The following is a 113635-nucleotide window of genomic DNA, read 5'->3' on the forward strand; positions in this document are numbered from 1 at the left end:
TCAGCGCCGCCAGGTAATCCTCGGCATGCAGATGCAGTTGGCGCAGGTTGCGCGAGAGCCGCTGGATCAGTTCGCGCTCGCCGCAGGTACGCAGGTGGGAGGCGTCCAGCTCCGCGCGTGGGCCGTACTGGCGGACCAGCAGTTCGCGGCAGTCACGGGTATACAGGCGGCGCCCGCCGCACGGATCGAGCAGGTGATCGGCGCCCGGTACGCGCAGCAGGAAGTGGCCGGGAAAGTTCACGCCCACCAGGGGAATCTCCAGTCGCCGCGCCAGCTCCAGGGCGATCAGTGCCAGCGACAGCGGCTGCCCCCGGCGCCGTTGCAGGACCCGGTGCAGCAGGGCGGCCTGCGGGCGTAGCGGGCTGTCCTCGTCTTCGTGAAAGTCCAGGGCGTTGAGCTGGCGCAACAGCGGCTGCGCCAGCTCGCGGATCGGCAGGTTGGGCAGGCCGGCGGCGAGCAGTTGCTGCAAGCCGGCGAACTCGCGCAGCACCTGCGCCGGGCGCAGCGCATCGTCGTGCTCGGCGGCGATCCACAGGGCCGCTTCGAAGGTATCCGGCGGGTCTCGTTCGAGGCAGGTGAGGCAGGCTTGGCGTGGGTTCATCGATTTCTCCACTGGCTCTTCGTTTGTAGTCTCCTGTTCAAATTTCGTCCAGTGCAGCGCCGCCGCTTCGTCGGGCGAGGCCGGAGGCTCCGCCTATACTCCTGATAACGACAAGCAAGGGAGCCCCAGCCATGTTTGCCATGATGGAAGCCGCCCGGCTCGAGGCATTGCATCTCGCCCAAGACCCCGCCACGGGCCTCAAGGCCATCATCGCCATCCACAACACCCGCTTCGGCCCGGCGCTCGGCGGTTGCCGCTATCTCGCCTATCCCGATCACGTCAGCGCCCTGCGCGACGCCATCCGCCTGGCCCAGGGCATGAGCTACAAGGCCGCCCTGGCCGGCATCGAGCATGGCGGCGGCAAGGCGGTGATCATCCGGCCGTCGCATGTGGATAACCGGGGTGCGCTGTTCGAGGCCTTCGGGCGCTTCATCGAAACCCTCAACGGGCGCTACATCACCGCGGTGGACAGCGGCACCTCCAGCGCCGACATGGACTGCATCGCCCAGCACACCCGCCACGTGACCAGTACCACCGCCGAGGGCGATCCGTCGCCGCACACGGCCATGGGCGTGTTCGCCGGCATCCGCGCCACGGCGCAGGCGCGCCTCGGCAGCGATGACCTGGAAGGGCTGCGGGTCGCCGTGCAGGGGCTCGGTCACGTCGGTTATGCGTTGGCCGAGCAGTTGGCGGTCGCCGGCGCCGACCTGCTGGTCAGCGACCTCGACCCCGGCCGCGTGCAGCTCGCGGTGGAGCAGCTCGGCGCGCGCCCGGTGGCCAGCGAGGCGCTGCTCACCACCCCTTGCGACATCCTCGCCCCGTGCGGGCTGGGTGGCATCCTCAACGCGGAGACCGTCGGCCAGTTGCGTTGCGCGGCGGTGGCCGGGGCGGCGAACAACCAGTTGGCCAGTGCCGAGATCGCCGACGAACTGGAAGCGCGCGGCATCCTCTACGCACCGGACTACGTGATCAATTCCGGCGGGCTGATCTACGTCGCGCTACGTCACCGCGGCGACGCGCTGCCGGCGATCACCGCGCACCTGTCGCGGATCGGCCTGCGCCTGACCGAAATCTACGCCCACGCCCAGGCCGACAAGCGGTCGCCGGCGCGGGTGGCCGATGCCCTGGCCGAGCGCCTGCTCTATGGCGAGGGCTGATTTTCCTTCCGGCTGGAAGGGCGGAAGCGGGCGGCATGACCGGTCACCCGTTCCCTTCGGACCCGCTGCCACAAGCGGCGGACTGAACCACGCGCCCACAAGGCGCCGAGGAGTGAAGCAATGCCTAACAAGATCGACCTTCCCTACACGAGGTACCTGGCCCCCGACGGACGCCTGAGCGGCGATCTCCCGGCCTGGGCCGACGACTTCAACCTGCTCACCCGACTCTACCGGCAGATGGTGCTGACCCGCCTGTTCGACCAGAAGGCGGTGGCGCTGCAACGCACCGGACGGATCGGCACCTACGCGCCGACCCTCGGGCAGGAAGCCATCGGCGTCGCCATCGGCTGCCTGATGCACCCCGAAGACGTGCTGATTCCCTATTACCGCGACACCGCCGTGCAACTGATGCGCGGCGTGAAGATGGAGGAAATCCTCCTCTACTGGGGCGGCGACGAGCGTGGCAGCGCTTACGTCGATCCGGCGGTGCGCGAGGACTTCCCATTGTGCGTACCGATCGCCACCCAGGCCCTGCATGCCTGCGGCGTGGCCAGCGCGTTCAAGATCCGCGGCGAGCACCGGGTCGCCGTGACCACCTGCGGCGACGGCGCCACCAGCAAGGGCGACTTCCTCGAAGCGCTGAACGTCGCCGGGGCCTGGCAATTGCCGGTGGTCTTCGTGGTCAACAACAACCAGTGGGCGATCTCGGTGCCGCGGCGCATCCAGTGCGGCGCGCCGACCCTGGCGCAGAAGGCGATCGGCGCCGGTTTCCATGGCGAGCAGGTCGACGGTAACGACATCCTCGCGGTGTACGACCGCATGCGCATCGCCCTGGAGCGCGCCCGCCACGGCAAGGGGCCGGTGCTGCTGGAGTGCATCAGCTATCGCCTGGGCGACCACACCACCGCCGACGATGCCACCCGCTACCGCCCGGCCGAGGAGGTCAAGCAGGCCTGGCAGGAAGAGCCGATCAAGCGCTTGCAGACCTTCCTCGCCAGCCAGGGGGTATGGGACGAGGGGCGCGAGCAGGCCCTGGTCGCCGAGTGTCAGGCCGAGGTGCAGGCCTCGGTGGACGTCTTCGAGGCTGCTGGTATCCAGCCGGTGGAATCGGTGTTCGAGCATGTCTACGCGCAATGGCCGGCGGTGCTGGCGGATCAGCGCGAAATGCTGCTGGAGCGCGCCGCACGGCGGGGAGGTGAGCGCCATGAGTGACAAGATCAGCCTGCTCGAAGCGGTCAACCTGGCCCTGCACCGGGCCATGGCCGAAGACGAGAACGTGGTGGTGCTCGGCGAGGACGTGGGCGTCAACGGTGGGGTGTTCCGTGCCACCCTCGGCCTGCGCGAGACCTTCGGCTTCAAGCGGGTCATCGACACGCCGCTGGCGGAAACCATGATCGGTGGTCTCGCGGTGGGCATGGCCGCCCAGGGCCTCAAGCCCGTGATGGAAATCCAGTTCATGGGCTTCATCTACGCGGCCATGGAACAGCTCGTCTCCCATGCCAGCCGCCTGCGCAACCGCACCCGTGGCCGCCTGACCTGCCCGCTGGTGCTGCGCACGCCGATGGGGGCCGGTATCCGCGCGCCGGAGCATCACAGCGAAAGCACCGAGGCGATGTTCGCCCAGATTCCCGGCGTGCGCGTGGTCATCCCATCCTCGCCGGCGCGGGCCTACGGGTTGCTGCTGGCGGCCATCGACGATCCCGATCCGGTGATCTTCCTCGAACCCACCCGGCTCTACCGGATGAACCCCCAGGTCGTCGTCGACGATGGCAAGCGCTTGCCGCTGGACACCTGCTTCACCCTGCGCGAGGGCAACGACCTGACCCTGATCAGTTGGGGCGCAAGCATCCACGAGACGTTGCAGGCGGCCACGCAACTGGCCGAGCGCGGCGTGTCGGCGGAGGTGATCGACGTCGCATGCGTCAAGCCGCTCGACCTCGATACCCTGGAGGCGTCGGTACGCAAGACCGGTCGCTGCGTGATCGTGCACGAGGCGCCGAAGAGCTGCGCGGTGGGCGCGGAGATCGCCGCCAGCCTCTACGAGCGCGTGCTGCTCGATCTGCAGGCACCGATCCAGCGGGTCACCGCGCCGGATATCCCGCCGCCGCTGTACCGCCTGGAGCAGCTCTACATGCCCGGGCCGGACGACATCCTGGCCGCGTGCGACACGGTGCTGAACTACGCGTGATCGAGCAGGGGCCGCTCGCTCCGGGAACGACCGGGGGACGCAGCCGAACAGGTTCTTTCCTGTGCCGGGCACCGTCAGCGGGCCGGGACAGGCGTGAGGAGACGAACATGAAATATTTCAAACTGCCCGACCTGGGCGAAGGGTTGCAGGAAGCCGAGATCGTCGAATGGCACGTCAAGGTCGGCGACACGGTGAAGGCCGATCAACTGCTGGTGTCGGTGGAGACGGCCAAGGCGCTGGTGGATATTCCCGCTCCGCACGATGGCGTGGTGGCGAAGACTTTCGGCAACGAAGGCGACATCCTCCATGTGGGTGAGCCGCTGATGGCCTACGAGGGCGAAGGCGATGCCGGCACCGTGGTGGGGCGGCTGGAGGGCGGCGAGGGGGCCCGGGAGGACAGCTTCTTCGTCGGCGCGGCGCCTTCCACCCGCGAGCACATGGCGCCGCGGGCTACCCCAGCGGTGCGTCAGTTGGCCCGCCAGATGGGCGTGGAGCTGAGTGGGCTGAGCGGTTCCGGGCCGGACGGCCTGATCACCCGAACCGACGTGGAGGCGGCGGCGAAGCAGTCCAGCGATCGCTTCGGCGGAGAGAAGCTGCGCGGCGTGCGGCGCAGCATGGCGATCAACATGGCGAGGTCGCATGCCGAAGTGGTGCCGGTGAGCATCTATGCCGATGCTGACCTGTATCGCTGGAAGGAAGCGCGCGACCCGCTGATCCGTCTGGGCAAGGCGATTGCCGCGGCGATCCAGGCGGAGCCGGTGCTGAACAGTTGGTTCGATGGCCGCAGCCTGTCGATCCGGACCCACGAGAAGGTGGACCTGGGCATCGCCGTGGATACGCCGGACGGCCTGTTCGTGCCGGTGTTGCGCGATGTCGGCTCGCGCTCGGCGGAAGACCTCCGGCAAGGCATGGCGCGCTTGCGGACGGATGTCCAGGCGCGTTCCATTCCGCCGCAGGAAATGATGGGGGCGACCATCACCCTGTCCAACTTCGGCACCCTGTTCGGCCGCTACGCCAACCCCGTGGTGGTGCCTCCGCAGGTGGCGATCCTCGGTGCGGGCGGTATCCGTGACGAGCCGGTGGCGATGAACGGCGAAGTGGTGGTCCACCCGATCCTGCCGCTGTCGCTGACCTTCGATCACCGGGCGGTGACCGGGGGCGAGGCGGCACGTTTCCTCAAGGCATTGGTGCGGGCATTGGAGGAGCCGTAAGGCGCGGCCTAGCGACCGGGCTCCGGGCACGGCGCGCGCCGCGTCGTGCCCGGGTCAGGCATGGACCGCGTCGCGGACCTGGGTCATCGAGGCCAGCAGGGCCGGGGACGCCTCGCCATTCTCGATCGCCAGGCCGAAGCGGACGCTCATGATGAAGCGCTCGAGCTTCTCCGGATCGCGCAGTTGCTCGGCGCTGATGAAGCGCTTCACCGCCACGCCATTGGCGTTGGACAGGGTGAGCACGATACTGCCGTCGGGCCGCTCGACGCTGAAGTTGACGAAGTAATCGGCCTGGAAAACATCGCTGATGCGCTTGAAGGGGTTGTCCATCGGTTAATTCCTGATCAGAAGAGTCTGCGAGGGTTGACCGATGGTAGGTGGTCAAAGTTCAAGCGGTGCGGCGACTTGCCGCTGTTCGGTTGTGCGCTGGCGCAAGGTTTCGACAAACGGTGGCCGGGCGCCCCGCGAAGGGGCAGGAAAATGGCTCTGGAATGCGTCTTTGCGCCATTCTGGCGCGGCTCGTGTGGCAGGCGTGAAGCGGCCCTTCAGAACGTTGCCGGATTGCTCGCGACCGACGTCAGGCGCCGGGCCTGTTTGAGGAATACGGTCAGTTCGCGGGCTGGCAGCGGTTTGCTGTAGAGGTAGCCCTGACCTTCGTTGCAGCCTTCGGCGATGATGTAGGCCTCCTGCTCGACGGTCTCCACGCCCTCGGCGATCACCTGCATGCCCAGGCTCCTGGCCAGTTGGATGATGGCGCGGACGATGGTGGCGTCGTCTTCGTCTTCCAGCACGTCCTGGACGAAGCCCTTGTCGATCTTGATCTTGTCCAGTGGCAGGCTCTTCAGGTAGCTCAGTGAGGAGTAGCCGGTGCCGAAGTCGTCGATGGCGATCAGCGCACCGGAGCGGCGCAGGCTGAGCAGGTGCTGGGCGGCGGTGGAGATGTCTTCCATCAGGCCGGTTTCGGTGACTTCCAGTTCCAGGCTGCGCGGCGGCAGGCGGTAGACCTGCATCAGGTTGCTGACCACGCGTGGAAGCTCGGTGTGGTGCAGTTGCACCGTCGACAGATTGACCGCCATGCGTAGTTCGGTGAAGCCCAAGTCGTGCCAATCGCGAAGTTGTTTGCACGCCTGATCGAGCACCCACTCGCCGATGGCGATGATGCTGCCGTTCTGCTCGGCCAGGGGGATGAACAGGTCCGGCGGAACCAGCCCATGCTGCGGATGCTGCCAGCGCAGCAGCGCTTCGGCACCGCTGACGTGGTGGTCGCGGTAGTCTACCTGCGGTTGGTAGACCACATGCAGTTCGCCGCGGCCGAGGGCGTCGCGCAGGTCTTTTTCCAGTTCGCGGCGGCGGCGCATCTCGCTGTCGACGCTGGCGATGTAGAACTGGTAGCGATTGCGCGAGCGGCTCTTGGCCAGGGTCATGGTCTGTTCGGCTTTCTGCAGCAGCTTCTCGGCGCTGTCGCCGTCTTCGGGGAAGAGGGTGATGCCGATGGTGGCGCGCAGGCGGACTTCCTGGAGATCCAGGCCGAACGGCACTTCCAGGTCGTCGAGGATGCTCTGCGCCAGTTCGGCGGCTTCGTAGGGCTGTTCGATGTTCGCCTGGACCAGGGCGAATTGGTCGCCGCCGAGGCGGGCAAGGGCGCCGAGACGGCCGCTGTGGCTGCGCAGGCGGTCGGCCAAGGCCAGCAGCAACTGGTCGCCGAGCTGGTAGCTGAACTGTTCGTTGATGCCCTTGAAGTCGTCCAGGCCGACGCACAGCACGGCGACCCGGCGTTGCAGTCGGCCGGCATCCTCGATGATCTGGCCGAGCTGCTGTTGCAGTTGCTGGCGGTTCGGCAGGCCAGTGAGGAAGTCGTACTGCGACATGCGCAGCAGGCTGTCTTCCGCTTCGCGCCGCAGGTAGCTGTTGCGCTCGATGGAGGCGAGTAACTGGTTGGCGGTGTTGATCCACAGGCCCAGCTCGTTCTTTTCGTGGCCCTTGAGCATGGGCAGCTTGTGTTCGCTGGGGCGGTCGGGGTTGATGTTGGTCAGGTGCTCGATGATCTTCGAGAGCGGCTTGGTCAGCATCAGGTGATAGACCAGGTACAGCACCAGGCCCATGGCCAGGGCGCGCAGTACGCCGGAGACGAAGATGATCACCGAACTGGCGACGAAGTCCTCGCCGTAGGGGGCGGTGTCCAGGGTGATGGTCAGGTCGCCGTAGTATTCGCTGTACGGGCCGCGGCCGACCAGTTGGGTGGTGAAGCTCTTTTCCTTGCCGAGGATGCGGTCGGTGAGGACGCGGGTCGGCAGGTCCAGCAGATCGCGCGAGCGTTCCGCCAGCATGGGCTCGCTGGGATGGCCGATAGCGGCGAAGCGCACCGATTCATGCTGGAACAGGCCCTCGATGACCTGCATGCCCATTTCCCGGTCGAGGCTGTAGACCGCCTGGGTCGACGGGTCGCGGAACATGCCGAGGATACGTTGCGCGTCGTTGGCTACAGCCTGGCGTGTCTTGTAGACATCGAAGACGATCTGCGCACAGCTCAGCACGACCCCGACAGCCAGCGCGGACAGCAGCACCACGCGGAGCAACTTCAAGGACAGGCTGTTTTTCTGGTCCAGCTTCAATGGCGATTCCTTAATGCTGGCGAAGTCAGTCGGGTGTGAGTATTGGCAAACGTAGGGTAGACGTCAAAGGGCCATCATTTTGCTTGCCGGTGAATTCGACCCGGAATGACCGATGGTAACGCATTGCCCTACAGTCAGTAGGCCTATCCATCTATGTCGGTTGGACGGCGACGGTCTTGAGCGCCGTTCGGCGGTTTTGTTGCAAGCAAGGCCAGGGCATGGCATGCCTGCCATCGTTTGGCGCTGTGGCCGCCGTATCCGGAGAAGCCCTTTCCGATGAACGGGATTGCCTGGCTATTGCATTCCCTCGATCAGCATCTGTTCGACAAAACTGTGCTCTACCGCTCGGGAAAGGTGAAGGGTGTTCGGCAGTTTCGCGATATCCCTCGAGGCTACGATGCGCGCCCTTTATCTGGACCTTCCTGAGGCTATGGGGATGCGAGCATTTCTGTTGTTGTTTCTCACCCTGGGATTCGCCATACCGGCCAGCGCCGCTACCGACGAAGCCATCAACACGGGGTGGGTCGTCATTGCCAGCGCCCTGGTGTTCTTCATGCAGGCCGGTTTCGCCCTGCTGGAGAGCGGCATGGCGCGGGCCAAGAACGCCGTCAACGTGATGATGAAGAACTATATCGACAGCTGCGCCGGCGGCGTCGTCTTCTGGCTGGTGGGTTTCGGCCTGATGTTCGGCATCAATCGCAGCGGCTGGTTGGGCATGAGCCATTTCGCTACCAGCGAAGGGGAGCCTTGGGACTTCACCTTCCTCCTGTTCCAGCTGATGTTCGCTGCCACGGCGGCCACCATCGCCAGTGGCGCCATGGCTGAGCGGACGCGGTACGGCGCCTATCTGGTCGGTGCGATCCTGATTTGCGGCTTCATCTACCCGATGTTCGGCAGCTGGGCCTGGGGCGGTGTCTATGGCGGCCAGGGTTGGCTGGCGCGTCTCGGCTTCGTCGATTTCGCCGGTTCCACCGTGGTTCATGGCATTGGTGCCTGGTGCGCCCTGGCCGGCATCCTGGTGCTCGGTCCACGCCTGGGGCGCTTCGGGCCGGATGGCGAAGCGCGGGTCATCCCCGGTCATAACCTGGGCCTGGTTGCGCTGGGCGGTTTCGTGCTCTGGCTCGGCTGGTTCGGTTTCAACGCCGGCAGCGCCCTGGAAATGAACGTCAGCCTCGGGCTGATCGCCCTCAATACCCATCTGGCAGCCGCAGCCGGCGCTCTGGGTGCGGTGCTGGCGCTACGCAGTTCCTCCAGCCCGGTTTTGCTGACCACTACGGTGAACGGTTCGCTCGGCGGCCTGGTGTCGGTGACGGCCGGCTGCGCCACCCTGGAGCCGTGCTTTGCCCTGCTGACCGGTTTGATCGCCGGCTTCCTGGTGGTGTTCGGCATGCGCCTGATGGAGCGCCTGCGGCTCGACGACGTGGTCGGCGCGGTGCCGGTTCACGGCTTCTCCGGTGCCTGGGGCACGCTGGCCGCCGGGCTGTTCTATGCGGGCGACCTGTTCGATCCGGCACGGGTCGGCGTGCAGTTGCTGGGTATCGCCTCGGCCTTCCTCTGGGCATTCCCGCTGGCGTTGATCATGTATCTGGTGATCGCCAAGACCATCGGCCTGCGTTCGTCGCCGCTGCACGAACAGCGCGGCCTGGATTATTCCGAGCATGCCGAGGTGGGGTATCCCGAGTTCAACCAGTCGGTGACGTTCGATAACAGCGAGCTGACGCGGAGGGGGTGAGATGAGTCTTTCGACCCGCCGGCGTGCCATCTATACCGGTCTCGCCGGCCATTTCTCCGAGGAGGAACTGCTGCCGCTGCTCTGGTTGTGGGAAACCAAGTATTCGGAAAAACCCTCTTTCGCCCTCAATGGGTTTCTCGCCGAAATCGCCGCGCTGAGCGAGCGTAAGCTGGAGCGCGCTCGGCTATACCGCGAACTGGTCGGGGCCCTGAGCGGCCCCGTCAGTCAATTGCTGCCGGACCCCGAAGCCCGCCTGCAGGCCTGGCGCCGCAAGCATGGCGTAGTCGCGCCGAAGAGTGCAGCGGCGACGCCTGACGATCAGGCGCGGGAAACCTTCGAGGCGCTCGCCGATGCCCTGTTCGGCTTGGTCGACCCGGAGCGGCTGCCGCAACTGTGCCGACAGGCGGCCAACAACCTGAATAGCCTGCGTACCGATGCCGGCGTACGACTGCGCCTGCGCAGTTGGTTGGACCAGTACGGCCGCCTGGGAGCGGCGGGGTTGGAGCTGGACCACCTGAAGATGCTGCTCAACCTGATCTACATCGGACTCTGCGAGCTGCTCGGCCCGGTACTGGCCGATCAGACATTGACCCGCGCGGTGCAGCAGGTGGAGCGGTTGGGGCTGCCGATGTCGCCGCAGAAGTTGTTGTAAGGGATTGCGAAAGGAAGGCTCAGTCGTTGTGAGGGGCTTCTGAGCCAAACCGACTAGCGAGTTCGCAGACACCTCTTGTTTCGCCACCGGCGAGTTACTCCTGGCAGTGGTCCCAGAAGGTGACCAAGAGGGTTTGCGCTGACATCCGAACCCAAAAAGAAAACCCGGCGCAGGCCGGGTTTTCTTTTGGATCAGCGAGAGGCTCAGGCGGCGAAGTTCTTCGCTACGAAGTCCCAGTTGACCAGGTTCCAGAACGCTTCGACGTACTTCGGACGCAGGTTGCGGTAGTCGATGTAGTAGGCGTGTTCCCAGACGTCGCAGGTCAGCAGCGGGGTGTCGCCGCTGGTCATCGGGTTGCCCGCGCCGATGGTGCTGGCCAGGGCCAGGGAGCCGTCGGCCTTCTTCACCAGCCAGCCCCAGCCGGAGCCGAAGGTGCCGATGGAGACCTTGCTGAACTCTTCCTTGAACTTGTCGAAAGAGCCGAAGGCCGCGTTGATGGCGTCGGCCAGGGCGCCGGTGGGCTGGCCACCGCCGTTCGGGCTCATGCAGTTCCAGTAGAAGGTGTGGTTCCACACCTGGGCGGCGTTGTTGAAGATGCCGCCGGAAGAGGTCTTGACGATGTCTTCCAGGCTCTTGCCTTCGAATTCGGTGCCCGGAATCAGGTTGTTCAGGTTCACCACGTAGGTGTTGTGGTGCTTGTCGTGGTGGTATTCCAGGGTTTCGGCGGAAATGTGCGGCTCAAGGGCGTTCTTTTCGTACGGCAGCGGCGGCAATTCGAAAGCCATGGTTATCTCCTTCATTCATCAGACAAGGCAAGGGTGCGGCAAGCGCCAGGCCGTCACGGGTCGGCCCGATAATGCGGCAGGAGTTCGACTCCTTTGTTCCGCGAAGGCCGGATCATAGCACCGGGTGGGGGGCATATCCACGCAGCATCTGTAGGGGAAAGGCGTGCGCCAGGGCCTTTGAGGAACCCCGTTCCCTCGGTGGACAACGGGGCTGTTGCGAATGTTCCGGTCAGTCGCCGAGCAGCAATTGCATGGCCACGGCGAACATCATGAGCGCCACGCCGAGATCGAGCAGGCGCCAGGTCGCCGGACGCGCCAGCCAGGGTGAGAGCCAGGCGGCACCGAGGGCGAGGCCGAAGAACCAGGCCAGCGAGGCGCTGGCGGCACCCAGTGCGTAAGCGCCCGGCTCGGCCTGCTGGGCACCTAGGGAGCCGATCAGCAGCACGGTGTCCAGGTAGACGTGCGGGTTGAGCAGCGTCACCGCCAGGGCAGTGAGCAGCACGGCGCGACGCGAGCGGGGCCCGGCATCCGCCGCCTGCTCCAGCCCTTGCGGGCGAGCGGCGCGAAGCAACGCCTTGGTCCCGTACCAGAGCAGGAACGCCGCGCCGCCCCAGCGTGCCACGGCCAGCAGTGTCGGGCTCTGCAGCAGCACTGCGGCCAGGCCGAACACCCCGGCGGAGACCAGTACCGCATCGCACAGCACGCAGAGCGCGGCCACCGGCAGGTGGTGTTCACGGCGCAGGCTCTGGGCCAGGACGAAGGCGTTCTGCGCGCCGATGGCGACGATGAGGCCGGCGGCCACCAGCAAGCCGTTGAGATAGCTCTGCCACATGTCAGTGCTCCTCCGGGTGGGCCAGTTGGCGCAGGGCGGCGAGAGCGCGTTCGGCGTCGTCGCGGGCGACGAACAGGTGATCGTGGTAATAGCCAGCGATCACGTTGCAGCTGATCCCGGCCTCGGCCAGCGCTTTGGAAAAGGCGGCGGTGAGGCCGACGGCCGCCAGCGAGGAGTGCACGTCCAGGGTGATCCAGGCGGCGACATAGCCGAAGGCGAGCCCGAGCCGCTGCGCGTCCTGACGTTCGAGGATCACGGTCAGCCCTTCCTGTTCGCGGAAGCTGCCGAGCGGTACGAGGCCCGTCGGAAGGCTGTGGTCGGGTAGCGAGCAGAACACGTAGTCGCCGGGATTGAGCCGGGCGCTGAGATTTCGGAGCAGCAGGGACAGGGAGGTTTCGCCAGTCATGGTCGTTGTCTCGGGCAGTGAAAACGTACTGGCGAGTCTGGAGAGGATCGCTGTATAAGAAAAACGAATCCTGGTTATCAGTCATTAGGAAAATAGATGTTCGATTACAAGCTGCTCGCCGCGCTCGCTGCTGTGGTGGAGCAGGCCGGCTTCGAGCGGGCCGCTCTGGTGCTGGGCCTGTCGCAGTCGGCGGTGTCGCAGCGGATCAAACTGCTCGAGGCGCGGGTCGGCCAGCCGGTGCTGGTGCGGGCGACGCCGCCCCAGCCCACCGAGCTGGGCCGGCGCCTGCTCAACCATGTCCAGCAGGTGCGTCTGCTGGAGCGCGACCTGCAAGGCCAGGTTCCGGCGCTCGACGAGGGCGGGCAGCCGGAGCGCCTGCGCATCGCGATCAACGCCGACAGCCTGGCGACCTGGTGGGCGCCGGCAGTGGCCGATTTCTGCGCCGAGCACCGGGTGTTGCTAGACCAGGTAGTGGAAGACCAGGAGGTCGGGCTCAAGCGCATGCGCGCCGGCGAGGTGGCGGCCTGCGTCTGTGCTGCCGAACGTCCTGTGGCCGGGGCGCGCAGTCTTTTGCTGGGCGCCATGCGCTATCGGGCGTTGGCCAGTCCGGCGTTCATCGCGCGGCATTTCCCCACCGGGGTGACTCCCGCAGCATTGGCTCGCAGCCCGGCCATCGTGTTCGGGCCGGACGATTTCCTCCAGCATCGGTATCTGGAGTCGCTGGGCGTGGCGGGGGGATTCGTCTATCACCTCTGTCCGTCTTCCGAAGGCTTTGTCCGCCTGACATCGGGCGGACTCGGCTGGGGGCTGGTGCCGGAGTTGCAGGTGGCCGGCGAACTGGCCCGTGGCGAGCTGGTCGAGCTACTGCCGGAGCGGCCGGTGGATGTGCCGCTCTACTGGCACCACTGGCGCAACGGCGGCGAATTGCTCGGCGAACTCACCCGTCGACTCGTTCGGGCGGCTGAGCGGTTGCTGGTGCGTTGAGGGCCACCCGCTTGGCTCGCTGCGCCACGGCAGCGAGCCGGTGCGAGTGCTAGAGTCGGCATTCATAAGAAGGACGGAGCGACGATGAAGATTCTGGTGACCGGAGCGAGTGGTTTCATCGGTGGGCGTTTCGCCCGCTTCGCCCTGGAGCAGGGGCTGAGCGTGCGGGTCAACGGTCGGCGACCGGAGGCGGTGGAGCACCTGGTGCGGCGCGGTGCCGAGTTCGTCCAGGGCGATCTGGCCGACCCCGAACTGGCCCAGCGCCTTTGCCAGGATGTCGAAGCAGTGGTGCATTGCGCCGGTGCGGTGGGTGTCTGGGGGCGGTACGCGCATTTCTACCAGGCCAACGTGCAGGTCACCGAGAACGTCGTCGAGGCTTGCCTCAAGCAGCATGTGCGGCGGTTGCTGCACCTGTCGTCTCCGTCCATCTACTTCGACGGGCAATCTCACGTGGGACTGCGTGAGGAGCAGGTGCCCAAGCGCTTTTCCGACCATTACGGCGCGACCAAGTACTTGGCTGAACAGAAGGTTTTCGGGGCCGAGGAGTTCGGCCTGGAGGTGATCGCCTTCCGTCCGCGCTTCGTCACCGGCGCCGGAGACACCAGCATCTTCCCGCGACTAATCCAGATGCAGCGCAGGGGGCGGCTGTCGATCATCGGCAACGGCCTGAACAAGGTCGACGTCACCAGCGTGCAGAATCTCAACGATGCGCTGTTCAGCGGCCTGCTGGCGGGCGGCGAGGCGCTGGGCAAGGTGTACAACATCAGCAACGGCGCACCGGTGCCCTTGTGGGATATGGTCAACTACGTGTTTCGCCAACTCGGCTTGCCGCCGGTCACCCGGCACATGCCCTATCCGCTGGCCTATGCCGTCGCTGCGCTCAACGAAGCGGTATGCAAGGTACTGCCCGGACAGCCGGAGCCCACGCTGTTCCGCCTCGGGGTGGCGGTGATGGCCAAGGATTTCTCCCTCGATATCACCCGGGCCCGGCAGTACCTAGACTACGACCCGCAGGTCAGCGTCTGGACCGCGCTGGACGAATTCTGTGCCTGGTGGCAGGCGCAGGGACTGTGACGACTCAGGCTTCGCCCTTGATCTCCTTCAAGTGCTTGTACACGGTCGCACGCCCCATGTTCAGTACGTTGGCCACATAGTTCGCGGCGCTCCGGCCCTTGAAAGCACCTTCCGCATGCAGGGCTTCCACCAGTTCGCGCTTGTGCTCGCGGGTGAGCCTGTTCAGGCCCAGTTGGCGCTGGCGCAGCCAATTGTGCAGGAAGGTGTTGATGCGCTCCTGCCAGTCATCACGGAACAGGGCGTCCGGCTGCGGGATCAGTTGGGTCGGCGAGAGGAACAGGTCGAGCGCCGCCTTCGCGCTTTCGAACAGGGAAATGTTCAGGTTGATGCACAACATGGCGATTGGCGTGCCCGCGGCGTCGCGCAGGACAGTGCTGACCGAGCGGATTTTCTGGCCGTCCCAGTTGAGCTTCTCGTAAGGGCCGATGTTGCGTTCGCCGTTGTCGTCGCTGAGCAGGTCCAGTAGCGCGGCGTCGTCGCCGATGCGCCGCTTGGATAGGTTGTTGGCGATGTAGTCCACCGATTGGGTGCGCAGGTCGTGCAGCACCACTTCGGCATGGGGGAAGAACAGGGTGGCGATGGCATCGGCGATGGCCCGGTAGTTCTCCAGGGCGGGATCTTGGCGGGGCGGCGTCATGCGGTTGCGTGCTCCTGGGCTGGCGCCCGCCGGTGTCTGGCGGGCGCAGGGAGTGTGCCGCAAAGCGTCCGGGGCGTCACCACAGGCGCGTCGGCGAGAGGCCGTCGGCGCTCAGGCCGAAGCCGGCCAGCGTGGCCGGCAGCGGCTCGCCACGGACCAGCGCGGCGCAGGCCTGGCCCATCGCCGGCGAAGTCTGGATGCCGTAACCGCCCTGGGCCGCGACCCAGAAGAAGCCCGGCGCCTGCGGGTCGTAGCCGCCCACCAGGTCGCCATCGGCAACGAACGAGCGCAGCCCGGCCCAGGTATGGGCGGGGCGACGGATGCTCAGGCTGGTGGCCTCTTCGATCTGGTAGATGCCCATGGCGATGTCCAGCTCTTCCGGCTGCACGTCGTGGGGTTCGACCGGGTCGGCATTGGCCGGCGAGCCGAGCAACATGCCGGCGTCCGGCTTCATGTAGAAGGATTCATCGAGGCTGACCAGCATCGGCCAGCGGTGGGCTTCCACGCCTTCCGGCGCGGCGAAAATGAAGGCGGCGCGGCGTTTCGGCTGGAGGCCGATCGGCCGGACCCCGGCGAGGTTGGCGATGCGGTCGCACCAGCCGCCGGCGGCATTGATCAGGACCGGAGCGCGATAGGTCCGCTCGGCACTGCGCACTTCCCAGGCGTCGCCGCTGCGCTGGATAGCGAGTGCTTCGGTCGCGCAGTCGATCCGGCCACCGTGCCGGCGGATTCCACGCAGGTAGCCCTGGTGCAAGGCATCGGTGTCGATGTCGGCGGCGGAGGGGTCGTACAGCGCACCGTGGACCTTCTCCCGGCGCAATACGGGAATCAGGGCGCAAGCCTGGTCGGCATCGAGCAGGCGCACCTGGGTCACGCTGGCCAAGGCACTGTGGTATTGGCGTTCGAGTTCCTCGCGGTCGCCGCTGAAGTTCACGGTCAGCTCGCCGCGCGGGGACAGCAGCGGATGTTCGGCGAAGCCCTCCGGCGGGTTGTCGAAGAAGGTCCGGCTGGCCGCCGTCAGTGCCCGTACTTGCGGCGTGCCGTAGGCGACGGTGTAGAGCGCGGCGGAGCGTCCGGTCGAGTGGTAGCCGGGTTGGGGCTCGCGTTCGATGAGCTGTACGCGGCCATGGGGCGCCAGGAAGTAGCCGGTGGATGCGCCGGCGATACCGGCGCCGATGATGAGGAAGTCCGCTTCGATCATGGTGGGCTCACAGGAGACGGTGGAGGGCGTTGGCCAGGGCGATGTCTTCCAGGCCGAGGCCGATGGAGCGGAAGAATACCGGGCGGCGGTAATCGGGACGCTGCGCCTTGTCGCTCAGCAGCTCCGGCAGGTCGCCGCGGATGTCCGCGCTGTTCCAGCCATGCCGTTCGCCGGCCAGCAGCATTTCGCCGGCGGCGCCGGGTGTCGTGGACCGGTAGTCGCAATAGACGTCCATACCCGCCAGGCTTTGCGGCGGCACTTCGTGCGCCCTGGGCGCGTTGGTGCTAATTGAGGTGACCAGGGCCGGCTTGGCCAGGGCGAGCGGGTCGAGCACCGGGGTGGCGGACGAGGTACAGAGCAGGATGACATCGGCACCTTCCACCGCGTCCGCCAGATCGACGACGATCTCCAGGCGCGGATCGAGGGCGCGGAGTTCCTGGCGGGCCTCCGCAGAGGCCTGCGCGAGCCGGGGCGAATGCAGGCGGATGTCCTGCCAATCGCGCAGGCCCTTGACGTAGCGCAAATGCGCACGAGCCACCGGGCCGCTGCCGATCACCGCCAGGCGGCGTGCGTCGGCGGGAGCCAGGGCCTCCACTGCCACCGCCGTGGTCGCCGCGGTGCGCGCGGTGGTCAGGCTGCCGGCGTCGCAGAGCAGCAGCGGCTGGCCGGTTTCCATGGACATCAGCAAGGTCCAGGCGCTGACCAATGCACCCTGTTCGCGCTTGATGTAGGGCGACGTCTTGACCCCGTAGACGCCCTCGCGCGACAGGACGCCGAGGTAATTGATGAAGTCGCCGCTCGCATCTGGGAATTCGACCAGCTGCTGGGCCGGTTGCACGGCGTGGCCGGCGGCGAGGTCGCGGAACATGTCGGCCATGGCCTGGTGGACGTCGATCCGGGCGAGCAGGCGTTCCGCTTCGGCCTGTTCGATCACGTAGGGGGTAGGGCGCATCGGGCGACTCCAATATGAACTGTTTGTCCATATTGGATTTTATAGTCCATATCGGCAAGAGGCCGTGCTCATCCCCTTAAGCCGATGACGCCTTTCTATCCGTGCGGGCCGCTCCTGAAACGAAAAAGGCGAAGCACCGGGCTTCGCCTTTTGTCGTTCCACTTGCGCTTCAGTGCTTGCGCGGCACCGGCTTGAGCAGCTCGGCGGGCGGCATTTCGCAATGAATCTTGCGCCCCAGCAGCTCTTCGATGGGCGGCAGGGCGAAGGCATCGTCCTCGCCGGCGAAGCTGATGGAGGTGCCGCTGGTGCCGGCACGGCCGGTCCGGCCGATGCGGTGGACGTAGTCGTCCGGGTCTTCCGGCAGGGTGAAGTTGATCACGTGGCTGATGCCTTCGACGTGGATGCCGCGGCCGGCCACGTCGGTGGCGACCAGCACGCGAATCTTGCCTTCGCGGAAGCCTTCCAGGGTCTTGATCCGCTTCTGCTGCGGGACGTCGCCGGACATCTGGGCGGCGCTGACGCCGTCCTTGGTCAGGCGCTCCTCGATGCGGCGCACTTCGTCGCGGCGGTTGGCGAAAACCATCACCCGGGTCCAGTCGTTCTGCACGATCAGGTTGTACAGCAGCTTGTACTTGTCGTTGCTGGCCACGGCGTAGACGTGCTGTTCGACGGTATCGCTGGCGACGTTCTCCGGCTCGATCTCGACGATCGCCGGGTCCACCGTCCACTGCTTGGCCAGGTTCATCACGTCTTCGGTGAAGGTGGCGGAGAACAGCAAGGTCTGGCGCTCGCCCTTGTACGGGGTCTGGCGGATGATCTGGCGCACCTGCGGAATGAAGCCCATGTCGAGCATGCGGTCGGCTTCGTCGAGGACCAGCACCTCGACCATGTCCAGGTGCACTTCGCCGCGCTGGTTGAAGTCCAGCAGGCGGCCCGGCGTGGCGACCAGGATGTCACAGTAGCGCGACTCGAGCTGCTTGAGCTGCTTGTCGAAGTCCATGCCGCCGACGAAGCTCATGACGTTGAGGCCGCTGTACTTGGTCAGGTCCAGGGCGTCCTTGGCGATCTGCACCACCAGTTCCCGGGTCGGCGCGATGATCAGCGCGCGTGGCTCGCCCATGTAGCGCTCTTTCGGCGGCGGGGTGGTGAGTAGTTGAGTGATGGTGGAGATGAGGAAGGCGGCGGTCTTGCCCGTGCCGGTCTGGGCCCGGCCGATGGCGTCGCGCCCCTTCAGGGTGTGGCCGAGGACCTGGGCCTGGATCGGTGTGCAGTAGGGAAAGCCGAGGTCATGGATGGCATGCATCAGCCGTGGGTCGAGATCGAAGTCGTGGAAGCGGGTCTTGCCTTCGGCCGGCTCGACCACGAAGTCCTCCAGCTTCCAGTTATCCACCGGCTTGGCCGGGCGCTCACGGCGTGGTTTATCCGATTTCGGCTTGTCCGCCTTGCGTTCCGCGTTCTCGCCTTTACGGGCTTCGTCGCCAGTGCGCTTTTCGGAAGCCGGGCGTGGCGGTTTCGACTTGGGAGTGCTGCGCTTTTCGTCGTCGACAGTGCGGGGGGAGGCGGGGGAAGGTGCCGGGCCGGATACGGGCGCTTCGCCCTTGCCAAAAATTTTTTTGAGTGCTTTGAGCACGGTAATCTCATCAGTTGGTTAAGGAGTGAACGGCCGCCAGTGTAAAGCAATAAACCGGCGCGGCGAAATATTGCTCAATCGCCGGCCTGAGGGTCAAATGTGACCGGTTGGTCAGTCCTCCGGCAAGTTATCCCGCAGCAGGCGACGCACATTGTCGCCCATGATCGCGGCGATCTCGTCGCGGCTGAAACCGGCTTCCAGCAGGCCGTCGGTGAGTTGGGCCAGGCCACTGGCGTCGAACGGTGTACGTACGGTGCCATTGAAGTCCGACCCGAGGGCCACGTGGGCCACGCCTACCTGGTCGGCGGTGTAGCGGATCGCCTTGACGATGGCCGCCACCGAAGTGGCGCAGACCGCCGCGTCCCAGTAGCCGATGCCGATCACCCCGCCGGTGGCGGCGATCCCTTTCAGATACGCATCGCTGAGGTTGCGCGGGCCCGGACAGGTGCCGGCGACGCCGCCGTGGGAGACCAGCACCGGCCGGCGGGCGATGGCCAGGACATCGTCGATCAGAGCTGGAGACGCGTGGGCCAGGTCCACCAGCATGTGTTTCTGCTCCAGGCGGGCGATCACGTCGCGGCCGAAGGGCGTCAGTCCGCCTTTGTTCAGGCCATGGGCCGAGCCGCCGACCTCGTTATCGAAGAAGTGGGTCAGCCCGGCGATGCGGAAGCCGGCATCGTAAAGGCGGTCGAGGTTTTCCAGCCTGCCTTCCAGTGGTTGCAGCCCTTCGGTGGCTAGCAGGGCGGCGACGCGCTGTGGGTCTCTGCTCCAACGCTCCAGGAAGGTGTCCAGTTCGCGGCGATTCGTCACCACTACCAGGCGCCCGTCGCTGGCCGCGGCAGCCTCATGCAATTTGCGGCTCTGGTAAAGGGCGCGCTGCAACAGGCTGTTCCAGGTTTCCCGTGGCCAGCGCTGGGCCATCGCCAGCAGGGTGATGTTGTCGGCATCGCTGTCGTTGCGCTGGTAGTTCAGCCAGCGTGGGGTCTTGGTGACGGTGGAGAACACCTGCAGCGCGACGTGCCCCTCCAGCAAGCGCGGCAGGTCGGAGTGGCCGTAGTTCCGGCGTTGCAGCAGGTCGCGTTCCCAGAGCAGGGCATCGTTGTGCAGGTCGGCGATGAACAGGCGCTGGTGGACTTGCCGGGCTGCAGCGCTGGCCGGGTAGGGCGGAGTGTTCTCGACGCTGTTCAGGAAGCGGTCGAGCAGGGGCGGCAGGCTGAAGAAAATCGCCAATCCCGACACGGCCAGGATCAGCAGGACGACGAGAGCTTTGCGCATGGGAAGCATCCGGCTTCGGGTGTCCTCGGCACTGTAGCAGGCCGGGGCGCGCTCAACCGCAGAGTCGGTTGCGACCTTCCTGCTTGGCCTGGTACAGCGCCGCATCGGCGCGGGCGATCAGGTCTTCCAGGCTGTCCGACGCCTCCATCTGGGCCAGCCCGATGGATACGGTGACGCCCGGCAGCATGCCCACCGGCGAATAGAAGGTGCCGACCTGCTCCAGGCTCTGGCGCAGCCGCTCGCCAATGTTGCGCGCTTCGGCCGCGCCCAGTTCCGGCAGGAGGATGACGAATTCTTCGCCGCCGTAGCGGGTCATGTTGTCCTTGGGGCGGAGCTGGTTGCGCAGCGTGTGGGCGACCAGGCAGAGGGCATAGTCGCCGGCCAGGTGGCCGTGCTGGTCGTTGTAGGCCTTGAAGTGGTCCACGTCGAGCATCAGCATGCTCATCGGCTGGTTGTTGAAGGCGCAGCGGGTGCTTTCGCGCTGGAAGACATGCTCCAGCCAGCGCCGGTTGAACAGGCCGGTCAGGGTATCGACGTTGGCGTTCTGCTCGGTATCGAGGATGATCCGGTTGCCCTGGCGGACCCGCTCGCAAAGCAGCTCCAACAGGTTTTGCATCAACTGGGGAGACTCGTTGAAGAGTGTCATCAGCGACTGGCGATGCAGGCGCAGGACCAACGACCGTTCGTTGGCCACGACATAGGCCGAGGGCCGGTCGTTGTCGATGAAGCTGATTTCCCCCGCACACTCACCCGGTTCCAGCGTGCTGACCGGCTGGTTATCGAGGGAGCCGAGATAGACCTTGAGCTGCCCTTCGAGGAGCAGATAGAGGAACTGGTTGCGGTTGAACGGGGAGAGCAGGATTTCCCCAGCCTCGAGTTCACAAGCGCGGAATTCCTTGAGCAGGTGCTTCAAGCTGCTGGCCGCCACGTTCTGAAAAAGGCGCAGATGGCGGATCTGCTGCAGGTTTTCCTGCCAGTGGGCGGTTTTCATCGCAGCGAGGACGTGCAGAGGCTGGTGGGAATAGGCATCGCGATATCGTCCCTGGGTGGCGAATACCGGCTTTGACATTATTCCAGCGCCAAAGTTCTGGCAACGCTTGCCGAAAGTTGGGCCGACCATCGGTCGGCCTTTCTTTCCTAACTGGCGATCAGTTCAAATTTCACCGGGAAGGGTGCCAGCCGCCGCTCGATTTCCGCCCGACGCTGCGCATCCAGCGCCGGCACCCGGATGTCCGCCCGTTGGCCGTGCCGGTCGTCGTTGCGGACCTCGATGCTTATTCCCGCATCCAGCGGTTGCAGCACGGATTCGAAGACGCGACGAATGGCGTCGAAGCGCAGCGCCGGCTTGAAGGTCTTGCCTACTGCGGTGACCGGAATGGCGTCGATGATCCATACATCCTTGGGGATCGCCGCGCGTTCCGGTATGTGCGCGGCGGCGTGCTCGAGCAGTTCCGCCTCGCTGGCTTGGGCGCCGGGCTTCAGTTGCACATAGACCACCGGCAGTTCGCCGGCCTTCTCGTCCGGCTTGCCGACCGCCGCGGCCATGGCGACGGCAGGGTGCTTGTGCAGGGCTTCCTCGATCAGTTGCGGGTCGATGTTATGGCCGCCGCGGATGATCAGGTCCTTGCTCCGGCCGGTGAGCCAGATGTAGCCGTCGGTGTCCATCCGGCCGAGATCGCCGGTGTTGAACCAGTCGCCGTCGACCCAGATGTCCTTGTTCTTGCTCGCTTGCAGGTACCCCTTGAACACCGTGATACCGCGCAGGCAGACGTTGCCGATCTCGTTGGTCGCCGCATCGCGCAGGAAGTTGCCCTGTTCGTCGAGGACCTTGATGGCGACTTCGCAGTAGGGCATGCGCAGGCCGATGGAGCCCGGCCGCCGCTCGCCCGCCGGCGGGTTGCCGCAACTGCCGCAGGTGCCTTCGGTGAGGCCGTAGCCTTCGATCAGCTTGAGTCCGGTCTTGCCTTCGAACTGGCGGATCAGCTCCACCGGCATCGGCGCGGCGCCGCACAGGGCGTAGCGCAGGCTGGACAGGTCGTGACCTTCGCTGGGGATTTGCAGGAGCCCGGCATAAATAGTCGGAACCCCGCTGAAGAAACTGACCCGGTGGCGCTCGATGATCTTCCAGAAGTTCTGGATCAGGCTCGGGTTGCGGTAGCCCTGGGGTGTGGCCAGGAGCACTTGGGCATTGCGGAAGAAGGGCGCCAGCCCGGTGACCATTACCCCGTTGACGTGGAACAACGGCAGGCCGCAGAGGGTGGTGTCGCTTTCGCCGAAATCCAGCAGGAAGGCCAGGATCATTGCCATCGCCACTTCGTTACGGTGGCTGTGCGGCGCCAGCTTGGGCGTGCCGGTGGTGCCGCCGGTATGGAAATAGGAGGCGATGTCGTCCGGCTGGATGTCCCGGCCGCTTTCCAGCCGGTCGGCCGGGCAGGCGGCGATCAGTTCGTCGAAGTCCAGCACCCCTTCCGGCAACGGGCCGCGCTGGGCCTTGATGGCATTGCGCTGCGGTTCGGGCAGCAGGTTCGCCAAATCCACGGTGACGATGGCGTTCAGGCCGGGCAGGTGGTCGCGCAGGCCGGCCACCTTGTCCCACAGGTCGGTGCCGGGGAAGGGGGCCAGGGTCACCAGCACCTCGGAGTCGGAGGCGCGGATCAGTTCGGCGATGTGCTCGGGTTCGAGCAGGGGGTTGATCGCATTGACGATACCGGCCGCTTCGCCGCCCCAGAGGGTGAGGTGCGTGTGCGGCAGGTTCGGCAGGAGAAAGGACACCGCCTTGCCGGGTCGGATGCCCAGGCGGTGGAAGGCGTTGGCGGTCTGGGTGATCCGGGCGAACAGTTCGGCGTAGGTCAAGCGGTAGGGCGTCTCGTCCGCCGTACCCTGGAGCAGGAAGGTCAGCGCCGGTGCATCCGGGTTGCGCTGTGCGCTGCGGCGCAGCAGGTCATAGGTGCTGGAAGGCATGTCGCGCGCTTCCAGCGGGGTTTCTTCGATTCGTTCGACATCACGCAGCGAGGCTATTGGGGGAATGCGGTTCGCGTTCATGGTCCCTTCTTGTTGTCGAGTCGAGGTCAGCCGAGACGTTCGCTCAGCCAGTCAGCGATATCGCGTACTTCTTCCGGCAACACCTCGTGGCCCATCGGATAGTCCTTCCAGCCCACCGGCACTCCGCGGGCGGCCAGATAGTCGTGCGCCGCACGGCCGAGAGCCATGGGCACCACGTCGTCGAAGGTGCCATGCAAACAGAGCGCCGACAGTTGTTGTTTTGTATCCGCGAGTGTCGCTTCGTCGGAGAACGTCGGCGCGTAGGTGGACAGCGCCAACACCCCGCCGAGCGCTCCCGGCCAGCGCAGGTAGGCGGTGTGCAGGACCACCGCGCCGCCCTGGGAGAAACCGGCGAGCACGATCCGCTCCGGTGCGATGCCGGCGGCGACCTGACTCTCGATCAGGTCGGTCACCTGGTGGGACGATTGCTCAAGTTGATCGAGGTCCACCGCGCGTGCCACCGGGCTCATGGCCAGGATGTCGTACCAACTGGGCATTTCCCAGCCGCCATTGATGGTCACCGGGCGGGTTGGCGCCTGCGGGAGAACGAAGCGTGTGGTGTCCAAACGCTCCTGCAAGGCCTCGGCTACCGGCAGGAAGTCGTAACGGTCCGCCCCCAGTCCGTGCAACCAGATGACGCACGCATCGGCCTCCTGTGTGGGGTGAAGAATCAAGGGTTCGGTCATCGGAGGCTCCAGTGCAGTGCGCGGGCACCATTTTGGTGCGCTACGCTTTCAGGGGGTGGGCGAATCCGTGAAGAAGATGTCGCAAGGCTAAAACTTTTGCTCTTGACCTCTTCCGATCGCATTTCGAACGCCGCTCTGGTACGGGCTTTGCTAAGTCAGCACCGGACTGAAGATATGGCGCTTTGCCGGTAACACAGCGCGCAGAGCATGCGCCATATAACAGACAGAAGCCGTCCCGGCGGCTTCAATAGGTTCGCTAAGCGCTGCGGCTGGCGCAAGGTGAACGATTCGTCTCCAGCCCATTTGACCAATGGGCGAGGCGGGTTTTATGGCTGACGGAAAAACGGCCAACTAGACTCCGCCTTAGGCCTGCACCCCGGTCGATCCTGCTGGCGCCGATAGGATCGAACGTGCCCCACAAAGGTACGGTGGAAGGGCCGAGACTCCAACACAACAAAAGCAACTGGAGGTTTTGATGAAAATGGTGAAAACCACCCTGGCTGTGCTGACCACTGCTGCAGTGCTCGGCGTCAGCAGCTTCGCGCAGGCGGGCGCGACCCTGGACGCAGTGAAGAAGAAGGGCTTCGTGCAGTGCGGTATCAGTGATGGTCTGCCGGGCTTCTCCTACGCCGACGCCAAGGGCAACTACAAAGGGATCGACGTCGATGTTTGCCGTGCGGTAGCCGCTGCGGTTTTCGGCGATGCCAGCAAGGTCAAGTTCAGCCCGCTGACCGCCAAGGAGCGTTTCACTGCGCTGCAATCCGGTGAAGTCGATGTGCTGTCGCGCAACACCACCTGGACCAGCTCGCGCGATTCGGCCATGGGTCTGAATTTCGCCGGCGTGACCTACTACGACGGCCAGGGCTTCCTGGTGAACAAGAAGCTCGGCGTATCCAGCGCCAAGGAACTCGATGGCGCCACCGTCTGCATCCAGGCCGGTACCACCACTGAGCTGAACCTCGCCGACTACTTCCGCGCCAACGGCCTGAAGTACACCCCCATCACCTACGACACCTCCGACGAAAGCGCCAAGTCGCTGGAGTCCAGCCGTTGCGACGTGCTGACCTCCGACCAGTCGCAGCTCTACGCACAGCGCATCAAGCTGGCCGCGCCGGATGACTACGTCGTTCTGCCGGAAGTCATTTCCAAGGAACCGCTGGGCCCAGCCGTTCGCCAGGGTGACGAAGAGTGGTTCGACATCGTGCGCTGGAGCCTCTTCGCCATGCTCAACGCCGAAGAACTCGGCATCGACTCGAAGAACGTCGAAGAGCAGGCCAAAACCACCAAGAACCCGGACGTCGCCCGTCTGCTCGGCGCGGAAGGCGAGTACGGCAAGGACCTGAAACTGCCGAAAGACTGGGCCGTTCAGATCGTCAAGCAGGTCGGCAACTACGGCGAGATTTTCGAGCGTAACGTCGGCGGCGGCAGCGAGCTGAAGATCGAGCGCGGCCTCAACGCCCTCTGGAACAAGGGTGGTCTGCAGTACGCACCGCCGGTGCGCTGACCGTTGTAAGTCACCACTTTCGGGTGGTGACTGTTCCAATAAAGACAACCCCGGGGCCTGCAGTCATAGGCCACCGGGGATTTCTTCATGAGGGCTGTCATGCAAACTAGTGTCAATGCCCCGCGCCCACGCGGTTCGGTCTGGACCGATCCGCAGATACGCGCGTGGCTCTTCCAGATCATCGCGGTGATCGCCGTGGTGTCGCTCGGTTGGTTCCTGTTCCAGAACACCCAGTACAACCTGGAGAAGCGCGGGATCATCTCCGGCTTCGGCTTTCTGCAGAACAGTGCCGGCTTCGGTATTTCCCAACACCTGATCGACTATAACGAGAGCAATTCCTACGGCCGGGTATTCGTCATCGGCCTGCTCAACACCTTGCTGGTCTCGGTCATCGGCATCGTGATGGCAACCATCCTCGGCTTCCTGGTCGGTATCGCCCGGTTGTCGCCGAACTGGCTGCTGAGCAAGCTGGCCACCATCTACATCGAGATTTTCCGTAACATCCCGCCGTTGCTGCAGATCTTCTTCTGGTACTTCGCCATCATGCTGCCCCTGCCGGGCCCACGGCAGAGCGTGAGCCTGGGGGACCTCTTCTTCATCAGCAACCGCGGCCTGAACATGCCGTCGCCCGATCCCACCGGGGCGTTCTGGCCGTTCGCGATCGCGCTGGTGCTGACCATCGTCGGCATCGTCCTGATGCGCCGCTGGGCCATGGCCCGCTTCGAGGCGACCGGCAAGACCTTCCCGATCCTGATCACCGCCTTGGCGATGCTGGTGGTGATTCCGGGCCTGACGGTGCTGATCGCGGGCAACCCCTTCGCCTGGAGCGTGCCGGAGCTGAAAGGCTTCAACTTCCGCGGCGGCTGGGTGGTGATCCCCGAGCTGATGGCGCTGGTCCTGGCGCTGACCATCTACACCGCGGCGTTCATCGCCGAGAACGTGCGTTCGGGCATCCAGGCAGTGAGCCATGGCCAGACCGAAGCGGCACGTTCCCTGGGCCTGCGCCCGGGCAAGGCGCTGCGTCTGGTGATCATTCCCCAGGCCATGCGGGTGATCATTCCGCCGCTCACCAGCCAGTACCTGAACCTGGCGAAGAACTCCTCGCTGGCCGCCGGCATCGGCTATCCGGACATGGTGTCGCTGTTCGCCGGTACCGTGCTCAACCAGACCGGCCAGGCCATCGAAACCATCGCCATCACCATGAGTGTGTATCTGGCCATCAGCATCAGCATTTCGATCCTGATGAACTGGTACAACAAGCGCATCGCGCTTATCGAGCGGTGAGGACAAGCGCATGACGACCCATACTTTCAAACCCGACCTGCCGCCGCCGACCATGAGCGTCGGAGTGCTCGGCTGGCTGCGCGCCAATCTGTTTTCCAACTGGTTCAACACCCTGCTGACGCTGCTGGCGATCTACCTGATCTGGCTGATCGTCCCGCCGCTGCTCAAGTGGGCCTTCATCGAAGCCGACTGGACCGGCACCACCCGTGCCGACTGCACCAGCGATGGCGCCTGCTGGGTCTTTATCAAGCAGCGCTTCAGCCAGTTCATGTACGGCTTCTATCCCGCCGAACTGCGCTGGCGCGTCGACATGGCCGCCTGGCTGGCGGTGATCGGCGCCGCACCGCTGTTCATCCGGCAGATGCCGCGCAAGGCGGTCTACGGGCTGGGCTTCCTGGTGGTCTATCCGCTGGTTGCCTTCTGGCTGCTGCATGGCGGTTTCCTGGGCCTGGAGGACGTGCCCACCAGCCGCTGGGGCGGCCTGATGCTGACCCTGGTGATCGCCTCCGTGGGCATCGCCGGTGCGCTGCCGCTGGGCATCCTGCTGGCGCTCGGCCGTCGTTCGAACATGCCGGCGATCCGCGTGATCAGCGTGACCTTCATCGAGTTCTGGCGCGGCGTTCCGCTGATCACCGTGCTGTTCATGTCCTCGGTGATGCTGCCGCTGTTCCTGCCCGAGGGGCTCAGCTTCGACAAGCTGATGCGGGCCCTGATCGGTGTGATCCTGTTCCAGTCCGCCTACATCGCCGAAGTGGTGCGTGGCGGTCTGCAGGCCATCCCGAAAGGCCAGTACGAAGCGGCCGCGGCCATGGGCCTGGGCTACTGGCGGATGATGGGCCTGGTGATCCTGCCGCAGGCGCTCAAGCTGGTCATCCCCGGCATCGTCAACACCTTCATCGCGCTGTTCAAGGACACCAGCCTGGTGATCATCATCGGCCTGTTCGACCTGCTCAACAGCATCAAGCAAGCCACCACCGACCCGGCCTGGCTGGGCATGGCCACCGAAGGCTATGTCTTCGCCGCCTTGGTGTTCTGGATCTTCTGTTTCGGCATGTCCCGCTACTCCCAGCATCTGGAGCGCAAGCTGGACACCGGCCACAAGCGTTAGGAGTTACCCCAATGACTGAAGCAAACAAACAGCCTGTCGCCGGCGATGGCATCATCCAGATGCAGGGCGTGCACAAGTGGTACGGCCAGTTCCACGTGCTCAAGGACATCAACCTGAACGTCAAGCAGGGCGAGCGCATCGTGCTCTGCGGGCCATCCGGTTCCGGCAAATCCACGACCATCCGTTGCCTCAACCGCCTGGAAGAGCACCAGCAGGGTCGTATCGTCGTCGATGGCGTCGAGCTGACCAGCGACCTCAAGCACATCGAGGCGATCCGCAGCGAAGTGGGCATGGTATTCCAGCACTTCAACCTGTTCCCGCACCTGACCGTGCTGCAGAACTGCACACTGGCGCCGATGTGGGTGCGCAAAATGCCCAAGCGCAAGGCGGAGGAAATCGCCATGCATTTCCTCGAGCGCGTGCGCATTCCCGAGCAGGCCAACAAGTACCCGGGCCAGCTTTCCGGCGGCCAGCAGCAGCGTGTGGCGATTGCCCGCGCCCTGTGCATGAAGCCGAAGATCATGTTGTTCGACGAACCGACTTCCGCACTCGATCCGGAAATGGTCAAGGAAGTGCTGGACACCATGATCGGTCTGGCCCAGGACGGCATGACCATGCTCTGTGTGACCCACGAAATGGGCTTCGCCCGCACCGTGGCGAACCGGGTGATCTTCATGGACAAGGGGGAAATCGTCGAGCAGGCCGCGCCGGACGAGTTCTTCACCAACCCGCAAAACGACCGCACCAAGCTGTTCCTCAGCCAGATCCTGCACTGAGGCGGGTGGTCGTGAAAAAGGGAGCTTCGGCTCCCTTTTTGTTATTGGCGTTGGTTGTATGCGTGGCGAATGAATTCGCCCCTACAGGGCACCTCTAAAAACGTAGACGAGGCAGTCAGCACAAGGCCTCGGCGGCCCCACAAAAACAAGCGAAAAAGCGACTGGGGTCGCATACGACTTTACGGGCTGTAAATGAGCATTTTGATGGGGGCGCCTAGCCTGGGCTCGCATTCGAGCTTGTTTTTAACGCAGTGATGACAACGCAGGTAGTTTTTAGAGTGCCCTACAGAGGCTGCGTGCATTCGTTCGCCCGCAGGAGCCCTACGCCTGCGCCTCACGCAACCGCCGCCTGAATGCTCCCGGCGTTTCGCCGCAGAGTTGCTTGAACAGCTTGGCGAAGGTGGCGCGGTCGGCGTAACCGACTTGGGCGGCGACTTGTTCCAATGACGTGGTTGGGTTGCGCAGGGCGATCCGCGCCGATTCGATGCGCAGGCGCTGGAGGTATTCGTTGGGCGTCAGGCCGGTGCCGGCCTTGAAGCGGCGCAGCAGTGTGCGCGGCGAACAGTGCACCTGTTCGGCCAGGCGGTGCAGGTCCAGCGGCTCGGCGTGGTGCTTCTGCAACCAGTGCAGCAACGACGCCAGTGAACCTTCCTGCACGGACAGCTCCGGCAACAGCGGCGCGAAGCGCGACTGCCGACCTCGCCGCGTATCGAATACCAGGGCGCTGGCCACTTGCTGGGCCAGCCAGTCGCCGCCGTGCAGGCCGATCAGGTACAGGCACAGATCGAGCCCGGCCTGGGCGCCGCCGGAGCAGAGCAGGTGGCCGTCGTGGGTCAGCAGTTCATCGATATCCAGCCGGACCCGGGGAAAGCGCCGCCGAAAGGCATCGGCGAGCGACCAGTGAGTGGTGGCGCGCCGGCCATCGAGCAGGCCGGCCGCCGCCAGGATGAACGCGCTGCTGCACAGGCTGGCCAACTGCTGGGTGGCGGGGCGTCCGTCCAGCCAGGTCAGCAGCGCCGCGTTGGTCGCCAGGGTGCGCTCGATGACACTGCCGGTCGCAGGGAGCAACACCAAGCCGGCCTGCTCGGCGATCTCCAGGCCGCCGTCCACCCGGATGGTGGCGAAGCCCAGCTCCACCGTCTGGCCGTCCAGGCTGAACCGCCGAACCCGGAAGAGCGCCTGGCCCGCCAGTTGGTTGGCCAGCAGGAAGGCATCGCCGGCCATGCTCAGGCTGGAGCAGACGGTTTGTGGGCAGACATACAGGGCGACGTCGAGCATGGCGGCTCTCGCGATTCAGGGTTGGCGATTATGGCCACAAAGCTGTCGATAGCGCCAATCGCGATCCAGCCTTTCGGCGGTCAGAATGCGCGCCATCGTCACTGAAGGAATACCGCCATGTCCCATCCCAACGCTGAACTGATCATCCGTTTCTACCAGGCTTTCCAGCGTCTGGACGCCGATGCTATGGCGGCCTGCTATGACCAGGACGTGCATTTCAGCGATCCGGTGTTCCAGGACCTGCGTGGCCGGGATGCCGGTGATATGTGGCGGATGCTGACGCGCCGGGCGAAGGGGTTCTCGCTGAGCTTCGAAGATGTGCAGGCGGACGACCGCCAGGGCAGTGCCCGCTGGGTGGCGCGCTACACCTTCGCGGCGACGGGGCGGCCGGTGGTGAATCGCATCCAGGCGCGCTTCGTGTTTCGCGACGGCAAGATCGTCGAACACCGCGACAGTTTCGATTTGTGGGGATGGGCGCGGCAGGCGCTGGGGCTGAAAGGTTGGCTGCTGGGCTGGTTGCCGCCGGTTCAGGCGGCGATCCGCCGCCAGGCCCAACAAGGTCTGGCGGCGTTCAAGGCGGGGCGCTGACTCAGTCGGCGCTGGCTTCGAAACGGCCGGCGGCGCGGTTCTTCTTCACCTTGCCGGCCTCGAAGATGCGGCCGCTCATGGCCACGTAGATACCGTCGGGCAGGCACTGCAGGGCGCCGATGGCCACGCCGAGGTTGAACGGGGCGTCGGTCAGGCGCATGCGGGCCGGCTGCATGGCGCCGGTGAAGAGGATCACCTTGCCGGGAATGTCCTTGAGCACTTCGGCCGTGTTGGTCATGGTGTCGGTGCCGTGGGTGATCAAGATGTGCTTGGCCGGGCAGGCGGCGACTTTCTCGCGGATCAGGGCGCGGTCTTCGTCGGTCAGCTCCAGGCTGTCCTTTTTCAGCAGGCTCTCCACCTGGAAGTCGAACGTCACGCCGGCTTCCTGGAGAATCTGCGGTGCCATGGGATCGCCGATCTTGAAGTCGGAGAGGGCGTCGTAATACACCTTGTCGAAGGTGCCGCCGGTGGTGAAGATCTGAATATTCATGTGAGGCTCCCATTTCCCAGATAGCGGCTTGTGGCCGTGCCGCGGATTATTGCCTAAGCTCGCCGGCGACTCCATGCAGGATGCGCTACATGATCACCCTGGTTCAGTTGCCGGCCGGTTTCTCCCTGGCCATTCCCGGCTCTTCGTGCAAGAGCAGCTTGGCGTTCCGATTGAAGACGATGTCCGACACGAAGAAGGCACCGCGGGTTCCGACGATGAGGGCGCCTCGTTGACCGCCGCGCCGCCCAAACCCTGGTTCGCCTATCTGGTGCGGGCCGAGAACGGTGCGCTGTATTGCGGCATCAGCGACGACCCGCTGCGGCGCTTCGAGCAGCACCGCAGCGGCAAGGGCGCGCGTTTCTTCCATTCCAGCCCGGCCCAGGCGCTGGTCTATGTCGAGGCCTGCGCCGACAAGGGCGATGCGTTGCGCCGCGAGCGGGCGATCAAGCAACTGTCGAAGAGGGCCAAGGAAGCCCTGGTGCTGGCCGCTGGCGTCATGGCCCTGGCTGATAGTCCTGTATCAGGCTGAACGGGTAGGCCGACGGCGGTCCGACGGTTAAGCTGGGGCTCTTTCACTGCGGAGTCCCGCCATGCACGAGCTGATCCTGCACCACTACCCGACCTCGCCGTTCGCCGAAAAGGCCCGCCTGATGCTGGGCTTCAAGCAGTTGTCCTGGCGTTCGGTGCTGATCCCGCCGGTGATGCCCAAGCCCGATCTCACCGCGCTGACCGGCGGCTACCGCAAGACTCCCGTGTTGCAGGTGGGCGCCGATATCTACTGCGACACCGCGCTGATCGCCCGTCGCCTGGAGGCGGAGAAGGCGACCCCGGCACTGTTCCCGGAAGGGCAGGAGTTCAATGTCGCCACCGTTGCCCAATGGGCCGACTCGCTGGTGTTCCAGCATGCGGTGAGCCTGGTGTTCCAGCCGGAATCCATCGCCCTGCGCTTCGGCAAGCTGCCGCCGGAGGCGATCAAGGGCTTTCTCGCCGACCGCGCCGGGCTGTTCAGCGGTGGTAGCACCAGCCGCCTGCCGTTGGAACAGGCCAAGCACCAGTGGCCTACGATCATGGCCCGAGTCGAGCAACAACTGTCGCGGGAGGCCGGTGACTTCCTGTTCGGCGAACCGTCTTTGGCCGACATTTCCCTGGCGCATTCGCTGTGGTTCCTCAAAGGCACGCCGATCACCGCCCCGCTGGTGGATGCCTATCCCGCCGTAGCCGCCTGGCTCGGCCGGGTGCTCGGGTTCGGTCATGGCTCGCACAGTGAAATGGCCTCGGCGGACGCCATCGAAATCGCTCGTGCGGCGACCCCGGCCGCGCTGCCGCAGGAGCAACTGGACGAACCCAATGGCTTCGAGATCGGCCAGCGCGTGGCCATCGCCGCGATCGATTACGGCGTCGACCCGGTGGAGGGCGAGCTGCTGTTCGCCGGCAGCGAGGAGCTGGTCCTGCGCCGCGAAGACGAGCGCGCGGGCATGGTGCACGTGCATTTCCCGCGTATGGGCTTCCGGATCGAGGCCCGTTAACGGGAGCTGGCGGCCGGGTGCAGCCTCGGCACCCGTGCCGCCAGTTCGCGGAAGTAGGCGATGCGTTCGTAGCAGAGCGTCAGCTCGCCGCTGATGCGGTTGTACCAGGCATCCGGCGCGCCGCAACTGGTCAGCCGCAGGGTCAGGTCGCGGGGCAGCGGGAAGCTGGTGCTGGCCTTTTCGGCGACCTTCTCCAGCTCACCGCTGGCCCGCACCCTGGCCAGCAGTTCTTCGCCATCGTCCAGGCTGGGCGGCGGCGGGTCGTAGACCACCTGGATGCGATGACGCACCGGCTCTTCCGGCGGGCGGCGGAAATGCTCCTGGAACCAGTTCACCGCATGGCGGGCCTGCTGGTATTCGTCGGGGCAGAAGAAGGCGCGCTCGTCCGGCAGGCCGGTGGCTTGGATCATCCACTCCAGGCGCACCGGATCGCTGCCGTAGGCCAGGCAGGCGATGTTGTAGAAGCGCTGGGCGTCCAGGGCGTGGCTGTCCCATTCCCGGATTTCCTCGTCCGGCCGTTTCGGCCGCTGCCACTCCACCCGCCAGTAGTCGGCGATGTCCAGCATCCGTTCGGGGAAGTCGGCCTCGCGCTGGCGTTCGTCGATCAGGAACAGCCCCATGAAACCCAACTGATCGGCGGCGTCCTCCTCGCGGCCGAGCACCGGCAGGCGCAGCTCGTTGATCAGCAGGTGCCCCATTTCGTGAAACAGCGTGAACTCGGCATTGGCGGTGACGAAGCGGAGCTCTTGCGGTGTCATCGTCTGTGCCGGGCTGGCGAATGCCAGCGCCGGCATTAGGAAGATCAAGGCAATGAGGGCGCGCATGCGGGCGTTCGGCTCAGTCCTTGCGCCGCTTGAGCTGGTCGCGCAGCTGGGTCGGCAGGTTGCGGATGATCAGCGTGTCCTGCGTCTCGTCATACTCGATCTTCGAGCCGAGCAGATGCGCCTCGAAGCTGATCGACAACCCTTCGGCGCGCCCGGTGAAGCGGCGGAACTGGCTCAGCGTGCGCTTGTCCGGCGGAATCTCCGGCGACAGACCGTAATCCTTGTTGCGGATGTGCTCGTAGAAGGCCCGTGGACGCTCCTCGTCGATCAGCCCGGACAGCTCTTCCAGGGTCATCGGCTCACCCAGCTTGGCCTGGGTGGTGGCGTAGTCCACCAGGGTATCGGTCTTTTCCCGGGCCTGTTCTTCGGGCAGGTCCTCGCTCTCGACGAAATCGCTGAATGCCTTGAGCAGGGTGCGGGTTTCGCTCGGCGCGTCCACGCCTTCCTGGCAACCGATGAAGTCGCGGAAGTAGTCCGACACCTTCTTGCCGTTCTTGCCCTTGATGAAGGAGATGTACTGCTTGGACTGCTTGTTGTTGCGCCACTCGGAAATGTTGATGCGCGCCGCCAGATGCAACTGGCCGAGGTCGAGGTGCTTGGCCGGGGCGACGTCCAGCGAGTCGGTCACCGCCACGCCTTCACTGTGGTGCAGCAGGGCAATCGCCAGGTAATCGGTCATGCCCTGCTGGTAGTGGGCGAACAGCACATGGCCGCCGGTGGACAGGTTGGACTCTTCCATCAGCTTCTGCAGGTGTTCCACGGCCTGGCGGCTGAACGCGGTGAAATCCTGCGCGCCTTCCAGGTACTGGTTCAGCCAGCCGCTGAACGGATAGGCGCCGGATTCCTCGTGAAAGAAACCCCAGGCCTTGCCCTGCTTGGCGTTGTAGCTCTCGTTGAGGTCGGCGAGCAGGTTCTCGATGGCCTGGGATTCGCCCAGCTCCGAATCGCGGGCATGCAGCACGGCGGGGCTGCCATCGGGCTTCTTCTCGATCAGGTGGACGATGCAATGGCGTATCGGCATGTCGTGCAATCACTCGGGTTCACGGCGACGCGAAGGGCGTCGGAACAGCGCCAGCCGCGGCGGACGCGAAGAAAACGGACCCGACAGCGGCGATATGCGGTCGGGCCGGAGGAGTTTAATCCAAGCGGGAGGGGCTGGGGTGGCCTGAGTGTATCGGAATCAAGGCAAGGCATCGGCCGGAGCGGCATAGCGCAGCCGCTCTACCAGCGCCGGCAACTCGCGCATGTCGTGCAACAGATGCTCGACGCCCAGTTCACGCAACACTTCGCCATGCTCCGGCGGGATGTGGCCGGCACCAAGGAAACCGATCACCCGCATGCCGGCGGTCAGCGCGGCGGTGACGCCGGTGGTGCTGTCCTCCACCACCAGGCAACGCTGCGGCGCGACCCCGGCGGTGCGGGCAGCCAGCAGATAGACATCCGGCGCCGGCTTCGGCCGCTCCACCCGGTCGGCGCTGAAGATGCCCACGTCCACCCGCTCGGTCAGCCCGCTGCGGCGCAAGGCATGGCGGACCGAGTCGTAGCGGCTGTTGGATGCCACCGCCAATGGCAAGTCGATGGCATACAGCGCCTCGCGCACACCGGGAATCGCCTGGGCTTCGGCATGGATGGTCGCCTCGCTCAGTTCGAGGTGGCGCGCGTGGAAATCCACGGGGATATCGAGGCCGAAATGCGCGGCGACCCGGGCAATGATGTCCCGGCTCTGCAGGCCGAAAGTGCCGTTGAGCAGCACATCCAGCTCCTGCTCCGACGGCGCCAGTTGCAACAAGGCCTCGCGCAGCACGCGGCCGGAAACGATTTCGCTATCGATCAGTACGCCATCGCAATCGCAGATCAGCAGGTCGACATGGGGCGTTCGGGTCATGGGCGCAGGCCTCGGGCGGTGTGATGCGGACGATGGGGCAGGCAATGGACCTCGGTACGTCGGGATTCGTTCGAAGGCCGGATGCCGGTACCGAGCATAACGGGCGGAGCGATGATGAGACAGGGTATCGGTGTTTTGCGGTTGGTCACCAACTCTCCGAGAGATCGCCAGCAAAAGCAGAAACACCCATCCTCTAGTAGCTCTTTGCGCTTGTTTTACCCACCCGCCCTTCCGAGAATCCCGCGCTCGTCGATTCCAGAAGAGCGCCCACATGGACGTCCGCAGCCCCTTCTTCCAGACCATCGCCCTGGTTCTCAGCGGCGTACTGTTCCTCAACCCCCTCGTCGTCACCGCGGCGGACCTGGCGGTGGCGGCGGGCAGCGGCGCCACGCTGACTCAGGCGGGCAACGGCGTGCCGGTGGTCAACATCGCCAAGCCCAACGGCAACGGCCTCTCGCACAACAAATTCTCGGAATTGAACGTCGGCCAGCAGGGCCTGATCCTCAACAACGCCACCAGCGCCACGCAAAGCACCCAGCTCGGCGGCATCATCCTCGGCAACGCGAATCTCCAGGGCCAGGCGGCGGGGCTGATCCTCAACGAAGTCACCGGCGGCAACCCCAGCCAGCTCAAGGGCTACACCGAAGTGGCGGGCAAATCCGCCCATGTCATCGTCGCCAACCCCCACGGCATTCGCTGCGACGGCTGCGGCTTTCTCAATACGCCGCGGGTTACCTTCAGCACCGGCAAACCCATCGTCGAGAACGGCCGGCTGGACCGTTTCAGCGTCGACGGCGGCGAGATCGTCATCGAAGGCGCCGGCCTCAACGCCAGCAACATCGACCAGTTCGACCTGATCACCCGCAGCGCCAGGCTCAACGCCGAGCTGCACGCCAAGCAGCTCAACGTCATCACCGGGCGCAACGAGGTCAAGGCCAGCGACCTCAGCGTCACCGCCAAGACCGACGACGGCAGCGACAAACCGGCCCTGGCCATCGACAGCTCGGCGCTGGGCGGCATGTATGCCGGGGCGATCCGCCTGGTCGGCACCGAGGCCGGGGTGGGGGTGAAGCTGGCTGGGGACATGGCTGCCAGTGGCGGGGATATCCATATCGACCTCGCCAGCGGCCAGCTGACCCTGGCGCGGGCGGGGGCCAGCCGGGACCTGCGTCTCGAAGCCGAGAAGATCGAGCTGACCGACACCGCCTACGCCGGCCGCACCGCTTCGGTCGAGGCCGAGGGTGAGGTCGTCAACCGCAAGAGCCTGGCGGCGGGCGAGACGGTGAGCCTGGACGGCGCCCAGGTGACCAACCAAGGCGTGATCGAAGCGGGCGTCAACCCGGACAACACGCGCAACGCCCAAGGCGATGTCAGCCTGACCGGCCAGAACGTGCGCAACAGCGGCACGGTGATCGCCAGCCGGCAACTGACGGTGACGGGTACGCAGACCCTGGACAACCAGGGCGGGACCTTGAGCGGCCAGGCCGGCGCCACGCTGAACGGCGGCGCATTGGATAACCGGCAGGGCCAGGTGTTCAGCGGCGGGACGCTGAACGTGGATGCCGGCAGCCTGGACAACCGCAACGGCAAGATGGCGGCGCAGGCGGTCGACTTCACCCTCGCCAATGCCTTGAGCAACGACGCCGGGCTGATCGAGTCCGACACCACCCTGGCCGTGCGCGCCGGCCGTCTCACCAATGCCCAGGGCACCCTGCGGGCGTTGGGCGAGCGCGGGATCAGTCGCTTCGTCATCGGTGGCCGCTTCGATAACGGCAAAGGCCTGGTGGAAATCGGCAACGCCGCGTTCAGCCTGAGCAGCGAGAGCCTGAACAACCTGGACGGGATAGTCCGCCATTTCGGCAGCCAGGGTTTCTCCCTCTCGCTGGCCAACCTGGGCCAGGCGGGCGGGCGCTTCATCACCGGCAGCGACCTGCACCTGGAGGCCGATAGCTGGACCAACGGCAGCCTGATCCAGGCGCGGACACTCAGCCTCGCCATCGGCACGTTCACCCAGACCGCCAGCGGCCAACTGCTGGCCAGCCAGTCCTTCACCGGGACCGGCAACACCTGGGTCAACAATGGCCTGCTGGCCAGCGACGGCGCCTTCAGCCTCACCCTGGGCGGCGGCCTCGGCACGCTCAGCCTGACCGGCACCCTGACCAACCACGGCACCCTGGGCAGCGGTAAAGCGCTGACCTTGTACGTTCCCACGCTGGTCAACGAAAACGGCCTGATCTTCAGCGGCGCCGACATGACGCTGCGGGTCGACACCTTCACCAATCGCCTGGCGGACGTCTTCAGCCTGGGCGCCATCGACCTGGCCAAGGATGACCAAGGCAACCGGGCGGCGCGTCTCGACAACCTCTCGGGCACCCTGGAAAGCACCGGCGACTTCAGCCTCAAGGCCGCGGTGATCAACAACACGCGCGCGGTTCTGGTCATCGACGATGCCGGCAAGTACACCGCCCGGATCACCGAACTGCCGTGCAGCGGCGCCTATGGTGCCGGCGACTGCAGTGGCAAGCGCAACGGCGTGTGGGAAATCGTCGAGCGCGACAAACTGGCGGTGACCGAGGCCAGCGCGGCGTCCAACCTCCAGGCCGGCGGCAACCTGTCGCTGGACGGGGACGAACTGAACAACCACAGCAGCCGGATCAGTGCCGGCGGCACCATCGCCGGCACGTTGAAGCGGTTGGAAAACCACGGCGTGGAAACCGGGGAGATCGAAACCCGCCGCGTCTTCCTATCCGAACGCACACGCCACATCGACTCCTGGCAGGACGAAGCCGAACGTTTCACGGCGCGCTACTGGTACCGGAGCCCCGGCTACAACCCGGATAACATCGGCGGACTGGAAAGCGCACTGAGCCACTTCATCGGCCGGATGGAGTCGGAGCAGACGCGTTTCCGCACCCTAACGCCCCTGGCGTCGGGGGACCAAACCTACGCCGGCATCATCCAGGCCGGTGACACTATCGGCCTCACGGCCAGCGAACGGATCGACAACGGCGTGATCCGCCCGCACTTCACCTACGTGGCCGGTGGCAGCCGTGGCGCTGCCACGGACGGCTCGCGCTTTTCCACCCCGGTCGGCATCAACGCGCAACTGCCGGCCGACCTGCGTCAGCAGCGCATCGACCCGCTGGCGTTAGCGGGGCTCAACCTGCCCACCCGTCCGGCTGCTTCGCACCAATACCTGATCGAAACCCACCCGGCGCTGACCCGCCTCAAGCGGTTCCTCAACTCCGACTACCTGCTGGACAAGCTGGGCTACGACATCGACAGGACGCAGAAGCGCCTGGGCGACGGCTTCTACGAGCAGCGCCTGATCCGCGAAGCCCTCGTCGCCCGCACCGGCCAGCGCTTCCTCGATGGGCTGACCTCCGACGAAGCGCTGTTCCGCTACCTGATGGACAACGCCATCGCCAGCAAAGAGGCGCTCAACCTCAGCGTGGGAATCACCCTGACCGCCGAGCAGGTGGCGGCGCTGACCCACGACATCGTCTGGCTGGAAGAGCGCGAAGTGCTGGGCGAGAAGGTACTGGTCCCAGTGCTCTACCTGGCCCAGGCCAAGGGCCGCCTGGCCCCCACCGGCGCCTTGATCCAGGCCCGTGACGTGGCCCTGATCAGCGGCGGCGACCTCCACAACAGCGGCACCCTGCGCGCCCGCCGCAACCTGGACATCACCGGGCAGAACCTCGGCAACAGCGGCCTGATGCAGGCCGACGAACACCTGCAACTGCTGGCCACCGACAGCATCCGCAACGCCCAGGGCGGGATCATCGCCGGGCGCGACGTGTCGGCCATCGCCCTGACTGGCGACATTCTCAACGAACGCAGCGTCACCACCCACGCCTCGACCGAGCGCGGCTACAACCACCGCGAAGACTTCGCCGACAGCGCCGCGCGCATCGAAGCCGCGAATGACCTGACGCTGGGCGCAGGCCGCGATATCCGGAATATCGGCAGCGCCGTCACGGCCGGGCGCGACCTGCGATTGGACGCCGGCCGCGATCTGCTGATCGTCGCCGCCGAAGAACACGACCGCACCGCCCTCCAGGCGCGCAAGCGCAACAGCCGGGTCGAGCGCATCGAACAGCACGGCTCGGACATCCGCGCGGGCCGCGACCTGAGCGCCCAAGCCGGCAACGACCTGGCGGTAAGCGCCAGCAAGGTCAAGGCCGACGGCGATGTCGGCCTCGAAGCAGGCGGCGACGTGCTCATCGCAGCGGCAGCCAACGAAAGCCACGTCGAAGCCCACCGCAAAAGCCGGCACAAAAAAGTCGATATGGAACGCAGCCGGATAACCCAGCAGGCGGCGGCAATCGAAGCCGGCGATGATCTGGACGTGAAGGCCGGCAACGACCTCACCGTCATCGCCAGCCGCCTGGACGCGGGCGGCGAAGCCTACCTCTACGCCCAGCACGACCTCGGCCTGCTGGCGGCGGAAAACCTCGACCACCGCCTCGACGAAAAAAAGAAAAAAGGCGCCTGGGGCAGCAAGGCGTCGCGCAAGGACCAAATCACCCGCACCACCCAGGTCGGCAGCGAGATCGTCAGCGGCGACGACCTCACCCTCGCCAGCGAAGGCGACCAGACCTACCAAGCCACCCACCTGCAAAGCGGTGCCGACCTGACCCTGGACAGCGGCAGCGCCATCGTCTTCGAAGGCGTGAAGGACAGCGAGCAGCAAGTCCACGAGAAGAGCAGGAGCAGCTGGGCCTGGAACGCGACGAAGGGCAAGGGCAACACGGACGAGACCCTGCGCCAATCCGAACTGATCGCCCAGGGCGCGCTGATCGTCAAGGCTGCCGAAGGCATCCGCATCGACATCAAGCAGGTCAACCAGCAGACCGTCAGCCAGACCATCGATGCCATGGTGAAGGCCGACCCGCAACTGGCCTGGCTAAAACAGGCCGAAGCCCGTGGCGATGTGGACTGGCGGCGGGTGAAGGAGATTCACGAGTCGTTCAAGTACAGCCACTCGGGCCTGGGTGCCGGGGCGCAGCTGATCATCGCCATCGTGATGGCCGCCATCATCGGGCCGATGGCCGCCGGCCTGGGAGCCGTGGGGCAAGCCGTCACCGTGAGCGTGGCCACCCAAGCCACGGTGAGCACCATCAACAACCGGGGCAATCTCGGCGCAGTGGCCAAGGACGTCACCTCCTCGAATGCGATGAAGGGGTACGTGGTCAGTGCCGCAACGGCGGGGCTCGTGCAATACAACCCGGCCGAACTCGGCATGAACTGGAGCAGCGTCGGCCAGGTGGCGACGAAGACGGTCGTCGATGCGGGCATCAAGACGGCGGTCTACGGCGGCAGCTTCAAGGACAACCTCGGCGACGCCGCGGTCGGCAACGCGGTGGCGATTGCCGGCGCCATCGGCGCGGATGCCATCGGCGACTACGTCCCGAAGGGCAGCCCACAGAAACTCATCCTGCATGCGGCCCTCGGTGGCCTACTGGCGGAAGCCTCGGGCGGCGACTTCCGCACCGGCGCCCTGGCTGCCGGCGCCAACGAAGCCCTGGTGGACTACCTGGGCGAGAAGCTCTTGCCCCAAGGCAAGGACCCGAACAGCGCGGAATACCGCCAAGGCGTGGCCAACCTGATGGCCAGCTCGCAACTGATCGGCGTACTGGCGGCTGTTCTGACCGGAGGCGATGCCGAATCGGCGGCGGCGGTGACAGCGAATGCCACCCAGTACAACTACCTACTGCACCAGGAAGTGCTGGATATGCTGGAGGAGCAGAAAAAATGCTCGACACCGGCATGCCGGGATGATGTTAGGGCACGCTATGCGGAGTTGGATGAACAGCGGAATCAAGAGCTGGCTGCCACATGCCAGCAAGACATAACGAGCTGTGAGACTCTCTCTGCACAACTACAGGCTGATGCGCCTAAAATTCAGGCACTGGCCGATAAGCTTCGCCGAAGCGGAGATGGAAATACCGCGAGCGTCATTGGCTGGCTGGTACCCGGCAGCAACCAAATGGCGCAGGACATCATCACCAGCAGCATTGTCGCTCAGCGTGATGGTCCAGCTGCTAGTGCCATGGCGACCGGAGCTCAGATCATCGCGAGCGGTGTGGGAGGGGTTAAGCCGGGAGTTTCGGTTGGTGCAAAATCCAATAGCTCATCGGCCATACTAGGAAACAAAACTGTCGCTCAGTTTGAAAAAAGCTTATCCACTCTTCCTCCGGGAGAAAGAGTTGCTCAAATTAAAGCAGTGGTAGCTAGTGTGACGATAGCCAACGGAATGGTGAAAGATAGCAAACTGTCCAGGCTTAACGGGCGCGATGTCTATAGGGCAAATGATGGAAACCTGTACGCTGTGGATACACAACATGGTCGCTTTGAGGTAATTAACTCTAAAAATGGAAAGCACCTCGGCGAGGTTGACTTTGATTTTAAGCAGACAAAACCTGCCGACAAGAGCGGCGGTCACGATCTAAAGGTAAAGTAATGGCTAGCATGGCAAGATTAATTGACCTGAAAGAAAATTTAATTTGGCATGGGAATGTACTTAGGCTGCCAGGAAAGTTTCCTTATGAAAAAGTTGTGGATTTCATGATTTATGAAACCCAAGATGAAGATAGGCCGTACGGATTGATTGTTACTTCTGGATATAAAGCTGGATTGATTCTGGTTCGACTTCCCCAAGAGTGTTCATCTGCCGAGGGAGGAGGAGTAAGAAAGGATTGGCTTGTATCCAACTGGGAGAAATGGGTTTACCCAGACTGCAATGTTGCAGAGGTTCTTTTCATAGACAGATATGAAGCATGATGGAACGATTCAAATACAAAAGTTAGTGTAAGCAATAGCAAAGGCAATATTCTTAAGCGGCCACCAAAAAGTAAGCTGATGATCCTTGCGAGCCGAACAGGAGGGCAGGTGCTGTGACGTAAGCGCTTGGCGCGGCTCGTATGTTTACCTGATTTTCTGATGGCCGCTTATTGGAGGGGCGGATGCGGAAGCAGAGTGCGACACCTTTCCCACTGTCTCCCCCAATATACCGTTCTTTAAAACCAAGTTGATTAATGAGCCGGACAGAGGGTTCCATGGGCCTCTGTCCGGCTTCCACGGTTGATATTCAGTTTCAGCCTAGAAGTGCAAGGGCTAATTCGCTGGCCGAGTGTGCAGTGTTTTGTTACGAACCACTTGCGGCATGTCTTCCAAAGCAACCCAGAGTTTTCTTGCCAATGGATGACCTGAATATCACTGGCTTTCCAAAGCATGCTGCCAAAGCGAGAAAAAGATTTACACCCAGACATGCAAAAAGCGTTACCGAAAGCAGGCTTGGCTGATCGTAAAGGGAAAATTATTATTAAAGAGGTCGACCAATGAATGATAAATTTCCTCAGCAATTCAATAGAGAGCTTGCTGAGGATGCCTTTTCTTCGGGAGAAGCAAAACGCATTTGTGATATGTTGATTTCCGCCGCGTTTTATGAGTCAGACTGGAGATGGGTGCAAGATAAGTGCTTAGATTTTCTTGAGTTTAATGATTCAAACATCAGAGGCCTTGCAGCGACTTGCCTTGGACATGTGGCGAGAATTCATCATCAACTTGATAAAGAGAAGGTAATCAGTTCTCTTCGCAAACATCTGAAGGATCATGCCATTTCAGGTCAGATTGAAGACGCGCTGGACGACATTGAGATGTTTTGCAATGACTCTTTCTAGCAAGAAGCTCAATCATAGCAGCTAGTTTTCCGTTTACTTAAAATCTCAACGCAGAAAGTTAATACGCACATCTGGTCAGCGCCACCTGGGGGAACCAAACTGGCCAGGGTTTTTCGCCGCCATGCGCAAGGCAGGCGCCGCGATTCCCACGGAACTGACCAAAGTCGCCGACAAACTGGACGGCCTGCTGGCCGGCAAGGCGCCGTCAGCGGAGGAACTGGCTCCGTTCAAGCTGAATGCGCAGGCTAAACTGACGGAGCAGATCCGGCTGGCTAACCAGACGCTGGTGAGTAAGCCGGGGGTGGTTGGGGCGAAAGAATTCACTGGTGGCTTTGGTCCTATGTATAGACCGGCTGATAGCCCCCAGTTGGAGAAAATACTCACTTCTTACTTCGGAAAGGATAAAACTGGTGCGCGTGTGGGTAATGGTGGTGTAGCAGATGCATTAAGGTATGAGAAGCAAACAGGGAATTTATTATCTGAAGCTACGCATGAACAAAAAGTCAAAGAGATGCAGGCTCGACTGAATAACTTTGTTAGAAAAGCAGATAATCAGCCTCCAGGGTCTTATCCATATAGCAAGAGAGACGTTGATTATGCGCGTGAACTATTGAAGGATTTGAATGATGCTCTCAAGCGCTGATGCCTTTTTAGGATTTATTAAATGGATTCTGTCATTGCACCTTTTCTCTGAAGAGCGGCTTGCTGAAATTTTGGAAGAATTCAATGGAATTCAGGGGGTGGTTGAGAATGATCTTTATATATCTGCATATGAGGAAGTGGCGCGTTACATGTCGCGAATCATGTCTTCTAAGGAAATGGTCGGATTTTTAAAGTCTAATAATGATGCCTTGAGCAAACTTCCAAGAGAACAGTATTATTTTGTTGAGGCAGTGATCGATGAATATTCTGCCAAGAAGATGGATGTATCTGAACTTGTGAGTTCCTCCCCTGAAAGATATAGAGAGTATCTGAATAAACGCTTTGGGTAATTGAAGCAAAGGTGAGACTCCGTACAATCCGCAAACCACCAGAAATAAGCTTGAGTCTACTTATGGGCACGACAATGTTCTTTTCACTACGGTCCCGCCAGTCGATGGCCGAAATGTGCATCTTGCAGGGCAGTGCCATCCGGTAACGGGGGGCGTATTCGATAACAGAGGCCTCCCTATATTTTGATGATTTGGCAGCTTTTGATACGCGAATATTCAATTGATGCTTTTAAATCTGCGAGCTATGAGGTGCAAATGAAACTTGCGACCAAAGATTTGTTAAGCAATTAAGTCCATGCTCTTCCTGAACCTCCTCACGTTTTTCCTTCATTCTCTTTTGCCCGCTTGCCTCCTCTCCCCCTAGCCGCTAGAGTCCGCCCGTCACGGTCAATCCCGTGGCCGGGCGTCAGAACCCGATTCCACACGAAGGCGCGGTAGCGCCATAGCTGAGTAGCCGGCGCTATTTTTTGTGTCTGGCTACCGCATTTCTATGGCGGGCCGCGCGGGGCAGGCTTCGGCCTGGCCGGCTGTCCTTCGTGGGCCGGTTTCTGACCCCCGTGCGGTCCGCCTCCAACCGCGTCAGAAACGGCTGGATGGTGGTTTCTCGTTCACGAAGGAGCCCTATCGATGCTCACATTGTTTTTCCGCGTTTCTTCCTGCCTCTGCTTTCTGGAGGCCCGCCATGCCTGACTTCCGTCCTCTTCCTTCCCTCAGCACCACCGCCAGCCCCGTTCTTTACGCCAACGCCAGCCTCGGCGCTCACGAACTGTTCGAAGCCGGCCAGGAGCGGCTGAACGCCGCACGGCAATTGGCGCTGGTGTTGTTCTGCAACGAGCCGCAGTTGGATAACGGCGAGGTGTTCGCGGCGTTCCATCTGTTACTGAACGATGCGGCGGGTTTGTACGAGGCGGCGTTCGAGCAGGTGCGGCGCGGTTGATGGATTAGCCTCACGAAGTCTCGGCGATAACCTCGATGGGACGAATGAGGGAAGGTCCCACACCCTGCCAGTGCAGGGTGTGGGTATAGATTGCGGAATCCATTTTTGCCAAGAGAACGCCGGGGTGTGTACCCCGGCCATGCGATCAGTTGAGCGGAATCAGTTGACCGCGCAGGTGTTCGGGTACTTGGTCCAAGGTCATCAGCGTGAGGCTGTCGCTGGATTTGGCCTCGGCCGTTACCGGGGCGAGTGTCGCCGCCGCGTTTTCCGGCAGTTTGTACATGGCGCCGGTCGCCGGGTCCACGGCCAGCATGCCGATCAGGCCGCCGAAGATGATATTGCCCCAGTACCAACCATCCAGGCTGGTGTTCAGCGTGGTCTGTTGGTCGGCAAAGCCTTCCTTGTGGAAGGTGAGGGTGTATTGCTCGCCCTTGAAATAACCCGCCCCGGATTTCAGGGTGACGCTGCCGGGAGTGGTGCCGGAGTGAATGACTTGGCCGGCGCGGTTGCGGATTTCGAAGGTGGCGCCCGCCGGGGTGCTGGAAACGCTGACGGGGTATTGCGAGTCGCTGACGATACTGGCGCAGCCGCTGATCAAGACGGACAGTGCTGCGGGGATCAGGGCGAATCTGACGCGGAGTTTGCTCATGTACTGCTTCCCTATGTAAAGAATCCTCGCCCATGCCGGGCCGGGCGATCTTAGGGGAGCGTTCCGTCAGGCTCAATATCAAATTGATATCACTTAAGGGGTATCTGTTGTGAAACTGAAGGCATCTCGCATTGTTTTCTGCTTCCGTGATGCTCTCCTCAAGTAGGCCGTGTCATCAGACGGGAGGCGAACCGCTCAATGCCTTGCGTGCCCGAAGCCCTCGCGCCGCATCGAGCAACGCCAGCACCGCGAATAACCCCAGGACATAGCCCGCATCGGCGCCGAGCATGGCCAGCACCAGGGCGCAGAGGAGGGTGGCGAAGCCGGCGAGCCAGCGCCAGAAGCCGCGCAGCAGGGCCCAGCCGGCAGCCATGCTGAGCAGATAGATGACTACGAAGTTGCCGTTGGCGTAGCGGATCAGGTCGTCCACCGAGAGGTCGAACGCCCCGGCGAGCAGGACGCAGAGCGCGCAACACAGGACCACCAGCAGCAGGGCGCGGCCCGGTACGCCATGGCGGTTGCGGTGGGCCAGCGCGGCGGGCAGCTTGCCTTCGTCGGCAAGGCTCCAGATCAACCGGGCGAAGCCCTGCACGTAGACGTTGATCGAGGCGAAGCAGGCCAGGTAGCCGACCACCGCCACCAGCCAGCGCGCGCGTTCGCCCAGTAGCAGTTCATAGAGGCGCGGCAGGGCGCCGGCATCGCTGCGCACATCGCCGTAGGTGCCGAAGCTCAGCACGGCCACCGAGCAGGCCCAGTAGACCAGGCCGGCCAGCAGCACGCCGAGCAGCAGGGCCAGCGGAAAGTCGCGCTGCGGGTGCTTGAACTCTTCGCCCATGTGGGTGAACGCCTCGATGCCGACGAAGCACCAGAACATCACCCCTAGCGCCGCCGGCAGCAGATGCCACCGGCTTTCCAACGGTGGCAGCAGGGGCTGGCTGGCGCGGGGCAGGTCGCCCAGCCACCAGGCCAGGGCGACGGTGGCGATGATCGCCAGGGCGATCAGGCTCTGCACCAGCCCCGAGGCCTTGGCCGGCCGCTGGCCGAGCCACAGCATGGCGCCCAGGGTGGCGAGATGGATGGCCAGGATCTGGCCGCGACCGAGGTCGAACAGCGCTTCCCAGAAGCCGCTGGCGATATACAGCGCGGCCGGCAGGCCCACCGGCAGCACGGCGAGGAACAACAGCGCGCTGAGCCGTTCCAGGCGCGCGCCGAAGGCCCGGCCGATCAGGTGCGGCGCGCCGCCGGCATGGGGAAAGCGGCGGCCGAGCTGGGCGAAGGTGAAGGCCACCGGCAGCACCAGGGCGATCAACAGCAGCCAGGCCCAGAGCGAGGCGTCGCCCGCGGCGGTAGCGGCCAGCGCCGGTACCACGAAGATGCCGGTGCCCAGCAATGACGTGCTGAGCAGGCCGATGCCTTGCAGCAGCCCGAGTTCCTGATCGAGTCGGCTCATGTTGTATGCTCGTAGGCGTTTTCCATCCCGCCATGGTAGGCCGCGCGAGCGAGCAAGGCTGCTGTCAGGTCGCCGGCTTTACCCGGCAAAGTGGCGGAATTCAAGCTCAACCTGCCCGTTGCCGAGAGTGCCCGAGTGGACAAGTTCGACCGCCAGATCCTCGCCCTGCTACGCGCCGACGCGCGCCTGCCCGTCAGCCAGATCGCCCGAGAAGTGAACCTGTCGCGCTCGGCGGTGGGCGAGCGCATCCGCAACCTGGAGGAGAACGGTACCATCCGCGGCTACCACGCTAGCGTCGCCGAGCCGGGCAACGGCACGGTGAAGGCCTTTCTCGAACTCTTCTACAAGGAAAGCCGCTGCCAGGAGTACGTCGAGCGCATGCGCGCCTTCCAGGAAATCCGTCGCTGCTGCGGGATCAGCGGCGAGACCGACATGCTGGTCTACGTCGAGGCCGAATCCATCGCGCGGCTCAGTGCGATCCGCGACGAGATCGAGCGTTTCCCGGGCATGCAGCGGGTGAAGACCCACATGGTGGTGCAGGAGTGGGGCATGTGAGCCGGCCGATGCGCATCCTGCATACCTCCGACTGGCACCTGGGCCAGCACTTCATGGGCAAGACCCGCCAGGCCGAGCACCAGGCGTTCTGTGCCTGGCTGGTGGCGCAGGTCCGCGAGCAGGGTGTGGATGCGGTGATCGTCGCCGGCGATGTGTTCGACACCGGCGCGCCGCCCAGCTACGCCCGCGAGCAGTACAACCGCTTCATCGTCGAACTGCGCGACACCGGCGCGCAGTTGGTCGTGCTCGGCGGCAACCATGATTCGGTGGCGACCCTGGGCGAATCGCGGACGCTGCTGGCCTGTCTGGACACCTGCGTGATCCCGGCGGTGAGCGAAGACTTGGAAGAGCAGTTGCAGGTGCTCTGCCGCCGCGACGGCTCGCCAGGCGCGATCCTCTGCGGAGTACCCTTCGTCCGTCCGCGTGACGTGTTGCGCAGCGAGGCGGGGCAGAGCGCCGAGGACAAGCAGCAGTCGCTGCAGAGCGCCATCCACGCGCATTACCAGGCGCTATACGCGCTGGCCGAGGCGAAACGCGATGCGCTGGGCGGCGGCCTGCCGATCGTCGCCACCGGCCACTTGACCACGGTGGGCGCGAGCGCCAGCGAGTCGGTACGGGAAATCTACGTCGGCGCGCTGGAAGCCTTCCCCACCAATGCCTTCCCGCCCGCGGCCTACATCGCCCTCGGCCACATCCACCGGCCGCAGAAGGTCGGCGGCCTGGAACACATCCGCTACTGCGGCTCACCGATCCCGCTAGCCTTCGACGAAGCGCGGCAGGAAAAACAGGTGCTGCTGGTCGACCTGGACGCCGCCGGCCTGCGCGCGGTGACACCGCTGCCGGTGCCGTGCTTCCAGCCGCTGCTGTCGCTACGCGGCAGCCTCGCCGAACTGCCGGCTACCCTGGCCGACGCTGCGCAACAAGGCAGCGCCGAGCGGCCGGTGTGGCTGGAAGTGGTGGTCCGCGCCGACGATTACCTGCCGGACCTGCAAACGCGCATCGCCGCACTCTGCGAAGGCCTGCCGGTGGAAGTACTGCGCATCCGCCGCGAACGCGGCAACGCCGTGATTGGCCTACAGTCCCAGACCCGGGAAACCCTGGACGAGTTGAGCGTGGAAGAAGTCTTCGCCCGCCGCCTCCAGCAAGAGCAACTGGACGAGAGCGACGCGCAGCGGCTGCAGGGGCTTTATCGTGAGGTGTTGGAAGGTTTGCAGGCCGAGCGGGAGTGAGGCGAGGGGTTAGGGTTCTATTGGTATTAGAGCGATCAGCATGTTGGAATTATTTCTTACCGTGTTTATACCGTTAACCATCGCGTCCTTTATTTACCTCGGGGTGGTGGTGCCCTTGGAGTTTTTGGCCGGCCGAGGCCTTAGTATTGGCTTGAAACGGATGATAGGCGTCGTTTCTGTCTTGTTGGGCTACGGGTTGATGGCGTTGATATTTATGGCTGGTAGTGGCAGTGTGATTGTTTCCTGAGGAGAGTCTATGCAAAGGAATAAGAATCGTGCGCAACCGAGCCGCATTCATGGCAATAGATAGATTTAAAAGTTCAATTGGAATTGTCGTTGCCATATCTTTGGTCGGCTCGATGGTGGCGAGCTGTTCTAAGAAAATTGAAGACACGCCAGCTTATCAAGCAGCCTGTCAAGGCCCTCCTTTACGCACCATTCAAATGGTCAATCAAGCGATGGAGGATGGTTATGTCATCAATCGTCAGTATAGGTGCATAGACAAAGCTTCATTTTTCGAGGTGGCCAAACAGAAAGCTGAGTGGGAAGCAGCTAACACACCAGCGGCAATCGAAAAACGAAAAGCAGAATTTGCAGAGCAACGTGCGCGTGCCGCCGAATATCGGGAACAACAAGCTGCATCTGAAGCAATAACAGAAAATTCTCCAAATATTGTCCTGCATGAAGTCGATGTAAATACCGCAACGGAATCCGACATCGCAAGTGTGATTAGCGTAGGTTCTGATGTTGCGGCTCAAATCATTGAAGAGCGTAACAAACGAAATTTCAGTGATTGGGTTGATTTAGTAAATAGAGTGGTTGGCCTTAGCGCCGCGCAAACGGCTTTTTATGCCTCTGTTTGCGGCTTGACCGTAAACGGGAAGAGTTTAGATGGTGCACCTCCCAACGCTACGATGGCTGCATCGATCTATAAGAAATACCAAAAATATTGATGGAGTCAGTGAATGCATGCTCTAAGCTAGCGTTCTAACAAGTCGGTCGAGCAGCCATGTGGTTAGTGTTGCTGTTGCCTCCGCCGATAGTCTTCTGAGACCCAACGGGAGTGGGCCGGTTATACCGGACGCCTGATGACTTGGTTTGCCTTCTTCACTGTCATGAGCATTGACCATGAACCTACCCTGCTATTCCGACGGTATGCCGATCGAAAAGGGCGACGCGGTTCTACGTTCCGGCCTTGTACCTGCACGAATCATCGAGGTCTTTTCGGCTAACCCGCCTTCAGTCTGGTTGGAGGATGCAGAGCATCCTGGAAGAAGCTTCGCTACTGCGGAGCTTTCGGACCTGACCCTGATTGAGCGTAATACGTTGGACTTCGCTCGCGCTGGTATTGACTGGCTCTGCGTGCAAGCCGACTCCGGCGATGCGCAAGCTCAGGCCGCTCTCGGCTGGCTATACGAAACTGGCGTTGCCGTCGATCAGGACGATGTATGTGCGGTGACTTGGTATGCTCGCGCCGCGCAAGGCGGCGATCCGTTCGGCCAGTTCAATTTCGCTCTGCGCTGCGAACGTGGGCGAGGCATAGAGATAGATTTGGCAGAGGCTGCGCGTTGGTATCTTGCATCGGCGGAACAAGGGGTAGGTCCTGCTATGAAGAACCTGTCCAACATGTATCGTGACGGACGGGGCGTCGAACAAAACCTTTACCAGGCTATTCGATGGCTGCGAGAGGCTGAGGCCTTGGGCTGTGCTTAGAAAGTACCGATTAATAGGCAAAAAAAGTTCTTAGCGCAAAATTATCTGATCGGATTCATTTGGAGCGGCATATGGGGAAGGCGGTTGTGTATTTGGTAATTGTCACTTTCTTTGGGGTAGTTCTGGGGACTAGTGGAAGATTCGATTGGATGTTTGCCACCAATAATTTAAATGAGCGTTCTAAGTTCTGGCGGGAAGTCGTTTCGCATGAGGCGCCACAAGGCACTTCTCGTAGCACCGTAGATGCGCTGATGGCCCGTTATGGGATATCCTTAGAGTGCTTTGACTCTTCAGGCAGGCCTCCTATCTCAAAGTGCTTGGCTTATGACTCGACCGCCAAAGGTGGCACGGCAAATTATCCACTCACACTTCAACTGATTTTCACCTTTCACGGGAATGAGTTGCAGGAATTCGAGTCTGGCACGGTGGCGGTTAAGGAAGGTTAGGGTTAATAAATTCATCTAAGTCAAAGCCGCTTCGTGGCTCGGATTAATTTTATGTAAAATGTTGGTGCCAAGAAAAAGAGATATAGATGCGTGTGATTTTATTTGGCAGCCAGTCGTTGATAAACGGCTAAAGCCCCGCCCCTTAACCAAACGTTAGCCTCCCTTATGACTTACAGAATTACTCAAAAAGAAATTGAGCAGGTCTCAGCCCTCGATGGCCCAGCGCGATATGCACATTTCATAAAGCGTGTTTCAGACTGGGAGCAGGTGTGGGGGCTTCATGCTACAGATGGGTGGGCTTCAGCTGGCTGCGAGGGAGTAGAAACGTTTCCGCTGTGGCCACACCCTGAATATGCCAAGCTTCAAGCACAAGGACAGTGGCAAGGTTATGCGCCTGAGCCAATTGAATTGGGAGTTTTTTTAAGTGAGTGGTTGCCAAACATGCAAGACAACCTAGTTCAACTTGCAGTCTTCCCGCCGAAAGCTTTCAGGCAGTCATTGTCCCTGCCAGCCAACTGTTGCAAGACATAAAAGCAGAGTTACAAAATTACGAGTAAGGGCTAACAATGCGCTCAACTGCCGCTCACTCCGTTCGCTGGACGTCCAAAGGCTGCGCTTTTGGCCGCCTGTTAGCTTAATCGTTAGAGATAGTCATGAATAAGCGTGCTCTCACCCTAGGGCTACTCATAGCAATTCTAGCCAGCGTCATTTCACAAACCCTGCTACATGGTCAAAAAGCAATAACTTCCGATATTGCTTTATATACTCCATATTTCCTATCTCCACTCTTCAGTATGTTGATACAAGCCGCATCGATGCTGGCGTGGGCCATCCCTGGACTTTATGTCGGCTACTTATGCAAAAACAAACCAGCACAACATGGCGCAATGTTAGGGACAACATGTGGAGTAATACTTGGAGTAGCTGTATTCGCAATGCGAGCTTCAGAGCTAAGCAGCATTGGTTCCATGCTAATGGTTGCAACATCTGCTTTAACACAAATGGCAAAATACTCAGTGCTTTTCGCGCTAGCCGCTCCTGCCGGCTATCTTCTTGCCACGAGTCGTTCAAACCTCTAACAACTGGTTCAAGTCGTTCGCTACGCTCGCTGGGACGGGCTAAAGCCCGTCCCTTAGCCAAACGTTATGCAAAAGCTATTCAAAATATCGTTTGAGGTTTTTCAATGAAAGCATTTCTCTATCTCTCTGATCATGCTTTCCCCATGATCATATTAGGAGTAGTCCTTATGCTTGTCGGTACAAGTATGACCACTAATATCCGTACACATTGGGTGGCGATTTATAGGTCGCTGGCTAGGCTGATTTTTTCACTTGGAATTTCACTGGCTCTAGCATTTAAAACTCCACTAATTTTATTGATCGGGGTCCTTGGTAACTTCCAAGACCTAAAAGGTGCTGTGACTCTTCTGATATTGATATCTATTGCGTGGTCTTCCATGCCACTATTAAAAACACTGAAGCAGATAAAGCCATAGATGCCCAGAAAGACAGTTCATCAATTATTAAAACCGAAGCCGTTTCGCAACTCGGTTTAATTCTGTTTTTATCAGCTCGACGCCCAAGTGCATGACAATCTCGGCAAATAGCCGTGTCCGATACGCGCTCTCAGTAAGAGAGACGTGGACGGCTTCGTCCAGGCCGTTTTTCGCCCGAGCCGTCTACACAATCTCATCAACGATGCCAGAATGGCCGTTTTCCGCCGGTCATCGACCCTGACATGAAAATCCTCAGCCTGCGCCTGAAGAACCTCAACTCGCTGAAGGGCGAATGGAAGATCGATTTCACCGCCGAGCCGTTCAAGGATAACGGTCTGTTCGCCATTACCGGCCCTACCGGCGCCGGCAAGACCACTCTGCTGGATGCCATCTGCCTCGCGCTTTATCACCGCACGCCGCGCATGACTACGCTGTCGGCCAGTGCCAACGAGCTGATGACCCGGCACACCGCCGATTGCCTGGCGGAAGTGGAGTTCGAGGTGAAGGGCGCACGCTACCGGGCGTTCTGGAGCCAGCGCCGGGCGCGCGACAAGGTGGGTGGGGCCTTGCAGGCGCCCAAGGTGGAACTGGCGGATGGCGAAGGCACCATTCTCACCGACAAGATCAACGACAAGCTGCGCCAGACCGAGCAGCTCACCGGGCTCGATTTCGAGCGCTTCACCAAGTCCATGCTGCTGGCCCAGGGCGGATTCGCGGCCTTTCTCGAAGCCAGCGCCAACCAGCGCGCGGAGCTGCTGGAGGAGCTGACTGGCACCGATATCTACGGGCAGATTTCCCAGCGTGTCTATGAGCGGACCAAGGCGGTGGAGATCGAGCTGGGCCGGCTCAAGGCGCGTGCCGAGGGTGTCGAGCTGATGACGGAAGAGCGGCGCTCGGCCTTGCAGCAGGAGCTGGCGACGTTGGTAGGACAGGAACAGCCGCTGCTGGCCGAGCAGCAGCGCCTGCAGGCGCAGCGCCAGTGGTTGGACGCCGTGGCCCAGGCGGAGCGGCAGCATCAAGAAGCGCAGCTCGCCCTGCAACAGGCCCAGACTGAGCAGCAGGAGGCCCAGCCGCGTCTGGCGCGATTGGCGGCCAGCGAGCCGGCGGTGCGTTTGCAGCCTTGTCATCAGGCGTGGCGGCAGGCGTTGGACGCTGTTGCGCAAGGCGAGCAGGCATTGGTCGAAACCCGCACCGAGCGGCGGCAGGCCGGGGAGGCGTTGTCCGCACAGATGTGGCGCGCCGTGCAGCTCAGCCGGCAGGTGGCCGAGGGGACGAAAGATCGTCTCGACGGGCTCCAGCAACAACGACAGGCGCTTCAGGAGCGACTGGACCGGCAGCCACAGCATGCTCAATTGGGTGAACGGCTCGCCGCCTGGCGTGGGCAGTTCGACAGTCGCCGGCAGAGCCAGGCGGATATCGCCGCCCTGGTGGAGCGCCAGAGGCAGGTGCAGAACGCCCTGCATGATTTGCAGGCTCAGCAGCAGGTGCAGGAGGCGCAACGCCACACGGAACAGGGGCGCCTGGATGAGGCCCGCGACGTCGAGCAGCAAGCCCAGGGGCGACTGGCGACCCTGCTGGAGGGCCAGAGCGAAGCCGGGCTGCGCGAGCAGTGGCAGCGCCTGCATGGCGAGCAGGGCTTGCTGGTGCAGTTGCAGCAGACTGGCGAGCAACGCCGCCGTCTGGACACTGCGCTGGCCGATACAGTCGGGAGGTTGGCCGAGCTGGCGCGTCAGCAGGACGAGAAGAGCGCTCAACGCGATGCCCTGCGCCAGCGCTACAGCGATCTGAAGTCGCAGGTCACGGATAAACAGAAGCTGCTCGAACAGGAGCAACGCATCCGCACGCTGGAAAGCTATCGCGAGCAGTTGCAACCCGGCGAAGCCTGCCCGCTGTGCGGGTCCCACGACCACCCGGCGATCAGTGCCTACCGTGCGTTGGACGTGTCGGCCACCGAGCGTGCCTTGCAGGCCACGCAGGCCGAGCTGGAGGCCGTCCGTGAGCAGGGAACCGGGGTGGGCGCCGAAGTGGCGGCGCTCGACGCGCAGCTCGATCAACTGCGCAACCGGCAACGGCAGGACGAGATCGATGCGCAGACGTTGCGGGTCCGCTGGCAGCAACTCTGCCGCGAACTGCGCTGCGACCTGGCGGACGATGCGGCCCTGGCCGCCCGTCAGCAGGCGCAGACCGAACAACTGGGCGCCTTGGAGCAGCGCCTGCAACGGCTCGATGAGTTGAAGCGGGCGTGCGAATCGGCTCGCGATGCGCGGCAGGCGCTTGAGCAGCGTTGCCAGGAGCAAGGCCAGAAACTGGCCCTGCTGCGTCAGCGGCAGCAGGGCGAAGAGGCGCAGCTTGGCGCGCTCGCCGATCAATTGGCGGCTCAGCAGGAAAAGTTGGCTCGTTGTGAGGCGGCGCTCGAAACGGAGTTGCGGAGCCTGGGTTATGCCTTGGCGGATGCCGACGAAGGTTGGTTGGCCCAGCGCGAGGCCGAGTGGTTGGCCTGGCAACGGGATCAGCTCCAATTGCAAACCCTGGAGCGCGAGCATCTGGCGCAGCAGGGCCGGGTCGAGACGGCGGGTAAGGACGCCGCGCTATGGCGGCAGCGCTGGAGCGCGCTTGGCGAGCCTGAGCGGGAGGCCGTGACGGTTGAGGCCGATCCACAGGCGGCGCTGTCCGACAGTGAAGGGCAGGTCGCTGCGGCGCAGCGGCTGGTCAACGAACTGGAGGGCCGTCTGGTGACGCTCGACGAAGCGTTGCGTCGCCAACAAGAGGCGCTGCATGCCTGCGCGGAGCGTTGGCAGAGCCAACTGGCCCAAAGCCCGTTCGCCGACGAGCAGGCGTTTCTCGCGGCGCTGCTCGACGATGCCGAGCGGGAAGCCCTGCGGGCATTGCAGGCGCGTCTGCAACAGGCGCTGGCGGAGGCCGGCGCGCTGGCCACGGCGGCCGAGCAGACCCTGGCGGGCCTGCGGGCGACGCCCCTGACGACCGCGGACCGGGACGAGCTGGACGAACGCCTGCAAACGGTGGCCGAGGAACTGAACGGACTGGTCCACCGGCGTGGCGAGATTCGCGCAGAATTGCAGGGCGACGATGCCCGCCGGCAGAGCCAGCAGGCGCTGTTCGCCGAGATCGCTGCACGGCAGGCCGACTACGACCTCTGGCAGCGCCTCAACGGCCTGATCGGTTCCGCCGACGGCGCCAAGTACCGCAAGTTCGCCCAGGGCCTGACGCTGGATCATCTGGTCTACCTGGCCAACCGTCAGTTGGAGCGGCTGCACGGTCGCTACCAGTTACAGCGCAAGGCCAGCGGCGAGCTGGAGCTGGAAGTGCTCGACACCTGGCAGGCGGATGTGGCGCGCGACACCCGTACCCTGTCCGGCGGCGAGAGCTTCCTGGTCAGCCTGGCCCTGGCGTTGGCGCTGTCCGATCTGGTCAGCCACAAGACCAGTATCGACTCGCTGTTCCTCGACGAAGGTTTCGGCACGCTGGACGGCGAAACCTTGGAGGTGGCGCTGGATGCCCTCGACAGCCTCAATGCCAGCGGCAAGACGATCGGCGTCATCAGCCACGTCGAAGCGCTGAAGGAGCGAATTCCCGTGCAGGTGAAGGTGTCGAAGGGAATAGGGATGGGCTACAGCGCGCTGGAGCGGCGGTTCGCGGTGGGTTGAGGCGGCGTCGCGGGGTGGCGCTGCGCCCGCGTCGCCACCGAGGAACTCGCATGTCTGACGAACGCGCCTATCGACAGCACCTGTTCATTCTGCTCGGCCTCTTCGCCGTGCTCTGGCTGATCCTGGCTATCGACCCGCACAACCGACGCGATTGGGCCATGGAAAACATCCTGGTCCTGGTGGTCGGTGCCGGCATGGTGATGAGTCATCGCTGGTTCCGCTTTTCGCGGGTATCCATCACGCTGATCTTCCTGTTTGTCTGTCTGCACGAACTCGGCGCTCACTACAGCTATGCGAAGGTGCCCTACGACGACTGGCTGCGCGCGCTGTTCGGCCAGGGGCTGGACGAAACCCTGGGCTGGGAGCGCAACCAGTTCGATCGCCTCGTGCACTTCTGCTATGGGATGCTGATTGCCTATCCGGCGCGCGAGGGCCTGCTGCGTGGCACCGGGGCGCGAGGGTGGTGGAGTTACTTCATCGCCGTGGATTTCATCCTTTCCACCTCGGCAATGTACGAGCTGATCGAGTGGATCGGCGGCGACTATTTCGGCGGCGAAGAGGCCGAGGCCTATATCGCCGCCCAGGGCGACAAGTGGGATTCGCAGAAGGACATGGCCTTGGCGGGGATCGGCGCGCTGCTCGCTCTCGGCATCTGTGCCGCCGTCAACCTCCGGCAGGGCCGCGATCTGGCTTTGAACTGGGTTAGAGCCCAGTCCGGAGCGGACGGGCGAGACCGTTCGGACGGCTCACGCTTGCTCGCCCGCTGAGCCGGCCAGGCTCAAGTCTCGAAGCGATTCGGGTAAGTCGAATGTATCCACAACGTGTCGCTGCCCAGCTTCATGACCTCAACCACCACTGAGCGGATACGTTTCTTCACCGTACTGCCCGTGGGGTAGCCGTAAGAGCAGATCCGGAGGGGCGCGACGATCTTGCGATTGACCCCCATACCATGCTCGTCGCCACTGGGATTGGCATTATCGAGGTCTCCCAGCTTCTGTTGTCCGGTGTGCGAGTTCAGCGCATCACAGGTACAGCGAAGCATCTCCTGTTCGTTCTCATAAGTGCTCTTGCCTGCCGTGGCGGTCTCCTGAACATGCCGGAACGCGTGGCCAACATCGCTGCCCCGGCCTTGCCAGGCCATGGGATCGATGGGGTTGTTCGACGCGTCGCGGGGAACCCTGACTCTCAACTGGCCGAAATCTTCGTTCGAAACATCGCTGCGAACGCGCAGGAAGGTTCGGTAGTAATGGTTGTTGGCCATATCGATGGCGGATTTCACGTCCGCCAGCCCGTAGAGCTTCTTCACACCCATGACTATCTCCTTTAGTCGGTAGGAAGATTGTCGAGCCTAGCAATCGGAGTCCGATTGTTCCTGACCTCTCGTCGCTTGAGCGGGTGACGTTCGTGACTAATGCTCGTAGCCCCAGTGGGCCCGATTCTTCCGGTCCATAAATGTCCAGGCCACGAAGCGGCTCTGCTTCTGCCCCTGGGCCATATCGATGATGCGTACCTCCTGCGCTTCGACTCTCGCCAATGCCGTTTGGATCGCAGGCAGGTTGCCAGCCTTGGAGACCAGGGTGCTGAACCAGAGCACTTGGCCGGCAACGTCCCGGCTTTCTTCCACCATTCGCCGCACGAAGGCCGCTTCGCCGCCCTCGCAGTACAGCTCCGCACCCTGGCCGCCGAAGTTGAGCACCGGCAGCTTGCGTTTCGGGTCGAGTTTGCCGAGGTTGCGCCATTTGCGCTGGCTGCCGCGGGTGGCTTCTTCGAGGGAGGCATGGAAGGGCGGGTTGCAGAGGGTCAGGTCGAAGCGCTCGTCGGGCTGTAGCAGGCCACGGAAGATCCGCTTGGGGTCGCCCTGGCGACGCAGCTGGATGGCGCTGTCCAAGCGATTGGCGCGGATGATGGTTTCCGCCGAGGCCAGGGCCACGGGGTCGATGTCGGCGCCGAGGAAGCGCCAGCCGTATTCGCGGTAGCCGATGAGCGGGTAGATGCAGTTGGCACCGACGCCGATGTCCAGTGCTCGTACCTGTCCACCTCGTGGGATTTCGCCGCCGTTGTCTTCCGCCAGCAAGTCGGCGAGTCCGTGCAGGTAGTCGGCGCGGCCGGGAATCGGCGGGCAGAGGTAGGCGGGGGGGATGTCCCAGTGCTCGATACCGTAGTGATCCTTGAGCAGGGCGCGGTTGAGCGCTTTCACCGCCTGCGGGTTGGCGAAATCGATGCTCTGCTTGCCATAGGGATTGAGGATGACGAATTCGGCCAATGACGGATGACGTTTGATCAGTGCGGGGAAGTCGTACCGGCCCTGGTGGCGGTTGCGCGGGTGGAACAGCGCTTTGTCAGCCGGCGCCGGACCCTTGGCGGGCTTGTGTGTCTTGGGCAGGCGGCCCGGAGGGGAGGGGATGCGGGGCATGGAGCGCTCTCGGGAAAACGGCAGGCACGCATTTTCCCACAGCCTCCCCGAAAGGACGAACCCGGGGTGCCGGGTTCGTCCGGGCACCCTCAGGTGGCTGTGGCGAACAGCGCTATATAGGTCGCAGCACCGGAGATATAGCCGATGAAGGCCAGACCACTGATCCGCTTCAGGTACCAGATGAAGTTGATCTTCTCCATGCCCATGGCCGCGACGCCTGCCGCCGAGCCGATGATCAGGCAGCTGCCGCCGGTGCCGGCGCAATAGGCGAGCATTTCCCAGAAGTTGCCGTTGATCACGAAGTTGCCCAGCCAGCCCGCTTCATTGCCGGCGGCGGCAACGTCCGCGTGGCTGACCAGCGGGTACATCTTCATCGCACCGGCCACCAGCGGAACGTTGTCCACCACGGCGGAGAGCAGGCCGATGGCAATGTTGATGGCGTAGACGTTGCTCAGGCCATCCTTGAGCGCGATGGCGGCCTGGGTCAGGTGGCCGGCGGTGGCCAGGCTGGACACGGCGAGCAGGATGCCGAGGAAGAACAGCACGCTGGTGGTGTCGATCCGGCGCAAGACGCCGACTACCGACAGCGGGTGCTTGTCTTCGTCGTTCTTGCCGCGGTGGATCACTTCGGTGACCACCCAGAGCACGCCGAGGCCGAACAGGATGCCCATGTACGGCGGCAGGTGGGTGAGGGTCTTGAACAGCGGCACGAAGACCAGGGCGGCGATACCGAGGAAGAACACCAGGTTGCGCTCGAAGGGCGTGGTCGGGTCGCGGCGGTTTTCTTCCGGTTCCACCACCAGCGGCGGTTCGGTGTTCCCGCGCAGGCGGAAGCTGAGCAGGATCAGCGGTACCAGCAGGCAGACCAGGCTCGGCAGCAGCAGCTTGACCACGATGCCGCTGGCAGTGATCTGGTTGCCGATCCAGAGCATGGTGGTGGTGACGTCGCCGATCGGCGACCAGGCGCCACCGGCGTTCGCCGCGATCACCACGATGCCGGCGTAGAACCAGCGCTCCTGCTGGTCGCTGACCAGTTTGCGCAGCAGCGAGACCATGACGATGGTGGTGGCCAGGTTATCCAGGGCGGCCGAAAGGAAGAACGTGATCAGGCCGACCAGCCAGAGCAGATGCACGCGCTTGGTGGTGTGGATGCGGTCGGTGATCGCCTTGAAACCATCATGGGCGTCGATCAGTTCGACGATGGTCATGGCACCCATGAGGAAGAAGAGGATTTCGGAAATCTCGCCGAGGTGGTGGCGGAGCGATTCGACGACATGGTGGGTGTTGCTATTGCCATTCGCAGCGCTTTCCAGCGCGGGGAAAATGCTGTCGGCCCCTATCACCAGCAAGGTCCAGGCGAACACGGCAGTGAGAATTGCCGAAGCCGCCTTGTCGATCCTCAACGGGTGCTCGAACGCGATGCAGAGGTATCCGAGTACGAAAACCAGCGCCATCAATGCATACATTATTGTTCTTCCGTCCAGAAAGGGAGGCTGGATTATGGCCAGATGAGCCGACGGTAAAAAGGCTGAATGATCAAATCGGGGGGCGGAAATTCGCCCCAGGTGGGCGTAGGTCGCTTGCGGAAAACGGTCTTCGGCGTCGGCAACGGCTCTGTTCCGCCCGCTGCCGGCCGATGGCGGGGTGGCTTCGCCGGAAAGATGCGGGGAGCGGATTTCGGGCGCATTGCCCTGCGACCGATCGCCGCGATGCCTTGGCAGGGGCTCGATCCGTGCCGAAGGCGTGGGCCCATGGTCGCAGGCCGTTGCGGCGAAAGTACCGTCGATGCGGGCGACGGAACCTGTCAGGGGTAGCTCAGGATGGCCTTGAGCTTCGCCAGGTTGGCCTCGACCCAGCGCCGGTCGATGGGCCCCCAGTCACGGATCACGTAACGACCGATGTGGTTGCGCTCGCCTTCCTGTTGCTCGAAGACGCAGTCGATGTCCAGTTCGCCCAGCGCCGACAGGGTGTCCTGGGCGGTGCGCCGGGGCATGCCGGTGGCCTCCATCAGTGCCGGTACGCTGGTGGCGGCGCCGCTGTCGATCAGCCAAGCCACGTAGAGACGGCGGTAGAAACTGGTTCGGGTCTTGCTCACGTCCATGGGAAGTCCTCTTCGGTTCGGCGGTGGATTATCCCGCCGGAGCGAAACCGCCGAAAGCGCATGTTGAGTTGGCTCACAGCTTGCCGTCCCTCGAGTTGAGGTACTGGCGCATCGCCGCTAGAGTGCTTGGCGGCAAAATGATCTCACGCAAGGATGCAACGGATGGATATCCACGCTTCGCTCCGCTCCCTGGTCCTGGACATTCCCGACAGCACGCTCGATGCCATCGAACGCCTGGTCGACGAGGGCTACCTATTGCAGGCCCACGAGAAGGCCACCGGCCTGGGCGACTATCGCGATTGGCGCGGGCCACGTGCCATGGCGCTGGCTGCCCGCCTGGCAGGCAACCTGGGTGCGCCGCGCTTGGCCGATGCGCTGATCCGCCTCGGCTACCGCCGCTATCCCCAGGCTGCCGAGACGCGCCTGCGTTACGCTCGTTTCCTCCTTTCCAATCGCGGCCCTCACCGAGCCTGGGCGTTCTTCCATTCGCTGGATGGCTGGCTGCCCACGCAGGCGGCGCTTCGAGCCGAATGGCTATCGCTGAAAAGCTATCTCCTGGCGCTGTTGCGCGACTTCGCGGAGGCCGAGGCGCTGCATCGCGAAGCGCTGGAATGCGGGGTGGATGATCCCTGGCTGTGGGTCGAACGCTCCTACGGGTTGGAGCAGGAGGACCGCTACGACGAAGCGCTGGAGGTCTGCGAACGTGCGCTCGGCTATCCGCTGCGGCTGCGTTCGGCGCTGCAGCAGGTGACCCAGCTTCAGGTTCAACGGGGCGATGTCGGGACGGCCTTGGAGAGGCTGCGCGACGCCGCCGGCAACCTGGAAAGCGGTTCCCTTTGCGCTCAACTGGCCGACCTCCTGATCGAGCGTGGCGAACTGGACGAGGCCGAGACCTGGCTGCGCCGGGCTGAAGGCTGCATGCCATTGTTGCGCAAGGAGCAGGCACACTGGCTGGCGGCGCGGCGCTGCGACATCGCGTGCCTCCGGCAGCACTGGGAAGAGGCCGAGGTCGAGGCCGAACGGGCCGGCGGGGGCTTCTACCGGGGCGTGCTGGAGAGCCTGCGGCGCGGTGAGCGGGGTATCCGCCGCTTGTTGCCGGTAGGTTTCGTGCGCCAGCACCACATGACCTGCGTCCCCGCCACCCTGACCGCCCTGGCGGGCTACTGGAGCCGTCCGGTGGAGCACTTGGAGGTGGCCGAGGAGATTTGTTACGACGGTACGTCACATTTCGCGGAGCGCGCCTGGGCCGAGCGGCACGGTTGGCTGGCACGCGAGTTCACCGTGGATTGGGATATCGCCCGAGCCTTGATCGACCGTGGCGTGCCTTTCACCCTCACCATCCAGTACACCGGGAGCGGTCACCTGCAGGCCGTCGTCGGCTACGACGAGCCGCGTGGCACCTTGCTGATCCGCGACCCCGGCCTGGCCCAGCATACGGAGTTCCGGGCCGTGGAGCTGTTGCAGGCGCAGCGCTCTTCCGGACCGCGCGGCATGCTGTTGCTGCCGCCGGAAGAGTCGGAGCGGCTGGAGGGGCTCGTCCTGCCCGAGGCTGACTACTGGGATGGTTACTACCGACTGATGGCGGCCCTGGAGGCACACGAGCGGGACTCTGCGCTGGCAGGGCTGGCCTCGTTGCAGGCGCAGGCGCCTGACCACTTGCTGACGCTGCAGGCCATGCGCGCGGTGGCTGCCTACGATGGCGACCAAGTTCGTCTGTTGCAGGCGACCGAAGCCCTGTTGGAGCAATTCCCCCGGGATGCCAACCTGGTGTTGTCCAAGGCGGCGTCGATGAGCCAGCTTCGCCCCTGGGCGGAGCAACTGGCCTGGCTGGCGGAGCACGGCGAGCAGCGCGACAGCGATCCGGGCATCGCCGTGCGCTATGCCCAGTCGCTGACCGAGGACGGTCGGGCCAGCGCCAGAGCAGCGGTGCTGCTGCGGCAGGTGTTGCGTCAGACACCAACGGAGGCGCAGGCCTGGAACGGCCTGGCCGGGTTGCGCTGGGCCGACGGTGCGCGCGAAGAGGCGACCGAACTGTTCCGCGTCGCTGCGTGCCTGCAATTCATGCGCGAGCCCTACAGCCTTCATTACTTCCGTGCCGAGCGCAGTCTCGGTCGTACCGAGCGCGGCCTGGCCCTCCTGCAGGACCGCCAGCGGCGGCTCGGCCGGCTCGCAGCAGGCCCCACCTTGACTCTGTGCGAACAATTGGAAGAGCTGGAGCGCAGCGAAGAGGCCCTCGTATTGCTGGAGCAAGCGCTGGAGGTTCGCCCGCTGGATCCCGACCTGCTGCTGTATGGCGTCGATCTGTTGGGTCGCCATGGCGAAGTGCAGCGCGCGGATGCTCTGCTGGCGCGGGCCGAACCGGTCAGCCGGCGTAGCGCCTGGTTGCGTGCGCGGGTTCTGCATAGCCAGCGCAGCGCCGGGGATGCCCGGGAGGCGCTGGGCTGGTGTCGCGAAGCGGCAGAGCTGGACCCCTTCAATCTGAGCCTGCACCGCCTGTGCATCGGCCTGCTGGTGCAGTGCGAAGGGGGCGATGCGGCACAGGCTTATCTGCAGGCGCTGGCGACCCGTTTCGAACATCACTGCGGCATTGCCGAGCTGTTGGTGGAGCGCGCTCAGCAGCGTTCCCTGGCCGAAGCTGAGGAGGCCCTGCGCCGTCTCTTGCGGAGCCACCCTCATCATTCTTGGGCGCTGCGCGAACTGTCGATCGTTCTGAGCCGCCAGGGGCGTGGCGAGGAGGCCATGGAAATGGCCGAAACGGCCTGCCAGATCGATCCGACCAACAGCGCGTCCTGGTCCACGCGAGGTTTCGTCCTGTCGCAGAGCGGCCGGATCGAAGCTGCACACGAAGCGTTTCGCGACTCGCTGCGGCGTTCCGTGGACAACGACTACGCCGGCAACCAGTTGATCGACACCAGCACCAGCCAGGAAGAGGCGCGGCAGAACCTGGCCTTTCTTCACGCCGAGCTGATTCGCCAGGTGACCTTCGGTGACGGCTGGATGACTTACCAGATCCAGGGACAGAACCTGCTGGACGGCGACGTCGTGCTGGAGGCGCTGCGCGAGGCGCTCGCCCGGCGCCCCGATCTCTGGCAGGTCTGGGTTGCTCTTGGCTGGCAATTGGTCGCCATGGAGCGTTTGGATGAAGCGGCGGCATTGCTGGACGAGGCCGTCGAACGCTTCCCCCTGTTGCCGCGCATCGCGCTCGAACGCGCCGAGTTGCACAAGCGGTTGGGGCATCTGGCGGAGTGCCAGGCGGTATTGGAGCGCAGTTTCCGTATCAATCCGCTATGGACCCGGAGCGTCCGCCTGTACGTTGAGTGCCTGCTGGAGGATGGGCGCCAGCTGGAGCGTGCCGACCAGTTGCTCGCCAGCGTACTGGCCCGGACACCGGAGAACCATGAGCTGCGTGCCTTCCGCGCCTATGTGCTGGGCGAGCAGGAGCACTACGAGCAGGCCATGCAGCAAGCCGAGTACGTGCTGCGGCACGAGCCGGGCCATCGTTGGGCGTGGGACCAGTTCAAGCGATATGCCGGGCTTCTGGAGCAGCCGGACCGGCCCTTGGCGTTGGCCCGCGAGTTGGTTCGGCTGCGGCCGGGGGAAGCCGAAGCCTGGCTGCTGCTGGCCGGTCAGGAAGCTGACGAGGCTGCGCGCGAAGAGGCGCTGCGGCAGGCATTGCAGCGTGAGCCGCGTCATGAGGCGGGCAATGGGGCATTGCTTGACCTGCTGCTCTGTTCGGAGCGGCACGAGGAGTTGCGTGCCTGGCTGCAGGCGTCTCATTGGGGCGACCGCCCACCGGTCGGTTTGGCGCTCTATGGTCCGCGCTCGCTGCGTGCCCAAGGGCGCGGCGAGGAGGCGATCGCTGAACTGCATGCCCTGCTCGAACGTCTGCCGGATAGTTATCCGACCTGGCGCGAACTGGCTGATCAATTCGAACTGTCGGAGGACTTTCCCGGTTATGTGAAGGCCGCGCGGCAGATGGTGCGCCTGGACCCGAAATCGGCCATATCCCATGGCTACCTGGGGCACGCGCTGATGCTGAACCAGGAGCGGGATGCGGCACGGGAGGCCTTTCTCCAGGCGTTCCGCCTGGACAGCGACTATGTGTTCGCCGGGGTGAATGCCTACGACCTGCTGCTGGAGCAGGGCGACCGCAGCGCTGCCCGGCCGATCCTCGACCAACTGCTTGCCGGCTCCCGGGCACCCGTGCTCGCCCTGCGGGCGCTGCGCCTATCGCTGGCGGTGGGTGATGCCGCACTCAAGCGCGAGGCGCTGGAGCGGTTGTGCCGCGACCTGGATGCGGAGGAGCACTGGGGTGAGGTGCTCACTATCATCACCGAGCCTCACAAAGATGCGGACCTGCGTACCGTGCTGGAACACTCGCTTCGTGACGGCTGTTCGCATGTGGCGGCGGCTCGCTATTGGCTGCAACTCGAAGATACCCGATGGGCGCCCGGAAGCTTGCCGCGCGCTTTCCGGCGGATGCTGCCGCACGACCGCGACAACCGGCTCGCGCGGGCCATGTTCGATCTACTGGCCACCCGGGAGAACAGCCGGGGCCTGCTTCAGGAGACGCTCACCCAGTGCAGCGCGGCAATCCGCGAAGACGATCAGGTATGGGCCATGGCCAGCTACGCGTTGCTCGGGCACGACCTGTTCGACACCCTGTTCCACTGGATGGGCGACTGGCAAACACGTCCGCAGGCACCGTCCTGGGGGCTGAGCAATCTGGCCACCGGTTGCTACCTGCGTGGCCGGGACAACGAGGGCCACGCAGTGGCCCGGGCCGCTCTGGAGCGCGAACCCCGCGATCCCATCGCGCGCTGCTGGCTGGCGTTCGATGCGGCGTGGCATGAGCGGCACGACGAGATGCGAGAGCATCTGGCGCTGCTCGAGGACGAACGGCTCGGTGTATTCCACCGGTGTACGCTCGGCCTCATCCGTGGGTATGCACAGGCCCTGGAAGCAGGAGACGGGATGGCCGCCCAGTGGCCCTTCCGGGAGACGGCGGCGCTGGCACGCAATATCAATAATCCCGCCTACCGACGGCTGCGTAACCGGCTCGCTGTCCGTCTGGCCCGTATTGGCGCGGTGCCTGGCTGGCTTTGGCCGTTACGCTGGCTGCGGCTGCGCTGAAGACACCGCCCGCGCGAGCGGGCGGCGTGGGGCAATCAGGCTTGGGCCGGTTCCGCGGCGACCATTGGCTGCGGCGGCCGCGCGAAGGCCAGGCTGATGGCCATCAGCGGCATGATCAGGTTGAAGAAGCAGTACGGCAGGTAGGTCAGCGTGGCCACGCCGAGGGTGGCGGCCATATAGGCGCCACAGGTATTCCAGGGCACCAGCACCGACGTCAGGGTGCCGCCGTCTTCCAGGGCGCGGGACAGGACGGTGGGTTTCAGGCCGCGGCTCTCGTACTCGGCGCGGTACATGCGGCCGGGCAGGACCAGGGCGATGTACTGGTCGGCGGTGATCACGTTGGTGCCGATGGTGGTGACGATGGTGCTGGCGATCAGGCTGCTGGTGCGCTTGGCCAAGTGGATGGTGCTGTTGAGCAGTCGCTGCAGCAGGCCGAGTTTCTCCAGCACACCGCCGAAGCTCATGGCGCAGATGATCAGCCAGACGGTGTTGAGCATGCTGCCCATGCCGCCCTTGGATAGCAGACCATCCAGTTCGGCGTTGCCGCTGTCCGACTGGTAGCCGGCGAACAGGGCGCTCCACACGGTTTTCAGCGGGGCGAGCGCGCCGGCTTGCGGGTCGGCCAGGCGGCTCATCACCTCGGGCTGGAAGACCACGGCGAACACCGCGCCGACCAGGGCGCCGAGGAACACGGCGGGGAAGGCCGCCCACTGGCGCATGGCGAGGAACAGCAGGAAGGCCACCGGCAGCAACAGGTGCCAGCCAAGGCTGAACTGACCCTCCAAGGCGCTCAGCACGGCCTGGATGCGGGTGGTGTCGTGGCTATCGCTGGCCTGCTGGCCGAGCACGAAGAAGATCGCCAGGCTGATCAGCAGGGCCGGCACTGTGGTGTGCGACATGTAGCGGATGTGCTGGAACAGGTCGGCGCCGGCCGCCGCCGGGGCGAGGTTGGTGGTGTCCGACAGCGGCGACAGCTTGTCGCCGAAGTAGGCGCCGGAAATGATCGCCCCGGCGGTGATCGCCGGGTCCAGGCCGAGTCCCGAGGCCACGCCCATCAGGCCGATGCCGAGGGTGCCGGCGACCGTCCAGGAGCTGCCGATGGACAGCGCGACCAAGGCACAGATCAGGCAACTGGTGACATAGAAGTATTCCGCCGAGATCAGCTTGAGGCCGTACCAGATCATGGTCGGCACGGTGCCGGCGAGAATCCAGGCGCCGATCAGCGCTCCCACCGAAAGCAGGATCAGGTTGGCTTTCATCGCCATGTGGATGCCGGCGAGGATGCCTTCCTCGATCTGTCCCCAGCGCTGGCCGTTCTTCAGGCCCACCAGTCCAGCGACGAAGGCTGCGGCCATCAGGGCAATCTGGTTTGGGCCGGACGAGGAGCTGTCGCCGAACAGGTAGACGGACAGGCCGAGCAATGTCACCAGGACGGCGATCGGCAACAGGGCGTCGAACAGGGAAGGGGAGCGGGGAGCGGTCATGGCGGGTTACCGATAAAACGACGGGGCCCGCGCCATATCGGCCGCGGGCCCCGTGGGGTCACTGCAGGAAATTACAGACTGGCGATACGCTCGCGCTGTTCGTTGAGCTTGCCCAGGGCCAGTTCGGCCTCGGCCAGCTTGGCGCGTTCCTTGGCGATCACTTCGGCCGGAGCCTTGTCGACGAAGCTGGCATTGGACAGCTTGCCGCCGACCCGCTGCACTTCGCCGCCGAGGCGTTGGATTTCCTTGTCCAGGCGCGCCAGTTCGGCGTCCTTGTCGATCAGGCCGGCCATCGGTACCAGCACTTCCATCTCGCCGACCAGCGCGGTGGCGGCCAGCGGGGCTTCTTCGCCGGCTTCCAGGATGCGCACGCTTTCCAGCTTGGCCAGCTTTTTCAACAGCGGCTCGTTCTCGGCCAGCCGGCGACGGTCTTCGGCGCTGGCATTGTTCAGCACCACGTCGATGCGCTTGGCCATGGAGATGTTCATCTCGCCGCGAATCTGTCGCACACCGAGCATGAAGGCCTTGACCCAGGCGATGTCGTCTTCGGCGGCCGCATCGATGCGCGCCTCGTTGGCCACCGGCCAGGGCTGCAGCATGATGGTTTCGCCCTGCTTGCCGGCCTGGGCCTTGATCCGCTGCCAGATCTCTTCGGTGATGAAGGGCATGAACGGATGCGCCAGGCGCAACGCCACTTCCAGCACGCGGATCAGGGTGCGGCGGGTACCGCGCTGGCGCTCGACGGAGGCCTGTTCGTCCCACAGCACCGGCTTGACCAGCTCCAGGTACCAGGCACAGTACTCGTCCCAAATGAACTCGTAGAGGGCCTGGGCGGCCAGGTCGAAGCGGAAGGCTTCGAGATGGCGGGTGACGTCGGCTTCGGTGCGTTGCAGCGCGGAGATGATCCAGCGGTCCACCGAGGACAGTTCCACGGGTTCGTCGTTGACGCCGCAGTCCTTGCCGTCGGTGTTTTCCAGTACGAAGTTGGTGGCGTTCCACAGCTTGTTGCAGAAGTTGCGGTAGCCCTCGACGCGGCCCATGTCGAACTTGATGTCGCGACCGGTGGAGGCCAGCGAGCAGAAGGTGAAGCGCAAGGCGTCGGTGCCGTAGCTGGCGATCCCCTCGGGGAATTCGGCGCGGGTCTGCTTGGCGATTTTTTCCGCCAGCTTCGGCTGCATCATGCCGCTGGTGCGCTTGGCCAGCAGGGTATCGAGATCGACGCCGTCGACGATATCCAGCGGGTCGAGCACGTTGCCCTTGGACTTGGACATCTTCTGGCCCTGGCCGTCGCGCACCAGGCCGTGGACATAGACGGTCTTGAACGGAATCTGCCCGGTCAGGTGGGTGGACAGCATGATCATCCGGGCGACCCAGAAGAAGATGATGTCGAAGCCGGTGACCAGCACGTCGGTGGGGTGGAACGTCTTGAGGAAGTCGGTCTGCTCCGGCCAGCCGAGGGTGGAGAAGGTCCACAGGCCCGAGCTGAACCAGGTGTCCAGCACGTCTTCGTCCTGGCGCAGGTCGATGTCGTTGGTCAGGTTGTACTTGGTGCGGACTTCCGCTTCGTCGCGGCCGACATAGACGTTGCCGGCTTCGTCGTACCAGGCCGGGATGCGGTGGCCCCACCAGAGCTGGCGGCTGATGCACCAGTCCTGGATGTCGCGCATCCAGCTGAAATACATGTTCTCGTACTGCTTCGGTACGAACTGGATTTCGCCGTTTTCCACCACGGCGATGGCCTTCTCGGCCAGCGGTTTGGTGGCGACGTACCACTGGTCGGTCAGCCAGGGCTCGATGACGGTGCCCGAACGGTCGCCGCGTGGCACTTTCAGGGCATGGTCGTCGACCTTCTCCAGCAGGCCCATGCCGTCGAAGTCCGCGACGATGGCCTTGCGTGCCTCGAAGCGGTCCATGTGGGCGTAGCTGTCCGGCAGGGTCGGATCGACCCGATCGTTGACGCTGCCGTCGAGGTTGAACACCTGGGCGGTTTCCAGCACCGCGGCATTCTTGTCGAAGATGTTGATCAGCGGCAGGTTGTGGCGCTTGCCGACTTCGTAGTCGTTGAAGTCGTGGGCCGGGGTGATCTTCACGCAGCCGGTGCCGAACTCGCGGTCGACGTATTCGTCGGCGACGATGGGGATCAGGCGGTTGACCAGCGGCAGCATGACGTGGCGGCCGATCAGGCCCTTGTAGCGTTCGTCCTCCGGGTGTACCGCGACGGCGGCGTCGCCGAGCATGGTCTCCGGGCGGGTGGTGGCGACCACCAGGTAGCCCAGGCCTTCGGCCGTCCTGGCGCCGTCCGCCAGCGGGTAGCGCAGGTGCCAGAGGTTGCCCTTCTCGTCATGATTTTCCACTTCCAGGTCGGAAATGGCGGTGTGGAATTTGGTGTCCCAGTTGACCAGGCGTTTGCCGCGGTAGATCAGGCCGTCTTCGAACAGGCGGACGAAGGCTTCCTTGACCGCCTCGGACAGGCCCGCATCCATGGTGAAGCGCTCGCGCGACCAGTCCACCGAGGAGCCCAGGCGACGAATCTGGCGGGTGATGGTGCCGCCGGATTCTTCTTTCCATTGCCAGACTTTCTCTAGGAATTTTTCCCGGCCGAGGTCGTGGCGACTGACGCCCTGGGCGGCGAGCTGGCGCTCCACCACCATCTGCGTGGCGATGCCGGCGTGGTCGGTGCCCGGCTGCCACAGGGTGTTGCGGCCTTGCATGCGGCGCCAGCGGATCAGAGCGTCCATGATGGCGTTGTTGAAGCCATGGCCCATGTGCAGGCTGCCGGTGACGTTCGGCGGCGGGATCATGATGGTGTAGGGCTCGCCGGAACCTTGCGGGGCGAAGTAGTTCTTGGACTCCCAGGTCTGGTACCAGGAAGTCTCGATGGCATGCGGCTGGTAGGTCTTGTCCATGCGGCGGGACCCTTAAGACGGCTGATCACGGAAAACCGGGGAGTATAGCGGGGTTGGCCAACGGCAAGCCACAGGCAGCAGGCGGGAAGCCGGCTGCGCGTGCTACGTTCTTTCTGCAGAAGCGGTGCTGTCGTTTACCGTTTACGTTGGGCCAGCAAACGATCCAGGCGGGCGTCCAGGCGGCGCTTGAGTTCGGCCTCGATCTGCGGCACGAAATCGTCGATCACGTCCTGCAGGATCAATTGCGCGGAGGCGCGCAGTTCCGTGTCCAGGCGCGCCAGTTCGGCGGCGACGCTGTGCTGGACGGTTGCCGCGACAGGCGCCGGTGCTGCCGCGCGTGGGGCGGTATGGGGCGGGGCCGGGGCGACCACGTCGGAGAGCAGGGGAATCTGCGCCGGATCGACGGATTCGGTCAACAACGGCGGTTCCAGTGTGTCGTCGCCCAGCAGATCGCGGATCGATTCGAGATCGTCCAGCAACTGCTTGGGTTTTTGCGGTGGGGTATGGCTGTCCATCGAACGTTCACAGGCGGGGCAGGCGGTGGTCCTGCAAAGGATAGCCGTGCTCCCGGTAGAAACGGAAACTCTCTCTTGCCGCCTGACGGATGGATGGCTCTTCGACCACCAGTTCGGCGACCCGGGCGAAGCGGCTGAAAAAGGCGGGCACACCGGCTCCCAGGTTGATCATCAGGTCCTGGTGAGTGCCTGGCGCTTCGCCGAGCCCCAGGGCCACCGGCGCCTCTTCATCCTCCTCGGCCAGGCTGTGCGGCAGGAAGGCTTCGCCCTTGAAGCGCCACATTTCCGCGTCAAGACGGTTGCGCTGGGCGTCGTCCTGGCAGTGAACGTAGATGCGATGCCCCAGACGCCAGGCTTTTTCCGCCAGCTTGCAGGCGAAGGCCAGACGTGCCTCGGGATCGGCGCTGGGCAGGATGTAGAAGTCGACTTTGGTCATGGGATCTCGACGGCGGGTCGCGGGGAGCCGGGGCTCCCCGCGTTGCGCCTCAGGCCTTGCAGCGGTCCAGGAGGTACTGAGTCAGCAGCGGGACGGGACGGCCGGTGGCGTTCTTGTCCTTGCCGCCGCTGATCCAGGCGGTGCCGGCGATGTCGAGGTGCGCCCAGTGGTAGTTCTTGGCGAAGCGGGACAGGAAGCAGCCTGCGGTGATGGTGCCGGCCTTCGGTCCGCCGATGTTGGCGACGTCGGCGAATGGGCTTTCCAGCAGCTCGTGGTAATCCTCGAACAGCGGCAGTTGCCAGGCACGGTCGTCGGCGGTCTCGCTGGCCTTGAGCAGTTGCTTGACCAGCCCGTCGTTGTTGCCCATCAGGCCGCAGACATTGCTGCCCAGGGCGACGATGCAGGCGCCGGTCAGGGTGGCGATGTCCACGACTGCCTGCGGCTTGAAGCGCTCGGCGTAGGTCAGGGTGTCGCACAGCACCAGGCGGCCTTCGGCATCGGTATTGAGGATTTCGACGGTCTGGCCGCTCAGGGTGGTGACGATATCGCCTGGGCGGGTGGCATGGCCGCTGGGCATGTTCTCGGCGCAGGCGAGGAGGCCGACCAGGTTGATCGGCAGTTGCAGTTCGAGCACGGCGCGGAAGGTGCCGAGCACGCTGGCGGCGCCGCACATGTCGTATTTCATCTCGTCCATGTTGGCCGAAGGCTTGATGCTGATGCCTCCGGTGTCGAAGGTAATGCCCTTGCCGACCAGCGCATAGGGCTTATCGTCTTTTTTGCCGCCGTTGTACTGCAGCACGACGAGGCGCGGCGGCTGGGCGCTGCCCTGGCCCACGGCGAGAAAGGCGCCCATGCCCAGTTCCTTGAGTTTCTTCTCGTCCAGTACCTCGACCTTGAGGCCCTTGTAGGCCTTGGCCAGGTTCTTGGCTTCCTCGGCCATGAAGCTCGGGTGGCAGAGGTTCGGCGGCAGGTTGCCCAGGTCGCGGGTCAGGGCCATGCCGGCGGCGATCGCCCGGGCGTGGGTGGCGGCGCGCTCGACATCGGCCTGGCTGGTTTTGTCGGCGGTCAGGGTAACGGTCTTCAGTGCGCGCGGATCGGCTTTCTGGCTCTTGAAGCGGTCGAAGACGTAGCCGCCGTCGATCAGGCCTTCTACCAGCAGGCGGGTCTTGCCGTAGAGGTCGCGGCTCTTCACCGGGAGCTCGTGCAGGGTGATCACGGCATCCTTTCCGCCCAGGCCTTTCAGTGCGCCCTGGGTCGCGCCGATGACCTTGCGGTACTGCCGGTCGGACAGTTCTCGCTCCTTGCCGCAGCCCACCAGCAGGACACGCTCCGCCTTGAGCGCGGGCACGCTGTGCAGCAGCAGGGTCTGGCCGAGCTTGCCGGCGATGTCGCCGCGCTTGAGCAGGGTGCTGATGGCGCCACCGCTGGCGGCATCCACCGCCTTGGCGGTTTCGCCCAGCTTGCGGCCTTCGCCGACGGCCAGCACCAGGGTGGCGGTTTTCAGGGTTTCCGGACGAGCGCTTTTGACAAGGAATTCCATGGCAAGGTGTCCCCAAGACAAAGAGCCGGCTTTGCAGGATAATGCCGGCTATTTTTTCGGTGTCCGCCTGTCGGCGGGTCGGCCTAAAGCGGCTAGTTTGAGCGTAGCTGTGCGAGCCTGACAACCCTGGAGTGGCTGGTTTGATTGTCTTCCGTTATCTGTCCCGTGAGCTGCTGATCACCTTGAGCGCGGTGAGTGCCGTGCTGCTGGTGATCATCATGAGTGGCCGTTTCATCAAATACCTGGCTCAGGCCGCTCAGGGCCTGCTCGACCCGGGCGTGTTGTTCCTGATCATGGGCTTTCGCCTGCCGGGCTTTCTGCAATTGATCCTGCCGCTGGGGCTGTTCCTCGGCATCCTGCTGGCCTACGGCCGGCTGTATCTGGATAGCGAGATGACCGTGCTATCGGCGACCGGCATGAGTCAGAGCCGGCTGATGGCCTATACCCTGGCCCCGACCGCGCTGGTCGCGCTGCTGGTGGCCTGGCTGAGCATGGGCCTGGCGCCACAAGGGGTGGCCGAGGTGGCGCGCATCCTCAACGAGCAGGACGCGCTGACCGAGTTCGATACCCTGGTGCCCGGTCGTTTCCAGACCATGAAGAACGGCACCCGCGTGACTTACACCCGCGAGTTGTCGGAAGACCGTGGCGAGCTTGCCGGCATCTTCATTTCGGAGAAGCGCATGTCCCGGCAAGGCGATAAGGAGCGCGGCATCACCGTGCTGGTGGCCGAATCCGGGCGCCAGGAAATCCAGCCGGACGGCAGCCGCTACCTGATCCTGGAAAACGGTTACCGCTACGATGGCAACCCGGGCCAGGCGGACTATCGGGCGATCCAGTACGACACCTACGGTGTGCTGCTGCCGAAGCCGGAAGTCAGTGCTGAAATCAGCGAGCGCGAGGCGATCCCGACCCGCGAGTTGTTCGGCAGCGATAAGCAGCGTTACCAGGCCGAGCTGCAATGGCGCCTGTCGATCCCGTTGCTGGCCTTCGTGGTGGCGCTGATGGCGGTGCCGCTGTCCAAGGTCAATCCGCGTCAAGGGCGTTTCCTCAAGCTGCTGCCGGCGATCCTCCTGTATATGGCTTACCTGTCGCTGCTGATCGCCGCCCGGGGCGCGCTGGATAAAGGAAAGATTCCCATGCAGCTCGGGCTCTGGTGGGTGCATGGGTTGTTCCTGGCCATCGGCCTGTTGCTGCTCTACTGGGAACCCTTGCGGCTGAAGTTGGCCGCCCGTCGTACCGTGCGGGAGGTGGCCCATGGCTAAGTTGGATCGTTACATCGGCACCAGCGTGTTCTTTGCGATCCTCAGTGTGCTGGGCATCATCGTTGGCCTGGCCTTGCTGTTCTCGTTCATCGATGAACTGGGCGATGTCGAGGGTGGCTATGGATTGGCCGAAGCTTTCTATTACGTCCTGCTGACCACCCCGCGGCGTATCTACGAGATGTTGCCCATGGCCGCGCTGATCGGCTGTCTGATCGGCCTCGGCAGCCTCGCCAGCAGCAGCGAGCTGACCATCATGCGCGCGGCGGGCGTGTCGATCGGGCGGATCGTCTGGGCGGTGATGAAGCCGATGCTGGTGCTGATGCTGGTGGGCATCCTGATCGGCGAGTACGTGGCGCCCTGGAGCGAAAACCTGGCGCAGGCCAATCGAGCCATGGCGCAGGGCGGTGGCGATGCGCAGAGTGCCAAGCGCGGTCTCTGGCATCGTCAGGGTGATGAATTCGTCCACATCAACGCCGTGCAGCCGAATGGTGTGCTTTACGGCGTGACCCGTTATCGCTTCGATGACCAGCGTCATCTGGTGGAGTCCAGCTTTGCCCGGCGTGCGCTGTACCAGGGCGATCACTGGATGCTGGAGGATGTGGCGACGACCCGCTTCCATGAGCGCAGCACCGAAGTCAGCCAGGCATCGACCCTGCGCTGGGATGTCGAGCTGAGCCCGCAATTCCTCGGCACCGTGGTGCTGGCGCCGGATGCGCTGTCGATGACCGGATTGTGGCGCTATATCCAGTACCTGGCGGACCAGGGCCTCAACAACGGCAACTACTGGCTGGCGTTCTGGAACAAGGTGTTGCAGCCGCTGGTAACGGCGGCGCTGGTGCTGATGGCAATCTCGTTCATCTTCGGCCCGCTGCGCTCCGTGACGCTGGGGCAGCGGGTATTCACCGGCGTGCTGGTGGGCTTCGTGTTCCGCATTGCCCAGGACCTGTTGGGGCCGTCCAGCCTGGTGTTCGGCTTTTCGCCGCTGCTGGCGGTGGTGCTGCCGGCCGGTATCTGTGGCCTGGCCGGTTTCTGGCTTCTGAGGCGAGCTGGCTGATCGAGGGGCGCCAGCCCCTCTCTCCATGCTCTCGTCGTTATTTCTTGTGGATGTTCTTGGGTAGCTGCACGACTTTGCTCTCGGAGTAGATGTCGTGCCAGCTGCGCTTCTGCTTGTCCCAGAGAATCCAGAGGAATCCCAGACCTACGCACAGCCAGGAAATGATGGCGATCAGGAAGCGCAGCAGCGCCTGCCAGAGATCGATCGCTGTGCCGTCGGCATTCTGCACGCGTAACCCCCACACCTGCATGCCCAGGGTCTGGCCATTGTGCGTCCAGAATTTGGCGAAGAAGCCGAACAGGCCGAGTAGTAACAGGCTGGAAAGAAGTGGGTCGCCATCCAGGGCGCCGGATTCGGAAAGTGCCCGGAGTTTAGCTTCGCCGTAGATGCCCATCTGCACTAGCTTGTAGGCGAAGGTGATCACCAGTAGCAGGGCCACGCAGAGCAGGAAGTCATAGAACATCGCCGCCAGTCGGCGGATGAGGCCTGCGGTCGGGAAGTCGCCCTGTGGGTGAAGCGTGTGTTTCGGCATCGTGGGGCTCGCAGCGAAGGAAAGCCGCCATTTTACGGAATGACGGGCATAAAAAAGCCCCTGATGTTGCCATCAGGGGCTTTTGGCGACGCGGCGATTAGCCCAGGATCTGGACCTTATCAGCCTGCATGCCTTTCTGGCCTTGTACGGCTTCGAAGCTGACTTTCTGGCCTTCTTTCAGGCTCTTGAAGCCATTGCCTTCGATAGCGCGGAAGTGCACGAACAGATCCGGACCGCTCTCGGGGGTAATGAAGCCAAAGCCCTTCTCGTCGTTGAACCACTTGACGGTGCCGGTTTGACGATTCGACATATCTTAATTCCTTGGAACTGGAGTTGATGGCAGCCTCTATGACAATAGAGGACTGGAACTGGTTGCAGAGAGTAAGAGAAGTCGAGCGGGATGTAGCGGATCTGTAGGATCTACTGCACCAGGTCACGATTCAACAGCGACCCATGCAAACACAGTGCGCACACTCTACGCTAACTTTCAGGCAAATGCCAACCCCCAGGAAGGTGCCTTTTTCATGGCTGCGGAAGTCCCGGGTCAGGGCTGCGGAAAACGCCATGTCGGCAGATGAGGCGGATCGAAGAAGACTTGGAGCGGAGGGCGCCGTCGAGAACGGCTGGGGGGAGATTTTTTCTTATGGTGCCTCGGGAGAGACTCGAACTCTCACTCTGTCGCCAGAAACGGATTTTGAATCCGCCGCGTCTACCGATTCCGCCACCGAGGCATAATGGCGGCGCAGTATAGGGACGCGTTTTCTCCGGGTCAATTGGGTTTCATGGTCACCGCGAACTAATTCCGTTAAACTTCGCGGCCCTGCAAGACGACCCCATCATGCGCGTTTCCGACTTTCATTTCGATCTGCCCGAGTCCCTGATCGCCCGTCATCCGCTGGCCGAGCGGCGGGCCAGTCGCCTACTGGTCCTGGATGGCCCTACCGGTTCGCTGGCGCATCGCCGCTTTCCGGACCTCCTCGAGTATCTGCGCCCCGGCGACCTGATGGTTTTCAACAACACCCGGGTGATCCCGGCGCGTCTGTTCGGCCAGAAGGCATCCGGCGGCAAGCTGGAAATCCTTATCGAACGGGTGCTGGACAGCCATCGGGTATTGGCCCATGTGCGTTCCAGCAAGTCGCCCAAGCCTGGCTCGAAGATTCTCCTCGAGGGTGGGGGCGAGGCCGAGATGTTGGCTCGCCACGATGCGCTGTTCGAACTGGCGTTCGCCGATGAGGTGCTGCCGCTGCTCGAGCGCGTTGGCCACATGCCGTTGCCGCCCTATATCGATCGACCGGACGACGCCGCCGACCGCGAGCGCTACCAGACCGTCTACGCCGAGCGTGCCGGCGCCGTTGCCGCGCCTACGGCTGGTTTGCATTTCGATACAGCGCTGCTTGAGGCTATCCGGGAAAAGGGCGTGGAGACCGCGTTCGTCACTCTGCATGTCGGAGCCGGTACGTTCCAGCCCGTTCGCGTGGACCGCATAGAAGATCACCATATGCACCGTGAATGGCTCGAGGTGAGCCAGGACGTGGTGGATGCGGTGGCAGCCTGCCGGGCCCTGGGTGGTCGGGTGGTCGCGGTAGGGACCACCAGTGTGCGTTCGCTGGAAAGCGCCGCGCGGGATGGAGCGCTCGAGCCATTCAGTGGCGACACCGATATCTTCATCTTCCCGGGCTACCGCTTCCGCGTGGTCGATGCGCTGGTGACCAACTTCCACCTGCCCGAATCCACCCTGCTCATGTTGGTTTCCGCCTTCGCCGGCTATCCCGAAGCCATGGCTGCATACCGGGCGGCCGTCGAGCAGGAATATCGTTTCTTCAGCTACGGTGATGCCATGTTCATCACCCGCAACCCCGCGCCCCGCGGCCCCGAGGATTGATCATGTCCCGCACCTGCCATATGTCCTTCGAGCTCCTGGCGACCGACGGCAAGGCCCGTCGCGGCCGTCTCACCTTTCCGCGCGGTGTGGTCGAAACCCCGGCGTTCATGCCCGTCGGCACCTACGGGACGGTGAAGGGCATGCTGCCGCGCGATATCGAGGCCATCGGCGCCCAGATCATCCTCGGCAATACCTTCCATCTCTGGTTGCGCCCTGGAACCGAGGTGATCAAGCGGCACGGGGATTTGCACGATTTCATGCAGTGGAAGGGGCCGATCCTCACCGACTCCGGCGGTTTCCAAGTGTTCAGCCTGGGCGCGCTGCGCAAGATCAAGGAGGAGGGGGTTACCTTCGCCTCGCCGGTCGATGGCAGCAAGGTGTTCATGGGGCCTGAGGAGTCGATGCAGGTCCAGCGTGATCTCGGCTCGGACATCGTGATGATCTTCGACGAGTGCACCCCCTATCCGGCCGACGAAGACGTGGCGCGCCGCTCCATGGAGCTATCGCTGCGCTGGGCCCTGCGTTCCAAGGTGGCCCATGGCGATAACCCGGCCGCGTTGTTCGGTATTGTCCAGGGCGGTATGCACGAGAGCCTGCGCATGCGCTCGCTGGAAGGATTGGAGTCGATCGGTTTCGATGGGCTGGCGATCGGCGGCCTGTCGGTCGGCGAGCCGAAGGAAGAGATGATCCGTGTGCTGGATTTCCTGCCACCGCGGATGCCGGTCGACAAGCCGCGCTACCTGATGGGAGTCGGCAAGCCGGAGGACCTGGTGGAGGGCGTGCGCCGCGGGGTCGATATGTTCGATTGCGTGATGCCGACCCGCAATGCCCGCAACGGCCACCTGTTCATCGAGACCGGTGTGCTGAAAATCCGCAATTCCGCACATAAGCACGACGAGTCGCCATTGGACCCGACCTGCGACTGTTACACTTGCCAACACTTTTCTCGCGCCTATCTCCATCATCTGGACAAATGCGGCGAAATGTTGGGAAGCATGTTGAATACAATCCATAACTTGCGGCATTACCAGCGCCTGATGGCTGGTTTGCGCGAGGCTATCCAACAGGGTACATTGGCCGCCTTCGTCGATGCCTTCTATGCTCGGCGCGGCCTGCCAACGCCGCCGCTGGACTGAACAAGAACACGCTTTCCCTTCTTATATATGAGTAACAGGAGTGCTACATGAGCTTTCTGATCCCCGCTGCCTACGCTGATGCGGCTGCCCCGGCGGCCGGCCCTGCCGGCACCGGTTTCGAGTGGGTGTTTCTGGTCGGCTTCCTGGTCATCTTCTACCTGATGATCTGGCGCCCGCAGGCAAAGCGCGCCAAGGAGCACAAGAACCTGCTCGGCGGTCTGCAGAAGGGCGATGAAGTGGTGACCTCCGGCGGCATCGCTGGAAAAGTGGTCAAGGTCGCCGACGACTTCGTCGTGCTCGAGGTGTCCGACACCGTCGAGCTGAAGATTCAGAAAGTGGCCATTGCCGCAACGCTGCCCAAGGGCACGCTGAAGGCCATCTAAGCACATCACTTCACCATTTGGACGGGGCGCGCAAGGCGCCCCGCGTCATTAGGCGGCGCGTCATGCTCAATAAATACCCCTTGTGGAAATACCTGCTGATCCTCGTGGTTCTGGCGGTAGGCATTATCTATTCCGCTCCCAATCTCTACCCTGACGATCCGGCCATCCAGATCCGAGGCCAAAGCGCCGCGCTGCAAATTGGCCAAGCCGATCTGGATCGTGCCGAGCGCGCCCTCAAGGACGCCGGTATCGCAGTCAAGTCGAGCAGTCTCGGCGAGCAGGGTGGCGGCTTGTTGCGCCTGACCCGCCAGGAAGACCAATTGCCGGCCAGGGATGTGGTTCACCGTGCACTGGGCGACGAGTATGTGGTCGCTCTGAACCTTGCGCCGACCACGCCCGACTGGTTGCGCAATCTGGGGGCCGGCCCGATGAAGCTGGGCCTGGATCTGTCCGGTGGCGTGCACTTCCTGATGGAAGTGGATATGGACAAGGCGGTGGATGCGCGCCTGAAAGTCTATGAAGGCGAAGTGAAGAGCCTGCTGCGCAAGGAGCGGGTGCGTTATCGCAGCCTGCCGCAGCAGGATGGCGCCATCCAGTTGGGGTTCACCGACGCGGATACGCTGGAAAAAGCCCAGGCCCTGGTGCGCCGAAATTTCTCCGACTTCGACGCGACTAGCAGCGAGCGTAACGGCATGCAGGTGCTCCGCCTGGCGCTGACCCCGGCCAAGCTCGCTGAAATCCGGGAGTACTCCCTCAAACAGAACCTGACCACCGTGCGCAACCGGGTCAACGAGCTGGGTGTCGCCGAACCGCTGGTTCAGCGCCAAGGCGCCAACCGCATCGTCGTGGAGCTGCCGGGTGTGCAGGACACCGCAACGGCCAAGGGCATCCTCGGCAAGACCGCGAATCTGGAGTTCCGCCTGCAGGCCGAAGCGGACGCGGCCCGGGCGACCACCGAAACCTTCGAATTCCGTCAGGAAGGGCGCCCGCCGGTCCAGTTGGAGCGCACCCTGATCATCACCGGTGACCAGGTGACCGATGCGCAGGCGAGTTTCGACGAGAATGGTCGTCCGCAGGTGAATATCCGCCTGGACGGTCATGGCGGCGACTTGATGAACCGTGCCACCCGCAACAACGTCGGGCGCAGCATGGCGGTGATTTTCATCGAGCAGAAACCGGTGACCCGCTACGTCAAGCAGGTGGTCGACGGCGTCGAGAGGGAAGTCCCGATGCAGGCCTTCCGCGAGGAGAAGAAAATCATCAGCCTGGCGACCATTCAGTCGCCGCTGGGCAACAGCTTCCGCATCACCGGTCTCGACGGTCCGGGCGAGTCCTCCGAGCTGGCGCTGCTGCTGCGTGCCGGTGGTCTGGCCGCGCCGATGTACTTCGCCGAAGAACGCACCATCGGGCCGAGCCTGGGTGCCGAGAACATCGAGTTAGGTGCCAACGCCGCGCTGTGGGGCTTCCTCTTCGTCGCCCTGTTCATCGTTGCGATCTACAAGTTCTTCGGTCTGCTGGCGACCGTCGCGCTGGGCTTCAACATGGTCGTCCTGGTCGCGTTGATGTCCTTGCTGGGGGCGACGCTGACCCTGCCCGGCATCGCCGGTATCGTGCTGACCATGGGTATGGCGGTGGACGCCAACGTGTTGATCTTCTCCCGTATCCGGGAAGAAATTGCCAACGGAATGTCCATTCAGCGAGCCATCCATGAGGGCTTCGATCGCGCCTTCTCGGCCATTCTCGATGGCAACCTCACCACCTTGCTGGTGGGGGGGATTCTCTTCGCCATGGGGACCGGTCCGGTGAAAGGTTTCGCCGTGACGCTGTCGCTCGGGATCATTACCTCCATGTTCACCGCCATCGTCGTGACCCGTGGCATGGTCAACCTGATCTTCGGTGGTCGCGATCTGAAGAAGCTGTGGATTTAAGGGGCACGCCACGATGAAACGCGTTATCAACTTCATGGGCATTCGCCACCTGGCGTTTGCCGCGACCGTGTTGCTGACCCTGGTATCCCTGGGCAGCCTCGCGTTCCAGGGGCTGAATTTCGGCCTGGATTTCACTGGCGGCACCCTGATCGAGCTGGGCTACGAAAAGCCGGCCGAGCTCGACAAGGTGCGCAGTCAACTGAGTGCGGCCGGCTATCCGGATGCCGTCGTGCAGAGCTTTGGAGCTACCACCGATGTGCTGGTGCGCTTGCAGGGCGACGACCCGCAGCTCGGCAACAAGGTCTCCGCAGCTTTGGAGCAGGCGGATAGCGGCAACCCGGTATCGGTCAAGCGGGTCGAGTTCGTCGGTCCGGCGGTCGGAGAGGAGCTGCGTGACCAGGGCGGCCTGGGTATGTTGCTGGCGCTGGGCGGCATCCTGGTTTACGTGGCTTTCCGCTTCCAGTGGAAATTCGGCCTGGGCGCGATCCTCTCGCTGATCCACGACGTGATCGTGACGCTCGGGGTGTTCTCGCTGTTCCAGATTCCCTTCGACCTCACGGTCCTGGCGGCGGTCCTGGCGATCATCGGCTATTCGCTGAACGATACCATCGTGGTGTTCGACCGTATCCGCGAGAACTTCCGTGTCCTGCGCAAGGCCGAGCTGATCGAGAATATCAACATCTCCACGACCCAGACGCTGTTGCGTGCCCTTGCAACGTCGATTTCCACCCTCCTGGCGGTCGTCGCGCTGATGTTCTTCGGTGGGGAGAACCTGTGGGGCTTCTCGTTGGCGCTGTTCATCGGTGTGCTGGCGGGTACTTACTCGTCCGTCTATATCGCCAGCATTCTGCTGATCTGGCTGAAGCTCACCCGCGACGACCTGATTCCGCCGGCCGTCGAAGAGGCGGTGGACGATCGCCCCTGAGCAGCGAAGCGGAACTCTCGTGCGGTGCCCGGGTCCAAGGCAAGGACAAAGGCACTCGGGTGCCGATCGAGAGGTAGGAGATATATGAACAAGTCGATGCTCGTAGGTGCGGTGCTGGGGGCGGTCGGTGTGACCGCCGGTGGTGCCCTGGCTACTTACAGTCTTGTGGGTGGCGGCCCCGAGTATGCCGAAGTGCTCGCCGTGGAACCGGTCAAGGAAACGATCAAGACCCCGCGCGAGGTATGCAAGGACGTCACCGTGACCCGCCAGCGTCCGGTGCAGGATCAGCATCAGATCGCAGGCACCGTGATCGGTGCAGTGGCAGGCGGATTGCTGGGTAACCAGGTCGGTGGTGGCAATGGCAAGAAGATCGCGACCGTGGCTGGTGCTGCTGCCGGTGGTTATGCCGGCAACAAGATCCAGGAAGGCATGCAGGCGCGTGACACCTACACGACGACCGAGACCCGCTGCAATACGGTGACCGACACCAGCGAAAAGGTGGTCGGCTATGACGTGAAGTACAAGCTGGGTGAAAAGGTCGGGAAGGTGCGGATGGATCGCGATCCGGGTGCCGCCATTCCGGTGAAGGATGGTCAGTTGGTTCTGGTGCAGCAGTCCCAGGCTGCTCAGTAAGCGAAAAATCGAGACAAAAGAAAACCCGGCCTAGGCCGGGTTTTTCGTATCTGCGGTCAGCGTTTCAGCGACGGCGGAAGGTGTGGCTGAATCGCAGTTAGTACCGCCTTGAAGCACTTGGTATTGCCGGCGACGATGTGGCCCTTTTCCAGGAATTCGTGGTTGCCGGTGAAATCGCTCACCAGGCCACCAGCTTCCTGTACCAGCAGGGCACCTGCGGCCATATCCCATTCGGATAGGCCGAATTCCCAGTAGGCGTCGTAGCGGCCTGCGGCTACGTAGGCGAGATCCAGGCTGGCGGCCCCTGCGCGGCGAATACCGGCGGTCTGTCCGACCAGGCTGCGGAACATGTTCAGGTAATTGTCCAGATGGTCCATCTGGCTGTCGCGGAAGGGGAACCCTGTGCCGAGCAGTGCGCCTTCCAGGCCCTTGCGCGGGCTGACGCGCAGGCGGCGACCGTTCAGGGCTGCGCCACGACCGCGGCTGGCGGTGAATTCTTCCTGGCGGACCGGGTCGAGCACCACGGCGTGTTCGAGACGGCCGCGATATTTGCAGGCGATGCTCACGGCGAAGTGCGGTACGCCGCGAATGAAGTTGGTGGTTCCATCCAGCGGGTCGATGATCCATTGGTAGTCGGCACCTTCGCCGCTGCCTTCGATCAGTCCGCCTTCTTCGCCTTTGAAACCGTGATTCGGGTAGGCCTTGCGCAGGGCGTTGACGATGGTCTGCTCGGCAGCGCGATCGACCTCGGTCACATAATCCTTGGCTTCCTTCTCGTTGACCGAGATGACATCCAGCCGCTCGATGGAACGGAAGATCAATTCTCCGGCGCTGCGGGCTGCGCGCAGCGCGATATTCAGCATAGGCTGCATGGACGATTACCTGGGATGTTAAAGAAAGCCGGCCATTCTAGCAGAAAAGCATGGCGCGGGTAGCGCACCTTGTGTGGCGCGTGGCGTTCGCCGGGGGGCTTCTGTAAGATTTGCTGCCTTTTTGCGGTTTTGTGTGTGGTGCCCGGTGCTGCAGAACATACGAGTGGTCCTGGTGAATACCAGTCATCCCGGCAATATCGGCGGGGCGGCGCGCGCCATGAAGAACATGGGGCTCTCCCGTCTGGTGCTGGTCGATCCCGAGGATTTTCCCAGCGGGGAGGCCGTCGCACGCGCTTCCGGCGCGACGGATATTCTCGATAATGCGCAGGTCGTCGGCACGTTGGAAGAGGCGCTGGTAGGGTGCAGTGTGGCGCTCGGCACCAGTGCACGGGACCGGCGCATCCCCTGGCCGCTCCTGGATCCGCGTGAGTGTGCGGCAACCTGTCTCGATCAAGTGGAGGCCGGGGCGGAGGTCGCGTTGGTTTTCGGGCGTGAATATGCCGGCCTGACCAACGAAGAGTTGCAGCGCTGCCAGTTCCATGTCCATATCCCGTCGGACCCGGAATTCGGTTCGCTCAACCTGGCCGCTGCGGTGCAGGTGCTGGTGTACGAGGTTCGCATGGCCTGGCTGGCGGCCCAGGGGCAGCCGACCAAGATGGAAAAGCTGGAGACCACGGCGATTCTCAATTCCCAGCCGGTGACGGTGGAGGAGCTGGAGCTTTTCTATGGGCATCTGGAAAAGACGCTGGTGGAAATCGGCTTTCTCGACCCCGAGAAGCCGAGGCATCTGATGTCGAGATTGCGCCGGCTTTACGGGCGTTGCGGTATCAGCAAGCTGGAAATGAATATCCTGCGTGGCATTCTGACGGAGACTCAGAAGGTTGCCCGGGGAGAGCCTCACAAGCGGAGAGAAGACTGATGTTCGAGCGCGTTCGAGAAGATATCCAGAGCGTTTTCCATCGCGATCCGGCTGCGCGCAACGCGTTCGAGGTGCTGACCTGCTATCCGGGCCTTCATGCGATCTGGCTGCATCGTCTGGCGCATGCGCTGTGGGGGGCTGGCTGGAAATGGTTGGCGCGCCTGGTATCGAATTTCGGCCGTTGGTTGACCGGGATCGAGATCCATCCGGGAGCGAAGGTCGGCCGGCGCTTCTTCATCGATCATGGTATGGGCATCGTGATTGGCGAGACGGCGGAAATCGGCGATGACGTGACGCTGTATCAGGGGGTGACCCTGGGTGGTACCAGTTGGAACAAGGGTAAGCGCCATCCGACGCTGGAAGATGGCGTGGTGGTCGGTGCAGGTGCCAAGGTACTAGGGCCGTTTACCGTGGGGGCGGGGGCGAAGATCGGTTCCAATGCGGTAGTGACCAAGGCCGTGCCGGCCGGTGCTACGGCGGTCGGTATTCCCGGGCGAATCATCGTCAAGGCCGATGGTGAGCAAGAGGCCAAGCGCCAGGCTATTGCCGAGAAGTTCGGCTTCGACGCTTATGGCGTTGGCCAGGATATGCCTGACCCGGTGGCGCGGGCGATCGGTCAGTTGCTGGACCACCTGCAGGCGGTGGATGCGCGTCTGGAGGGTATGTGCGCGGCGCTCAAGGCGTTGGGTAGCGATTATTGTGCCAAGGAACTGCCCGAGTTGCGCGAAGAGGACTTCGCCGGGGTCAAGGATGACGATAGCAAGCCTGCGGCCTGATGCGCGTTTGCCGGTGTGCTGCTATGATGCGCGCCCCTGCTGGGGCGCTTAAACCTGAGTAAAAGGATAGGTCTTTTAGTTGACTTAAATACTCGGGAATTGCATACTCGCTGCAAACCAGCGATCCCGTGGTATTCCAACCATGCGTCTGACCACCAAAGGCCGTTACGCCGTCACCGCCATGCTCGATCTGGCTCTGCATGCCCAGCATGGTCCGGTGTCCCTGGCGGATATTTCCGAGCGCCAAGGAATTTCCCTGTCTTATCTGGAGCAGCTGTTTGCCAAGCTTCGTCGCGGCAATCTGGTGACCAGTGTGCGTGGTCCTGGAGGAGGGTATCAGCTCTCCCGGGATATGCAGGGTATCCAGGTGGCCCAGGTGATCGACGCGGTCAATGAGTCGGTCGATGCCACCCGTTGCCAAGGGCTCGGGGACTGCCATTCCGGCGATACCTGCCTCACTCACCACCTCTGGTGCGACCTCAGTCAGCAGATTCATGAATTCCTCAGTGGTATCAGCCTGGCCGACCTCGTTACCCGCCGCGAGGTGCAGGAGGTCGCCCAGCGTCAGGATCAGCGTCGCTGCAGTACCAGTGCGAGGGCGCCGCGCCTGGATAAGATTGAAGCGTCCGCCGTTGAATGAGCAGGATGCCAGCCTGATAGGAGAAGTTTGATGAGATTGCCGATTTACCTCGACTACTCGGCCACGACACCGGTGGATCCCCGCGTTGCCCAAAAGATGAGCGAATGTCTGCTGGTCGATGGCAACTTCGGTAACCCGGCATCGCGCTCCCACGTGTTCGGTTGGAAAGCCGAAGAAGCGGTGGAGAATGCCCGCCGGCAGGTGGCCGAGCTGGTCAATGCCGACCCGCGCGAGATCGTCTGGACGTCCGGTGCCACCGAGTCCGACAACCTGGCCATCAAGGGTGTCGCGCATTTCTATATGGGCAAGGGCAAGCACATTGTGACGTCCAAGATCGAGCACAAGGCGGTCCTGGATACCACTCGCCAGCTCGAGCGCGAAGGCTTCGAGGTGACTTATCTCGAGCCGGGCGAAGACGGGCTGATCACCCCGGCGATGGTCGAGGCCGCTCTGCGCGACGACACCATTCTGGTCTCGGTGATGCACGTCAATAACGAGATCGGCACGATCAACGATATTGCCGCCATCGGCGAGTTGACCCGTTCCCGGGGCGTGCTGTTCCACGTGGATGCCGCGCAATCCACCGGCAAGGTCGAGATCGATCTGGAAAAGATGAAAGTCGACCTGATGTCCTTCTCCGCCCACAAGACCTACGGGCCGAAGGGGATCGGCGCGCTCTACGTGCGCCGCAAGCCACGTGTTCGCCTGGAGGCGATCATTCATGGCGGCGGTCATGAGCGTGGCATGCGCTCCGGTACGCTGGCGACCCACCAGATCGTCGGCATGGGCGAAGCCTTCCGTATCGCGAAGGAGGAAATGGCCCAGGAGAACGAACGTATCCGCGGCCTGCGCGACCGTTTCTATCGCCAGGTCGAAGGTATCGAAGAGCTTTACGTGAACGGCAGCCTGACTGCGCGTGTGCCGCACAACCTCAACCTCAGCTTCAACTATGTCGAGGGCGAGTCGTTGATCATGGCGCTCAAGGACCTGGCGGTGTCTTCCGGGTCGGCCTGTACTTCGGCCTCCCTGGAGCCGTCCTATGTGCTGCGTGCGCTGGGGCGTAACGATGAATTGGCACACAGTTCGATCCGCTTCACCTTCGGTCGTTTCACCACCGAAGAAGAGATCGACTATGCGGCGCAGAAGGTCTCCGAGGCGGTCTCCAAGCTGCGCGAGCTTTCGCCGCTGTGGGATATGTTCAAAGAGGGTGTCGACCTGTCGAAGGTCGAGTGGCAGGCGCATTGACGCCCTGACGTGAGAGGAATTGCAACATGGCATACAGCGACAAGGTCATTGACCACTACGAAAACCCGCGCAACGTCGGCAAGCTCGACGCCGAAGATCCGAATGTCGGGACCGGCATGGTCGGTGCGCCGGCTTGCGGTGATGTGATGCGTCTGCAGATCAAGGTCAACGAGCAGGGCGTCATCGAGGACGCCAAGTTCAAGACCTACGGCTGTGGTTCGGCGATCGCGTCTAGCTCACTCGCCACCGAGTGGATGAAGGGCAAGACCCTGGATGAAGCCGAGACCATCAAGAACACCCAGCTCGCCGAAGAACTGGCTCTGCCTCCGGTCAAGATTCACTGCTCGGTGCTCGCCGAGGACGCCATCAAGGCGGCCGTGCGCGATTACAAGCAGAAGAAAGGCTTGCTCTGAGTCGTTTCAGTGAGTGAGGAGTTTTCGATGGCCATCACCATGACCCCAGCCGCCGCCCAGCACGTTCGCCGCTCCCTCGAAGGGCGTGGCAAGGGCGAGGGTATCCGCCTGGGTGTGCGCACCACGGGCTGCTCCGGCCTGGCTTATGTACTGGAGTTCGTGGACGAGACCGGTGCTGACGACCAGGTTTTCGAAAGCCATGGCGTGAAGGTGATCATTGACCCGAAAAGTCTGGTCTACCTCGATGGCACGGAACTCGATTTCGTTCGCGAAGGCCTCAACGAAGGCTTCAAGTTCAACAATCCCAACGTCCGCGGCGAATGCGGCTGTGGCGAGAGTTTCAATGTCTGAGGCTCTCCGTGGGTAGTCCTTGTCACTTTGCGCTGTTCGACCTTCAGCCGGACTTTCGCGTCGATCTCGAACAACTGGCGGCGCGCTATCGCGAGTTGGCGCGCACTGTTCATCCGGATCGCTTTGCCGATGCGTCGGAGCGCGAGCAGCGCTTGGCTCTGGAACGTTCGGCCAGCCTCAACGAGGCCTACCAGACGCTGAAGAGCGCGCCGCGGCGGGCGTTGTACCTGCTGGCGCTGAATGGTCGTGAGCTGCCGCTGGAGGCCACTGTTCAGGACCCCGATTTCCTCATGCAGCAGATGCACTGGCGCGAGGAGTTGGAGGACCTGCAGGACAGCGCGGACTTGTCGGGCGTGGCGGCATTCAAGCGCCGTCTCAAGGGAGCTCAGGAAGAGCTGAACGAGGCGTTCGCTGCCTGCTGGAACGATGCGGCCCATCGTGAAGAGGCCGAGCGCCTCGTACGGCGGATGCAGTTCCTCGACAAACTCTCCTACGAAGTGCGCCAGTTGGAAGAGCGCCTCGACGATTAACCTGCGCGTTGCCCTTGGCGACGCGCCCGATATCCAGGCAAGCATGGCTCTACTTCAGATCGCTGAACCCGGACAGAGTCCCCAGCCACACCAGCGTCGTCTGGCGGTGGGGATCGATCTGGGCACTACCAATTCTCTGGTCGCTGCCGTCCGCAGTGGCTTGTCCGAGCCCCTGGCCGACGAGAGTGGAGACGTCATCCTGCCGTCTGCCGTGCGCTATCACGTCGATCGGGTCGAAGTAGGGCGGACTGCCAAGGCTGCGGCAGCCGAGGACCCGCTGAACACTGTACTGTCGGTCAAGCGCCTGATGGGGCGCGGTCTGGCGGATGTGAAACAATTGGGCGAACAGTTGCCCTACCGCTTCAGCGGCGGCGAGTCGCACATGCCGTTCATCGAGACCGTACAGGGGCCGAAAAGCCCGGTGGAGGTCTCTGCCGATATTCTCAAGGTGCTGCGTCAGCGCGCCGAAGCCGCGTTGGGTGGCGAGCTAGTCGGTGCGGTCATCACCGTGCCTGCCTATTTCGATGAGGCCCAGCGCCAAGCCACCAAGGATGCCGCGCGTCTCGCCGGTCTGAGCGTCCTGCGTCTGCTCAACGAGCCAACGGCGGCTGCCGTTGCCTATGGCCTCGACCAGCAGGCCGAGGGGATCGTGGCGATCTACGACCTGGGCGGCGGTACCTTCGATATTTCCATCCTGAGGCTGAGCCGTGGGGTGTTCGAAGTCCTGGCCACGGGCGGCGACAGCGCGCTGGGCGGTGATGATTTCGATCATGCGATTGCAGGCTGGATCGTCGAGCAGGCCGGATTGTCCGCCGATCTCGATCCGGCGGCCCAGCGCAGTCTGCTGCGAGCCGCATGTGCGGCAAAAGAGGCACTGACCGGCGAAACCTCCGTGACGGTCGAATACGGCGCCTGGCAGGGGCTGTTGACGCGTGAGCATTTCGACGCGCTGATCGAGCCGATGGTGGCTCGCAGCCTCAAGGCGTGTCGCCGGGCCGTGCGTGACGCGGGTATCGAGCTGGAGGAGGTCGAGGCGGTAGTCATGGTGGGTGGGTCCACCCGTGTGCCGCGCGTTCGTCAGGCGGTCGCCGAACTCTTCGCTCGCGAGCCATTGACCGATATCGACCCCGATCAGGTCGTGGCCATCGGTGCGGCCATCCAGGCCGATACGCTGGCCGGTAACAAGCGCGGCGGCGATGAGTTGCTTCTGCTCGATGTGATTCCTCTGTCGCTCGGCCTGGAAACCATGGGTGGGCTGATGGAGAAGGTGATTCCTCGCAATACCACCATACCGGTGGCGCGTGCCCAGGATTTCACCACTTACAAGGATGGCCAGACGGCCATGATGATCCATGTGCTGCAGGGCGAGCGCGAGCTGATCAGCGATTGTCGCTCCCTGGCACGTTTCGAATTGCGCGGTATTCCGCCCATGGTGGCTGGTGCGGCGAAAATCCGGGTGACCTTCCAGGTAGACGCGGATGGTTTGCTGAATGTCTCGGCTCGCGAGCTGGGCTCGGGTGTCGAGGCGAGCATCCAGGTGAAGCCGTCCTATGGTCTGACCGACAGCGAAATCGCTCGCATGTTGCAAGACTCTTTCCAGCATGCGGGCGACGACAAGGCCGCGCGTGCGCTGCGCGAGCAGCAGGTCGATGCTCAGCGTCTGCTGGAGGCAGTTGCCGCTGCCCTGGAGGCCGATGGCGAGCGTCTGCTCAGTGCCGACGAGCGCGCGGCCATCGAATCGCAGATGGAGCAGTTGCGTGAACTCATGGCGGGTACCGATGGCCTTGCCATCGAGCGGCAGGCCAAGCGCCTCACCCAAATTACCGACGCCTTTGCTGCGCGTCGTCTGGATGCCACGGTGAAAGCCGCCCTGGCCGGACGTCGCCTGAACGAACTCGAGGAATGACCGATGCCGCAGATTGTTTTTCTGCCCCATGCCGAGCACTGTCCCGAGGGGGCCGTGATCGAAGCGCAACCCGGCGAAACCGTTCTTGACGCCGCCTTGCGCAATGGCATCGACATCGAGCATGCCTGCGAAAAGTCCTGTGCCTGCACCACCTGCCATGTCGTCATCCGTGAAGGTTTCGGCTCGCTGGAACCATCCGACGAGTTAGAAGACGATATGCTCGACAAGGCGTGGGGGCTGGAGCCTTCCTCTCGGCTTTCCTGCCAGGCCGTAGTGGCGGACGAAGATCTGGTAGTGGAAATTCCGAAGTACACTATCAATCAGGTTTCCGAAGGGCACTGAGGCGAAGCGGGAGCGATCATGAGTCTTAAATGGACGGATGTCCTGGATATCGCCATCGAGCTGGCAGAGAGCAAGCCGGACGTGGACCCGCGCTACGTCAATTTCGTCGATCTGCACCGCTGGGTACTGGCCTTGCCGGACTTCGACGACGATCCCCAGCGTGGCGGCGAGAAGGTTCTCGAAGCCATCCAGGCGGCGTGGATCGAAGAGCACGACTGAGCCAGGGCCCCGGCCCTACGCATTTCACTGGAACCCGCGTATAATCCGCGGGTTTAATTTTTCGCTTTAACCTCAAGTTTCTGGAGTTTTTCATGGCCGTTGAGCGTACTCTTTCCATCGTCAAGCCGGATGCCGTTTCCAAGAATGTCATCGGCGAGATCCTGACCCGTTTCGAAAAGGCCGGCCTGCGTGTCGTTGCCGCCAAGATGGTTCAACTCTCCGAGCGTGAAGCCGGTGGTTTCTACGCCGAGCACAAAGAGCGTCCCTTCTTCAAGGATCTGGTTTCCTTCATGACATCCGGTCCGGTCCTGGTCCAGGTTCTGGAAGGCGAGAATGCCATTGCCAAGAACCGTGAGCTGATGGGCGCCACCGATCCGAAGAAAGCCGAAGCCGGCACCATCCGCGCCGATTTCGCCGTTTCCATCGACGAGAACGCTGTGCACGGTTCCGACTCCGAGGCTTCCGCTGCTCGCGAGATCGCCTACTTCTTCGCCGCCACCGAGGTGTGTGCTCGCATTCGCTAAGCGAATCGCGGGAGGGGTGAAGCCATGACTGAATCGACCGGAAAAGTGAATCTGCTGGGCCTGACCCAGCCTCAACTGGAGAGCTTCTTCGAATCCATCGGAGAGAAGCGCTTCCGTGCCGGTCAGGTGATGAAGTGGATTCACCACTTCGGCGTCGATGATTTCGACGCCATGAGCAATATTGGCAAGGCCCTGCGCGACAAGCTCAAGGCCTCTGCCGAGATTCGCGGTCCGGAAGTGGTCAGCCAGGACATTTCCAGCGATGGCACCCGCAAATGGGTGGTCCGCGTGGCGTCCGGCAGCTGCGTCGAGACCGTCTACATTCCCCAGGGCGGGCGCGGCACCCTGTGCGTGTCCTCCCAGGCTGGCTGTGCCTTGGACTGCAGCTTCTGCTCCACGGGCAAGCAGGGTTTCAACAGCGACCTTACTGCGGCGGAAGTGATCGGCCAGGTGTGGATCGCCAACAAGTCGTTCGGCACCGTGCCGGCGAAAATCGACCGTGCCATCACCAACGTGGTGATGATGGGCATGGGTGAGCCGCTGCTGAACTTCGACAACGTGGTCGCCGCCATGAACATCATGATGGACGATCTCGGCTACGGGATTTCCAAACGGAAGGTGACCTTGTCCACCTCCGGCGTGGCGCCGATGATCGACAAGCTGGGGGAAGTGATCGATGTCTCCCTGGCGCTGTCGCTGCATGCGCCCAACGATGAATTGCGCAACAAGCTGGTACCGATCAACAAGAAGTATCCGCTGGCGGTCGTCCTGGATTCTTGCAAGCGCTACATCTCCCGGCTTGGCGAGAAGCGCGTGCTGACCATCGAGTACACGCTGCTCAAGGATGTCAACGATCAGCCGGAGCATGCTGCGCAGATCGTCGCGCTCCTCAAGGATTTTCCTTGCAAGATCAACCTGATTCCGTTTAATCCCTTCCCTTTTTCCGGATACGAGCGGCCGAGCAACAATGCGATCCGTCGTTTCCAGGACCTGCTGCACAAGGCGGGGCACAATGTCACCGTGCGCACCACGCGTGGCGATGACATCGATGCGGCTTGCGGCCAGCTGGTCGGTCAGGTGATGGATCGTACCCGGCGCAGCGAACGTTATATCGCCGTGCGTCAGCTCGGCACCGATGCCGGCACGCCGGGCGGCACTGCCAATCGAACCTGAAGGGAGGAGTTTCATGATCGTGCGCGCCGCGCTGCTTTCGTTTTTCACCGGCCTGTTCCTGACGGGCTGCGTTTCCTCCGGTAATGTCGACCGGATGAAGACCTCGGAGGGGCGTGAGCAAGCGCGCGATGCTTACATCCAATTGGGGCTCGGTTATCTCCAGCAAGGCCAAACCGAGCGAGCCAAGGTTCCATTGAAGAAAGCGCTCGAACTCGATTCCTCGAATGCCGATGCCTATGCGGCATTGGCCCTGGTGTTCCAGACCGAGATGGAGCCCAAGCTGGCCGACGAGAACTACCGCAAGGCGTTGTCCCTGCGCAGCGATGCACGGATTCTCAACAATTACGGCAGCTTCCTGTTCGAACAGCAGCGTTACAAGGAAGCCTACGAGCGCTTCCAGCAGGCCGCAGCGGACAATCTCTATCCCGAACGCTCGCGCGTCTACGAGAACCTCGGCCTTACCGCGTTGAAGCTGAACCAGCGTGCCTTGGCCAAGCAGCATCTGGAGAAATCCCTGCGCCTGAATCGCGAGCAGCCGCGTGCGCTGCTGGAGCTGGCCGTGTTGTCCTTCGAGGACAAAGAGTACGTACCGGCCCGTGGGTACTATGAGAGTTTCAGTCGTCTGTCCGAACAGAATGCCCGCAGCCTTCTGCTGGGTACCCGCTTGGCGACCATCTTCGACGATCGTGACAGGGCTGCCAGTCTCGGTCTGCAGTTGAAGCGCCTTTATCCCGGTACGCCGGAATATCAGCAATATCTGTCGGAGCAACAATGAACGCGTCGCATCATGAAGCTGTAGCGGCGACTCGCGTCAATCCGGGCGAGACGCTGCGAAGAGCCCGCGAAAGCAAGAATTGGGAGCTGACCGACGTTGCCGCTCAGCTCAACCTGACTGCGCAGGCGCTGCGCCAGTTGGAAGACGGGGCTTTCGACCAGTTGCCGGGGCACACCTTCGCCCGCGGCTACATTCGCGCCTACGCCAAGTTGCTGGGTATGGACCAGACCCGGCTGGTGCAGGAGTTCGACCAGTACACGGGAACGGACGCCACGGGTAGTAGCGTGCACAGCCTCGGCCGTATCGAGGAGCCGGTGAGGCTGTCTCAGAACCTGCTGCGCTTCGTCAGTTTCGCGCTGTTGGCGGTGTTGGCTGCTGTCGGCTTCTTCTGGTGGCAGGAGCAGTCTTCCAATCGGGGCGAGGAGCGCACCGGGCTTGGCATCGAGCATGTCGAGGTGGAAAGCGCCGACGGTACGACGCAGATTCATCCCCTGGATGAGCCCGAGGACCAGGCCGTAGCTGAGGCGAGCGGCAATCAGGCCGAATTGCCGTTGCCTTCCGTTTCGCCGGAAGTCGCCGGTCAGCCAGAAAGCGATGCCGAATCGTCCGCTCCGGGCGATGCCGCATCGGCTGGTGAGGCACCGTCGGTCCCGGCCGAGCCTGAGACCCCGGCCCAGCCTGAGAGCGTCACACCGCCTGCGGCACAGCCAGCGACGCCACCCACGGCTCCGGTAGTGGCTCAGCCGGGCGAGGGGGTGGTGCACATGCGGTTCACCGCCAATTGCTGGACCCAGGTCACCGACGCCAACGGCAAGGTGCTCTACAGCGGCCTGAAACATGCGGGTGAGAGCATGGAGGTCAGCGGCAAGGCACCCTTGAAACTGCATCTCGGCTATGCCCGCGGTGCACAGGTCAGCTTCAATGGCCAAACGGTCGATCTGGCACCGTATGTCCGCGGTGAAACTGCGCGCTTCACCTTGGGAGGGCAATAAACCGTGCATTGCGAATCTCCCATCAAACGACGCCAGTCGCGCAAGATCTGGGTCGGTTCCGTGCCCGTGGGTGGCGATGCGCCCATCTCCGTACAGAGCATGACCAATACCGACACCTGCGATGTCGCCGCCACGGTAGCCCAGATTCGTCGTCTGGAAGATGCCGGCGCGGATATCGTTCGCGTTTCGGTACCGGACATGGATGCTGCCGAGGCCTTCGGCAAGATCAAACAGCAGGTGCAGGTTCCGCTGGTGGCGGACATTCACTTCGATTACACCATCGCCTTGCGGGTCGCCGAGCTAGGCGTCGATTGCCTGCGTATCAACCCGGGCAATATCGGTCGCGAAGACCGCGTCCGGGCCGTGGTCGATGCCGCCCGCGACAAGGGCATTCCGATCCGCATCGGCGTCAACGCCGGTTCGCTGGAGAAGGACCTGCAGAAGAAGTACGGCGAACCCACGCCGGCAGCGCTGGTGGAATCCGCACTTCGCCATGTCGAGCACCTGGATCGCCTGGACTTCCAGGACTTCAAGGTCAGCGTGAAGGCCTCAGACGTGTTCATGGCGGTGGAAGCCTACCGTCTGCTCGCCAAGCAGATCGAGCAGCCCCTGCACCTGGGCATCACGGAAGCCGGCGGCTTGCGCTCCGGTACCGTCAAGTCGGCAGTGGGCCTGGGTATGCTGCTGGCCGAGGGGATCGGCGATACCATCCGCATATCCCTTGCCGCCGATCCGGTCGAAGAGATCAAGGTCGGCTTCGACATTCTCAAATCGCTGCACTTGCGTTCCCGTGGCATCAACTTCATCGCCTGTCCGAGCTGTTCGCGGCAGAACTTCGACGTGGTGAAAACCATGAACGAGCTGGAAGGGCGTCTCGACGACCTCCTGGTTCCGCTGGATGTGGCGGTGATCGGCTGCGTGGTGAACGGCCCCGGCGAAGCGAAGGAAGCGCATATCGGCCTGACCGGCGGTACGCCCAACAATCTGATCTACATCGACGGCAAGCCCGCACAGAAACTGACCAACGACAATCTGGTGGACGAGCTGGAAAAGCTGATCCGCCGGAAGGCGGCCGAAAAGGCCGAGGCCGACGCGACCCTGATCGCGCGCGGTTAATTTCCTAAGGATCATTCGTGAGCAAAACGCTGCAAGCCATCCGTGGCATGAACGACATCCTGCCGGAGCAGACTCCGGTTTGGCGCTACCTCGAGAACACCTTCGCACAGTTGCTGGATGGCTACGGCTACAAGGAAATCCGCCTGCCGATCCTCGAATTCACCGAGCTGTTCGCCCGTGGGATCGGCGAGGGCACCGATGTGGTCGATAAGGAGATGTACACCTTCCTCGACCGCAACGAAGAGTCCCTGACCCTGCGTCCCGAAGGCACGGCCGGTTGTGTGCGGGCGGTACTCGAGCACGGCCTGACTGGTGGTGGCCAGGTCCAGAAGCTCTGGTACGCCGGCCCGATGTTCCGTTACGAAAAACCGCAGAAAGGCCGCTATCGCCAGTTCCACCAGATCGGCGTGGAAGTCTTCAACCAGCCGGGGCCGGATATCGATGCCGAGCTGATCGTGCTGACCTGGCGTCTGTGGAAGAAGCTCGGTCTGGCCGATTCCGTCACCCTGCAGCTCAACAGCCTGGGCTCCAGCGAAGCCCGTGCGACCTACCGGGACGCACTGGTGGCTTATCTGCGCGAGCGTTTCGACCAGCTCGACGAGGACAGCCAGCGCCGCCTGACTACCAATCCTCTGCGTATTCTCGACAGCAAGAATGCCCAGACCCAGTCGCTCCTCGCCGACGCGCCGACGCTGCATGACTACCTGGACGAGGAGTCGCGCGCGCATTTCGAAGGGCTCAAGGCCCGCCTCGATGCGGTCGGCATTCGCTACGAGATCAACCAGAAGCTGGTCCGCGGCCTGGATTACTACGGCCGTACCGTGTTCGAGTGGGTGACCGACAAGCTCGGTGCCCAGGGCACCGTCTGTGCCGGCGGCCGCTACGACGGCCTGGTCTCCCAGTTCGGCGGGAAGCCGACCCCTGGCGTCGGTTTCGCCATGGGCGTCGAGCGCCTGGTTCTGCTGCTGGAGACCCTGGAGCTGGTGCCGGCGGAGCTGAACAGCCCGGCCCACGCCTACCTCTGTGCCTTCGGTGAGCCCGCCGAACTGGCTGCCCTGGCGCTGGCGGAGCGCCTGCGCGATGCCCTTCCAGGGCTGCGTCTGCTGGTCAATGCCGGCGGCGGCAGCTTCAAGAGCCAATTCAAGAAGGCCGACAAGAGCGGTGCGTCATATGCGCTGATTCTGGGCGACGACGAACTGGCCAATCGCGTGGTAGGGTGCAAACCGCTGCGTACCGACGGCGAACAACAGAACATTGCCTGGAATGCTCTTGCCGAGCACCTGGCTGCCTGCATGCAGGCTTGAGTATCAGACGGATAGGAGCATTGGGGTGACCTCGCGTACCGAAGAAGAACAACTGGCGCTGATCAAGGAATGGTGGCAGCGCAACGGCATGCCCCTGTTGACTGGTGGCGCGCTGGCGCTGGTGGCGGTGTTCGGCTGGCAGGGCTGGCAGAAATACCAGACCAACCAGGCGCAGGGGGCTTCCATGCTGTACCAGCAATTGCTGGAAACGGCCCTGACACCTAGCGGCCAGCCGGATGCGGGCAAGGTCAGCGAACTGGCCGGCAAGCTCAAGAGCGATTATGCCGGCACTCAGTACGCCCAGTACGGCAGCCTCTTCGTCGCCAAGGTGGCGGTCGAAGCGGGCAAGCTGGACGATGCCGCCGCTGAGCTGCGTGCCATTGTCGACAAGCCGGCCGATGCCACCCTCAGCGAGCTGGCGCGCCAACGACTGGCCCGGGTGCTGGCGGCCCAGGGCAAGGCCGAAGAGGCGCTCAAGCTGCTCGAAGGCGATGCCGACAAGGCCTACCTGGCGAGCCGTGAAGAAATCCGTGGCGACCTGCTGGTCCAGCTCGGCCGTACCGACGAAGCCCATGCCGCCTACGAGAAGGCCAAGGCTGCGCTCTCCGACGACGCGGCGGTGGGCAGCCTGCAAATGAAGCTCGACGACCTGGCCAAAGGGGATGCCTGACGTGAAGCGTTGGAAATATGCCGTAGTGCTGACCCTGGCCGCCGTGGTGGTGGGTTGCAGCAGCAACAGCAAGAAGGAACTGCCGCCGGCCGAGCTGCCCAAGTTCGAAGAAGAAGTGCAACTGAAGAAGGAATGGAGCCGCTTGATCGGTGACGGCCAGGGCGAAACCTTCAACATGCTGGTGCCGGCGGTCGATGGCGATGTGATCTATGCGGCCGATGTCGAAGGCGTGGTCATGGCGCTGGACCGTTTCAGCGGCAAGGTGATCTGGAAGGAAGACCTGGAGTTGCCGGTATCCGGTGCCGTGGGTGCCGGCTACGGGATGGTCCTGCTGGGTACGCTGAAGGGTGAGGTGATCGCCCTGGATACCAGCAACGGCGAAGAGAAATGGCGTGCCCGTGTGACCAGCGAGGTGCTGGCCCCGCCGGCGACCAACGGCGACGTGGTCATCGTGCAGACTCAGGACGACCGTCTGATCGCTCTCGATGCCGATACCGGCAACCAGCGCTGGATCTACGAAAGCACTCCGGCGGTACTGACGCTTCGCGGTACCGGTGCCCCCATCGTGACCAACCGCCTGGCCATCGCCGGTCTTTCCACCGGCAAGGTGATCGCGTTGGATACCCAACGTGGCCTGCCGGTCTGGGAGCAACGCGTAGCCGTGCCTTCCGGCCGTTCCGAGCTGGATCGCGTGGTGGATATCGACGGCGGCTTGCTGCTGTCCGGCGGCACCCTGTATGTCGTGACCTACCAGGGCCGCGTCGCAGGTCTGGATGTGGAAAGCGGCCGGGTGCTCTGGCAGCGCGAGGCCTCCAGCTATGTCGGCGTGGCGCAGGGCTTCGGCAGCGTCTACGTCAGCCAGGCCAGCGGTACCGTCGAGGGTATCGACGAGCGTTCCTCGTCGGCGCTCTGGAGCAACGATCAACTGGCTCGCCGCCAACTGTCGGCACCGGAAGTGTTCTCCAGCTACGTGGCGGTCGGCGATCTGGAAGGTTACCTGCATCTGCTGAGTCAGGTGGATGGCCGCTTCGTCGGGCGCACTCGTATCGACAGCGACGGCCTACGTGCACGCCCGCTGGTGGTTGGCGAATGGCTGTATGCCTATGGCAACGGGGGCGAGCTGGTCGGCCTGACCATTCGCTGAGCCCGTCTTGCCACCGCGACTCGCCTCATGCGGGTCACCGAACGTCCGGCCGCTGCCCTTGCAGCGGCCGTTGTGTTTTCTGAAATAAGCAGGTGAGAGCCTTATGGTTCCCGTAATCGCCCTGGTGGGCCGCCCGAACGTCGGCAAGTCGACATTGTTCAACCGCCTGACCAAGTCCCGCGATGCCATCGTTGGCGATCTTTCCGGCCTGACCCGCGATCGCCAGTACGGCGAGGCGCGCTGGCAGGGGCGTACCTTCATCGTCATCGACACCGGTGGTATTTCCGGCGACGAAGAGGGCATCGACGCGAAGATGGCCGAGCAGTCCCTGCAGGCCATCGAGGAAGCCGATGCGGTACTGTTCCTGGTGGACGCCCGCGCCGGCCTTTCCGCCGCCGACCAGATGATCGGCGAGCATCTACGCCGCAAGAACAAGCGCACCTTCCTGGTGGCGAACAAGGTCGACAACGTCGATCCAGACCTCGCCCGGGCCGAGTTCAGTCCCCTGGCACTCGGCGACGCCTTGCCTATCGCCGCGGCCCATGGGCGAGGCATCAGCGCTCTGCTGCAGGCGGCCCTTGGCGAATTTCCCAAGGACGCCGATGCGGAAGAGATCGAAGAGGCTGCGGCTGAGGATGTCGCGGAAGGCGAGGAAGCCAAGCGCATTCCGGGCCCGAGCGAGAAGGACGGCATCAAGATTGCCATCATCGGGCGGCCCAACGTCGGCAAGTCCACGTTGGTCAACCGCATGCTCGGCGAGGAGCGGGTGATCGTCTACGACCAAGCCGGCACGACCCGCGACAGCATCTACATTCCCTTCGAGCGCGACGAGGAAAAGTACACGCTGATCGACACCGCCGGCGTGCGCCGTCGCGGCAAGATCTTCGAGGCCGTGGAAAAGTTCTCGGTGGTGAAGACGCTCCAGGCCATCCAGGACGCCAACGTGGTGGTCTTCGTCATGGATGCTCGCGAAGGTGTGGTCGAGCACGACCTCAACCTGCTCGGCTTCGTTCTGGAGACCGGCCGGGCACTGGTCATTGCGCTGAACAAATGGGATGGCATGGAGCCCGGCCAGCGCGACTACGTGAAGACCGAGCTGGAGCGCCGGCTGTTCTTCGTCGATTTCGCCGACATCCACTTCATCTCGGCCTTGCACGGCACGGGCGTCGGGCATCTGTACAAGTCGGTGCAGGCCGCGTTCAAGTCGGCAATCACCCGCTGGCCCACCAGCCGCCTTACCCAGATCCTCGAAGATGCAGTGCAGGAACACCAGCCGCCGCTGGTCAACGGTCGGCGCATTAAGCTGCGCTATGCCCACCTGGGTGGCGCCAACCCGCCGCTGATCGTGATTCACGGCAACCAGGTCGAGGCCGTACCGAAGTCCTATACGCGCTACCTGGAAAATACCTATCGACGGGTTCTCCGGTTGGTCGGTACGCCGATCCGCATCGAGTACAAGGGCGGTGAAAACCCCTACGAAGGCAAGAAGAACACCCTCACCGACCGTCAGGTGAACAAGAAGCGCCGGCTGATGAGCCACCACAAGAAGCAAGAGAAGAAGCGCAAGGACAAGAGGAAATAGCGGCGGGCGGTCTTCAGGCGGCAGGCGCCAGGGGATAAGCTTGTCGCCCCGACTCAGCCCGCTGCCTGTTGAAGCCCATGATCGAAAGCAAACTGCCGAACGTCGGCACCACCATCTTTACCCGGATGTCCCAGCTCGCTGCGGAAACCGGCGCGCTGAACCTGTCCCAGGGTTTTCCCGATTTCGATGGCCCCGCCGCCTTGCGCGAGGCGGTCGGCCGGCATATTGCCGCAGGTCATAATCAATACGCGCCGATGACCGGACTACCGGCCTTGCGCGAGCAGGTCGCGGCGAAGATCGCGCTCTGCTATGGCCAGACGGTCAGCGCCGACAGCGAAATCACCATCACACCCGGCGCGACCCAGGCGATTTTCTGCGCGATCCAGGCAGTGATCCGCCCTGGCGACGAAGTCATCGTCTTCGATCCCTGCTACGACAGTTACGAGCCCTCGGTGGAGCTGGCCGGCGGTCGCTGCGTGCATGTTCCGCTGGCGTTGCCGACGTTCGACATCGACTGGCAGCGTTTCAGCGATGCGCTCAACCCGCGCACGCGCATGGTGATCCTGAACAGCCCGCACAACCCCAGCGGCGCGTTGATTTCCCGCGAGGCGCTGGACCGGCTGGCCGAGTTCATCCGTGACCGCGATATCTATCTGGTCAGCGACGAGGTCTACGAGCACTTGGTGTTCGATGGCCAGCGGCATGCCAGCGTCCTGGCTCATGCCGAGCTCTATCAACGTGCTTTCGTGGTCAGCTCTTTCGGCAAGACCTACCATGTCACTGGCTGGAAGACCGGTTACGTGGTGGCGCCCCCGGCCCTGACGGCCGAGTTGCGCAAGGTGCACCAGTACGTCAGTTTTTGCGGCGTGACGCCGCTGCAGTGGGCGCTGGCCGACTTCATGCTGGAGCACCCCGAACATATCGCCGAGCTGCCGGCGTTCTACCAAAGCAAACGTGACCTGTTCTGCGACCTGCTGGCTGGCTCGCGCTTCCGCTTCACCCGAGCTGCCGGTACCTATTTCCAACTGGTCGATTATTCCGAAATACGGCCGGACCTCGACGATCTGGCGATGGCTGAATGGCTGACTCGTGAGCATGGGGTCGCCGCCATCCCGGTGTCGGTGTTCTACCAGGCTCCGCCGAAGGACCTGCGCCTGGTGCGCTTCTGTTTTGCCAAGCGTGAGGAAACCCTCGGACAGGCAGCGGAGAAACTATGCGCAATCTGAACGAGTTGCCCGATCTGAATCTGGCCCTGGTGCAGACCGATCTGGTCTGGCAGGACCCGGCAGCGAACCGTGCGAAGCTCGAGCTTCTCTTGGAGCAGGCGCGTGGTGCCGATCTCATCGTGCTGCCGGAGATGTTCAGCACCGGTTTTTCCATGGAGTCCGAGCGGCTCGCCGAGCCGGAGCAGGGGCCGACCAGCGCTTGGCTCCTGCAACAGGCGGCACGGCTGAATGCGACGATCGCCGGCAGCCTGATCGTCCAGGCCAGCGACGGCAGCCATCGCAATCGCCTGCTCTGGGCGCGTCCGGATGGCGAGATGCTGCATTACGACAAGCGTCATCTGTTCCGTATGGCCGGGGAGCACAAGCACTACACTGCCGGCGAGCGGCAGGTGGAGATGGAATGTAACGGCTGGCGGGTGCGTCCGCTGGTCTGCTACGACCTGCGCTTCCCGGTCTGGAGCTATGACCCGCACGACACCGACCTGCTGCTCTACACTGCCAACTGGCCGGCCGCGCGCCGTCACCACTGGAATCGACTGCTGCCGGCGCGGGCCATCGAGAACCTGTGCTTCGTTGCAGCGGTGAACCGAATAGGCATCGACGGCAAAGGCCATCCCTACAGCGGCGACAGCCAAGTGCTGGATTACCAGGGCGAAATCCTGCTGGATACCGGTGACCGTGACGGGGTATTCGCGGTCCGCCTGGAGGCTGCTGGACTGGCTGCCTACCGGGAACGTTTTCCGGCGTACTTGGATGCCGACATTTTCGAGTTAACCTGAGGACACGCGCATGGACGCAGAGAATCCCTTCCGTACCCCTTCGGCCGACCTGACCAGCACGGCGACAACCGATGGCAAGCTCTACAGTCTGGGCGCCGTGGCATTGGGGACGTTCTTCGGCACCCCCATCGCAGGGGCTTACTTCATCGTCCAGAACCTCAAGCAACTGGGGCGTTCCGCCGAGACCACCCAGGCTTGGGCGATGGGCGTGGGTGTCTTTGTCGCGCTGTTGGCGCTCAGCTTTTTCCTGCCGGACTCGATGCCGGCCACACCGATCACGGCCATCCAGGTGGCTGGCATGTACTTCTATGCCAAACAGTTGATGGAGAAAGACGTGAATACCCATCGGGCGGTGGGTGGCTTGTTCTTCTCCAATTGGCGAGCGGTGGGAATTGGCTTGCTTTTCCTGATGGCGTTGCTGGTGGCCGCCGTGCCGCTGGTCATGCTGCTGATGGAAGGCTGAGGTCGGACATAAAAAAACCGGGTGAAAACCCGGCTTTTTCTTTGCGCCCGGAGGATCAGGCTGCTTGCACCTGTTCCTGGCGCAGCGCCCGGTTCAGGGCGCTGAACAGTGCGCGGAAGCTGGCGGTGGTCAGGTTTTCGTCGATGCCGATACCGTGCAGAGCCCGGCCGCCGTTGACGCGCAGTTCAATGTAGGCCGCTGCCTTGGCGTTGGTGCCGGCGCCGATGGCGTGTTCGGAGTAGTCCATGATTTCCACGGAAACCGGCAGGCCGGCCACCAAGGCTTCCAGTGGGCCCTTGCCGATGCCGCGCCAGTGCTGGGTTTCGCCGTTGACCTGAACCTCCACGTCCACGGCGCTGGTGCCGTTTTCTTCCTGCAGACGATGACCCTTCAGCGCATAGGGCGCGTTAGCTTGCAGGTATTCGGTGTCCAGCAGGGTGTGGATCTGTTGGGCAGTCATTTCCAGGCCCAGGCGGTCGGTTTCCTTCTGCACCACTTGGCTGAACTCGATCTGCAGGCGGCGCGGCAGGCTGATGCCGTACTCCTGCTCCAGCAGGTAGGTGATGCCACCCTTGCCGGACTGGCTGTTCACCCGGATCACGGCCTCGTAGCTACGACCGATATCGGCCGGGTCGATGGGCAGGTAGGGGACCTCCCAGAGCGCATCTTCCTGCTGCTGGGCGAAGCCTTTGCGGATAGCGTCCTGGTGCGAGCCGGAAAACGCGGTATGTACCAGATCGCCCACGTAGGGATGACGCGGATGCACCGGAATCTGGTTGCATTCCTCGACCACTTTGCGCACTGCATCGATGTCGGAGAAGTCGAGCCCTGGATGGATGCCCTGGGTGTAGAGGTTCAGCGCCAGGTTCACCAGGTCGACGTTGCCGGTGCGCTCGCCATTGCCGAACAGGCAGCCTTCGACGCGGTCGGCGCCGGCCATCAGGCCCAGTTCGCTGGCGGCCACGCCGGTGCCACGATCGTTATGGGTATGCAGGCTGATGATGACCGAATTGCGACGGCTGATATGGCGGCAGAACCACTCGATCTGGTCGGCATAGACGTTCGGCGTGGCCACTTCGACCGTGGCCGGCAGGTTGAGGATGGCCTTGTTGTCCGGCGTCGGTTGCCACACGTCCAGCACCGCGTCGCAGACCTCCACGGCGAATTCCAGCTCGGTGGAGGTGAAGATTTCCGGTGAATACTGGAAGGTCCACTGGGTCTCCGGCTGGCGGGCGGCTAGTTCCTTGATGATGCGCGCGGCGTTCACCGCGATGTTCACCACGCCGGCCTTGTCCTGGTTGAAGACGATGCGGCGAAACGAGGGGGCCGTTGCGTTGTAGACGTGGACGATGGCTTTCTTCGCCCCGACGAGCGACTCGAAGGTCCGGGTGATCAGGTCTTCGCGGGCCTGGGTCAGGACTTGGATGGTGGTGTCGTCGGGAATATGGCCGTCTTCGATCAGGGTGCGAACAAAGTCGAAATCGGTTTGCGAGGCCGAGGGGAAACCCACCTCGATCTGCTTGATGCCGACCTGAACCAGAGTCTTGAAGAAGCGCATCTTCTTCTCCGCATCCATCGGCTCGATCAGCGACTGGTTGCCATCGCGCAGGTCGGAGCTGCACCAGATCGGCACCTCGGTGATGGTCTTCGACGGCCAGGTGCGGTCCGGCAGGTCGATGGGGGCGAAAGCGCGGTATTTCTTCGACGGGTCTTTGAGCATGGGCATGGCGAAATCCTTGTGTCGTGGCCATGGGAGGCCGGGCCAACGGTGTGCGTTCGGGGAGGATTTCAGCCACGCAGTCGCGGGCTGACCAGGCGCAGGCAGGCGTGTTGGCGAAGCAGGATGAGGGTATGGGAAATATTCATGCTGCTGACCTTAAGAAGCTTGGCGGTGGATGGCAAGCTTCTTTTGAAAATTGGTAGAAACCACCGGATTGAGCGATTTCTCGCTATTTATTTTCGAAAGTTCCACCTCTGCGGATGGTCGATTGCGGCGGTCATTCAACGCGCGTTTGCATATTCGGTCAGGGCTTGAACGCACCGATGAATATCGCCGGGTCCACGCGGGCGTCGTTGAGGCTGACATTCCAATGCAGGTGCGGCCCCGTGGCCCGGCCAGTAGCGCCGACCCGGCCCAGCACGCCGCCGCGGGGCAGTTCCTGGCCAACGGTGACGTCGATCCGGGACAGGTGGCAGAACATGCTGATCAAGCCCTGGCCATGGTCGACGAACACGGTCTTGCCATTGAAGAAATAGTCGCCCACCAGAATCACCCGGCCCGCCGCCGGTGCCTTGACCGGCGTACCGGCCGGGACGGCGAAGTCCAGTCCGGAATGCGGGTTGCGCTCCTGATCGTTGAAGAAGCGGCGCAGGCCGAAGGGGCTGGATAGCGGCCCGCCGACGGGTTTGTCGAACAGCAGGTTGCTCGGCTGGCGCGGACTGAATTGCTGGTAGGCGCGGGTCTGCTCCGCCAGTTCGCGCTCGATGCGTTTCAGATTGGTCGGGCTGGGGCTGACCTGTTCCTGATTCTTCAGGGTGATGCGCTGTTCGCGGTAGTGCTTGCCGGCGACGACGAAGGGCACGCGTTGGCCGCCACTCTCGACATACTGGTCGCCGGGTTTGACCGTGAGCGGAATGCCGACGATAGCGATCCACCGAGCACCGTCTTCCTTCACCACCAATACCGGCTTGCCCTGGTAGCGGGCCTGGGGTGCCTGTTCGCCCTGGCCGAGATCGACTACCGCCACGCCACCGGGCACCGGCTTGTTCAGTAGCCGGGTGATGAAGCCCTCGGCATGGACAGGAAAAGCAAGGAGCAGGGCGAGGAAGCAGAACGGCAGGCGCGGCATAGTCGGGCTCGGATCGAAAGCGGGGCGCCTATGCTGGCGGAAACGCGCCCGAGGGGAAAGCGTTCACGTGGGATCGATGGTCTGCTCGGCCAGTTGCCGGTGCCAGAGGCTTTCCAGGCTGTGGACCTGGGTGGGACCGTAAAGCGCTGCCTGCGCTCCGCTGTGCCACGCCCACAGCTGATCGCCGAAATCGTAGTGCCACCACTCGCTGGGCAGGTTGCTGAAGCCGGCCTCGATCATGGCGTTGTGGAGCCAGCGTCGATGGCGGCGCACCTGCTCCTGCTCGGCGGTGGGCTGTTCCAGTTGCTCGAAGGCGGTGGTGGACGAACGCGGGCTGGCTTCGTCGAAGCCGGTACCCATGTCCAGCCAGCGGCCGTGGCGGTCGCAGAGAGTGACGTCCACGGCACCGCCGGTGAGATGGGGGCTGGGGGCATTGCGGCTGTTGTCGGGCGGCGAGACGAACTGGCGGGTCAACTGCTGCCGGCGCCTGTCGTCGAGCTGCGGATAGCGTGCGGTAACGGCATCCAGCAGGCTTTCGTAAAGGTATTGCTGCACGGCGAAAGGCCGCCAGGCATCCAGTACGACCAGACGCACGCCTTCCGGCAGTAGGCTTGCTGCGGTGAGCAGGCGTTCGAACACGCCGGTGCGTCCGTGGCATTCCGGCAGGGCGTTGCGGATGCCCTGTTTGTAGTAGGCCGGATAGACCAGGAAATTCTGCGCCAGACCGAAGGCCATCATGGGTTCGCCACATCCGGCGATGGGAATGGCGGCGATGGCATCCCAGTCGGGATCGGTCTGGGGTGGGATGGGGCGTTCGAGGTTGAGCATGAGCTGTCAGTCCAGCAGCGACAGGGTGACGGGCGCCAGGTGATTGTCCTCGACCCGTACCTCCAGCTCGCCTTCGGCCAGGCGGGCGCTGAGGCGTTGGCCGATATGGGTCTGGCCGGCGCTGCGAACGGCGCGGCCCTGCTCGTCGAGGAGGATCGCGTAGCCACGGCCGAGAGTTGCCAGCGGGCTGACGATATTCAGGGTTTGCGCCATGCCCTGCAGGCGCTGGCGGCGTTCGCGGAGAGTCTCGCGCATCGCCTTGGGCAGGCAACTGGACAGATGATCGAGGCGCTGGCGCAGCAGCTTCAACTGACGCCCGGGGTGCTGGGCAGCGAGGCGGGTATCCAGGCGCGCCAGGTGTTCGTGGGCGGCGCACAGTTTGCGGTCGATGGCCCGCGCCAGGCGCTGTTCGAGATCGTCCACGCGCTGCGACTGCTGCAGCAGGCGTTCGCCCGGGTGACGCAGGCGCCGGGTCAGGCCCTCCAGGCGCAAGGCTTCGTGTTGCAAGCGTTGGCGGGTGCAATGCAGCAAGCGGCGGCGCAGGGCTTCCAGGCGCTGTCGCAGGTCGCCGGCATGCGGGGCGAGCAGTTCGGCGGCGGCCGAGGGAGTAGGCGCGCGCATATCGGCGACGAAATCGGCGATGGATACGTCCGTCTCGTGCCCCACGGCGCTGACGATGGGCGTGACGCAGGCATCGATGGCGCGGGCCACGGCCTCTTCGTTGAAGCACCAGAGGTCTTCCAACGAGCCGCCACCTCGGGCCAGGATCAGCGCATCGAAGCCCTGGGCATCGGCCAGGCGCAAGGCGCGGACGATCTGCACGGTGGCCTCGCGGCCTTGCACGGCGGTGGGGACCAGGGTCAGTTCCACCTGCGGCGCGCGGCGCCGGAACACGCTGATGATGTCGCGGATCACCGCGCCGGTAGGCGAGCTGATGATGCCGATGCGGCGTGGATGCGCTGGCAGCGGGACCTTGCGCTCCGCTGCGAACAGCCCCTCCTGGCCGAGCTTCTCCTTCAGCGCCTCGAAGGCCAGGCGCAAGGCGCCATCGCCGGCCGGTTCGACATTATCGAGGATCAGTTGGTAGTCGCCGCGCCCCTCGAACAGCGAGACCTTGCCGCGAACCCGCACCGCCAGTCCGTCGCGCAGGGCCTGGCGCACCCGCGACGCGTTCTGCCGGAACAACGCGCAACGCACCTGGGCCTGGCTGTCCTTGAGGGTGAAATACATGTGGCCGGAGGCCGGGCGGGAGAGGTTGGATATCTCGCCTTCGACCCAGACCTGGGCGAATACGTCCTCCAGCAGAACACGGGCGCGGCCGTTGAGCTGGCTGACGGTGAGTACCTCGCGGTCGAGACCGAGGCGTTCGAAAGGGTCCTTGAGCATGGGCGCGATAATAAGCGCTGGAGGGAAGGGGACCAAGCGACTCCGCTCAGTCCTGTTCCCTTGCGCTCCGCTTGCGGTAGTGGCGCTCGACCCGGGCGCGGTTGCCGCACGCCTCCGTGCGGCACCAGCGGCGGCGCTGGGCCTTGGATTGATCGAGGAACAGCCAGGTGCAGCGTGCGCATTCCTTCAATCGATGCAGTTGGCCGCTATGCAGCAAGGCCAATGCGTCGAGCGCGATGCGTGAGCACAGATCCGCGCCTTCCAGGCGCATCGACGCCGGATCGCTGGTGTTCAGCTCGCTATGTGCGACGGCCTCGGCCAGCTCTTTGCGGAGCTGGATCCATGCACCAGCGGTGGGGGTATGCCGAGCCAGCCCGCTGAAGAGCGAGTAAAGCTGCTCACGTAGCGAGATGGCCCGGGGGAGTGCATCTGCGCTGAGTTGCACTCTGTCTCCCTGCCCGACCATCCCACTGTATCGCGCCCAGGTCAGCAACGACTGGTCATCCACCAGACGTTCCCGGATGCGGTTCTTATCGGTATCGCCCACTGTGTTGATGAAGTCGAGGCAAGGGTTGCCCGCAATGAAATCCTGTTCGCTCCACGGATGTGATGCCATGGTTTTATCCCTCTAATCAGATAAGCGCACTTTACAAATTAGCTTTTGTGCTCTTCTTTGTCTAATGGGTATTTGTTTTCTAAGGAGTTAATGACATGGGCGAGTCCATCTTCGAGTTCGAGGGCCGAAAGGTTTACACCGAGACACATGGCGAGGGGCCGCCGCTGGTGGCAATCCACGGCACACCGTTCTCGTCGCGGGTTTGGCGGCGTGTGGTTCCGTATTTTCAGAAGCGGAGGCGCATTTATCTCTTCGATCTGCTGGGCTATGGGCGTTCTGCCATGCATCCCGGCGCCGACGTATCCCTGGGGGTGCAGAATCGTCTGCTGACGGCGTTGTTCGAGCATTGGCAATTGAGGGAGCCAGACGTCCTGGCGCATGACTTCGGCGGTGCGACTGCACTGCGTGGGCATCTGCTGGATGGACTGGGCTATCGCAGCCTGACGCTGGTGGATCCGGTGGCGTTATCGCCGTGGGGTTCGCCGTTCGTCCAGCATGTCAGGCGACATGAGGCTGCTTTCGCGGAGCTTCCGTCGTATATCCACGAGGCGATTATCGAGGCCTACCTGCAATGCGCGGCGTGGCGTGAGCTGACGGAAGAGGCGCGGCGCTGCTACCGCGAACCGTGGCTGGGAGACGGGCAAGCCGCCTTCTACCGACAGATCGCCCAGATGGATCAATGCTATACGGACGAGATACGGCCTCTCTTGGGCAGTGTTCGCTGCCCGGTGACGATTCTCTGGGGGGAACGGGACCACTGGATTCCCATCGCGCGTGGACATGAGCTTCATGGCCTGATCCCGGGATCGGTCTTCATCCCGGTTGCCGAGGCTGGTCATCTGGTTCAAGAGGATGCGCCCGAAGCCATCGTCGCCGCCTTGGCACAGGTGCTGATGGATGTTTAAAAATAGCCGTCCCTGGCCCGATGCAACTTAGAACTCGATGCTGGCGGAAAGCCGGGCTTCGCGCGGTTCGCCGACGTTCACCCGCAGGTTGCCGCCGCTGGAGGGGTAGTACTCTTCGTTGAACAGGTTGTTCAGATTCAACTGCAGACGCGTCTTGTGGCCGACCAACCGGCTGTCCCAGGCGACGAAGGCGTCGGCTACGGTGTAGCTGTCCAGCCAGAAGCTGTTGGCGTTGTCGCCGGGGCGCTCGCCGACGTAGCGGGCGCCGCCGCCGATGCGCCATTGGCCCAGGTCCGACGGTAGCGCCAGGTGGTGGGTGAGGTAGAGGCTGCCGATGTTCCGGGCCGCGTTGACGAGCCGATTGCCTTCGTTTTCCGGATGCTTGCGGATTTCCGTATCTGTGTAGGCGTAGGTGCCGATCAGTTCCCAGCGTTCGCCGAGGCGGCCGGTCACATCCAGCTCCACGCCACGCGAGCCCACTTCGCCGGAGAGTTCGGCATGGTCGCCGAAATCCGACACCACGTTCTTCTTCAGAATGTCGAACACGGCCAGGGTCGCGCCCAGCCCTTGCGGCAGGTCGAGCTTGAGGCCGGCTTCGTAGCTGCGACCCTCTTCGGGATCGAAGGCCTGGTTGGTATAGCTGTCGGCATTGTTGGGGACGAACGAGCGGCTGTAATTGCCGTACAGGGAGAGGTTCGGCGTCATTTGGTAGACCAGTCCGGCGAAGGGCAGGAAGGTTTCGCCGTTGCTGTCGGTGGACGGGATTTCCGTCACTCGGCCCTGGCTGACGTACTGGTCGTAGTGCTGGTAGCGACCGCCGAGCACCAGAATCCAGCGGTCGTCCAGGTGCCAATTGTCCTTGGCGTACAGCGATTGGGAGTGCAGTTCGTCGCGGCGGTCGCTCTGCGCCAGGTTGAGCACCGAGGGTTCCGGCAGGTTGCCGTAGACCGGGTCGTAGATGTTGAAGCCCGCGGTGCGGGCACCGCGCCAGGTATCGCCGCGGAAGTTGTCGACCCGCTCATGATCGACGCCGATCAACAGATCGTGGCGCTGGCCCAGCAGCTCGGCCTGGCCGATCCAGTCCCAGGCCAGGGACTGGGTCTGGTTGTCGTGTTCGCTGCCATCGGCGCGGCGGCGCAGCGTGCCGTCGGCCAGCAGACTGTCCGGTCGGGCTTCGGCATAGTCGTAGCGCTCGCGGTTCCAGCCGTAGGTCAGGCGGCTCATCCAGTCTGGGTTCAACTGGTATTCGACGCGCGCGGTGAAGAGTTCGTCGGTGCCTTCCGCTTTGGCCCAGGCTTCGCCGAAGCGGTCGTTGTAAGAGACCTTGGCCGGCTTGCCGTTGACGATCACTGTGCCACGATCCACCGGCGTCGAATATTCCTTGTGCTCGTAGGCCAACAATACGCGGACGTCCTCGCCGGTCCAGCTCAGCGAGGGGGCGACCAGGGTGTGTTCGTCGGTACCGAAATTACGCCAGTAATCTTCATGCTGGCGCTCGGCGATCATGCGGAAGGCCAGGCCGCTGTCCGCCAGTGGGCCAGTGACGTCGATACTGGCGCCGCCGCCGCCAAAGTTGCTGGCCTCGCCGGAAATCTCGCTGCGCCACTGGTATTCGGGGCGCTTGCTGATGACGTTGATCAGTCCGCCGGGCTCCAACGCACCGTAGAGCAGCGAGGCCGGACCCTTGAGCACTTCCACCCGCTCGGTGGTGGCGCTGAAGTTGCGCGACAGGCTGGAACGGATACCGTCGCGCAGAATCGAGCCGTCGGCATTGGTGCCGAAGCCGCGTTTGATGAAGCCGTCCTGGGTGTTCGCCAGTGTGTTGCTCTGGGTGATGCCGCTGACGAACTTCATGGCATCGTCCAGCGAGCGGGCCTGATAGTCCTCGAGCGTCTGCTCGGTGACCACCTGCACGGCCTGGGCTTCTTCCAGCAGCGGAATCTCGCTCTTGCTCGCGGTGCTGGCCGTGCTGGCGCGGTATCCATCGTTCTTGAGGCTGGCGGTGACGTCCTGGCTGGGCAGCTCGAGTTCCTCTGTCGTGGCGGCCAGTGCGGCCTGGTTGAGCAGCGCGAGGGCGAACAAGGTCTTGCGCCAGCGGAGGCCGTGGCGACGGGGCGGGGAGGAAAGCATTGGTCAATCCGACTGCGTGTTGAGAATTATTATTGTATGAGAATCGGGTTGGATTGGGTATTGCCGCTGCGATGGCATCCGGCCCATAGTCCTGATTGAGCGGGAACGTCCAGCTAGGTATAATGGCGCGCTTCCATTTTCCCGCCTGGGAGCCCCCGCCATGCTGCGTATCAGTCAAGAAGCCCTGACCTTCGACGACGTTCTTCTGATTCCTGGATATTCCGAGGTCCTGCCCAAGGATGTCAGCCTCAAGACTCGCCTGACCCGTGGCATCGAGCTGAACATTCCCCTGGTGTCCGCCGCGATGGACACCGTGACCGAAGCCCGCCTCGCCATCGCGATGGCCCAGGAAGGCGGCATCGGCATCATCCACAAGAACATGACCATCGAGCAGCAGGCTGCCGAGGTGCGCAAGGTGAAGAAGTTCGAGGCCGGTGTGGTCAAGGACCCGATCACCATCGACGCCGACGCCACGGTGCGCGACCTGTTCGATCTGACCCGCCAGCACAACATCTCCGGCGTTCCGGTGCTGTCCAACGGTGACCTGGTCGGTATCGTGACTTCCCGCGACGTGCGTTTCGAGAATCGCCTGGACGCCAAGGTGAGCGAAGTGATGACGCCGAAAGAGCGTCTGGTCACCGTCCGCGAAGGCGCCGATAAAGAAGAAGTGCGCGCCCTGCTGCACAAGCATCGCATCGAGAAAGTCCTGATCGTCGACGAGGCTTTCAACCTGAAAGGCATGATGACCGTGAAGGACATCGAGAAGGCCAAGGCCTATCCGCTGGCGAGCAAGGACGACCAGGGCCGCCTGCGCGTCGGCGCCGCCGTCGGCACCGGTGCCGATACCGGCGACCGCGTCGCCGCGCTGGTCAACGCCGGTGTCGACGTGATCATCGTCGACACCGCCCATGGCCACTCCAAGGGCGTGATCGACCGCGTGCGCTGGGTCAAGCAGACCTTCCCCGAAGTACAGGTGATCGGCGGCAACATCGCCACCGGCGAGGCGGCGAAGGCGCTGGCCGAGGCCGGCGCGGATGCGGTCAAGGTCGGTATCGGTCCGGGCTCCATCTGCACCACCCGCATCGTCGCCGGTGTCGGCGTGCCGCAGATTTCCGCCATCGCCAACGTGGCCGCCGCCCTCCAGGGCACTGGCGTGCCGTTGATTGCCGACGGCGGCATCCGCTTCTCCGGCGACCTGTCCAAGGCCATCGTGGCGGGTGCCTCCTGCGTGATGATGGGCTCCATGTTCGCCGGCACCGAAGAGGCGCCGGGCGAGGTCGAGCTGTTCCAGGGTCGTTCCTACAAGGCCTATCGCGGCATGGGCTCGCTGGGTGCCATGGCGCAAAGCCAGGGCTCCTCCGACCGTTACTTCCAGGACTCCTCCGCCGGTGCCGAGAAGCTGGTGCCGGAAGGCATCGAAGGCCGCGTGCCTTACAAGGGCCCGCTGGCGGCGATCGTCCATCAGTTGATGGGTGGCCTGCGTGCCTCCATGGGCTACACCGGCAGCGCGACCGTCGAAGAGATGCGCACCAAGCCGCAGTTCGTGCGCATCACCGGCGCTGGCATGGCCGAGTCCCATGTCCACGACGTGCAGATCACCAAAGAGGCACCGAACTACCGGGTGGGCTAAGCCCACGGCGTTAAGTTGCAAGCGGCAGGCCACAAGTCAACGCTGTCTGGCTGCCGCCCAGCCCCCTAACAACTTGCAGCTCGCGGCTCGAAGCTTGCAGCTGCTTCGTAGAGGCACTCCATGGCCCATCCTGACATTCACGCTCATCGCATCCTGATTCTCGATTTCGGCTCCCAGTACACCCAGCTGATCGCCCGCCGTGTGCGTGAGATCGGCGTGTATTGCGAGCTGCATCCGTTCGATATGAGCAACGAGGACATCCGCGCCTTCGCGCCGAAAGGGATCATCCTGGCCGGCGGGCCCGAGTCGGTCCACCAGGCGGACAGTCCGCGTGCACCCGAGGCGGTCTTCGAGCTTGGCGTGCCGCTGTTCGGCATCTGCTATGGCATGCAGACCATGGCCGAACAGCTCGGTGGCAAGGTCGAAGGCTCCGATCTCCGTGAGTTCGGCTACGCCTGTGTCGATGTGGTCGGCAAGTCGCGCCTGCTCGATGGCATCGAAGATCACGTGGACGATGACGGCGTCTTCGGCCTGGACGTGTGGATGAGCCACGGCGACAAGGTCACCGAGATTCCCGCCGGTTTCCATATCCTGGCCAGCACGCCGAGCTGCGCCATCGCCGCCATGGCCGACGACAAGCGCGGCTACTACGGTGTGCAGTTCCACCCCGAAGTGACCCACACCAAGCAGGGTGGCCGTATCCTGTCGCGCTTCCTGCTGGATATCTGCGGCTGCGAAGCCCTGTGGACGCCGTCCAATATCGTCGAAGACGCCGTTGCCCAGGTGCGTGCCCAGGTCGGCAGCGCCAACGTGCTGCTCGGTCTGTCCGGCGGAGTGGATTCCTCCGTGGTTGCCGCGCTGTTGCACAAGGCGATCGGCGACCAACTGACCTGTGTGTTCGTCGACAACGGCCTGCTGCGTCTGCACGAAGGCGACCAGGTCATGGCCATGTTCGCCGAGAACATGGGCGTGAAGGTGATCCGTGCGGACGCCGAAGCCCAGTTCCTCGCCAACCTCGAAGGCGAGGCCGATCCGGAGAAAAAGCGCAAGATCATCGGCCGCACCTTCATCGACGTGTTCGATGCCGAGGCGGCGAAGCTGCACAACATCAAGTTCCTCGCCCAGGGCACCATCTACCCGGACGTGATCGAGTCTGCCGGCGCCAAGACCGGCAAGGCCCATGTGATCAAGTCGCACCACAACGTCGGCGGCCTGCCCGAGGAGATGAACCTCAAGCTGGTCGAGCCGCTCCGCGAGCTGTTCAAGGACGAGGTGCGCAAGATCGGCCTGGAGCTGGGGCTGCCCTACGACATGGTCTACCGTCACCCGTTCCC

At 63.4% G+C, this 113635-nt stretch carries 103 protein-coding genes and 1 tRNA gene (2 of these 104 only partly in view); 64 read left to right on the forward strand and 40 right to left on the reverse strand.

From position 1 onward, the window contains the following. Nucleotides 1-601, reverse strand: partial view of a SirB1 family protein gene (locus PIN01S_RS10690; RefSeq protein WP_084335646.1) — the 5' portion only. 203 nt of this gene lie to the left of the window's left edge; only the first 601 of its 804 coding nucleotides appear in the window; it begins with the start codon at nt 599-601; its stop codon lies off the left edge, out of view. Between the two features lie 131 nt (nt 602-732). Here PIN01S_RS10690 and PIN01S_RS10695 point away from each other — a divergent pair, with 131 nt between their 5' ends. The 4 genes from PIN01S_RS10695 to PIN01S_RS10710 all read left to right on the forward strand — a co-directional run bounded on the left by PIN01S_RS10695 (nt 733) and on the right by PIN01S_RS10710 (nt 5157). Beyond that, nucleotides 733-1758, forward strand: a complete 1026-nt coding sequence (locus tag PIN01S_RS10695) for a Leu/Phe/Val dehydrogenase (RefSeq protein ID WP_084335647.1) — start codon at nt 733-735, stop codon at nt 1756-1758. A 120-nt stretch (nt 1759-1878) separates the two neighbouring features. Then, nucleotides 1879-2970: a pyruvate dehydrogenase (acetyl-transferring) E1 component subunit alpha gene (pdhA, locus tag PIN01S_RS10700; protein WP_084335648.1), complete on the forward strand. Its 1092-nt coding sequence runs from the start codon at nt 1879-1881 to the stop codon at nt 2968-2970. Beyond that, nucleotides 2963-3946, forward strand: a complete 984-nt coding sequence (locus PIN01S_RS10705) for an alpha-ketoacid dehydrogenase subunit beta (RefSeq protein ID WP_084335649.1) — start codon at nt 2963-2965, stop codon at nt 3944-3946. The genes pdhA and PIN01S_RS10705 overlap by 8 nt, the downstream gene beginning before the upstream one ends. A gap of 107 nt (nt 3947-4053) precedes the next feature. Further along, the gene (locus tag PIN01S_RS10710) at nt 4054-5157 is read left to right on the forward strand and encodes a dihydrolipoamide acetyltransferase family protein (protein WP_084335650.1); all 1104 of its coding nucleotides are present in this window, start codon (nt 4054-4056) and stop codon (nt 5155-5157) included. A gap of 54 nt (nt 5158-5211) precedes the next feature. On the opposite strand, the gene PIN01S_RS10715 is transcribed toward PIN01S_RS10710, so the two are convergent. Next, on the reverse strand, nt 5212-5487 hold the full coding sequence (locus PIN01S_RS10715) for a DUF3509 domain-containing protein (RefSeq protein WP_084335651.1): 276 nt from the start codon (nt 5485-5487) through the stop codon (nt 5212-5214). Nucleotides 5488-5702: 215 nt separating this feature from the next. Further along, entirely contained in the window at nt 5703-7769 is a 2067-nt protein-coding gene (locus PIN01S_RS10720) for a putative bifunctional diguanylate cyclase/phosphodiesterase (RefSeq protein ID WP_084335652.1), read from the reverse strand. A 436-nt stretch (nt 7770-8205) separates the two neighbouring features. Between PIN01S_RS10720 and PIN01S_RS10725 the strand changes: the two genes are divergently transcribed. Both PIN01S_RS10725 and PIN01S_RS10730 read left to right on the forward strand, forming a co-directional pair. Beyond that, nucleotides 8206-9501 carry an ammonium transporter gene (locus PIN01S_RS10725; RefSeq protein WP_084335653.1) on the forward strand — a complete coding sequence of 432 codons (1296 nt, stop codon included), beginning with the start codon at nt 8206-8208 and terminating at the stop codon, nt 9499-9501. Between the two features lies 1 nt (nt 9502). Continuing rightward, nucleotides 9503-10153, forward strand: a complete 651-nt coding sequence (locus PIN01S_RS10730) for a hypothetical protein (RefSeq protein ID WP_084335654.1) — start codon at nt 9503-9505, stop codon at nt 10151-10153. 203 nt (nt 10154-10356) lie between these two features. On the opposite strand, the gene PIN01S_RS10735 is transcribed toward PIN01S_RS10730, so the two are convergent. The 3 genes from PIN01S_RS10735 to PIN01S_RS10745 all read right to left on the reverse strand — a co-directional run bounded on the left by PIN01S_RS10735 (nt 10357) and on the right by PIN01S_RS10745 (nt 12176). Continuing rightward, nucleotides 10357-10938, reverse strand: a complete 582-nt coding sequence (locus PIN01S_RS10735) for a superoxide dismutase (RefSeq protein WP_084335655.1) — start codon at nt 10936-10938, stop codon at nt 10357-10359. A 229-nt stretch (nt 10939-11167) separates the two neighbouring features. Continuing rightward, nucleotides 11168-11770, reverse strand: coding sequence for a LysE/ArgO family amino acid transporter (locus tag PIN01S_RS10740; RefSeq protein WP_084335656.1), 603 nt, complete (start codon nt 11768-11770; stop codon nt 11168-11170). Between the two features lies 1 nt (nt 11771). After that, nucleotides 11772-12176 carry an ACT domain-containing protein gene (locus PIN01S_RS10745; protein WP_084335657.1) on the reverse strand — a complete coding sequence of 135 codons (405 nt, stop codon included), beginning with the start codon at nt 12174-12176 and terminating at the stop codon, nt 11772-11774. A gap of 96 nt (nt 12177-12272) precedes the next feature. On the opposite strand from PIN01S_RS10745, the gene PIN01S_RS10750 reads away from it, so the two are divergent. Beyond that, nucleotides 12273-13160, forward strand: coding sequence for a LysR family transcriptional regulator ArgP (locus PIN01S_RS10750; protein WP_084335658.1), 888 nt, complete (start codon nt 12273-12275; stop codon nt 13158-13160). Between the two features lie 84 nt (nt 13161-13244). Further along, the gene (locus PIN01S_RS10755; RefSeq protein ID WP_084335659.1) at nt 13245-14234 is read left to right on the forward strand and encodes an NAD-dependent epimerase/dehydratase family protein; all 990 of its coding nucleotides are present in this window, start codon (nt 13245-13247) and stop codon (nt 14232-14234) included. Nucleotides 14235-14238: 4 nt separating this feature from the next. Here PIN01S_RS10755 and PIN01S_RS10760 read toward each other — a convergent pair whose 3' ends face one another. The 8 genes from PIN01S_RS10760 to PIN01S_RS10795 all read right to left on the reverse strand — a co-directional run bounded on the left by PIN01S_RS10760 (nt 14239) and on the right by PIN01S_RS10795 (nt 23657). Further along, nucleotides 14239-14871 (reverse strand): helix-turn-helix transcriptional regulator, encoded by a 633-nt coding sequence (locus PIN01S_RS10760; RefSeq protein ID WP_084335660.1) that lies wholly within the window; start codon nt 14869-14871, stop codon nt 14239-14241. Between the two features lie 76 nt (nt 14872-14947). Continuing rightward, a complete protein-coding gene (locus PIN01S_RS10765) occupies nt 14948-16072 on the reverse strand; it encodes an NAD(P)/FAD-dependent oxidoreductase (RefSeq protein WP_084335661.1) in 1125 nt (374 codons plus the stop codon). 7 nt (nt 16073-16079) lie between these two features. Continuing rightward, on the reverse strand, nt 16080-17024 hold the full coding sequence (locus PIN01S_RS10770; RefSeq protein WP_084335662.1) for an ornithine cyclodeaminase family protein: 945 nt from the start codon (nt 17022-17024) through the stop codon (nt 16080-16082). A gap of 169 nt (nt 17025-17193) precedes the next feature. Next, the gene (gene rhlB, locus PIN01S_RS10775) at nt 17194-18654 is read right to left on the reverse strand and encodes an ATP-dependent RNA helicase RhlB (protein WP_084335663.1); all 1461 of its coding nucleotides are present in this window, start codon (nt 18652-18654) and stop codon (nt 17194-17196) included. Between the two features lie 111 nt (nt 18655-18765). Further along, nucleotides 18766-19929 (reverse strand): dipeptidase, encoded by a 1164-nt coding sequence (locus tag PIN01S_RS10780; RefSeq protein ID WP_084335664.1) that lies wholly within the window; start codon nt 19927-19929, stop codon nt 18766-18768. A gap of 52 nt (nt 19930-19981) precedes the next feature. Continuing rightward, nucleotides 19982-20920, reverse strand: coding sequence for a GGDEF domain-containing protein (locus PIN01S_RS10785; RefSeq protein ID WP_084335768.1), 939 nt, complete (start codon nt 20918-20920; stop codon nt 19982-19984). A gap of 146 nt (nt 20921-21066) precedes the next feature. Next, nucleotides 21067-22971: an acyl-CoA synthetase gene (locus tag PIN01S_RS10790; protein WP_084335665.1), complete on the reverse strand. Its 1905-nt coding sequence runs from the start codon at nt 22969-22971 to the stop codon at nt 21067-21069. A 26-nt stretch (nt 22972-22997) separates the two neighbouring features. Further along, nucleotides 22998-23657: an alpha/beta hydrolase gene (locus PIN01S_RS10795; protein ID WP_084335666.1), complete on the reverse strand. Its 660-nt coding sequence runs from the start codon at nt 23655-23657 to the stop codon at nt 22998-23000. A gap of 475 nt (nt 23658-24132) precedes the next feature. Here PIN01S_RS10795 and PIN01S_RS10800 point away from each other — a divergent pair, with 475 nt between their 5' ends. The 4 genes from PIN01S_RS10800 (at nt 24133) to PIN01S_RS10815 (ending at nt 28329) form a co-directional block, all read left to right on the forward strand. Beyond that, entirely contained in the window at nt 24133-25161 is a 1029-nt protein-coding gene (locus tag PIN01S_RS10800; RefSeq protein ID WP_084335667.1) for an amino acid ABC transporter substrate-binding protein, read from the forward strand. A 99-nt stretch (nt 25162-25260) separates the two neighbouring features. Continuing rightward, nucleotides 25261-26445 (forward strand): amino acid ABC transporter permease, encoded by a 1185-nt coding sequence (locus tag PIN01S_RS10805; protein ID WP_084335668.1) that lies wholly within the window; start codon nt 25261-25263, stop codon nt 26443-26445. Nucleotides 26446-26455: 10 nt separating this feature from the next. Beyond that, complete coding sequence (locus PIN01S_RS10810; protein ID WP_084335669.1) at nt 26456-27553, forward strand: amino acid ABC transporter permease; 1098 nt, start codon at nt 26456-26458, stop codon at nt 27551-27553. 11 nt (nt 27554-27564) lie between these two features. After that, the gene (locus PIN01S_RS10815) at nt 27565-28329 is read left to right on the forward strand and encodes an amino acid ABC transporter ATP-binding protein (RefSeq protein ID WP_084335670.1); all 765 of its coding nucleotides are present in this window, start codon (nt 27565-27567) and stop codon (nt 28327-28329) included. Nucleotides 28330-28650: 321 nt separating this feature from the next. Here PIN01S_RS10815 and PIN01S_RS10820 read toward each other — a convergent pair whose 3' ends face one another. Further along, nucleotides 28651-29607, reverse strand: a complete 957-nt coding sequence (locus PIN01S_RS10820; RefSeq protein ID WP_084335671.1) for a GlxA family transcriptional regulator — start codon at nt 29605-29607, stop codon at nt 28651-28653. A 117-nt stretch (nt 29608-29724) separates the two neighbouring features. Between PIN01S_RS10820 and PIN01S_RS10825 the strand changes: the two genes are divergently transcribed. Beyond that, complete coding sequence (locus PIN01S_RS10825) at nt 29725-30195, forward strand: nuclear transport factor 2 family protein (protein WP_084335672.1); 471 nt, start codon at nt 29725-29727, stop codon at nt 30193-30195. A gap of 1 nt (nt 30196) precedes the next feature. Here the strand turns inward: PIN01S_RS10825 and PIN01S_RS10830 are convergent, their stop codons facing one another. Further along, nucleotides 30197-30685 (reverse strand): asparaginase domain-containing protein, encoded by a 489-nt coding sequence (locus PIN01S_RS10830; protein WP_084335673.1) that lies wholly within the window; start codon nt 30683-30685, stop codon nt 30197-30199. 229 nt (nt 30686-30914) lie between these two features. Here PIN01S_RS10830 and PIN01S_RS10835 point away from each other — a divergent pair, with 229 nt between their 5' ends. Together PIN01S_RS10835 and PIN01S_RS10840 are read left to right on the forward strand one after the other, a co-directional pair. Beyond that, nucleotides 30915-31214 (forward strand): GIY-YIG nuclease family protein, encoded by a 300-nt coding sequence (locus PIN01S_RS10835; RefSeq protein ID WP_090257342.1) that lies wholly within the window; start codon nt 30915-30917, stop codon nt 31212-31214. Nucleotides 31215-31275: 61 nt separating this feature from the next. After that, a complete protein-coding gene (locus PIN01S_RS10840) occupies nt 31276-32211 on the forward strand; it encodes a glutathione S-transferase family protein (RefSeq protein WP_084335675.1) in 936 nt (311 codons plus the stop codon). Here PIN01S_RS10840 and PIN01S_RS10845 read toward each other — a convergent pair. From PIN01S_RS10845 to PIN01S_RS10855, 3 genes are all read right to left on the reverse strand, one after another. Beyond that, nucleotides 32208-33035: a DUF4344 domain-containing metallopeptidase gene (locus tag PIN01S_RS10845; RefSeq protein ID WP_084335676.1), complete on the reverse strand. Its 828-nt coding sequence runs from the start codon at nt 33033-33035 to the stop codon at nt 32208-32210. The two genes, PIN01S_RS10840 and PIN01S_RS10845, sit on opposite strands and share 4 nt — an antisense overlap. 13 nt (nt 33036-33048) lie before the next feature. After that, the gene (yejK, locus tag PIN01S_RS10850; RefSeq protein ID WP_084335677.1) at nt 33049-34056 is read right to left on the reverse strand and encodes a nucleoid-associated protein YejK; all 1008 of its coding nucleotides are present in this window, start codon (nt 34054-34056) and stop codon (nt 33049-33051) included. 159 nt (nt 34057-34215) lie between these two features. After that, nucleotides 34216-34920, reverse strand: a complete 705-nt coding sequence (locus PIN01S_RS10855) for an HAD family hydrolase (protein WP_084335678.1) — start codon at nt 34918-34920, stop codon at nt 34216-34218. A gap of 271 nt (nt 34921-35191) precedes the next feature. On the opposite strand from PIN01S_RS10855, the gene PIN01S_RS10860 reads away from it, so the two are divergent. The 6 genes from PIN01S_RS10860 (at nt 35192) to PIN01S_RS10885 (ending at nt 44531) form a co-directional block, all read left to right on the forward strand. Next, nucleotides 35192-41383 carry a two-partner secretion domain-containing protein gene (locus tag PIN01S_RS10860; protein WP_084335679.1) on the forward strand — a complete coding sequence of 2064 codons (6192 nt, stop codon included), beginning with the start codon at nt 35192-35194 and terminating at the stop codon, nt 41381-41383. Continuing rightward, nucleotides 41383-41703 (forward strand): Imm45 family immunity protein, encoded by a 321-nt coding sequence (gene imm45 / locus PIN01S_RS10865; RefSeq protein ID WP_084335680.1) that lies wholly within the window; start codon nt 41383-41385, stop codon nt 41701-41703. The genes PIN01S_RS10860 and imm45 overlap by 1 nt, the downstream gene beginning before the upstream one ends. 557 nt (nt 41704-42260) lie before the next feature. Further along, entirely contained in the window at nt 42261-42602 is a 342-nt protein-coding gene (locus PIN01S_RS10870; RefSeq protein WP_084335681.1) for a hypothetical protein, read from the forward strand. Between the two features lie 121 nt (nt 42603-42723). Further along, nucleotides 42724-43245 carry a hypothetical protein gene (locus PIN01S_RS10875; protein ID WP_084335682.1) on the forward strand — a complete coding sequence of 174 codons (522 nt, stop codon included), beginning with the start codon at nt 42724-42726 and terminating at the stop codon, nt 43243-43245. Continuing rightward, the gene (locus PIN01S_RS10880; RefSeq protein WP_084335683.1) at nt 43229-43594 is read left to right on the forward strand and encodes a hypothetical protein; all 366 of its coding nucleotides are present in this window, start codon (nt 43229-43231) and stop codon (nt 43592-43594) included. Before PIN01S_RS10875 ends, PIN01S_RS10880 begins: the two co-directional genes overlap by 17 nt. Before the next feature lie 682 nt (nt 43595-44276). Continuing rightward, nucleotides 44277-44531, forward strand: a complete 255-nt coding sequence (locus PIN01S_RS10885; protein WP_084335684.1) for a hypothetical protein — start codon at nt 44277-44279, stop codon at nt 44529-44531. 145 nt (nt 44532-44676) lie between these two features. Here the strand turns inward: PIN01S_RS10885 and PIN01S_RS10890 are convergent, their stop codons facing one another. After that, the gene (locus tag PIN01S_RS10890; RefSeq protein WP_084335685.1) at nt 44677-45180 is read right to left on the reverse strand and encodes a hypothetical protein; all 504 of its coding nucleotides are present in this window, start codon (nt 45178-45180) and stop codon (nt 44677-44679) included. Between the two features lie 175 nt (nt 45181-45355). Next, nucleotides 45356-46630 (reverse strand): L-methionine/branched-chain amino acid transporter, encoded by a 1275-nt coding sequence (gene yjeH, locus PIN01S_RS10895; RefSeq protein ID WP_084335686.1) that lies wholly within the window; start codon nt 46628-46630, stop codon nt 45356-45358. Nucleotides 46631-46765: 135 nt separating this feature from the next. Between yjeH and PIN01S_RS10900 the strand changes: the two genes are divergently transcribed. From PIN01S_RS10900 to PIN01S_RS10930, 8 genes are all read left to right on the forward strand, one after another. Continuing rightward, on the forward strand, nt 46766-47185 hold the full coding sequence (locus tag PIN01S_RS10900) for an Lrp/AsnC family transcriptional regulator (protein ID WP_084335769.1): 420 nt from the start codon (nt 46766-46768) through the stop codon (nt 47183-47185). A gap of 8 nt (nt 47186-47193) precedes the next feature. Beyond that, a complete protein-coding gene (sbcD, locus tag PIN01S_RS10905; RefSeq protein WP_084335770.1) occupies nt 47194-48414 on the forward strand; it encodes an exonuclease subunit SbcD in 1221 nt (406 codons plus the stop codon). A gap of 275 nt (nt 48415-48689) precedes the next feature. Then, the gene (locus PIN01S_RS26335; protein ID WP_139198606.1) at nt 48690-49367 is read left to right on the forward strand and encodes a ComEA family DNA-binding protein; all 678 of its coding nucleotides are present in this window, start codon (nt 48690-48692) and stop codon (nt 49365-49367) included. A gap of 175 nt (nt 49368-49542) precedes the next feature. Continuing rightward, a complete protein-coding gene (locus PIN01S_RS10915; protein ID WP_084335688.1) occupies nt 49543-50127 on the forward strand; it encodes a tetratricopeptide repeat protein in 585 nt (194 codons plus the stop codon). A 611-nt stretch (nt 50128-50738) separates the two neighbouring features. Further along, the gene (locus PIN01S_RS27435; protein ID WP_084335689.1) at nt 50739-51104 is read left to right on the forward strand and encodes a DUF2750 domain-containing protein; all 366 of its coding nucleotides are present in this window, start codon (nt 50739-50741) and stop codon (nt 51102-51104) included. Nucleotides 51105-51226: 122 nt separating this feature from the next. Continuing rightward, nucleotides 51227-51652, forward strand: a complete 426-nt coding sequence (locus PIN01S_RS26340) for a hypothetical protein (RefSeq protein WP_139198605.1) — start codon at nt 51227-51229, stop codon at nt 51650-51652. Between the two features lie 658 nt (nt 51653-52310). Beyond that, entirely contained in the window at nt 52311-55733 is a 3423-nt protein-coding gene (sbcC, locus tag PIN01S_RS10925) for an exonuclease subunit SbcC (protein WP_084335690.1), read from the forward strand. 50 nt (nt 55734-55783) lie between these two features. Then, on the forward strand, nt 55784-56500 hold the full coding sequence (locus tag PIN01S_RS10930; protein WP_084335691.1) for a DUF2238 domain-containing protein: 717 nt from the start codon (nt 55784-55786) through the stop codon (nt 56498-56500). Nucleotides 56501-56511: 11 nt separating this feature from the next. Here the strand turns inward: PIN01S_RS10930 and PIN01S_RS10935 are convergent, their stop codons facing one another. The 4 genes from PIN01S_RS10935 to PIN01S_RS10950 form a co-directional block, all read right to left on the reverse strand. Beyond that, nucleotides 56512-57045, reverse strand: coding sequence for a hypothetical protein (locus tag PIN01S_RS10935; RefSeq protein WP_084335692.1), 534 nt, complete (start codon nt 57043-57045; stop codon nt 56512-56514). 96 nt (nt 57046-57141) lie between these two features. Next, complete coding sequence (gene rlmF, locus PIN01S_RS10940; RefSeq protein ID WP_084335693.1) at nt 57142-58146, reverse strand: 23S rRNA (adenine(1618)-N(6))-methyltransferase RlmF; 1005 nt, start codon at nt 58144-58146, stop codon at nt 57142-57144. 89 nt (nt 58147-58235) lie between these two features. Next, on the reverse strand, nt 58236-59612 hold the full coding sequence (nhaD, locus tag PIN01S_RS10945; protein ID WP_084335694.1) for a sodium:proton antiporter NhaD: 1377 nt from the start codon (nt 59610-59612) through the stop codon (nt 58236-58238). A gap of 338 nt (nt 59613-59950) precedes the next feature. Next, nucleotides 59951-60247 (reverse strand): winged helix-turn-helix domain-containing protein, encoded by a 297-nt coding sequence (locus PIN01S_RS10950; RefSeq protein WP_084335695.1) that lies wholly within the window; start codon nt 60245-60247, stop codon nt 59951-59953. A gap of 162 nt (nt 60248-60409) precedes the next feature. Between PIN01S_RS10950 and PIN01S_RS10955 the strand changes: the two genes are divergently transcribed. Beyond that, nucleotides 60410-65380: a C39 family peptidase gene (locus tag PIN01S_RS10955; protein WP_169715821.1), complete on the forward strand. Its 4971-nt coding sequence runs from the start codon at nt 60410-60412 to the stop codon at nt 65378-65380. Nucleotides 65381-65415: 35 nt separating this feature from the next. Here the strand turns inward: PIN01S_RS10955 and nhaC are convergent, their stop codons facing one another. The 5 genes from nhaC to PIN01S_RS10980 form a co-directional block, all read right to left on the reverse strand. Further along, nucleotides 65416-66864 carry a Na+/H+ antiporter NhaC gene (gene nhaC, locus PIN01S_RS10960; RefSeq protein WP_084335697.1) on the reverse strand — a complete coding sequence of 483 codons (1449 nt, stop codon included), beginning with the start codon at nt 66862-66864 and terminating at the stop codon, nt 65416-65418. Between the two features lie 71 nt (nt 66865-66935). Continuing rightward, on the reverse strand, nt 66936-69770 hold the full coding sequence (locus PIN01S_RS10965; protein ID WP_084335698.1) for a valine--tRNA ligase: 2835 nt from the start codon (nt 69768-69770) through the stop codon (nt 66936-66938). A 134-nt stretch (nt 69771-69904) separates the two neighbouring features. Then, nucleotides 69905-70285, reverse strand: a complete 381-nt coding sequence (locus PIN01S_RS10970; RefSeq protein ID WP_084335699.1) for a DNA polymerase III subunit chi — start codon at nt 70283-70285, stop codon at nt 69905-69907. A gap of 7 nt (nt 70286-70292) precedes the next feature. Beyond that, the gene (locus PIN01S_RS10975; RefSeq protein ID WP_084335700.1) at nt 70293-70721 is read right to left on the reverse strand and encodes a DNA polymerase III subunit chi; all 429 of its coding nucleotides are present in this window, start codon (nt 70719-70721) and stop codon (nt 70293-70295) included. Nucleotides 70722-70770: 49 nt separating this feature from the next. Beyond that, nucleotides 70771-72261, reverse strand: coding sequence for a leucyl aminopeptidase (locus tag PIN01S_RS10980; RefSeq protein ID WP_084335701.1), 1491 nt, complete (start codon nt 72259-72261; stop codon nt 70771-70773). A 140-nt stretch (nt 72262-72401) separates the two neighbouring features. Between PIN01S_RS10980 and lptF the strand changes: the two genes are divergently transcribed. Together lptF and lptG are read left to right on the forward strand one after the other, a co-directional pair. Continuing rightward, nucleotides 72402-73523 carry an LPS export ABC transporter permease LptF gene (gene lptF, locus PIN01S_RS10985; RefSeq protein ID WP_084335702.1) on the forward strand — a complete coding sequence of 374 codons (1122 nt, stop codon included), beginning with the start codon at nt 72402-72404 and terminating at the stop codon, nt 73521-73523. Further along, complete coding sequence (gene lptG, locus PIN01S_RS10990) at nt 73516-74577, forward strand: LPS export ABC transporter permease LptG (protein ID WP_084335703.1); 1062 nt, start codon at nt 73516-73518, stop codon at nt 74575-74577. The genes lptF and lptG overlap by 8 nt, the downstream gene beginning before the upstream one ends. 37 nt (nt 74578-74614) lie before the next feature. On the opposite strand, the gene PIN01S_RS10995 is transcribed toward lptG, so the two are convergent. From PIN01S_RS10995 to PIN01S_RS11005, 3 genes are all read right to left on the reverse strand, one after another. Continuing rightward, entirely contained in the window at nt 74615-75109 is a 495-nt protein-coding gene (locus tag PIN01S_RS10995; protein ID WP_084335704.1) for an RDD family protein, read from the reverse strand. Nucleotides 75110-75206: 97 nt separating this feature from the next. Further along, nucleotides 75207-75419 carry a cold-shock protein gene (locus tag PIN01S_RS11000; protein ID WP_084335705.1) on the reverse strand — a complete coding sequence of 71 codons (213 nt, stop codon included), beginning with the start codon at nt 75417-75419 and terminating at the stop codon, nt 75207-75209. A 334-nt stretch (nt 75420-75753) separates the two neighbouring features. Beyond that, nucleotides 75754-75840 (reverse strand) — tRNA-Leu (locus tag PIN01S_RS11005). Between the two features lie 107 nt (nt 75841-75947). Here PIN01S_RS11005 and queA point away from each other — a divergent pair. The 6 genes from queA to PIN01S_RS11035 all read left to right on the forward strand — a co-directional run bounded on the left by queA (nt 75948) and on the right by PIN01S_RS11035 (nt 81996). Then, nucleotides 75948-76991: a tRNA preQ1(34) S-adenosylmethionine ribosyltransferase-isomerase QueA gene (gene queA / locus PIN01S_RS11010; RefSeq protein ID WP_084335706.1), complete on the forward strand. Its 1044-nt coding sequence runs from the start codon at nt 75948-75950 to the stop codon at nt 76989-76991. Between the two features lie 20 nt (nt 76992-77011). Then, the gene (gene tgt, locus PIN01S_RS11015) at nt 77012-78127 is read left to right on the forward strand and encodes a tRNA guanosine(34) transglycosylase Tgt (protein WP_169715824.1); all 1116 of its coding nucleotides are present in this window, start codon (nt 77012-77014) and stop codon (nt 78125-78127) included. Nucleotides 78128-78174: 47 nt separating this feature from the next. After that, entirely contained in the window at nt 78175-78510 is a 336-nt protein-coding gene (gene yajC, locus PIN01S_RS11020) for a preprotein translocase subunit YajC (RefSeq protein ID WP_084335708.1), read from the forward strand. A gap of 62 nt (nt 78511-78572) precedes the next feature. Beyond that, a complete protein-coding gene (secD, locus tag PIN01S_RS11025) occupies nt 78573-80438 on the forward strand; it encodes a protein translocase subunit SecD (protein ID WP_084335709.1) in 1866 nt (621 codons plus the stop codon). Nucleotides 80439-80451: 13 nt separating this feature from the next. Further along, nucleotides 80452-81363 carry a protein translocase subunit SecF gene (gene secF / locus PIN01S_RS11030; protein WP_084335710.1) on the forward strand — a complete coding sequence of 304 codons (912 nt, stop codon included), beginning with the start codon at nt 80452-80454 and terminating at the stop codon, nt 81361-81363. Nucleotides 81364-81447: 84 nt separating this feature from the next. After that, nucleotides 81448-81996: a glycine zipper 2TM domain-containing protein gene (locus PIN01S_RS11035; protein ID WP_084335711.1), complete on the forward strand. Its 549-nt coding sequence runs from the start codon at nt 81448-81450 to the stop codon at nt 81994-81996. A 56-nt stretch (nt 81997-82052) separates the two neighbouring features. Here PIN01S_RS11035 and suhB read toward each other — a convergent pair whose 3' ends face one another. Continuing rightward, nucleotides 82053-82868 carry a type III secretion system regulator SuhB gene (suhB, locus tag PIN01S_RS11040; protein WP_084335712.1) on the reverse strand — a complete coding sequence of 272 codons (816 nt, stop codon included), beginning with the start codon at nt 82866-82868 and terminating at the stop codon, nt 82053-82055. A gap of 145 nt (nt 82869-83013) precedes the next feature. On the opposite strand from suhB, the gene trmJ reads away from it, so the two are divergent. The 22 genes from trmJ to PIN01S_RS11150 all read left to right on the forward strand — a co-directional run bounded on the left by trmJ (nt 83014) and on the right by PIN01S_RS11150 (nt 101957). Then, complete coding sequence (gene trmJ, locus PIN01S_RS11045) at nt 83014-83787, forward strand: tRNA (cytosine(32)/uridine(32)-2'-O)-methyltransferase TrmJ (protein ID WP_084335713.1); 774 nt, start codon at nt 83014-83016, stop codon at nt 83785-83787. Then, on the forward strand, nt 83787-84563 hold the full coding sequence (gene cysE, locus PIN01S_RS11050; protein WP_084335714.1) for a serine O-acetyltransferase: 777 nt from the start codon (nt 83787-83789) through the stop codon (nt 84561-84563). The genes trmJ and cysE overlap by 1 nt, the downstream gene beginning before the upstream one ends. Nucleotides 84564-84705: 142 nt before the next feature. After that, nucleotides 84706-85203: a Fe-S cluster assembly transcriptional regulator IscR gene (gene iscR / locus PIN01S_RS11055; RefSeq protein WP_084335715.1), complete on the forward strand. Its 498-nt coding sequence runs from the start codon at nt 84706-84708 to the stop codon at nt 85201-85203. Nucleotides 85204-85233: 30 nt separating this feature from the next. Next, entirely contained in the window at nt 85234-86448 is a 1215-nt protein-coding gene (locus PIN01S_RS11060; RefSeq protein ID WP_084335716.1) for an IscS subfamily cysteine desulfurase, read from the forward strand. 26 nt (nt 86449-86474) lie between these two features. Further along, nucleotides 86475-86861, forward strand: a complete 387-nt coding sequence (gene iscU / locus PIN01S_RS11065; protein ID WP_084335717.1) for a Fe-S cluster assembly scaffold IscU — start codon at nt 86475-86477, stop codon at nt 86859-86861. 27 nt (nt 86862-86888) lie between these two features. After that, the gene (iscA, locus tag PIN01S_RS11070; protein ID WP_084335718.1) at nt 86889-87212 is read left to right on the forward strand and encodes an iron-sulfur cluster assembly protein IscA; all 324 of its coding nucleotides are present in this window, start codon (nt 86889-86891) and stop codon (nt 87210-87212) included. A gap of 8 nt (nt 87213-87220) precedes the next feature. Then, complete coding sequence (gene hscB / locus PIN01S_RS11075; protein WP_084335719.1) at nt 87221-87742, forward strand: co-chaperone HscB; 522 nt, start codon at nt 87221-87223, stop codon at nt 87740-87742. Between the two features lie 43 nt (nt 87743-87785). Then, complete coding sequence (hscA, locus tag PIN01S_RS11080; RefSeq protein WP_084335720.1) at nt 87786-89648, forward strand: Fe-S protein assembly chaperone HscA; 1863 nt, start codon at nt 87786-87788, stop codon at nt 89646-89648. 3 nt (nt 89649-89651) lie between these two features. Continuing rightward, on the forward strand, nt 89652-89990 hold the full coding sequence (gene fdx, locus PIN01S_RS11085) for an ISC system 2Fe-2S type ferredoxin (RefSeq protein WP_084335721.1): 339 nt from the start codon (nt 89652-89654) through the stop codon (nt 89988-89990). A gap of 18 nt (nt 89991-90008) precedes the next feature. After that, nucleotides 90009-90209, forward strand: a complete 201-nt coding sequence (gene iscX / locus PIN01S_RS11090; RefSeq protein ID WP_084335722.1) for a Fe-S cluster assembly protein IscX — start codon at nt 90009-90011, stop codon at nt 90207-90209. 92 nt (nt 90210-90301) lie between these two features. Next, a complete protein-coding gene (gene ndk, locus PIN01S_RS11095; RefSeq protein WP_084335723.1) occupies nt 90302-90733 on the forward strand; it encodes a nucleoside-diphosphate kinase in 432 nt (143 codons plus the stop codon). 24 nt (nt 90734-90757) lie between these two features. Further along, nucleotides 90758-91906 (forward strand): dual-specificity RNA methyltransferase RlmN, encoded by a 1149-nt coding sequence (rlmN, locus tag PIN01S_RS11100; protein WP_084335724.1) that lies wholly within the window; start codon nt 90758-90760, stop codon nt 91904-91906. Nucleotides 91907-91919: 13 nt separating this feature from the next. Beyond that, the gene (gene pilW, locus PIN01S_RS11105) at nt 91920-92681 is read left to right on the forward strand and encodes a type IV pilus biogenesis/stability protein PilW (protein ID WP_084335725.1); all 762 of its coding nucleotides are present in this window, start codon (nt 91920-91922) and stop codon (nt 92679-92681) included. Then, entirely contained in the window at nt 92678-93673 is a 996-nt protein-coding gene (locus PIN01S_RS11110; RefSeq protein WP_084335726.1) for a RodZ domain-containing protein, read from the forward strand. The genes pilW and PIN01S_RS11110 overlap by 4 nt, the downstream gene beginning before the upstream one ends. A gap of 3 nt (nt 93674-93676) precedes the next feature. After that, nucleotides 93677-94789, forward strand: a complete 1113-nt coding sequence (ispG, locus tag PIN01S_RS11115; protein WP_084335727.1) for a flavodoxin-dependent (E)-4-hydroxy-3-methylbut-2-enyl-diphosphate synthase — start codon at nt 93677-93679, stop codon at nt 94787-94789. A gap of 17 nt (nt 94790-94806) precedes the next feature. Continuing rightward, complete coding sequence (hisS, locus tag PIN01S_RS11120) at nt 94807-96093, forward strand: histidine--tRNA ligase (protein WP_084335728.1); 1287 nt, start codon at nt 94807-94809, stop codon at nt 96091-96093. A gap of 25 nt (nt 96094-96118) precedes the next feature. Continuing rightward, nucleotides 96119-96763 carry a YfgM family protein gene (locus PIN01S_RS11125; RefSeq protein WP_170837219.1) on the forward strand — a complete coding sequence of 215 codons (645 nt, stop codon included), beginning with the start codon at nt 96119-96121 and terminating at the stop codon, nt 96761-96763. Continuing rightward, nucleotides 96756-97907 carry an outer membrane protein assembly factor BamB gene (gene bamB, locus PIN01S_RS11130; RefSeq protein ID WP_084335730.1) on the forward strand — a complete coding sequence of 384 codons (1152 nt, stop codon included), beginning with the start codon at nt 96756-96758 and terminating at the stop codon, nt 97905-97907. Before PIN01S_RS11125 ends, bamB begins: the two co-directional genes overlap by 8 nt. 103 nt (nt 97908-98010) lie before the next feature. Further along, nucleotides 98011-99489 (forward strand): ribosome biogenesis GTPase Der, encoded by a 1479-nt coding sequence (der, locus tag PIN01S_RS11135; RefSeq protein ID WP_084335731.1) that lies wholly within the window; start codon nt 98011-98013, stop codon nt 99487-99489. Nucleotides 99490-99566: 77 nt separating this feature from the next. Next, the gene (locus PIN01S_RS11140; RefSeq protein WP_084335732.1) at nt 99567-100715 is read left to right on the forward strand and encodes a pyridoxal phosphate-dependent aminotransferase; all 1149 of its coding nucleotides are present in this window, start codon (nt 99567-99569) and stop codon (nt 100713-100715) included. Next, entirely contained in the window at nt 100703-101494 is a 792-nt protein-coding gene (locus PIN01S_RS11145) for an amidohydrolase (protein WP_084335733.1), read from the forward strand. Before PIN01S_RS11140 ends, PIN01S_RS11145 begins: the two co-directional genes overlap by 13 nt. A gap of 10 nt (nt 101495-101504) precedes the next feature. Next, nucleotides 101505-101957, forward strand: a complete 453-nt coding sequence (locus tag PIN01S_RS11150; RefSeq protein ID WP_084335734.1) for a hypothetical protein — start codon at nt 101505-101507, stop codon at nt 101955-101957. Nucleotides 101958-102012: 55 nt separating this feature from the next. Here the strand turns inward: PIN01S_RS11150 and leuA are convergent, their stop codons facing one another. Continuing rightward, nucleotides 102013-103683 carry a 2-isopropylmalate synthase gene (gene leuA / locus PIN01S_RS11155; protein ID WP_084335735.1) on the reverse strand — a complete coding sequence of 557 codons (1671 nt, stop codon included), beginning with the start codon at nt 103681-103683 and terminating at the stop codon, nt 102013-102015. A 138-nt stretch (nt 103684-103821) separates the two neighbouring features. Here leuA and PIN01S_RS26750 point away from each other — a divergent pair, with 138 nt between their 5' ends. Further along, nucleotides 103822-103992: a hypothetical protein gene (locus PIN01S_RS26750; RefSeq protein WP_169715822.1), complete on the forward strand. Its 171-nt coding sequence runs from the start codon at nt 103822-103824 to the stop codon at nt 103990-103992. Here PIN01S_RS26750 and PIN01S_RS11165 read toward each other — a convergent pair. The 4 genes from PIN01S_RS11165 to PIN01S_RS11180 all read right to left on the reverse strand — a co-directional run bounded on the left by PIN01S_RS11165 (nt 103982) and on the right by PIN01S_RS11180 (nt 107636). Beyond that, nucleotides 103982-104806: a peptidoglycan DD-metalloendopeptidase family protein gene (locus PIN01S_RS11165; protein WP_084335737.1), complete on the reverse strand. Its 825-nt coding sequence runs from the start codon at nt 104804-104806 to the stop codon at nt 103982-103984. The genes PIN01S_RS26750 and PIN01S_RS11165 overlap by 11 nt on opposite strands. Before the next feature lie 63 nt (nt 104807-104869). Continuing rightward, nucleotides 104870-105634, reverse strand: a complete 765-nt coding sequence (locus PIN01S_RS11170; RefSeq protein WP_084335738.1) for a M15 family metallopeptidase — start codon at nt 105632-105634, stop codon at nt 104870-104872. A 6-nt stretch (nt 105635-105640) separates the two neighbouring features. Beyond that, the gene (gene xseA / locus PIN01S_RS11175; protein WP_084335739.1) at nt 105641-107020 is read right to left on the reverse strand and encodes an exodeoxyribonuclease VII large subunit; all 1380 of its coding nucleotides are present in this window, start codon (nt 107018-107020) and stop codon (nt 105641-105643) included. 46 nt (nt 107021-107066) lie between these two features. Beyond that, nucleotides 107067-107636 carry a CGNR zinc finger domain-containing protein gene (locus tag PIN01S_RS11180; protein WP_084335740.1) on the reverse strand — a complete coding sequence of 190 codons (570 nt, stop codon included), beginning with the start codon at nt 107634-107636 and terminating at the stop codon, nt 107067-107069. 95 nt (nt 107637-107731) lie between these two features. Here PIN01S_RS11180 and PIN01S_RS11185 point away from each other — a divergent pair, with 95 nt between their 5' ends. Then, nucleotides 107732-108541: an alpha/beta fold hydrolase gene (locus tag PIN01S_RS11185; RefSeq protein WP_084335741.1), complete on the forward strand. Its 810-nt coding sequence runs from the start codon at nt 107732-107734 to the stop codon at nt 108539-108541. A gap of 27 nt (nt 108542-108568) precedes the next feature. Here PIN01S_RS11185 and PIN01S_RS11190 read toward each other — a convergent pair whose 3' ends face one another. Then, the gene (locus tag PIN01S_RS11190; protein ID WP_084335742.1) at nt 108569-110671 is read right to left on the reverse strand and encodes a TonB-dependent siderophore receptor; all 2103 of its coding nucleotides are present in this window, start codon (nt 110669-110671) and stop codon (nt 108569-108571) included. Nucleotides 110672-110831: 160 nt separating this feature from the next. On the opposite strand from PIN01S_RS11190, the gene guaB reads away from it, so the two are divergent. Continuing rightward, entirely contained in the window at nt 110832-112301 is a 1470-nt protein-coding gene (gene guaB, locus PIN01S_RS11195; RefSeq protein WP_084335743.1) for an IMP dehydrogenase, read from the forward strand. Nucleotides 112302-112421: 120 nt separating this feature from the next. Then, nucleotides 112422-113635, forward strand: partial view of a glutamine-hydrolyzing GMP synthase gene (guaA, locus tag PIN01S_RS11200; protein WP_084335744.1) — the 5' portion only. Its footprint extends 367 nt past the window's final position; the window shows 1214 of its 1581 coding nt (coding positions 1-1214); it begins with the start codon at nt 112422-112424; the stop codon falls past the right edge of the window.

This window comes from Pseudomonas indica NBRC 103045 (assembly GCF_002091635.1).
Lineage (GTDB): Bacteria > Pseudomonadota > Gammaproteobacteria > Pseudomonadales > Pseudomonadaceae > Pseudomonas_M > Pseudomonas_M indica.

Excerpts from the sequence above, each read along its gene's own strand:
- PIN01S_RS10695 (WP_084335647.1), top strand. The coding sequence starts at position 733 with ATGTTTGCCATGATGGAAGCCGCCCGGCTCGAGGCATTGCATCTCGCC.
- pdhA (WP_084335648.1), top strand. The coding sequence starts at position 1,879 with ATGCCTAACAAGATCGACCTTCCCTACACGAGGTACCTGGCCCCCGAC.
- PIN01S_RS10705 (WP_084335649.1), top strand. The coding sequence starts at position 2,963 with ATGAGTGACAAGATCAGCCTGCTCGAAGCGGTCAACCTGGCCCTGCAC.
- PIN01S_RS10710 (WP_084335650.1), top strand. The coding sequence starts at position 4,054 with ATGAAATATTTCAAACTGCCCGACCTGGGCGAAGGGTTGCAGGAAGCC.
- PIN01S_RS10715 (WP_084335651.1), bottom strand. The coding sequence starts at position 5,487 with ATGGACAACCCCTTCAAGCGCATCAGCGATGTTTTCCAGGCCGATTAC.
- PIN01S_RS10725 (WP_084335653.1), top strand. The coding sequence starts at position 8,206 with ATGCGAGCATTTCTGTTGTTGTTTCTCACCCTGGGATTCGCCATACCG.
- PIN01S_RS10730 (WP_084335654.1), top strand. The coding sequence starts at position 9,503 with ATGAGTCTTTCGACCCGCCGGCGTGCCATCTATACCGGTCTCGCCGGC.
- PIN01S_RS10735 (WP_084335655.1), bottom strand. The coding sequence starts at position 10,938 with ATGGCTTTCGAATTGCCGCCGCTGCCGTACGAAAAGAACGCCCTTGAG.
- PIN01S_RS10740 (WP_084335656.1), bottom strand. The coding sequence starts at position 11,770 with ATGTGGCAGAGCTATCTCAACGGCTTGCTGGTGGCCGCCGGCCTCATC.
- PIN01S_RS10745 (WP_084335657.1), bottom strand. The coding sequence starts at position 12,176 with ATGACTGGCGAAACCTCCCTGTCCCTGCTGCTCCGAAATCTCAGCGCC.
- PIN01S_RS10750 (WP_084335658.1), top strand. The coding sequence starts at position 12,273 with ATGTTCGATTACAAGCTGCTCGCCGCGCTCGCTGCTGTGGTGGAGCAG.
- PIN01S_RS10755 (WP_084335659.1), top strand. The coding sequence starts at position 13,245 with ATGAAGATTCTGGTGACCGGAGCGAGTGGTTTCATCGGTGGGCGTTTC.
- PIN01S_RS10760 (WP_084335660.1), bottom strand. The coding sequence starts at position 14,871 with ATGACGCCGCCCCGCCAAGATCCCGCCCTGGAGAACTACCGGGCCATC.
- PIN01S_RS10765 (WP_084335661.1), bottom strand. The coding sequence starts at position 16,072 with ATGATCGAAGCGGACTTCCTCATCATCGGCGCCGGTATCGCCGGCGCA.
- PIN01S_RS10770 (WP_084335662.1), bottom strand. The coding sequence starts at position 17,024 with ATGCGCCCTACCCCCTACGTGATCGAACAGGCCGAAGCGGAACGCCTG.
- PIN01S_RS10780 (WP_084335664.1), bottom strand. The coding sequence starts at position 19,929 with ATGCGCAAAGCTCTCGTCGTCCTGCTGATCCTGGCCGTGTCGGGATTG.
- PIN01S_RS10785 (WP_084335768.1), bottom strand. The coding sequence starts at position 20,920 with ATGAAAACCGCCCACTGGCAGGAAAACCTGCAGCAGATCCGCCATCTG.
- PIN01S_RS10790 (WP_084335665.1), bottom strand. The coding sequence starts at position 22,971 with ATGAACGCGAACCGCATTCCCCCAATAGCCTCGCTGCGTGATGTCGAA.
- PIN01S_RS10795 (WP_084335666.1), bottom strand. The coding sequence starts at position 23,657 with ATGACCGAACCCTTGATTCTTCACCCCACACAGGAGGCCGATGCGTGC.
- PIN01S_RS10800 (WP_084335667.1), top strand. The coding sequence starts at position 24,133 with ATGAAAATGGTGAAAACCACCCTGGCTGTGCTGACCACTGCTGCAGTG.
- PIN01S_RS10805 (WP_084335668.1), top strand. The coding sequence starts at position 25,261 with ATGCAAACTAGTGTCAATGCCCCGCGCCCACGCGGTTCGGTCTGGACC.
- PIN01S_RS10810 (WP_084335669.1), top strand. The coding sequence starts at position 26,456 with ATGACGACCCATACTTTCAAACCCGACCTGCCGCCGCCGACCATGAGC.
- PIN01S_RS10815 (WP_084335670.1), top strand. The coding sequence starts at position 27,565 with ATGACTGAAGCAAACAAACAGCCTGTCGCCGGCGATGGCATCATCCAG.
- PIN01S_RS10820 (WP_084335671.1), bottom strand. The coding sequence starts at position 29,607 with ATGCTCGACGTCGCCCTGTATGTCTGCCCACAAACCGTCTGCTCCAGC.
- PIN01S_RS10825 (WP_084335672.1), top strand. The coding sequence starts at position 29,725 with ATGTCCCATCCCAACGCTGAACTGATCATCCGTTTCTACCAGGCTTTC.
- PIN01S_RS10830 (WP_084335673.1), bottom strand. The coding sequence starts at position 30,685 with ATGAATATTCAGATCTTCACCACCGGCGGCACCTTCGACAAGGTGTAT.
- PIN01S_RS10840 (WP_084335675.1), top strand. The coding sequence starts at position 31,276 with ATGCACGAGCTGATCCTGCACCACTACCCGACCTCGCCGTTCGCCGAA.
- PIN01S_RS10845 (WP_084335676.1), bottom strand. The coding sequence starts at position 33,035 with ATGCGCGCCCTCATTGCCTTGATCTTCCTAATGCCGGCGCTGGCATTC.
- yejK (WP_084335677.1), bottom strand. The coding sequence starts at position 34,056 with ATGCCGATACGCCATTGCATCGTCCACCTGATCGAGAAGAAGCCCGAT.
- PIN01S_RS10855 (WP_084335678.1), bottom strand. The coding sequence starts at position 34,920 with ATGACCCGAACGCCCCATGTCGACCTGCTGATCTGCGATTGCGATGGC.
- PIN01S_RS10860 (WP_084335679.1), top strand. The coding sequence starts at position 35,192 with ATGGACGTCCGCAGCCCCTTCTTCCAGACCATCGCCCTGGTTCTCAGC.
- imm45 (WP_084335680.1), top strand. The coding sequence starts at position 41,383 with ATGGCTAGCATGGCAAGATTAATTGACCTGAAAGAAAATTTAATTTGG.
- PIN01S_RS10870 (WP_084335681.1), top strand. The coding sequence starts at position 42,261 with ATGAATGATAAATTTCCTCAGCAATTCAATAGAGAGCTTGCTGAGGAT.
- PIN01S_RS10875 (WP_084335682.1), top strand. The coding sequence starts at position 42,724 with ATGCGCAAGGCAGGCGCCGCGATTCCCACGGAACTGACCAAAGTCGCC.
- PIN01S_RS10880 (WP_084335683.1), top strand. The coding sequence starts at position 43,229 with ATGCTCTCAAGCGCTGATGCCTTTTTAGGATTTATTAAATGGATTCTG.
- PIN01S_RS10885 (WP_084335684.1), top strand. The coding sequence starts at position 44,277 with ATGCCTGACTTCCGTCCTCTTCCTTCCCTCAGCACCACCGCCAGCCCC.
- PIN01S_RS10890 (WP_084335685.1), bottom strand. The coding sequence starts at position 45,180 with ATGAGCAAACTCCGCGTCAGATTCGCCCTGATCCCCGCAGCACTGTCC.
- yjeH (WP_084335686.1), bottom strand. The coding sequence starts at position 46,630 with ATGAGCCGACTCGATCAGGAACTCGGGCTGCTGCAAGGCATCGGCCTG.
- sbcD (WP_084335770.1), top strand. The coding sequence starts at position 47,194 with ATGCGCATCCTGCATACCTCCGACTGGCACCTGGGCCAGCACTTCATG.
- PIN01S_RS10915 (WP_084335688.1), top strand. The coding sequence starts at position 49,543 with ATGAACCTACCCTGCTATTCCGACGGTATGCCGATCGAAAAGGGCGAC.
- PIN01S_RS27435 (WP_084335689.1), top strand. The coding sequence starts at position 50,739 with ATGACTTACAGAATTACTCAAAAAGAAATTGAGCAGGTCTCAGCCCTC.
- PIN01S_RS26340 (WP_139198605.1), top strand. The coding sequence starts at position 51,227 with ATGAATAAGCGTGCTCTCACCCTAGGGCTACTCATAGCAATTCTAGCC.
- sbcC (WP_084335690.1), top strand. The coding sequence starts at position 52,311 with ATGAAAATCCTCAGCCTGCGCCTGAAGAACCTCAACTCGCTGAAGGGC.
- PIN01S_RS10930 (WP_084335691.1), top strand. The coding sequence starts at position 55,784 with ATGTCTGACGAACGCGCCTATCGACAGCACCTGTTCATTCTGCTCGGC.
- PIN01S_RS10935 (WP_084335692.1), bottom strand. The coding sequence starts at position 57,045 with ATGGGTGTGAAGAAGCTCTACGGGCTGGCGGACGTGAAATCCGCCATC.
- rlmF (WP_084335693.1), bottom strand. The coding sequence starts at position 58,146 with ATGCCCCGCATCCCCTCCCCTCCGGGCCGCCTGCCCAAGACACACAAG.
- nhaD (WP_084335694.1), bottom strand. The coding sequence starts at position 59,612 with ATGTATGCATTGATGGCGCTGGTTTTCGTACTCGGATACCTCTGCATC.
- PIN01S_RS10950 (WP_084335695.1), bottom strand. The coding sequence starts at position 60,247 with ATGGACGTGAGCAAGACCCGAACCAGTTTCTACCGCCGTCTCTACGTG.
- PIN01S_RS10955 (WP_169715821.1), top strand. The coding sequence starts at position 60,410 with ATGGATATCCACGCTTCGCTCCGCTCCCTGGTCCTGGACATTCCCGAC.
- nhaC (WP_084335697.1), bottom strand. The coding sequence starts at position 66,864 with ATGACCGCTCCCCGCTCCCCTTCCCTGTTCGACGCCCTGTTGCCGATC.
- PIN01S_RS10965 (WP_084335698.1), bottom strand. The coding sequence starts at position 69,770 with ATGGACAAGACCTACCAGCCGCATGCCATCGAGACTTCCTGGTACCAG.
- PIN01S_RS10970 (WP_084335699.1), bottom strand. The coding sequence starts at position 70,285 with ATGGACAGCCATACCCCACCGCAAAAACCCAAGCAGTTGCTGGACGAT.
- PIN01S_RS10975 (WP_084335700.1), bottom strand. The coding sequence starts at position 70,721 with ATGACCAAAGTCGACTTCTACATCCTGCCCAGCGCCGATCCCGAGGCA.
- PIN01S_RS10980 (WP_084335701.1), bottom strand. The coding sequence starts at position 72,261 with ATGGAATTCCTTGTCAAAAGCGCTCGTCCGGAAACCCTGAAAACCGCC.
- lptG (WP_084335703.1), top strand. The coding sequence starts at position 73,516 with ATGGCTAAGTTGGATCGTTACATCGGCACCAGCGTGTTCTTTGCGATC.
- PIN01S_RS10995 (WP_084335704.1), bottom strand. The coding sequence starts at position 75,109 with ATGCCGAAACACACGCTTCACCCACAGGGCGACTTCCCGACCGCAGGC.
- PIN01S_RS11000 (WP_084335705.1), bottom strand. The coding sequence starts at position 75,419 with ATGTCGAATCGTCAAACCGGCACCGTCAAGTGGTTCAACGACGAGAAG.
- queA (WP_084335706.1), top strand. The coding sequence starts at position 75,948 with ATGCGCGTTTCCGACTTTCATTTCGATCTGCCCGAGTCCCTGATCGCC.
- tgt (WP_169715824.1), top strand. The coding sequence starts at position 77,012 with ATGTCCTTCGAGCTCCTGGCGACCGACGGCAAGGCCCGTCGCGGCCGT.
- yajC (WP_084335708.1), top strand. The coding sequence starts at position 78,175 with ATGAGCTTTCTGATCCCCGCTGCCTACGCTGATGCGGCTGCCCCGGCG.
- secD (WP_084335709.1), top strand. The coding sequence starts at position 78,573 with ATGCTCAATAAATACCCCTTGTGGAAATACCTGCTGATCCTCGTGGTT.
- secF (WP_084335710.1), top strand. The coding sequence starts at position 80,452 with ATGAAACGCGTTATCAACTTCATGGGCATTCGCCACCTGGCGTTTGCC.
- PIN01S_RS11035 (WP_084335711.1), top strand. The coding sequence starts at position 81,448 with ATGAACAAGTCGATGCTCGTAGGTGCGGTGCTGGGGGCGGTCGGTGTG.
- suhB (WP_084335712.1), bottom strand. The coding sequence starts at position 82,868 with ATGCAGCCTATGCTGAATATCGCGCTGCGCGCAGCCCGCAGCGCCGGA.
- cysE (WP_084335714.1), top strand. The coding sequence starts at position 83,787 with ATGTTCGAGCGCGTTCGAGAAGATATCCAGAGCGTTTTCCATCGCGAT.
- iscR (WP_084335715.1), top strand. The coding sequence starts at position 84,706 with ATGCGTCTGACCACCAAAGGCCGTTACGCCGTCACCGCCATGCTCGAT.
- PIN01S_RS11060 (WP_084335716.1), top strand. The coding sequence starts at position 85,234 with ATGAGATTGCCGATTTACCTCGACTACTCGGCCACGACACCGGTGGAT.
- iscU (WP_084335717.1), top strand. The coding sequence starts at position 86,475 with ATGGCATACAGCGACAAGGTCATTGACCACTACGAAAACCCGCGCAAC.
- iscA (WP_084335718.1), top strand. The coding sequence starts at position 86,889 with ATGGCCATCACCATGACCCCAGCCGCCGCCCAGCACGTTCGCCGCTCC.
- hscA (WP_084335720.1), top strand. The coding sequence starts at position 87,786 with ATGGCTCTACTTCAGATCGCTGAACCCGGACAGAGTCCCCAGCCACAC.
- fdx (WP_084335721.1), top strand. The coding sequence starts at position 89,652 with ATGCCGCAGATTGTTTTTCTGCCCCATGCCGAGCACTGTCCCGAGGGG.
- iscX (WP_084335722.1), top strand. The coding sequence starts at position 90,009 with ATGAGTCTTAAATGGACGGATGTCCTGGATATCGCCATCGAGCTGGCA.
- ndk (WP_084335723.1), top strand. The coding sequence starts at position 90,302 with ATGGCCGTTGAGCGTACTCTTTCCATCGTCAAGCCGGATGCCGTTTCC.
- rlmN (WP_084335724.1), top strand. The coding sequence starts at position 90,758 with ATGACTGAATCGACCGGAAAAGTGAATCTGCTGGGCCTGACCCAGCCT.
- pilW (WP_084335725.1), top strand. The coding sequence starts at position 91,920 with ATGATCGTGCGCGCCGCGCTGCTTTCGTTTTTCACCGGCCTGTTCCTG.
- PIN01S_RS11110 (WP_084335726.1), top strand. The coding sequence starts at position 92,678 with ATGAACGCGTCGCATCATGAAGCTGTAGCGGCGACTCGCGTCAATCCG.
- bamB (WP_084335730.1), top strand. The coding sequence starts at position 96,756 with ATGCCTGACGTGAAGCGTTGGAAATATGCCGTAGTGCTGACCCTGGCC.
- der (WP_084335731.1), top strand. The coding sequence starts at position 98,011 with ATGGTTCCCGTAATCGCCCTGGTGGGCCGCCCGAACGTCGGCAAGTCG.
- PIN01S_RS11140 (WP_084335732.1), top strand. The coding sequence starts at position 99,567 with ATGATCGAAAGCAAACTGCCGAACGTCGGCACCACCATCTTTACCCGG.
- PIN01S_RS11145 (WP_084335733.1), top strand. The coding sequence starts at position 100,703 with ATGCGCAATCTGAACGAGTTGCCCGATCTGAATCTGGCCCTGGTGCAG.
- PIN01S_RS11150 (WP_084335734.1), top strand. The coding sequence starts at position 101,505 with ATGGACGCAGAGAATCCCTTCCGTACCCCTTCGGCCGACCTGACCAGC.
- leuA (WP_084335735.1), bottom strand. The coding sequence starts at position 103,683 with ATGCCCATGCTCAAAGACCCGTCGAAGAAATACCGCGCTTTCGCCCCC.
- PIN01S_RS26750 (WP_169715822.1), top strand. The coding sequence starts at position 103,822 with ATGCTGCTGACCTTAAGAAGCTTGGCGGTGGATGGCAAGCTTCTTTTG.
- PIN01S_RS11165 (WP_084335737.1), bottom strand. The coding sequence starts at position 104,806 with ATGCCGCGCCTGCCGTTCTGCTTCCTCGCCCTGCTCCTTGCTTTTCCT.
- PIN01S_RS11170 (WP_084335738.1), bottom strand. The coding sequence starts at position 105,634 with ATGCTCAACCTCGAACGCCCCATCCCACCCCAGACCGATCCCGACTGG.
- xseA (WP_084335739.1), bottom strand. The coding sequence starts at position 107,020 with ATGCTCAAGGACCCTTTCGAACGCCTCGGTCTCGACCGCGAGGTACTC.
- PIN01S_RS11180 (WP_084335740.1), bottom strand. The coding sequence starts at position 107,636 with ATGGCATCACATCCGTGGAGCGAACAGGATTTCATTGCGGGCAACCCT.
- PIN01S_RS11185 (WP_084335741.1), top strand. The coding sequence starts at position 107,732 with ATGGGCGAGTCCATCTTCGAGTTCGAGGGCCGAAAGGTTTACACCGAG.
- PIN01S_RS11190 (WP_084335742.1), bottom strand. The coding sequence starts at position 110,671 with ATGCTTTCCTCCCCGCCCCGTCGCCACGGCCTCCGCTGGCGCAAGACC.
- guaB (WP_084335743.1), top strand. The coding sequence starts at position 110,832 with ATGCTGCGTATCAGTCAAGAAGCCCTGACCTTCGACGACGTTCTTCTG.